Consider the following 111235-nt stretch of genomic DNA (forward strand, 5'->3'; position numbering starts at 1 on the left):
CAAAACTGTTCGCGATGTCCTCGCACACCTGTTCGCGATGTCCCCGGTCCAAACAAAGGGGAGAAGGAGAGGGCGCTCAATCGCTTTCGCGCGCGATCAGCTCCAGCGGCCAGACCTCGCGGATGGTGCGCGGCCCCTCAGGACCCGCATAGGCGGGAAGCGAGGCCAGCAGCATCTCGGCCAGCCGCTGTCCCATCGGCTCCAAGGCGGGGCGGAAGCCGGTCAGGGCGGGCGAAAAATAGCGGCAGAGCGGAGTGTCGACGATGACGATCACCGCGATGTCGTGGCCGGGACGGATGCCCATTTCGGCCAGCGCCTTGCAGCCGCCAAGCGCCATGGCGTCATTGTTGAAGATGATTGCCGTCGGCCGGTCTTTGGAGAGCATCACGCGCGGCGTCACCTGGTAGCCGCCGGCCTCGTTGATGAAGCCTTCCGCGATCAGTCCGGGGTCGACCTCGATGCCATGGCGCCGCAAGGCCTTGCGGTAGCCGGTCATGAACAGGTGACCGAAATTGAGATCGAGCGACGGCCGGATGGCGGCGATGCGGCGGTGGCCGCGCGCAACCAGGCGGTCGACCGCGTCGCTGCCCGCCTTCTCGAAATCGAGATCGAGGGAAGGGTAGGACTTGCCGCCGGAACGGCTGCGGCCGAGCGTGGCGAAGGGAAAGCCTCTCTCGGCCAGGTAGTCGATGCGCTCGTCATCGCGCCGCGTCCAGGCCAGCACGACCGCGTCGGCCCGGCGCGTCTCGACGACACGGCGCAGGCGCTCCTGCTGGTAGTCGCCCGGCGCGCCCATCACCACGATCAGGTCGAGGCCGCTTTCGGCAAGCCTTCCCTGCAGTCCGGTCAGGAACGGAATGAAGAAGGGCTCGCCATATTGCTGGTCGCCCGGATGCGGCTGCAGCATGAAGGCGATCGAATGGGTGGCGCCCTGGCGCAGGCTGCGGCCGGACTGGTTGGGCGAATAGTTCAGCTTCCTGGCCGCGTCGAGCACGCGCTGTCGTGTCTCGGCATTGACGTCGGCACGGCCGTTCAGCGCCCGCGACACGGTGCCGATCGAGATGTTCAGGTGACGCGCTAGATCGTGGATGCTGGACGCCAAGGCCGGTTCTCCCCCTTTCCTCGCTAGCACCGGCGGCCGCTCAGGCCAAGCAGCCGATGACGATTTTCGCGAGCGGGCGATTGACATTCTACGCCATCGGGTGTGTTGTCGTAAACGTTTACGGAACAACGTTTACGGTCAGACCGTGGATGCCGTGACATTCGGTCTGGAGGGGGCCGAACGGGAGGAGCGCTGGATGATGAAGGTCGTCCTGGTTGGGTGCGGAGCCATGAGCAAGCACTGGCTCGACGCCGCAACGCGGATCGACGGGCTTGCCATTGTCGGCCTTGTCGATCTCGACGCCGAGCGTGCGCAGGCGAGGGCGGTCGAATACGGGCTCTCCGACGCTATCATCGGCACCAGCCTCGACGCCGTTCTCGACCAGACCAAGCCAGATGCCGTGTTCGATGTCGTGGTTCCCGCCGCGCGCCGCGAGGTCGCGCTTTCGGCCTTTGCCCATAATTGCCATCTCCTGACCGAGAAGCCGCTGGCCGACAGCCCCGAAAACGCGCGCACCATCGTCGAAGCCGCGCGCCGGGCAGGGCGCATCCACGCCGTCGTGCAGAATCGCCGCTACGTCGCCAATGTCAGGCGGATCAGGCGGTTCCTGGAGTCCGGCGCGATCGGGGCGCCGACCAGCATCCATGCCGACTTCTTCGTCGCGCCGCATTTCGGCGGTTTTCGCGAGGAGATGGCGCATGTGCTGCTGCTCGACATGGCGATCCACACTTTCGATGCCGCCCGCTACATGGTCGGCGGCGAGCCGGCCAGCGTCTATTGCCAGGAATGGGAACCGGCCAGTTCCTGGTACCGGCAGGGATCATCGGCCAGCGCCGTCTTCGATCTCGGCGGCGGCAAGGTCTTCACCTATGCCGGCTCCTGGTGCGCCGACGGTTTTCGCACCAGCTGGGAAGGCAGCTGGCGCATCGTTGCCGAACGGGGCAGCCTCTTGTGGGACGGCCATGACGGGTTGAAGGCGGAGGTGGTTGCGTCCGGCCGCGACGGTATCATCGACAAGACCCAGCCGATCGAAGTGCCGCCGCTCGATCCCGCCGATCGGGTCGACGGCCATCTCGGCATCATTCAGGATTTCATGCGGGCGATCGAGACCGGCACTGAACCGGAGACGCGCGGCACCGACAACATCAACAGCTTGGCGATGGTCTTCGGCGCAATCGAGAGCGCCGAGACCGGACGCCGGGTCACGATCGCCAGGGACGCTCAGTGATGGCAAATCCACTGCTCGACATCAGGATCGGCACCATGGTGCGGGCCAATCTCGACGACCCGGCGGCCTATATCAGGCAGATCCTGCCGCTCGGTTTCGAGAGCATCCAGCCCTTTTTCTGGCAGACGTTGGGCGGCAAGGATCTGCCGCGGCTCGCCGGAGAGATCCGCGAGGCAATCGGCGATGCCAACGTCACCGTGTCCTCGATCGGCGTGTTCGGCAACCCGCTGGAAAGCGGCGATGTCGATCGCGGCGTGCTCAAGGCCTGGGAGACCGTCATCGACAATGCGCATCTGTTCGGCACTTCCACGGTCAGCGGCTTCACCGGCCGCGTGCGCGGCAAGCCGCTGACCGACAGCCTGCCGCGCTTCCGCGAGGTCTGGGGGCCGCTGGCCAAGCGCGCCGCCGACAAGGGCGTGCGCATCGCTTTCGAGAATTGCGCGATGGACGGCAACTGGGCTAGCGGCGACTGGAATATCGCCCACAATCCCGACGCGTGGGAGCTGATGTTCAACGAGTTGCCAAACGACAATCTCGGCTTGGAATGGGAGCCTTGCCACCAGCTCGTCTACCTGATCGACCCGATCCCGCAGATCCGCAAATGGGCGCCGCGCATCTTTCATGTCCACGGCAAGGACGCGACCGTGCGCTGGGACGTGATTCGCGAGCACGGCGTGTTCGGGCGCCTGCCGTTCGTGCAGATGCGCACGCCGGGCTTCGGCGACAGCGACTGGACGCGGGTGATCAGCGAGTTGCGGCTGGCCGGCTACAAGGGCGCCATCGACATCGAGGGCTGGCACGATCCGGTCTATCGCGGCGATCTCGAGATCACCGGCCAGGTGCGGGCGCTCGAATATCTGAAGCAGTGCAGGGGAGGAGCCAGCTACCTGCCAAACCCGGTGTGAGAGCTCGACCGGCGGGAGGAGCCGGCCGAACACTGCGGCGAACGCCGAAGCAATCGTCGAAACCCTCCGTTGCGAGGGACAAAAAGGGAGGAACGTGCATGATCATCATGACCAGAAGGACTGTTCTGCGTTCGACCGTCGTGGCGGCCGCCACGGCGCTCTGCGCTTCAATTTCCATCTTGCCGGCGCATGCGCTCGACGCCCAATGGTGCAAGGACGTCCATATCCGCTTCTTCGTCGGCGGCGCCGAGGGCGACGCTTTCGGCACCATCGTCTATAATGGCGCCAAGCAGGCGGCGGCCGATCTCGGGCCGAAGGTCGACTATATCTTCTCCCAGTGGGACGCCGAGAAGATGGTGCAGCAATTGCGCGAGGCGGTCGCCGTCAAGCCCCAGGGCATCGCCATGATGGGCCATCCGGGCGACGCCGCTATCATGCCGCTGGCCGAGCAGGCGCATAAGGACGGCATCAAGATGATGTACCAGAATGTTCCGGTACCGAAGGTGACGGCTGCGTTCGGCGGCGGCTATGTCGGCGCGCAGCAGGAGCAGCAGGGCCGCGCGCTCGGCGCCGAGGCTTTCAAGCTCGCCAAGCTCAAAGCCGGCGACAAGGCGATCATGATCGGCCCGTTCGAGAACGAGAATCGCGGCGCGCGCGAGCGCGGCACGGTCGCTGCCTTGAAGGAGGCGGGTGTCGAGGTGATCCAGCTCTCATCGCCGCCGAGCGGCGAGTGGGCCTCCGATCCCAATCTCGCCATCCCAGTGATCACCGCGGCGCTGCTCAACCACCCGGACGTCAAGGCGGTCGGCTATCCCGGCGGACAGATGCTCGGCAATGTCGCCACCTACATGCAGGCGGCCGGACGCAAGCCGGGCGACATCTTCAATTTCGGTTTCGACACCAGCCCGCAAATCGTCGAAGGCTTCAAGGGCGGCTGGGTGCAGCTGGCGGCTGACCAACAGCCGTTCCTGCAGGGCTATCTGCCGATCCTCAGCCTTTGCCAGCAGGTGGTGCTGGGCCTGGCGCCGATGAATGTCGACACCGGCGCCGGCTTCGTGACACCGGACAATTACCAGGTCGTTTCGGAACTGGCCAAAGAGGCGCTGCGCTGACCTCCCAAGCCGCCGGTCGGGTCGAGCCCGGCCGGCGGGACCGCCGGCGGAGAGCCGGCAGCCGACATCAGATGAGGATTGCCATGGCCGAACGCATCATCGAACTGCGCGACATCACGAAATCCTATGGCCAGGTCTATGCGCTGGGCGGGGTCAATCTCAGCGTCGACCGCGGCGAGGTGGTCGGCCTCATCGGCGACAACGGCGCCGGCAAGTCGACGCTGATCAAGATCCTGTCCGGCGTGGTCAAGCCGACCAGTGGCGAGATCCTCGTGCGCGGCAAGCCGGTGACCGGATGGAGCGCCGCGCGCTCGCGCGATGCCGGCATCGAGACGGTGTTCCAGGACCGGGCTTTGGCCGTGCAGCAGACGATCGTGCGCAACATCTTCATGGGCCGCGAGCTGACCGGGTTTCTCGGCTGGCTGAAGGTCAACAAGGAGATCGAGGAAGCAAGCCGGCTGATGCGCGAGATCGGCTTCACCTCGAAAGTGTTCACGCCGCACTCGATCGTCGGCCAGCTCTCGGGCGGTGAACGCCAGGGCGTGGCGATCGCGCGCGCCATCTACAAGCAGGCGGAGCTGATCATCCTCGACGAGCCGACGACGGCGCTGTCGCTGACCGAAACTGCCAAGGTCTTCCATTTCGTGCGCCAGGTGCGGGCGAGCGGCCGGTCGATCCTGTTCATCGGCCACAACATCCACCATGTCTTCGACATCGCCGACCGCTTCGTGGTGCTCGACCGCGGCAAGGTGGCGCTGACGGCCGACCGCAGCGAGGTCAAGTCGGCCGATGACCTCATCAACTTCATGGAAGACATCGCGCATCCCGACGGCTTGCCGGGGCTGCACGAGGCAGGCGGAGCGGAGCAGAGAGCGTGATGAGCAAGGCCATGGAACCCGATCTGCAAACGCCTCTCGGAAGGGCAAGCGGCCAGGCTGCCAAGGGATCAGGCAAGGAATGGAGCCATCCCTCCGACCACTGGCTGCGCGGGTTTGTCCTCGACAACCGCGCGGCCCTCGGCACATTCGCAGTGTTCGTCGTCATGATGGCGGTCTTCATGATCGCCAACCCGACCGTCTTCACCACCTGGTATCTCTACAGCTCCGTGCTCACCACGCTGCCGGTTGCGCTGTTCGTGGTCGTGCCGCTCGTCTTCGTCGTCACCTGCGGCGAGATCGATCTGTCGTTCCCCGCGACGATGGGTTTTGCTTCCTGGGTCTTCGCGCTGGTCGTGCAGGCCGGCTACGATCCGTTCCTCGGCATTGCGGCCGCGCTCGTCACCGGCACGCTGCTTGGCTTCCTGGTCGGCTCGCTGGTCGTCTATGGCGGGCTGTCGTCGCTGATCGCCACGCTCGGCATGAATTTCCTGTTGCGCGGGCTGATCCAGATCATCAACGAGGGCAAGTCGACGGCGCTGACCAGCCTTGCCGACAGCTGGGCTTACGCGATCTTTTCCAGCCAGATCTACGGCATCCCGGTGCAGATCTTCTGGGCCATCGCTTTCGTGGTGTTTTCGGCGCTGCTCTACAACCGCCACCGCTTCGGCGCGCAGGTCAAGGTGGTCGGCGACAATCCGGACAGCGCCAAGCAGATGGGCATCGACGTCAAGCGCGTGCGGGTCAAGGTGTTCGTCTTCGTCGGCATCGGGGCCGCGATCGCCGGCACCTTTTCCGTGATGATCAACTTCACCTGGTGGCCGACGGCGGGCGACGGCTATCTGCTGCCGGTGCTGGCGTCGGTATTCGTCGGCGGCACGCCCACCTGGGGCGGCATCGGCACGGTGGTCGGCGGTGCGATCGGTGCAGTGACGGTCTCGTTCATCCAGACTGGTGTGGTGGCGGCAGGCTTGAGCGGCTTCTACGTCCAGTTCTTCAATGGGCTGATCATCATCCTGTCGCTGCTCGGCCACAAATGGAACCAGGCGCGCTATCGCTGAGAGGCTGTGGCTGCAGACGGCAATTCGTTCCGACGGCGATCAGTTGACGGCCGCTCACACGCTGGTGACAAACCCGTCCAGCACGCGTTTCTGGCCGGCCTTGTCGAAGTCGATGGTGAGCTTGTTGCCGTCTATGGCCGCGATGTTGCCGTTGCCGAACTTCTGGTGGAAGACGCGGTCGCCGAGCTTGAAGGCGGACGGGGTGTCGGCCACCGATTTGGCGACCAGCTCGCCCTCGATGGTGCGGCCTTTCACGCTGGTGCGGCCGGCGCCGTAGCCGCTGTCGGTCTCGCCATAACCGATGCGCTCGACCTGGTGGCCGGAGCGGGTGCCCCAGTTGCGGTCAGTCGCCTCGGTGCGGTTCGCTTGCGCACGCTGCCAGCCGGGCGTCGCATAGGTGTTGGAGAAGCTGCCCTGATCCTTGGCGCCGATATTGTCGAAGCGCGAGGCGCCATAGGGATTTTGCCGGCCGCCGCCACGGCCTGAGGCGAATGAGCCGCCACCATAAGGGTTGCCATAGCCGCCGTAGGAATTGCCGCCGTCGGCGACGTCGACATGGGTCTCCGGCAATTCGTCGAGGAAGCGCGACGGGATCGTCGATTGCCACAGCCCATGGATCAGGCGGTTGGAGACGAACCAGATATGCAGGTTCTTTTTCGCCCGCGTCAGGCCGACATAGGCGAGACGCCGTTCTTCCTCCAGCCCGGAGCGGCCGCCTTCGTCCAGCGCGCGCTGGTGCGGGAAGAGGCCTTCTTCCCAGCCGGGGAGAAAGACGGTCTCGAATTCGAGGCCTTTGGCCGAATGCAGCGTCATGATCGAGACCGCATCGAGCGACTCGCCTTGCTCGGCTTCCATGACCAGCGCCACATGCTCGAGGAAGGAACGCAGCGACTCGTACTCTTCCATGGAGCGGATCAGTTCCTTGAGGTTCTCCAGCCGCCCGGGCGCTTCCGCCGAACGGTCGTTCTTCCACATGTCGGTGTAGCCGCTTTCCTCGAGGATGGTCTCGGCAAGCTCGGTATGCGGCGTGGTCTCCAGCGCTTTCTGCCAGCGCTCGAAATTGGCCGCGACCTCACGCAGGGCCGCGCGCGGCTTCGGCTTCAGCTCGTCGCTTTCGGCAAGTGTCGCTGCGGCCTCCAGCATCGGGATACGCATGGCGCGCGCCGTGTCGTGGATCTGGCGGATGGTGGCTTCGCCCAAGCCCCGCTTCGGCACGTTGACGATGCGCTCGAAGGCGAGGTCGTCGCCGCCGTTGGCGACGACGCGGAAGAAGGCGAGAGCGTCGCGAATTTCCAGCCGCTCGTAAAAGCGCGGACCGCCGATGACGCGGTAGTTGAGACCGAGCGTGATGAAGCGGTCTTCGAAGGCGCGCATCTGGAAGGATGCGCGCACCAGAATCGCCATGTCGTTCAGATTGTGCCGATTTCCTTGTCTGTCGGGGCGCTGGTAGGCCTCGATCGTCTCGCCAACGGCGCGCGCTTCTTCCTCTGAGTCCCAGGCGGCATGGACATGCACCTTGTCGTCCTCGGGATCGTCGCGGTCGGTGAACAGCGTCTTGCCGAAACGGCCTTCATTGTGGGCGATGAGATGCGAGGCCGCGCCAAGGATATGCGCCGTCGAGCGGTAATTACGCTCCAGCCGGATGATGGTGGCGCCCGGAAAATCCTTGTCGAAGCGCAGGATGTTGTCGACCTCGGCGCCGCGCCAGCCATAGATCGACTGGTCGTCGTCGCCGACGCAGCAAATATTCACGCTCACGGGCTGTTCCGCGCCTGCCGGCGCGGGCCCTCCGCGGGGGCCTCGCAACGGCTCGGACGCCCGGTCGGGCTTGCGGCCTTCGGCCGAAATATCCCATTCATCACTGCGGACTAGTTGTTCCTCTTCGGGAACTGGCGGTCTGTAACGCCCCCCTTCTGTCCTATCGATAGTCGACTTCGAAGCGCTGGGGGTGCGGCCGCCCGGTGACCCGCTCCTTGGAACTCCTGGCCGCTGGGCCAACAGTCGCAGCCACATGTACTGCGCGGTGTTGGTGTCCTGATACTCGTCGACCAGGATGTATTTGAACTTGCGGTGATAGTCCTTCAGAACGTCCGGATAGGCACGGAAGATGCGGATCGGGTGATAGAGCAGATCGCCGAAGTCGCAGGTATTCAGCGTCTGCAGCCGTTCCTGATAGGCCTTGTAGAGCTGGCGGCCCTTGCCGTTGCCGAAGCTGCGCGCATCGCCTTCCGGAATCTCGTCCGGGCCGAGGCCCTTGTTCTTCCAGTTGTCGATCATCTGCGCGAACTGCTTGGCCGGCCAGCGCTTGTCGTCCAGGTTCTCGGCCTGGATCAGCTGCTTCATCAGCCGCACGACGTCGTCGGTGTCGAGGATGGTGAAGTCGGATTTCAGCCCGGCAAGCTCGGCATGACGGCGGAGCAGCTTGACGCCGATCGAGTGGAAGGTGCCGAGCCAGGGCATGCCCTCGACATTCTCCTCGCCGATCAGGATACCGATGCGCTGCTTCATCTCGCGCGCGGCCTTGTTGGTGAAAGTGACGGCGAGGATCTGCGAAGGGTAGGCCCTGCCAGTGGCAAGGATGTGGGCGATGCGCGTGGTCAGCACCCGCGTCTTTCCTGTGCCGGCGCCGGCCAGCACCAGGACCGGACCTTCAGTTGTTTCGACAGCGAGCCGCTGCTCGGGATTGAGGCCGTTGAGGTAGTCGACCGCGCGGTTCTGCGTGCTGCGGGCCGCCATGGCGCGCGCGGCAATGCCGGACGGGGCCGCGGGCCGCGCATTCGGTTCGTCAAAGAAGGGCATGTCTTCCGAAAAGCCGGACATCGCCCCCGAATGTAGTGATTCGGCAGCGAAAGGCCAGAAGCGTCTACGTTTTGTTCCATTTTTGCGCTGTTCCGGTTCGCTTGACAGGCGCTGCGGGTGAGGGAAAGCTGCCGACAGGGCAGGGACGGCATGCCGTTGCCTGAGAGGCGCCGCAACCGCGCAACAGTCGAAGGAGTATCGTCTTGGCTGTCACCATCACCTCCCTCGTCCTCCTCCTCATCGGCCTGGCGCTTGGCGGCGGCGGCATCTGGTTGGTTTCGCTGGGCGGCAGCTGGTACTATGCGATCGCGGGTCTCGCTTTCCTGGTCACCGCCTTTCTTATCTTCCGCCGCAGGTCGACGGGGCTCTGGCTCTACGCGGCGTTTGTGGTCGGCACGCTGTGCTGGGCGGTGTGGGAGATCGGCTTCGACTGGTGGCAGCTCGGCCCGCGCGGCGGCATCATTGTGCTTGTCGCACTTTGGCTGCTGACGCCATGGGTCAGACGAGCGCTCAAGGGCCCGGACGGGCGCGCCCCGCTGATCCTGGCGGTGCTGGCCTCGCTCGCGGTGGCCGGTTATTCGATGACCGTCGACCCGGAAGACATCGGCGGCACGCTCGACACCGACAAGGTGACACCGACTGCCAATCTCGGCGCCGATATGTTGGCCGGCGAATGGTATTTCTACGGCCGCACGCCGTTCGGCCAGCGCTATTCGCCGCTCGACCAGATCACGCCCGACAATGTCGCCAGGCTGCAGCCGGCCTGGACCTACCGCACCGGCGATGTGAAAGGTCCCGACGACATCGAGGAGACAACCTACCAGGTGACGCCGCTAAAGATCGGCGATTCGCTCTTCATCTGCACGCCGCACAATTTCGCCATCGCCGTCGATGCCGCAACCGGCAAGGAGAAATGGCGCTACGACCCGAAGATCAAGGTCGACAGCAATCGCCAGCACCAGACCTGCCGCGGCGTATCCTACTACGCCGATGCCAAGATCGCGACCGGACAGCCTTGCGCCGCGCGCATCTATCTGCCGACGTCGGATGCGCGGCTGATCGCGCTCGATGCCGCCAACGGCCAGGTGTGTTCGTCCTTTGCGGAAGGCGGGACGCTCAATCTGCTTGCCAACATGCCGTATCCGAAGTCGGGCTATTATTACTCGACCTCGGCGCCGCTGATCGTGGCCGGCAAGATCATCGTCGGCGGGGCGGTCAATGACAATTATTCAACCGAGGAGCCGTCGGGCGTCATCCGCGCCTATGACGCCGGCACCGGCGCTTTGCTGTGGAACTGGGATTCAGGCAATCCGGACCAGACGACGCCGCTGCCGGCCGGGCAAAACTACACCAACAACTCGCCCAACATGTGGTCGACAGCAAGCGCCGACGAGAAGCTTGGCCTGCTCTACCTGCCGCTCGGCAACCAGACACCCGACCAGCTCGGCATGGGCCGCAGCGCCAATGTCGAGAAATTCTCCTCCTCGATCACGGCGCTCGACCTCAATACCGGGCAGTTGCGCTGGGTGCGCCAGCTGGTGCATCACGACCTGTGGGACATGGATGTGCCGGCCCAGCCGACGCTGGTCGACATCACCTCGGCCAGCGGCGCGATCGTGCCGGCGCTGATCGGGCCGACCAAGCAGGGCGACCTCTATGTGCTCGACCGGCGCAGCGGCGAGCCGATCATTCCGGTGAAGGAGATGCCGGCGCCGGGCGGCGCGATCGAAGGCGACCACGCTTCGCCGACCCAGCCGAGCTCTGACCTTTCCTTCAATCCGAAGCCGCTGACCGGCGCCGACATGTGGGGCATCACCATGTTCGATCAGCTGCTGTGCCGGATCGAGCTTAGGAAACTGCGCTACGAGGGGCGCTATACGCCGCCCTCGCTGCAGGGTTCGCTGATCTATCCCGGCAATTTCGGCGTCTTCAACTGGGGCGGCGTCGCGGTCGACCCTGTGCGGCAGGTGATGTTCGGCATGCCGACCTATCTCGCCTTCATTTCGAAGCTCATTCCGCGCGCGGACGTGCCGCCGCCGGGCGACAACACCAAAGGCAGCGAGCAGGGGCTCAACCGCAACGAGGGCGCCCCCTACGCGGTGGTGCTGAAACCGTTCCTGTCGCCGCTCGGCATTCCCTGCCAGGCGCCGCCTTGGGGCTATGTCGCCGGCGTCGATCTCAGGACCGGTCAGATCGCCTACAAGCATCGCAACGGCACGGTCTACGACATGACGCCGCTGCCCCTGCCGTTCAAGGTCGGCGTTCCCGGCATCGGCGGGCCGATGATCACGGCCGGCGGCGTCGCCTTCCTGGGCGCGGCGGTCGACGACTATCTGCGCGCCTACGATCTCACCACCGGCCGACAGCTCTGGCAGGCAAGGCTGCCGGCCGGCGGCCAGTCGACACCGATGACCTACACGGTCGCCGACGGCCGGCAGTTCGTTGTCATCGTCGCCGGCGGCCACGGCTCGGTCGGCACCAAGCCGGGTGATTATGTGATGGCGTACACGCTGCCTAAGTAGTGACGCTGCGCCCGTCCGTTCAGAGGCCCAGATGGCCCCTCAGGCTGGGCACCTGGCCGAGCACCTGGTTGGTGAGATCTGGACCGGCGGCTGCTTCGGCCTGCTTGATCAGGGTCTCGCCTGCCTGACGGATCTGCGCCATGTCGAGGCCAGCCTCTTTCAGCACGGCGACGCCATTGATCAGCGCGCCGGCCTTTTCACCAAGCACGCCGCCAAGCGCGCCCTGCAGCGACGACAGCAAGCCGCCGCCCGAACCAGGCGCGGCGCCGGCGGCCATCACATCATATTGCTGGGCCAGCGCATCGGCGCCAGGAATCTTGTCGAAGAATGACGAAACGATGGTGCCTTCCGCTTCATGCTCGAGCACTGAAAAGATGGTGCCGACGACTTTCTCCGTGGTGGCCTGGTCGAGCCCTGCCTTTTGCGAGACGGTGTTCAAGATGTCCTGGACGTTCATGGCATTCCCCTTTTTGTCGCATGGATTGGCGAGCAGCATCGGCAGCCTTCCTTGCTTATGTGACAGCTCCATCAAGGCTTTCGGAAATGACCAAAATGTGATGGCTCGCCCCAAGGTGCTCATCGTGCTGCGACGCATGCGTTCGGGCGCACCAAATCGTCATCCGTCCGTGACTGGACCGTGCAAGCCTCAACCCTATCTTGCGCGTCAATCCTGTGCGGACGTCGAGGAGAGCCATGACCGAACGTGCCAGCAAGCCCGTCATCACCCAGGCGATGATCGACGCCTATGACGAGTACACGCATCTGACCCTCGACCGACGGCGCTTCATGGAGCAACTGACCAGGCTCGCCGGATCGGGCGCGGCGGCCGCGGCGATCGTGCCGATGCTGGCAGCGAATTCGGCCAAGGCGGCGGTCGTTGCCGAGGACGACCCGCGCGTGAAAGGCGGGGACGTCACGTATCCCGGCAGCAACGGCGAAATGAAGGCCTATCTGGTCAAGCCGGCAGGTCAATCCGGCAAGGCGGGAACTGTCATCGTCATCCATGAGAACCGGGGGCTCAACCCGCATATCCGCGATGTCGCGCGGCGAGTGGCGCTGGAAGGTTTTGTCGCGCTGGCGCCCGATTTCCTGTCGCCTCTCGGCGGCACGCCTGCCAACGAGGACAAGGCGCGCGACATGTTCGCCAAGCTCGACGCCAAACAGGTCGCGGCCGACGGCGTAGCCACAGTCGCGTACCTCAAGGCTTACCAAGACGGCAACGGCAAGGTCGGCGCGGTCGGCTTCTGCTGGGGCGGCGGCACTCTGAACACCCTCGCCGTCAATGCGCCGGACCTCAGCGCCGGCGTGGCCTATTACGGCATGCAGCCGAAAGCCGAGGACGTGCCGAAGATCAAGGCCGCATTGCTTCTGCACTATGCCGGGCTGGACAAACGCATCGACGCCGGCATCGATGCCTACAAGAAGGCGCTCGACGCCGCGCATGTCGAATACACGGTCTATGTCTATGACGGCGTCAACCACGCCTTCAACAACGACACCTCGGCCGCCCGCTATGACAAGAAGGCGGCCGATCTCGCCTGGGGAAGGACCATCACTTTCCTGAAAGAAAAGCTGGCTTGACCGAGTGGCCCACCCAGTCGGTCGGGCAGATCACAGGAGATTTGGCCGAAGCGCCTCTCACTTCGTCATCCTATGGCGGAGCAAGGAGCGAAGCGACGCGGCGCAGACCATAGGATGACGACGTTGGGGCTGGCTTCAGCCAATTCCGAACGGTCGCGACGGTTCACTGAAACGAGCAGCGAGTCCTCGCTGCCGACAAGTCTGCACCGGTGAAAATTCCCGTGTCGAGGAGTTAGGCATTGGCCGCCGGCTTGTGCATGGTGACGCCTGCCACAACCAGCGCAATGCCGAAGCAGTCGGTGAGGCTGGGAACCTGTCTGAGCACGATGACGCCGATCAGCGTTGCGGTGAGCGGCAGGAGCGAGAGCATCAGCGCGAAGCTGGCGCGCGGCAGCCGCGCCATGGCGAGCTGGTCGCATATATAGGGGATGACCGAGGAGCAGATGCCGACGCCGATGGCGGCGATCAAAAGCTGCGGCGCCGAGAAGGCCGGCAGCGCTTGGTCGAAGCCGATCGGCAGCACGACGAGGAAAGCAATCGCCATGGCGGTGCCGAGGCCGGCAATGCCTATGCCGGTCTGGGCGATGCGGTGGCCCAGCACGATGTAGCCGACAAACAAGGCGCCGTTCAAAAACGCCCAGAATAGGCCGACGGGATCGCTGGACCATTTGATATCGATCAGCAGCAAGGTGCCGGCGACCGCGATGGCCAGCGCCGCGACGTTGCGCCGGCTCCTGAGGCCGACGAGCGCGACGCCGATGGTTCCGACGAATTCGATCGCAGCGACCAGCGAGATCGGCAGCCGGTCGAGAGCCAGATAGAACGAGCAGTTCATCACCGCCAGGCAGGCGCCGAAAGCCAACAGAAGCAGGCGGGCCGAGCGGTCGGCCCGAGCAAAGACGGTCCATGGCCGGGTGAGTGGCGCGAAGATGAGCGCCGCAGTGGCGATACGCAGCCAGGCCATGCCGAGCACGCCGACCTGAGCGAACAGCAGCACGGCGAAGGCCGGCCCGAGATAGTGGAAAATCGCGCTGACACAGAACCAGACATGCGGCGGCAGCGCATTGGCCAGTCCGGCGAAGGCAGGGCGCGCAGCGTCGGTGTCGCCAGTGGCCTGGTCGGTCGTGCGAACTTGCACTTCGGAATTCATGAGATCATTATCGCAGGCGATCTTCGCGATATATATGGGCGATGAACGGCTTTGACGGTCCTCAACCTTCTGAAGAAAGAGAATTCCTTTGAAACGCCTTCGAAATGAAAATGCCGGCCTGGATGCCGCCGACCTGAAGATCCTGCGGCTCCTGGAGAAGGATGCGCGCACCAGCACGGCGGAGCTGGCGCGGGCCGTCGGGCTTTCAGCGCCGAGCCTGGCCGAGCGCATCCGCAAGCTGCAGGAGAACGGCGTGATCGAGGCCTATACGGTGAGGATCGATCCGGCGGCGCTCGGCCTGAAGCTGTCGGCATGGCTGCGGATCAGGCCGGTGCCCGGGCAACTCGCCGTCGTGGCCGGGATCATCCGCGACCTGCCGGAAATCGCGCAATGCGACCGGGTGACCGGTGAGGATTGCTTCATCGCGCTGGCGCATGTCGGCTCGGTGGCCGAACTGGAGCGGGTGATCGACAAGATCATTCCCTATGCGATGACCAACACCGCCATCATCCAATCGTCGCCGGTCGAACCGCGCTCGCCGCTTGGTGGTTTAAGGGAGCGCTGAGGGCTCGGCTTTATTTACGCAATCCCGGACGGAAAACCGCCGCGCACTTTTCCTGGAATTGCTTATGCGTGCCCCCGCTTCATGCGCGCTTGCTTGAGAATCGCGCGCCAGCGGATCATGTCGAAGGGGATGGGCTCGTTGTTGTTAGCGATGTGAAAGATCTCGTTGTTGACATTCTTCAGCGATCGCCAGAAATCATAGTCGGTGATGCGTGGATCGGCCGCCAACCGCTCCACTTCGACCTTGATGTCGGTTTTCATGCACTGTCCTCGCACCGCATTCCGCCTGCCGCCCGCGCGTAAACCCGGTGCGGCGGTTTTCGAACGCGCCAGTGAGTCGTTCAACGGACTCAAGTGACTTGTTCACGTTAAAACCTTGGTAAGGTTAACGTGGGCGTTTGCGTGCTTCAAGCGCTCTTGCGTTTGATGCCGATCGAGCGGCCGGCGCGCTCCGGCATCGGCAGCGCGGCGTGGGCGGCCCGCATGGCTTCAACCTGCGCCATCACATCGGCCGGGAAGGGAGCGACCTTCGGCCCGGCCATATCGACATGCAGCGATAGTGACTCGGACGTGGCGGCCAGCCAGCCGTCGACATGGCGGATTTCCTGATAGGCCCTCAGCCGCTTCTCGTCATGGTCGATGAGCTGGAACGAGACCTTCACCTTGTGGTCGAGATGAAGCTCCTGAACGTAGCAGACATGGACTTCGGCCGTGTAGATGGTGAGGCGGCGCTCCTTGGCATAGTTCGGCCCCATGCCCATCAATTCGAACGCCTCGTCCGAGCAGCGGTCGAACAACACATTGTAGTAGGCCATGTTGAGATGGCCGTTATAGTCGATCCAATCCTTCTCGATCGCCATCGGGCTGGACATGATCGGCGCGGGCATCGTCATCTGGTTTTCCCTCGATCGTCGCTGGACAGGGTGTGGCTGGTGAGGTTCTTGTTGGTTTGGCGCAATTCCGGACGGAAAACCGCTTCACACTTTTCCTGGAATTGCTTTAGGCATCATCCATAGCTGCATGGCAAGAGCGGCCGCTGGTCCATTCGCGGAGGAATTCATGGCTTTGAGCGACCTCAACCCCGTCGAGCGCAACGAGGAAGGCATCGCTGCTGTGCTCGGCATCCTCAAGCAACAGTTCGGCGAGCGTTTCCAGACCGGCGAGGCGATCCGCGGCCAGCACGCGCACACCACCACCTATATCCCGACCCAGGCGCCGGACGGTGTCGTCTTCGCCGAAACGACTCCGGAGGTGCAGGAGATCGTGCGCGCCTGCGCGGCGCATCGCGTGCCGGTCATCGCCTTCGGCGTAGGCTCCTCGCTCGAGGGCCACACCAATGCGCCGGGCGGCGGCATCTCGATCGACACCTCGCGCATGAACCGCATCCTGTCGGTCAATCCGCAGGATCTCGACTGCACGGTCGAGCCCGGCGTGACACGCGAGGACCTCAACCGGCATTTGCGCGACACCGGCCTGTTCTTCCCGATCGATCCCGGCGCCAACGCCTCGCTCGGCGGCATGGCGGCAACGCGCGCCTCAGGCACCAACGCCGTGCGCTACGGCACGATGCGCGAGAACGTGCTGTCGCTGACGGCTGTCATGGCGGACGGCGAGGTGGTGACGACCGGCAAGCGGGCGAAGAAAAGCTCGGCCGGCTACGACCTGACGCGGCTGCTGGTCGGCTCGGAAGGCACGCTCGGCATCATCACGTCGCTGACGCTCCGGCTGCAAGGCATTCCGCAGGCGATCTCGGGCGGCGTCTGTCCGTTCCCCAGCCTGGAGGCGGCCTGCAACACCGTGATCGCGACCATCCAGATGGGCATTCCGGTGGCGCGCATCGAACTGGTCAACGCGCTGCAGATGCGGGCGATGAAGAATTATTCGAAGCTCGATTACCCGGAAAGCCCGTGCCTGTTCGTCGAGTTCCACGGCAGCGACGCGGGCGTGGCCGAACAGGCCGAGATGTTCGGCATGATCGCCGAGGAGCAGGGCGGCGGACCGTTCCTGTGGACCAGCGTCACCGAGGAGCGGACGAAGCTCTGGAAGGCGCGGCACGACGCCTATTGGTCGTCGCTGACGCTGCGTCCCGGCGCCAAGGGGCTATCGACCGATGTCTGCGTGCCGATCTCACGGCTCGCCGAATGCGTCACCGAAACCGAAACCGACATTGCTGATATGGGGCTGGTAGCACCCATCGTCGGCCATGCCGGCGACGGCAATTTCCACGTGCTGGTGCTGATGGATGTCGACAACCCGGAAGAGATCGCGCTGGCGGAAAAGTTTGTCGCCAGGCTCAACATGCGCGCGATCGCCATGGAAGGAACCTGCACCGGCGAGCATGGCATCGGCCAGGGCAAGGTCGGCTTCCTGCGCCGTGAGCTCGGTCACGGTGTCGACGTCATGCGCACGATCAAGCAGGCGCTCGATCCGTTGAACATCATGAACCCCGGCAAGATCTTGCCGGCGGCTGGATCATCAAAGTCGCCGCGGGTTACCCCTGCGCACCGTCGGCCAGCTTCTGCAGGGTAGGTCGAGTGGGCGCGAAGAAGGTCGTGCCGGTATGCGGCGTGGAGAAGTCGAGCAGCCTGTCGTAGGCGCCCGGCGGCTCGCCGACATACATGCGCTGCAGCATCTTTTCGATCACCCACAGATAGCGGGTGTAGCCGATAAAATAGGTGCCGAACTCCTTCTGCCCTGGACGGCCGAAAGGCATGTTGTCGCGCAGGATGTCGAATTCGTTGCCGGCGTCGTCCTCGATCGTGGCCAGCGACTTGTGCGACTTGCGCGGCTTGTCGTCGTCATCGATCTCGATGTTGTCGATCTTGGTGCGGCCGATGATCTCTTCCTGGACGTGCGTCGGCGTTTCCGCCCAGGCGCCGAGATCGTGCAGATATTTCTGGACGACGATATAGCTGCCGCCGGCAAACTCGACGTCCTCGTCGCCGACAAGGGCGGAAGCCGGAAGGTCGAGACCGGTCGGATTGGCGGTGCCGTCGACAAAGCCCAGCAGGTCGCGCGCGTCGAAATAGCGAAAGCCGGTGACCTCGTCGACGACAGTGACGCTACTGCCCAGGCTGTCCAGCAGGATGCGCTCGAACTCGAAGCACATGTCGGAGCGTTCGGCGCGGATGTGGAAGAGAAGATCGCCCGGCGTGGACGGCGCCGAATGGACCGGTCCCTTGACCGGCGCAAAGGCTTTCAGTTCGCGTGGTCGCCGGTCCGGCGAGAGACGGGCCCAGAGGTCGGCGCCGATACCGGCGATGCAGGACAGTCGTCCGGAAAGATCGCGGAAGCCGACATTCTTGACGAGATCGTCAAGCTCGCCGAGCACCGAGGCCACCTTCGATAGGGCCGCCTTGTCGCTGCCGACCGTGACGACGAGGAAAACCGCGGCGAGCGACAGCGGAGCATCAACGCTCTGCGCGTCGATCGGCACCCTGTCCCAGTTCTTGCCTGACATCGGGAATGCTCCGCTTCTAAGTTGGCTCAAAATGGATCACGGCCAGAGGCAAGCCGCTCGGGCAGGATGCCGAAACGATATCGCGACCGCCGGCGATCGCGCAACAGCGGGCCGCCGCTGCATTTGACGCGATGGCGCGGGCGAATTGCCTCTTTATCGACACGCGGATGCGGGTAGAGTGCGGCTGACTTTAATCCTACGCTCTGGAGCAGATGCTCGCTCGCCTGTTCGTGATCTTCGGTGGCCTGTTCGTGCTGGTGCTGTGCGCGGCGCTGGTGGTGCCGTATTTCATCGACTGGACCGGTTATCGCGCCGATTTCGAGCGCGAGGCAAGCACCATCCTCGGCCGCAAGGTGACGGTGAAAGGCGATGCGACCGCGCGGTTGCTGCCATTCCCTTCGGTGACCTTCTCCAATGTCGAGGTCGCCGGCGGCCCCGGCGGCCAGCCGGCAATGACGATGGAGACCTTCTCCATGGATGCCGAGCTCGCCCCTTTCCTTCGCGGCGAGTTGCTGATCTTCGACATGCGGCTAGTGCATCCGAAGGCGACCATCGACGTCGCCGGCGACGGCACGGTCGACTGGGCCATCCGCCCGTCGACACCCTTCGATCCCGGTCAAATCGCGATCGAGAAGCTGACGGTGACCGAAGGTCAGATCGAATTACGCCATGCGGCCGGTGGACGCAGCCACTTTATCTCCGAAATCAACTCGACCGTTTCCGCCAAGTCGCTCGCCGGCCCGTGGCGCATGGATGGCACGCTGCGCTTCGACGGGCTGCGCGCGGAAGTCTCGGCCTCCACCGGCAAGGTGGAGGCAAACGGCCAGATGCGGCTCAGGCTGAAGGCAGACCCGGATGCCTATCCGCTGGTCGTCGAGACCGACGGCAATGCCGGCATCGTCAAGGGTGCTGCGGTCTACTCCGGTCAGTTCAAGGTTTCAGCCTCCAACAAGAATGGAGCCGACAGGAACTCGCCCGAACTGCGGGGCACCGACGGCAAGCCGGTCAAGGTCAGCGTCGGCAAGTCGGATCCGGGCTTCCGGCTGAACGGCAAATTCGCGCTCGACCACCAGAAGCTCGGCGTCGACGAATTCCGCTTCGAGACCGGGCCGCTCGACAATCCCTATACCGCCGACGGCAAGGCGTCGGTCGATCTCGGCCTCAAGCCGCATTTCTCGATCGAAGCCAGCTGGGCGCAGGTGCAGTTCGACGAGGCCGTGGGCGCATCCACGGGCACCGGGCTGACGCTCGACCAGCGCATCGCGGCGTTCGAACAGGCGCTGCTACATATGCCGAAGCCGACGATACCGGGCACGGTCGAGGTCAGGCTGCCGGCGGTGGTGGCGGGCGACACGACGGTGCGCGACGTGCGGCTTTCGGCGGAGCCAGTCGCGGGCGGCTGGTCGGTGAAGTCGCTTGCCGCGACGCTGCCGGGCCGGGCGACGCTCGAAGCCGACGGCATGCTTAGCGTCGAGGACCGGTTCGGCTTCACGGGTTCCTTGCTGCTTGCCGTCGGACAGCCCTCCGGTTTCGCCGCCTGGCTGTCGAAGGATGTCGACGATGCGATCCGCCGGCTGCCGGCGGCGGGCTTCAAGGCCAAGGTCGATCTCAGCGAGAACCGGCAGTCCTTCAGCGATCTCGAACTCATCCTCGGCAAGGCGAAGTTTTCCGGCAGCATTGATTCCAGCCAGCCCGAAGGCGCGAGGCCCTCGGTGCTGATGCGGCTGGAGGGCGGCGAGCTCGATGTCGACGGCTTGGCGGCCTTTGCCTCGATCTTCGTCAGCGACAAGGGCGCCAACCGCTTCTCCGACCGCGACCTCGATTTCCAGATCAAGGCAGGCCCGGTCAGCGCCGGCGGGCTGACCGCTGATATGGTGGATACGGCGTTGCGGCTGCGCGAGGGCCTGCTCGAAATCGACCGGCTTTCGGTCGGCGGGCTTGCTGGCGCATCGATCAGCGCTACGGGGCGCGTGAAGGACTTTCCGGAGAGCCCGACCGGCAAGCTCGACGCTTCGATCGTGGCCGTGGATCTGAGGCCGCTCATCGACGTCGCGGCCCAGCATTACCCGGACAATCAGCTTCTGAAGGGCCTGGCCGCCCGTGCGGCCGCTTATCCCGAACTGTTCCAGGACGCCCGTATCGACCTTGTGACGAGTGCGGCCGACAACGGCGACGGCACCACGGGGCTCGCGCTTTCGGCGCAAGGCAAAGCCGGCGGCTCGGCCTTTTCGGCCTCGCTCTCGGGCAAGGGCACCGCGGACCGGCTTCTCGATGCGCCTGTGTCGCTCACCTTCAACGCCAGGAACGAGAACGCCGCCACGCTGCTGGCGCTTTACGGCCTGCCGGCGCTACCGCTCGGCATGCTTGGACAGGCGGCCACCGATCTCTCGGCGAAAGGCTCGCTCGGCGGCGGTCTGGCGACCAGCTTCAATCTGACGGCCGACGATTTCAGGGCGAGCTTTGACGGAACTGTCGCCGAGACGCAGCAAGGCCCGATCGCCAAGGGCAAGGTCAACCTCGATGCCGCCGATATCGAGCCGTGGCTTATGACGACAGGCGTCGGGTTGCCGGGCATGGGCACCGGCACGTCGGCATCGCTTGCCGCCGACGCCGATTTCGGCAATGGGCTGCTGGTGCTGAGCGGGCTCGCCGGCGCGATCAACAGGGCGGCGGTGTCCGGTGACGTCAACGTCGACATGAAAGATGGGTTGCCGCATCTCGCCGGCGCGCTGGCGCTCGACGATCTCGATCTCGATCCGTTGGCTGTGTCGCTGTTCGGCGATCAATCTTTCCTCGCCGCGAAAGGCGGTGGCTGGCCGACGGCGCCGTTCAGCCAGAAGTCGACCCTGCCATTCAGCGCCGATCTCGACCTCAACGCGGCGGCGCTGGCCGCCGGACCGTTCGCCACCGCGCATGATGCGGCCTTGTCGCTGAAGCTCGACCGGGAAGGCATCCATGTCTCGGACCTCAAGGCCAAGCTCTATGGCGGCGCGCTGACCGGGTTGTTCGAGCTTAAGAACACGGAAGGCACGGGCCTGTTTTCAGGTCAGTTGAAGCTGGCGGGCAGCGATCTTTCCGCGCTGCTGCCCGGTTCGGGCGTCAGCGGCAGCGGCGATATTTCGGCGGCGCTGTCGACCAGCGGCAAGTCGGTCGACGCGATGATCGCCGCTCTGTCCGGGTCCGGCACCGCGGCGGTGAAAGGTTTGAATATCGCCGGCATCAATCCCGACGCCTTTGCCGCCATCATCGCCAGGGCCGACGCAATCGGGCACGACATCGATGCCGCCAAGACCGCCGGCTTCGCGCCTGGGATGGCCGGGGAGGGCAGTTTCGCGGCGGGTGACAGCGATATTGCCTTCACCATTGCCAATGGCACGCTGCGGGCGCCGCCGATCAGCCTCGACAATCCGGCGGCGGTGCTGACGGCCGATGTGACCGCCGACGTCAACACAAGCACCGTCACGGCAAAGGGGGCGGTCACCTATCGTCCCGGCGACGAGGCGCTGGTCGGCTCCGCGCCGGCTGTAAATTTCAGCCTCGCCGGCCCGGTCGGCGCGACGACGCGCCAGTTCGACAGCGAGCCGCTGGCCCAGTTCCTGACCCAGCGCGCGCTGGAGAAGGAACAGCAGCGGGTCGAGGCAATGCAGGCGGAACTGCTCGAGAAGCAGCGGCTGCGGCGCGAGGTGCGCTATTACGCGGCGCTGCAGAGCGAGCGCGACCGAGCGGCCGAAGAACTGCGCCGGCAAGAGGAAGAAGCGCGGCAGAAGGCCGAAGCCGAGGCCAGGGCGCAAGCCGAAGCAGAAGCGCAGGCAAAAGCGGAAGCCGAAGCCAAAGCCAAGGCGGAGGAACAGGCAAAGGCCGAGGCGCAGGCAAAGGCTGAAGCCGAAGCGAAGGCCAAGGCAGAAGAAGCAAGGGCCAAGGCTGAGGCCGACGCCAAGGCTCAGGCCGAGGCCGAGGCGCGGGCGCAGGCTGAAGTCGAAGCGAAGGCCAGGGCGGAGCAACAGGCGGCCGACAAGGCGGTCAAAGCGCGGGCCGAGGCGGAGCGCAGGAAGGCCGAGCAGGCGAAGCTGGAAGCCCAACGCAAGGCGGCTGAGCAGGCGCCAAAGGTTGACCGGTCGCTTCCCGGCGTCAACGACGGTTCCGCTTCAGAGCCGGCGAAACCAAAGGCCAATCCGTTCACGATCGACAATCTCCTGAAGTCGCTGGACGGCGGCTGAGGCTCGTCCGGTCAGGACACCGCGAGTTCGGCGCTTTGGCTGTGGCTCAAACCGGCTCCCGCCGCGAAAGCAGGCGCCGCAGCACGGGCTCGATCCGCGAAAGCTCGTCGAGGTGAGCGGCCGACAATTCGGCCAGGCGATCGTCGGCGAGTGGCGTAAGATGCAGCAGAACGCGGCGGTGGTCGGCCTTGTCCTGATCCCTTGTGACCAATCCGGCCTCGGCAAGGCGATTCACCAGCTCGACGGCGCTGTGGTGTCGGATGCGCAACCGCTCCGCCAGATCGCCGACCGCCACCGGTCCACCGCCTGGGTAACCCTTGATCGCCAGCAGCGCCTGGTGCTGGCGCGGGGTCAAGCCCGCCTCGTTCGCCTGGAGCTGGCTGAATTCCAGAAAACGGCGGATCAGGTAACGGAACTCGGACAGCCGTTGGTAATCGGCCTGGCTGATGGCGGGGCGCGGTTTTTGCGGATGCGTCATTCCCCGACTTATGGCCCTTTCCCGCCAAAGCTCAACTCCTACGAAGGCTTGGCCTGGCGCAATCCATGACCAAAATGACGCGGAGTGGCGATCGAAAACGATCTTGAAGAATTATATCGTGTTACGATATGTAGCCGCCCGACAACCGGACGGCATTTGCGCCGCCAGAAAGCCCAGGCTCCCCAATGAAATCCGCCCATGCCGGAAACGGCCATCTCCGCGACTTCACCACCGATCCACGGGTGCTCATCATCGCGGCCATCGCGGTGGTAGTAGCGACCGCCGGGCTGTTTGCTGGCATCGTGCTGTTGAAGCTCATCCGGCTTGCCACCAACATCGCCTATTTCGGCCAGTTCACGCTGGCCGAACTCAGGCTCGAGGACACGCCGCTTGGGCTTGCTGCGGTGATCGTGCCGGTGATCGGTGCACTGATCATCGGCCTGATGGCCCGCTTCGGCAGCGAAAAGATCCGCGGCCACGGCATTCCTGAAGCCATCGAGGCGATCCTTCTCGGCCGCTCGCGGCTCGACGCCAAGGTGGCGGTGCTGAAGCCGTTGTCGTCGGCGATCTCGATCGGTTCGGGCGGGCCGTTCGGCGCCGAAGGCCCGATCATCATGACCGGCGGCGCGATCGGCTCGCTGATCGCGCAGATGCTGCCGGTCAGCGACAACGAGCGCAAGACGCTGCTGGTGGCGGGTGCCGCGGCCGGCATGACGACCGTGTTCGGCACGCCGATCGCCGCAATCATGCTTGCCGTCGAACTGCTGCTGTTCGAATGGACGCCACGCAGCTTCATCCCGGTCGCAGTGGCCGCTATCGTCGCGGAAGTCGAACGCACCTTGCTGCATCTCCCGGGTCCGATCTTTCCCTTTTCGGGCAGCATGGAGGCATCGGTTGCCGGATTGGGCGGCTGGGTGCTGGTCGGCATCGCTTCCGGCCTGCTTTCGGGTTTGCTGACGCAATTGGTCTATGCCTGCGAGGACGCTTTCCAGAAGCTGCCGATCCACTGGATGTGGTGGCCGATGATCGGCGGCGTTGTAGTCGGCATCGGCGGCCTCATCGAGCCGCAGGCGCTCGGCGTCGGCTACGACAACATCGCCAATATGCTCGATGGCCGCGTCGTCGCGGCTGCGGCGCTCACGCTTTTGGTGGTGAAGGCCATCATCTGGTCGGTGGCGCTGGGTTCGGGAACGTCGGGCGGTGTGCTGGCGCCGCTCTTGATCATGGGCGGCGCGATGGGCGCGGTGCTGGCCGGCATCCTGCCGGAAGCGACGCCGGGCTTCTGGCCGCTGCTGGCGATGGCTGCGACCATGGGCGGCACCATGCGCGCGCCGCTGACCGCGACCTTCTTCGCGGTCGAGCTCACCGGCAACACCCATTTGCTGGTGCCGCTGATCGCGGCCTGCGCCACCGCTCATGCGGTCACCGTGCTGTTGATGAAGCGCTCGATCCTCACTGAAAAGGTGGCGCGGCGCGGGCATCACCTTGTACGCGAATACCGCGTCGATCCCTTCGTGCTGACCAGGGTGCGCGAAGTGATGACGTCCAAGGTCGAGAGCGTGCCGGCAGCGATGACGCTGCATGGCGCGGCCGCATTCCTCACCGCGCCCGAAACGCGCCATCCGAGCTTCCCGGTGATCGACGAGAATGGGCATGTGCTCGGCGTCATCGACCCGCCGGCGATCCTGCGCTGGCGCCGCGCCGGCAAGCACCGCAAGACGACGCTTGGCGAATTGCTCGCCGGCAGCAAGGTCACGCTTGCCTATCCGGACGAATATCTGGAAGGACTGTCCGACAAGCTGCTCACCGCCAACGTCTCGCATCTGCCGGTCGTCTCGCGCGAGGATGATCGGCTGGTTGGCTATGTCGGCTGGAAGGATCTGATGCGGGTGCGGTCGAAAAAGCAGGCGGAGGAACGCGACCGTTCCGCTTTGCTCAGCTTCGGCGCCAGGCGGAAAGCTCAGCAAAGCGCAAGCGATCCTGCCTAGACTAGCTGGCTATCTGCTTCAGGCTATCTTGCCGCCGCGCTTTGCCCAGGCGAGCACGTAGAGTCTCAGCGCGGACGAGAGGTTGGCGTCGCGCGTCCGCGTCTCGTCGATCTCGGCGACGAGGGCAGCGAGCGACAGCGAGCGCTCCGCCGCGATCGCGAGCAAATCGTCGTAGAAGGGTTGCTCCAGGGAAAAGCTGGTGCGGTGGCCGCGGATCGTGACCGAGCGCTTTTCGACCGCTGCCATCGGAGGCGCTCAGTGCCGGTCCGGATCGCCGGGCTTTTCGCGGCGATGGCCGTCCATGAATTTTTCCGTCCTGCCGGAGGTCAGCCGGTCACGCTCGCGCTCGGCCTTGGAGCGGCCATGCAATGCCCGGTTCTCGCCGGCCAGGCGTTCCTTCTCGATGCGCGCTTTCTGCTTGCGGGCCTGGCGGAGATTGACGACCTCGCCCATTTTCCCGGTTCACTTCTTGCGGAAGGCGTCGAGTGAAACCACGTCGGCGCTCTTGCCGCCACTGTCGGCGACAGCCGGCTTCTTCTCGGCCTCAGGGGACTTTTTCTTCGATTCCGGTTTCTTTTCGGCCACGACCGCAATCGGCTCCGGCGCCGGCGCGGCATCGTCATCTTCCGCCGCGCCTTCCGCCTTGACGTCGAATTCGAGTTCGAAATTCACCGAAGGATCGTAGAAACCGCGAACGGCGGAGAAGGGGATCTCGAGCTTTTCAGGCACGTCGGAGAAGGAGAGCCCCACCTCGAAACCGGCATCCGTCACTTTCAGGTCCCAGTACTGGAACTGGATGACGATCGTCATCTGCTCGGGATAACGCTCGCGCAGCCGCGAGGAAATGCGCACGCCCGGCGCGCCGGTCAGGAAGGTGATGAAGAAATGGTGGTTGCCCGGAAGGCCGGTGCGCGCGACTTCGGCCAGGACCTTGCGCATGACGCCGCGCAATGCCTCCTGGGCCAGAATGTCGTAGCGGATGTGGTCGTCGGCCATGTGACGGTCGGGTTCCGTTGAATCGTCCGCATAGCTGTAATCAAGCTTGGGCGCGGCGTAAACCGCATATAGGCGCCTAACGCTGAGACCAAGAGGGGGTGGCGGCGATTTGATCGCTCAGGCGTGGGCGAGGGCGGCCTGCTTGGCAGACGTTGCTTTCCGCGAGCCGAAGGCGCGGAGGAAGGTGCGCACGCCGTTGGTGGCCGAGCGCAGGACCTCCTCCTCGGTGGGCATGCCGCCGAGCATGAAAGTGATTTGAAGCTCGGCATTGACGAGAGCGAGGAACTGGCGCGCCGCCACGTCCGGATCGTCGATCGACAGGTGCCCGGCATAGGCAAGCCGCGCGAAGCGGGCGGCAAGCGCCGACCAGGTGCGGCCCGGTCCCTGTTCGCGCCATTCGGCGAAAAGCTCAGGATAGCGCTCGCCTTCGGCCTGGATCAGCTTGCGCAGGAAGCGGCCGTCGCGGTTGCAGATGCAGTTGCGGTTCATGCGCACGGCAAAAGCGACAAGATCGGATTCAAGGTCGGCGGGCTGATCGGGGAAGGTGGCGATGGTGGCGAAGATGCCGGCATTGCAGCGCTCCGTCAGGTCGCGCACGACGGCCATGAAGAGCTTTTCCTTGTCGCCGTGGTGATTGTAGACGGTCTGGCGTGAAACGCCGGCCTCGGCCGCGATCAGGTCGATGTTGGCGCCGGCATAACCCTCCCGACAGAAAACCGAAGCGGCAGCCTCGACCACCGATATGCGCTTAGCCTCATGGCTGCGTGGCGGGAAAGTGTCAGGAGAAACGCCGGGCGTCATAAAAATCTATATAGCGGTGATTGACGAATTGGACAAGCCTGTCTAAATTTGTGGACACAATAAAGGGAAATCCGCTCCGCGAGAGACGAATGAATTCGCTCTGAAGAGATGAATAAATTCGCTGTCAGATGTCGGATTTCCGAGGGATGGAACGTCCTTGGGTAGACGCCGGACCACGGCGGCAACCAGATCCGAAAGAAGCCCTATCATGAGTTCCAAATTCCTCCGCGTCGCGGTCATGCTCGGCTTGTTGTCCGCAATCGGCCCTTTCGCCATCGATATGTATCTTCCCGCGCTGCCCTCGATCGGTGAGGATCTCAATGCCGGCACCGCTGCGGTGCAGATGAGCCTCTTGATCTTCTTCCTGTCGATGGGTTTCGGCCAGATCGTCGTCGGCCCGATCTCCGACATGGTCGGGCGCAAGCTGCCGCTTTATGCCGGCCTCGCGCTGTTCATGGTCGGCGGCGTCGGCTCGGCGATGGCGCCCAACATCGAGTGGCTGATCGCCTTCCGCTTCCTGCAGGGGCTCGGCGCCAGCGCCGGCATGGCGGTGCCGCGCGCTATCGTGCGCGACCTGCATACCGGCAACGAGGCCGCGAAGCTGATGTCGCTCTTGATGCTGGTGTTCTCGGTGTCGCCGATTCTCGCGCCGCTCACCGGCAGCCAGATCATCGAGAGCTTTGGCTGGCGCGCCGTGTTCTGGACCGTGACTGGCGCCGCGGTTTTAGCCACCATCCTGCTCGCCACCTCGCTGAAGGAGACGCGGTCGGTAGAGGAGCGCGCCAATTCGTCCTTCGGCACTGCCCTGGCGGGTTACCGTTACCTGTTGGGTGACCGCAACTTCCTTGGCCTGACGGCGATCGCCGGCTTCGGCATTGCGAGCTTCTTCGTCTATCTGTCGAGCTCGTCCTTCATCCTGATTGACCACTACGGCCTGTCGCCGTCGGTCTACAGTGTGTTCTTCTCGATCAATGCGGTCGCCTTCATCGGCATGTCGCAGTTGACCGGAATGCTGGCCGACCGGTTTGGGCTGAAGCGTGTCGTCTGGGTGGCGGTGACCGGCTATGCCACGGTGATGGTGGCGCTGTTCGCAATCATGGCGTCCGGCGTCGACCGGCTCGACGTGATGGCGGCGCTGCTCTTCGTCGGCTACGGCTTCCTCGGCCTGGTCATCCCGACCACGTCGGTGCTGGCGATGGAGGAGCATGGCGAGATCGCCGGCACGGCCTCGGCGCTGATGGGCACGCTGCACTTCGCCATCGGTGCGCTGGCCATGGGTGTCGCCGGCCTGTTCTTCGACGGCACGCCGCTGCCGATGGTCGCCGGTATCACGCTCTGCGCGGTCATTTCCTTCACGCTGGCCAAGGTGACCCTTGGCCGCGCGCGGGAAGTGGTGGAAGCGCCCGCCGAGTAAGAGAATTCGCAAAAAAGATCGGAAAAAGGCCGGGTTTGTCCGGCCTTTTTCATGTCCGCGACAAGCCGGCTGCGCCGAGGACGAAGCGCACACGCTCTTCGACTGGCGCAAGCGGCAAGGCACCAGCTCGTAGCTGAGTTCGGCATAGGCTCTGGCCACCGATTGAAAGGTGCGCTCGGCCTCGTCGAGGGTCTGTTTGCGCTCTTCGTCCTGGGTGAAGATTTCAGGCCATGGCGGTGCAATGAAGACGCGGCGCGCATAGCGGAATTTTTCCGCCGCGCTCGCGACGTGATCCGGCACCGGCAGGCCGCAGAGCCTGAGATAGCCGATCGTGTCGGGCGCGCCGCGATCGAAGAAGACCGGACCTGGCTCATGCGCTGCATGCCAGGAGCGCAGCTCCCATGACAGCATCAGCTCGGCAAACAGCGCCCGGTCCTGCCTGGGAAGGGCAGGGCCGCCGATCGCCACCTGGTCGCGGATGATGCCGCGTCCCGCCTCCGGCGCCGTCGCGAAGCCAGCCGCCTTCAGTGCCTCGATCAGCGTGGTCTTGCCGGAGCCGGGACCGCCGGTCAGCACGATGAAGCGATCGAAATCGTTTTGCATGAACTTGCCCATGGATGATGAACGGCAAGACGGAACGGCGCTCGCCGAACGAGCCTTGGCCGCTCAGTTGATTTGGAAAGGTGAAAAAGAGGGGGAGAAGGTGGAGGTTTCTGTTGCCAGGTACCTCCGAACCCCGCCTAGAAGTGCGAACCTCTAGGGCTTGATTTGAAGCGTTCGCACTGCATTAAGCAGCGAGACGAGCTTCCGCATAGTTGTCGTTGGCAACTATAAGTTTAGCCCGATGACGGTGGTACAATGCCGGGCAAAAGTACGATCTTTACACCTTCGTCGATCCTATTTCGCCCCCAGCAAAAGCCGCTCCATTGTCCAGAGCGGTTTTTGGTGGAGGCGCCGGGTACCGCCCCCGGGTCCGAACGGCTTATTTCATCGCCTGTTTATCGCCATAGTCGGTCAAGCCGACGAAGCGAATATAGGGAGCGATCATGAAAAATGAAAGGCCAAACCGGCACTTGTCCCCGGGTCCAAACTCAACATCCGAGGGTTGACTTGCGCGCTTACTCAATCGAAGCTCCGCCGGCGATGAGGAATCTCTGACCTGGCGCACAGGTTGCGCGGCGCGCCACAAGCCTCATCGATCGGATCCGTGGCGCCGACGAGGGGAAGTTTGATGGCCGACTATCTTGCGGATGTGAAGAAATACGATGCCGGCGCCAGCGCCGACGCGGTCGAGAAGATCGTCAAGCATCTGGGCATCGCGCTCAGGAACCGCGATTCCTCGCTGGTGTCCTGCACGGACCCGAAGGAACTCGAGCGCGTCCGGGAGAACTGGGCGGCCAAGAAGCTCGGCATCGCCGATGCCGCCAAGGCCGACGCCTCGATCGAGAAGGTCTGCAAGGCGATGGCCGCAGACAACACCAAGAGCCGCGTGACCTTTTACTATCTGGTGGCGAAGGATCTGGGCAAACTCGGCGCGCTTTGAGGCATAGCCGTCGGCAGCCGGCACGACATCGTGCCGGCGCCCTGGACTTTCTGGTGCACGATTCACATCTGTGACGGGCTTACGGTGTTCGACCGATGGCCAATCGGCTATGATCGCCTGTCATCCGAATCGAGGCGAGCCGATGCGCCAATATCTCGACCTGTTGAAACATGTGCTGGAGAACGGCGCCGATCGCGGCGACCGCACCGGCACCGGCACGCGCTCGGTGTTCGGTTACCAGATGCGCTTCGACCTTTCGCGCGGTTTCCCCCTCACCACCACCAAGAAGCTGCATCTGAAGTCGATCATCCACGAGCTTCTGTGGTTCCTGGCCGGCGACACCAACATCAAATATCTCAACGACAACGGCGTAACCATCTGGGACGAGTGGGCTGACGAGAATGGCGATCTCGGCCCCGTCTACGGCAAGCAATGGCGCTCGTGGCCGGACGGGCATGGCGGCGAGATCGACCAGATCGCGGGTCTTCTCAAGGAGATACGCAAGAATCCTAATTCGCGCCGGCTGATCGTCTCGGCCTGGAACCCGGCCGAAGTGGAGGCGATGGCGTTGCCGCCCTGCCACTGCCTGTTCCAGTTCTACGTCTCGGAAGGCCGGCTCTCCTGCCAGCTCTATCAGCGCTCCGGCGATATCTTCCTCGGCGTGCCGTTCAACATAGCATCCTACGCCCTGCTGACCATGATGGTGGCGCAGGTGACTGGTCTGAAGCCCGGCGACTTCGTCCACACGCTTGGCGACGCGCATCTCTACTCGAACCATTTCGAGCAGGCGCGCGAGCAGATGCGGCGCACGCCGAAGGCGTTGCCGACGATGTGGATCAACCCGGACGTGAAGGATCTTTTTGCCTTCCGTTTCGAGGATTTCCACCTCGAGAACTATTTTGCAGATGCCAGCATTAAGGCGCCGATCGCCGTTTAGGGCCAAATAGACCGGTCCAAGCGTGGTAAGCTGTCATCATTCGATACCAATCATGACGTCGGAGGCCTTGATCACGGCATAGGCCTGCTTGCCTTTTTCGAGCGCGAGGTCCGCAACCGCTTCATTGGTGATCGAGGCGGTGACGATAACGCTGCCGCCGATGTCATCCTGACATGCGAGGTGGTCGCTCCCGTCACGATTTCCGTGACCTTGCCCTTAAGGATGTTGCGGGCGCTGATCTTCATCTGCCTCTCCATGGCCTTCGCTGTATAGCATCGGTTTCATCGTAGACTGGGAAGACCCCACCATACAATGGCGCAGAAGGCAAAAGGCCTTCCCTTGTTATGTTCATCCGGATATATCGATCAAGGCACTAGGCCGACGGAGTTCAAACAGGGAGAAGGTTTCATGACGGGCACGGGACTGAAGGCGATCGCCATGGCCGGCCTGACTGCAGCATTGATGGCGGCCGTGCCGGCGGCGCGCGCCGACGACAAGGTGATCGTGTTCGCCGCGGCGAGCCTCAAGGACGCGCTCGATGCGGTCAACAAGGCCTGCGAGCCCGAGGTCGGCGAAGCGGCGATCGTTTCCTATGCGGCAAGCTCGGCGCTGGCCAAACAGATCGAGGGCGGCGCGCCGGCCGATGTCTTCGTCTCGGCCGACCTCGACTGGATGAAATATCTCTCCGACAGGAAGCTGACCAAACCCGACACCGAAGTGAAGCTGCTCGGCAACCAGATCGTGCTGATTGCGCCGAAAGATTCCACGGTCGAGACCAAGGTCGAAAAAGGCTTCGAACTCGCCAAGCTCATCGGCGACGGCAGGCTCGCCATCGGGGATGTCAAGGCGGTGCCGGCCGGCAAATACGGCAAGGCGGCGCTGGAAAAGCTGGGCGTCTGGTCCTCCGTCGAAGGCAAGGTCGCGCAGGCCGAGAACGTCCGCGCCGCACTCAAGCTGGTATCGACGGGCGAGGCCGCGCTCGGCATCGTCTACGCCACCGACGCCCATGCCGAGAAGGGCGTGAAGGTTGTCGGAACCTTCCCCGAGGATTCGCACCCGCCGATCATCTACCCGATTGCCCAGACGTCGGATTCGAAGGACAAGGACACGGCTGCCTTCCTGAAATGCGTCGAGTCGGCCAAGGCCGCGGCGCTCTTCAAGGAACAGGGTTTTACGGTGCTCGCGCCGAGCAACTGAGAAAGACCTTAGACCGCATATGAACTGGCTGCTGGACCTCACTCCCGACGAATGGAATGCGGTCCGGCTGTCGATCAAGGTGGCGACGGTGGCGATGATCGCCAGCCTGCCGCCGGGTATCCTGATCGCGCTCGTCCTGGCCCGGGGGCGATTCTGGGGCAAGACTCTCCTCAACGGGCTGGTCCATCTGCCGCTGATCCTGCCGCCGGTGGTGACCGGCTATCTCCTCCTGCTCACCTTCGGCCGGCGCGGGCCGGCCGGCGCCTTTCTTGCCGAGCATTTCGGCGTCGTCTTTTCGTTCCGCTGGACGGGTGCAGCACTCGCCTGCGGCGTCATGGGTTTTCCGCTGATGGTGCGGGCAATAAGGCTGTCGATCGAGGCGGTCGACCGCAAGATGGAGGCAGCCGCCGGCACGCTCGGCGCCAATCCGCTCTGGGTTTTCGCCACCATCACGCTGCCGCTGATCCTGCCCGGGCTGATCGCCGGAGCGATCCTTTCCTTCGCCAAGGCGATGGGCGAGTTCGGCGCCACCATCACCTTCGTCTCCAACATCCCCAACGAGACGCAGACGTTGCCCTCGGCGATCTACACCTTCACCCAGGTGCCGGGCGGCGACGAGGGCGCGCTCAGACTGACGCTTATCTCGGTCGTCATCTCGATGGTCGCGCTGATCGCTTCGGAAGTGCTGGCGAGAAGGGTCGGTCGGCGGATGGACATCGAATGACGATCGTGGTCGACATCAGCCATCGACTAGGCGATTTCGCCATCGAAGCGAATTTCGAGAGCGCCGGCCGGCTGACGGCGCTGTTCGGGCCGTCGGGCTCCGGCAAGTCGACGCTGATCAATCTGATCGCGGGGCTGATCCGACCGGAGAAAGGGCGCGTCGCCGTCGATGGCCGCGTGCTGGTCGACACCGCCGCCGGCATCTTCGTGCCGATGCATAAGCGGCGGATCGGCATGGTTTTCCAGGATGCTCGACTCTTCCCGCATATGAGCGTTGCCGGCAACCTGCGCTATGGCCGCTGGTTCACGCCGCCATCCGAGCGCTACGCCGATATGGATGCGGTGGTCGACCTGCTCGGCATCGGCCACCTGCTCGACCGGCGCCCGGCGAAACTGTCAGGCGGCGAAAAGCAGCGCGTGGCGATCGGCCGTGCCCTGCTTGCCAGCCCGAAGCTGCTTCTGATGGACGAGCCGCTCGCCTCGCTCGACGAGGCACGCAAGGCCGAGATCCTGCCCTATATCGAGCGGCTGCGCGACGAGACGAGGATCCCAATCGTCTATGTCAGCCATTCGATCGCCGAGGTGGCGCGGCTGGCGAGCGACGTGGTGGTGCTGTCGCAGGGCAAGGTCGCGGCCTTCGGTCAGACCGATGCGATCATGCAGCGGCTGGATCTCTTGCCGGCGGAGGAGCGCGGCGAGGGCGGCGCGGTGCTCGACACCAGGGTGCTGCGTCACGACGAGGCTTTCGGCATGACGGTGCTCGGCTCGCCGGCCGGAGAGATCCGCATACCGCGCATTGCTCGGCCGGCGGGAGCTCCGGTGCGGCTCCGCATTCGGGCCCGCGACGTGATGATCGCGACCGAGCAGCCGGCGGGCCTCAGCGCGCTCAACATACTGGCGGGGACGATCGCCGCGGTCAGGCCGGGCATAGGGCCCACGGTGGAAATCGCCATCGATTGCAATGGCGCGATCGTGCTGGCGCGCATCACCGAGCAGTCGAAACAAAGCCTGCGCCTCGCGCTCGGCCGCAAGGTCTTCGCGGTGATCAAGACGGTCAGCTTCGACACTACGACGACCGGTCCAGGGTTGCCGGCCGAGGCCGATGGATGACGAAGAGCATACCGCTATGTTCAATTGGAATAGCGATTTGGCTGCAAAAGGGTTAGTCTGGGCGTGACTGCAAAGGACAAGAGATGCCATCGCTGAGCCTGAGGATAAATCTCGACCCCGAGGGGCGTATAGGTCCCGGCAAGATCGAACTCCTCGAGCAGATCGCCGCCTTCGGCTCGATCTCGGCCGCGGCGCGCGGCATGGAGATGTCCTACAAGCATGCCTGGGATCTCGTCGAGGACATGAACCGGGTGTTCGGCAAGCCGCTGGTCGCAGCGCAGACCGGCGGCAGGAAAGGTGGCGGCGCGCAATTGACGCCGGTAGGCCTTGCGGTGGTCAGCCGGTTCAGGGCGATAGAGCGCGCGGCCGCTTCGGCAGCCGCGGTCCATATGCAGGCTTTGCAGGCGGAGATCGACGCTGGGTAGGGCAGTAGGGCAGTAGGGCAGTAGGGCAGTAGGACGTGATGTCCTGGAGTTGCTCAACGTAAACGAAATCAACGACTCCCTATCGCCTTACTCCCTACTTCCCTATTGCCTTACTCCCCTGGCTTCCTCACTAGATAGGTGTCCATGATCCAGCCCTTTTTCCGCCGGGCCTCTTCGCGGACCTTCTCGATTTCGGCGCCGACATCGCCGAGCCTGCCGGAGACGATGATCTCGTCCGGCGTGCCGAGATAGGCGCCCCACTGGATGAAGACATCCTTGTCGGCCAGCGTGTTGAAGGCGCATTTGCCGTCGAGCATGACCACCGTTGAGCCGGCATTCGCAGGCAGGCCTTCCTCGGTGAGGCGGCGGCCGGTGGTGACGAGGATCGAATCGCCGATGCGGTTGAGCGCGCTCGCGTGGCTCGCGGCAAGCGCCTGGATGGCGGTGATGCCCGGAATGACCTCGAGCTCGAAACCGACATTGCCCCTGTGGCGCACGCGCTCCAGGATGCGCAGCGCGCTGTCATAAAGCGAGGGGTCGCCCCAGATCAGGAAGGCGCCGCAACCGTTTTCGCGTAGCTCGTCCCGGATCAGCCCCTCATAGATCTCGGCGATCGCCTCGTGCCAGTCGTCGACCGTCACGCGATAGGACGATGTCGGCTCGGCGCGAACCGGCACGTCGAACTCGACGCGGCGCGATTCCGGGTTGGTGACGAAGCGGTCGCAGATCTGCCGGCGCAGTTCCGCCAGATCGTTCTTGCTGGCGCCCTTGTCGGGAATGAACAGCACGTCGGCCCGGTTCAGGCCATTGATGGCCTGCACGGTCACGTGTTCCGGATTGCCGGCGCCGATGCCGATGACGAGAAGCTTGCGCATAATGCGATCTCCTGCCCGATCGAAGGCGCCGTGTCCAGACAGGCGGGCAGGCAGCCATTACGCAAACGCAGGATTTGAAACGGGTTGCAGCAGTCCGTCTTTGGCAGAAACGTTGAACTGCTCTAGCTACTTCTCCTGGAATTGCTCTAGATGGAAGCGCATCCGGATGGTCCCGGTATTGCCGTCGAAAGGGGGATCCATGCTCCGCACTTTCCTAACCGCAGCGTTGGCATTGCTGGCTGCGCCGGCCCTTGCCAACGATTCCGTTGCCGAACTCGGCACCGGCGGGCTGATCCTGTCGCGCAGCGATGCCGTCGCCATGGAAAGCGAGGACCTTTTCATCTCGCCGGAGAAAGTGACGGTCGACTACGTCTTCCGCAACAACACGGACAAGGACGTCAGCGCCATCGTTGCGTTTCCGATGCCGGACATCGAAGGCGACCCGAACGAGATGCCGGCGATCCCGGAAGCGCAAAGCGACAATTTCCTCGGTTTCGAGGTGACGATCGACGGCGCCGACGCGAAGCCGCAGCTCGAACAAAAGGCGTTCGCGCTTGGCATCGACATCACCGCCGACCTCAAGGCGCAGAACGTGCCGCTCTATCCGTTCGGCGATGCCGCCAAGGCGGCGCTGGGTAAGCTACCCAAGGACGTCGCCGAGGATTGGGAAAACCGCGGCATCGTCATCGAGGATACCGCCGATGACGGCTCGGGCATGCAAACCGCCTACGCGCCGTTCTGGCAATTGCGCTCAACCTATTGGTGGCGCTCGACTTTCCCGGCCAACAAGGCCGTCCATGTCTCGCACCGCTACAAGCCGAGCGTCGGCGGCACGTCTTCGGTCAGCTTCTATTCTGAAGGTAAGTTCCAGGGGCAGTACGGCACCTACAAGACCCGCTACTGCATGGACGGCGCGTTCGAGAACGCAGTGCGCAAGGCAGCGAAGGAAAATCCCGACGGTTATCCGAAATATTTCGAAAGCCGCATCGCTTATATCCTGACCACGGGCGGCAACTGGGCGTCAGGCAATATCGGCAAGTTCAAGCTCACCATCGACAAGGGCAGTCCCAAGAACCTGGTTTCCTTCTGTGGCGACAATGTCCGCAAGGTCGCCCCGACGACATTCGAGATGACGGCCAAGGATTTTTATCCCGAGCACGACATCGACATCCTGCTGCTCGAGCCCTCGGACAATGGCGGGAACGGTGGCTGATGGACATCGCGATCTACGTTGCCATCGCCGACAACGGCGTGATCGGACGCGAAGGCGGACTGCCTTGGCGGCTTTCCAGCGATCTCAAGCGCTTCAAAGCCGACACGATGGGCAAGCCGATCATCATGGGCCGCAAGACCTATGAGGGTATCGGCCGGCCGCTGCCCGGCAGGCTGAACATCGTGGTGACGCGAGACAGGACCTGGCGCGCCGACGGCATCGAGGTGGCGCATTCGCTCGACGAAGCGATCACACTGGCCAGGGTGCGCGGCCGCTGCATGACAGGCGCCGAGGAGATCTGCGTGGTCGGCGGCGGCGAGATCTACGCCCAGGCCCTGCCGCTTGCCGACCGCCTCCATGTCACCCATGTGCTGGCCAAAGTCGATGGCGACGCGCATTTCCCGCCGATCGACCCGGCTATCTGGCGGATCGTCCGTTCCGAGGATTTCCCGGCGGGCGAAAAGGACAGCCACGCGACGCGTTACACCGTCTACGAGCGACGGCGCGACGGTCGGTAACGACGACAAAGGGTCGCTGCCGGCCCAAATCGGACGGCGCGGGCGGCAGGCCGCGTTGAAAGCGCGCCACGGCGTCCCTATAGAAGAACGACAGTACAGCGCCGCGCGTCCAACCGGATGCGCAAAAGGCTGCTGTAAAACTTTGATTTGGCGCGTGATTCCTTTCCGAAAACCGATATCGGTTTTCGGGGTCATGCGCTAGGATTGCGCCGCAAGGCCCGAGGGAACCGAAGCGAAAGGACATTCATGCCCTGGAACGACAAGAGCGGTGGTGGCGGCCCATGGGGCGGCGGCGGCAATCAGGGACCCTGGGGGCAGGGACCGAGGGGGCCGAGTGGCCCGCAGGGCTCGCCTCCCGACCTCGAAGACATCATCCGCCGCGGCCAGGACAGGTTGCGGCGTGCTCTTCCGGGAGGCGGCGGCGCCAGTCCGGCCGTTTTAGGGCTGATCGCGCTGGCGCTCGTCGTGCTTTGGGCCTTCAAGGCAATCTACACCGTGCAGCCTGATGAAGTCGCGGTCGAACTGCGCTTCGGCCAGCCGAAAGCGGAGCTTTCGCAACCCGGCCTGCATTTCCACTGGTGGCCGATCGAAACGGTCGAGACGGCCAAGATCTCCGAGCAACTCGTCAGCATTGGTGGCGGAGCGAGCAGCGGCTCCGGGCTGATGCTCTCCGGCGACCAGAACATCGTCAATGTGCAGTTCTCGGTCGCCTATCAGGTTTCCGATCCAAGGGCCTACCTGTTCGATGTCTCCGATCCCGACGGCATGCTGACGCAGGTAGCCGAAAGCGCCATGCGCGAAGTCGTCGGCCGGCGCCCGGCGCAGGATATTTTCCGCGACGATCGCCAGGGTATCGCCACTTCGGTGCGTGAGATCATCCAGAACACGCTCGACGGCTACAAGACCGGCCTGCAAGTCAATGCGATCTCCATCGAGGACGCAGCGCCGCCGCGCGAGGTAGCCGACGCCTTCGACGAGGTGCAGCGGGCCGAGCAGGACGAGGACAAGTTCGTCGAGCAGGCCAACCAATATTCCAATCAGAAGCTCGGCCAGGCGCGTGGCGAGGCGGCCCAGGTCCGCGAGGACGCGGCCGCCTACAAGAACCGTGTCGTGCAGGAGGCGGAAGGCGAGGCGCAGCGCTTCATCTCCGTCTACAACGAATACGCCAAGGCGCCCGACGTGACGCGCAAGCGCCTTTACCTGGAAACGATGGAGAGAATCCTGAAGGACTCGAACAAGGTCGTCGTCGAGCAAAGAAACGGGCAGGGCGTGCTTCCCTATCTGCCGCTGCCGGCACTGCAGCCGAAGGCGCCGCCGGCACCGGCGCTGGGAGGTAACCAGTGATGGCCAATCGTCTTCCCATCATCGCCGTCATCGCGGCCGTCCTTCTGTTCCTGCTCTATTCGTCGGTGTTCGTCGTCAAGGCGGGCGAGCAGGCCATCGTGCTGAGATTCGGCGAGATCATCGATGTCAAGACCGAGCCGGGCATCTACTTCAAGGCGCCATTCGCCTTCTTCGATGCCGACAGCGTTCAGACGATCGAGAAAAAAGTGATGCGCTTCGACCTCGACAACATCCGCGTCCAGGTCTCCGGCGGCAAGTTCTACGAGGTCGACGCCTTCATCGCCTATCGCATTTCGGATCCGCGGACCTTCCGCGCGGCCGTGTCGGGCCAGGTGGAACTCGCCGAAGCCCGGCTGAAGACGCGCCTCGATGCAGCGCTCCGCCGCGTCTACGGTCTGCGCGACTTCGAGGCGGCGCTTTCCGAAGAACGCGGCGTCATGATGCGCGAGGTGCGCGACCAGCTGCGTCCGGATGCGACATCGCTCGGTCTCGACATCGAGGATGTGCGCATTCGCCGGACGGACCTGACGGCGGAAGTGTCGCAGCAGACCTACGACCGCATGAAGGCCGAACGCCTGGCGGAAGCCGAGCGGCTGAGGGCGCGCGGCAACGAGGCGGCGCAGCGCATCAGGGCCAGGGCCGACCGCGAGGTCGTCGAGATCATCGCCGAGGCGCAGAAAGAATCGGAAATCCTTCGCGGTGAAGGCGAGGCGCAACGCAGCGCCACCTTCGCTGACGCCTACAAGCGGGACCCCGCCTTCTTCGATTTCTATCGCTCGATGAATGCTTACGGCACGGCGTTGGACAATACCGGAACGACCATGGTGCTGTCGCCCGAGTCCGAGTTCTTCCGCTACTTCCGCGATCCGGACAGCAAGCCCGTGCCTGGGCAACCGGCTGCGCAACAGTCGGCGCCAGCCGCCCCGGCGACGGCACCTGCCGCGCCTGCGACGCAACCCAGCACCGCCCAGTAGGGCGGTGCAGGATTTTCTCGCGGCAATCGGCCTGGTCTTCGTCATCGAGGGCCTGGTCTATGGCGGGTTTCCCGCTCTGGCCCGGAAACTCGCGACGGAAGTGCTGTCGATGCCGGAAAATGTGCTGCGGATCGGCGGATTGGTTGCAATCGCGATCGGCGTCGGCATCGTCTGGCTGGTCCGCGGCTGATGAAATTCCTTGGTGCGGAAGCGATTGACGATTTATCTTCAGCCGATAGCTATAGCCGCAAACGTGCCTTATTTCTTGCCAACATGAACAGGGCAGGCGCCTTTGCGGATGCGCTTTTCCTTTTCTGAAAACGCCGGGAGGCCACGATGATATCCGACACCCTGTTGCGCGCGGCGCGGCGCACGCTTTTTGCCGGCGCCACCGCATTCGTCGTCGGCATAATTGCCGTCCCGTCTTTCGTTACGCCGACGATCGCCTCCGATGGGCCTCCGTCCGTCGCCGATCTCGCCGAACGCCTGCTCGGCGCGGTGGTCAACATCTCCACCTCGCAGACGGTGAAAGGCACCGAAGGGCCGGGCGCGGTGCCGATGCCGCAGCTTCCCGAAGGCTCGCCTTTCCAGGACTTTTTCGACGACTTCTTCAAGAACCGCGGCGGCGACAAGGGCGGCGGCGGACAGAAGGTGCAGTCGCTGGGCTCCGGTTTCGTCATCGACGCCGACCAGGGCATCGTGGTGACCAACAACCATGTGATTGCCGATGCCGACGACATCGAGGTGAATTTCTCCGATGGCGCGACGCTGAAGGCGACGCTCATCGGCACCGACACCAAGACCGACGTCGCGGTGCTGAAGGTGGATCCAAAGGGCCACAAATTGACGGCCGTGAAATTCGGCGATTCCACCAGGATGCGCGTCGGTGATTGGGTGATGGCGATAGGCAATCCGTTCGGCCTCGGCGGCACGGTCACGGTCGGCATTATCTCGGCGCGCAACCGCGACATCAATTCAGGCCCCTATGACGACTTCATCCAGACGGACGCCGCCATCAATCGCGGCAATTCCGGCGGGCCGCTGTTCAACGCCGAAGGCGAGGTCATCGGCATCAACACGGCGATCATCTCGCCGTCGGGCGGCTCGATCGGCATCGGCTTCTCCATCCCCGCGCAGCTTGCGGCGGGCGTCGTCGACCAGCTTCGCCAATTCGGCGAGACAAGGCGCGGCTGGCTTGGCGTGCGCATCCAGCCGGTGACGGACGACATTGCCGAGAGCCTCGGCATGGCGACCGCCAAGGGCGCGCTGGTGGCCGGCGTCATCAAGGGCGGTCCAGTCGACAACGGTTCGGTGCAGGCCGGCGACGTCATCATCAAGTTCGACGGCAAGGACATCCACGAAATGCGCGACCTGCCGCGCGTCGTCGCCGAAAGCCCGGTCGGCAAGGCGGTCGACGTCGTGATCGTGCGCAAGGGCGTCGAGCAGACGGTGAAGGTGACGCTCGGCCGGCTCGAGGACGGCGAGAAGCTTGCCAGCGGCGAAAACGGCAATACCGACCAGGACAAAGGCGACAAGGCGCCTCCGGTGTCCACGGCGTCCGTGCTCGGCATGACCGTCGGTGAGCTCAACGACCAGACCAGGCAGAAGTTCGGTATCGCGGCCGATGTGTCGGGCGTGGTCATCACCGACGTCGCCAAGGATTCGGCAGCTGCCGAGCGCGGCATCCAGCCGGGCGAGGTGATCACCGAGATCGCGCAGGAATCGGTCGGAACGCCGAAGGACGTCATGGACCGGATCGGCGCGCTGAAGGAGCAGGGTCGCAAGAACGCGCTGCTGATGCTGGCCTCGAAGAGCGGCGAGTTGCGCTTCGTGACCATCCGGATGGACTGACTCCGGAAACGCGCCCAGCTAACTGGGTTTCAACGAAAAGGGCGGCTAGCGAGCCGCTCTTTTCCCTGCCTGCCAGTCATCGCGCGGCAGCCGGTACAGAACATGTCGCTTCAGATGAGGATGGCTGTCCGGCACGGCGGGATGATCGAAGTTGGCGCTTGGTTCGGCGCGCATGCCGAGCCGCTTCATGACGGCGATGGAGCGGTGGTTTTCAGCAACGGCGAAGGAGACGATCTCGTCCAGACCCAGCGTTTCGAAGCCATAGGCCAACCAGGCTTCCGCCGCCTCGGTGACATAGCCCTTGCCCCAGAATTCAGGCGCCAGCCGCCAGCCGATCTCGATCGTCCCGGCCGGCAGGACGTCCACGTCCTCCGTGCCGGTTATGCCGACGAAGCCGATGCATTCGCCGGTGGCGGCAATCTCGGCCGCGGCGAAGCCGTAGCCATCCTCGTCGATCCAGGCGCGGATCTCGTCCATCTTGGCGTCGGCCGCGGCGCGGTCGCGGCGGAACGGGAAGAACTCCATCACACGCTCGTCGGAGTTGATGCGGTGGAAGAGATCGCGGTCGCGCTCTTCCCAGTTGCGCAGGATGAGACGCTCGGTGCGGATTGGCCTCACTGCACGAATTCCTCCTGGCGATAGCCTTGGAGGTAGAGCAGTGCTGTCAGGTCGCCATGATCGATGCGGAATCCTGCCTGCTCCGCCACGATCGGCTTGGCGTGAAGTGCAACGCCGGTGCCGGCAAGGCGGATCATGTCGAGGTCGTTGGCGCCGTCGCCCACGGCAATCGCGTCGGCCGTCGCCAGGCCAAGCCTTGCCGCAATGTCGAGCAGCGCCTCCGCCTTGGCGGCGCGGCCGAGGATCGGTTCGGCCACCGTGCCGGTGAATCGGCCATCTTCCTCGATCAGCCGGTTGGCGCGGTTTTCCTGGAAGCCGAGCAGTGCGGCGATGCGGCTTGTGAAGACGTCGAAGCCGCCGGAGACGAGCGCGGTCCAGGCGCCGTTGGCACGCATCGTCCGCACCAGCGCGCGGCCGCCGGCGGCCAGCGTCAGCCGGTTGGCGACGATGCGGTCGACCACCGCCGTGTCCAAGCCTTTCAGCAAAGCGACGCGTTCGCGCAGGGCGGGCTCAAAAGCGATCTCGCCATTCATCGACCGCGCCGTGATCGCTGCGACATGCCCCTTTACGCCGATCTCGTCGGCGAGCTCGTCGATGCATTCCTGATCGATCATCGTCGAATCCATATCGGCAAGCAGGATCTTCTTCCTCCTGCCTTCGGCTGGCTGGACGATGATGTCGATAGGATCGGAGGCCAATGCTGCGCGAAGATTGGCCGTCAATTCGCCGATGTCAGGGCTCTCCGGCAAACCCAGATCGCAGGCGACGCCTTCGGCCAGCCAGCGAACGGTGCTTGCGCCGGCCGCGCGCGAGGCCATATTCGCAAGCGAGGCCGACACTGCGCGGTCTTCGGGACGGGATACAAGCGTGGCGATCAACGGCATCGAAAATTCCGGCAGGCAGGCGGGCGAAGGCCGCGTCAAGAATGCGATCCTGATAGCGGGGCCGACCGCCAGCGGCAAGTCGGCGCTAGCGGTCGGCCTTGCGGAACGCCAAGGCGGCGTCATCGTGAACACCGATTCCATGCAAGGCTATTCGCTGCTCGACGTGCTGACGGCGCGCCCAAGCGCCGATGAAATGGCGCGTGTGCCGCACTTCCTCTACGGCCATGTGCATCCTTCGACAGCCTATTCCACCGGCGCCTGGCTGCGCGACGTCACCCGGCTGATCGAGGAAGGCGTTTTGGTCGGGCGACCGGCCGTCTTCGTCGGCGGCACCGGGCTTTATTTCCGCGCGCTCGTCGAAGGCATCTCGGACATGCCCGACATTCCGCCATCGGTGCGCGAGCGCTGGCGCTACGAGCTCAAGGAACAAGGGGCCGAACGGCTGCATCGCATTCTGATGCGCGAGGATTCGGCTGTCGCCATGCAGCTCAGGGCGACCGATGGCCAGCGCATCGTGCGGGCGCTCGAGGTGCTCGACGCGTCGGGACGGTCGATCCTCGATTGGCAGGCGGCGCGCGGTCAGCCGCTTATCGACCGCGGCAGCGCGCGCTTCCTGGTGATCGAGCCGGATCGCGGCGAACTCGTCGCGCGCATCGAGGCGCGATTCGACCAGATGCTCGACAAGGGCGCACTGGACGAGGTCAGGCAATTGATGGCGCTCGACCTCGCTCCGGACCTGCCGGCGATGAAAGCGATCGGGGTTCGGGAGCTGCAGGCCGCGTTGGCCGGACAAATGAGCTTCCCCGAAGCGATCGAGCGCGCCAAGGTTGCCACGCGCCAATATGCCAAGCGTCAGGCGACATGGTTCAGACACCAATTGGGACCGGAGTGGCAAAGGCTCCACACGGCCAGGGATCCGGCAATCCCGGACCGATAGATCGCGACCTCAATCAGAGGCTTAAAGGAACAAACGCGGTTTCCCGCCACGGTTGTTCGAGTTAACGGTCCGTAAGGCCGGGCATGCCATAACGACCGTGGGTCGCAGTGCCGCGGGGAGTTATGCGTTTTCACAAGGCGGAATCCGCATTCTTTGTCTTTATTTTCGTGATCCTGGCCGCGGGCCTGGTGACCTTCCACGCCTATGACCAATTGCAGGACATCGCGACCGATCTCGACACCGCGTCGCGCCTCCAAAGGATCATCTATCTCAACAAATTACTGTTCCTGACCGGTGCGCTGCTCGCCGCCGCCTTGTTCTTCGGGACCTTCTTCATCTACCCGCTGATCCGAGGCCAGGTGAGGGAAGAGGGCAAGCTGCGCGCTATGACGGTTTCGTTGAGCGCCCGCTCGCAAACGCTCGAGCACGCGGCTCTCACCGACGGCCTGACCGGCATGCAGAACCGTCGCTACTTCGACGATGCGCTGCGGGAGTATCTCGATGAGTTCGGCCGCATCGACAAGCCGGTAGGGCTGATGATCCTCGACCTCGATCATTTCAAGCAGGTCAACGATACACATGGTCACGATGTCGGTGATGAGGTCCTGCGGGCCGTCGCACAATGCGTGCGGGGTATGACGCGCTATCACGACGTGGTGGCGCGGCTTGGCGGCGAGGAGTTTGCCGTGGTCACCCCCAACATGGACGCGGAGCTGCTCGCCCGGTTCGCCGAGCGCATCCGCAAGGCGATCGCCAGCATGTCCATCCTATCGGGCAACGTGCGGCTGAAGGTCACCACCAGCGTCGGCCTTGCCGTCTGGGACCGCAAGGAGAGCGCGGAGGATTTTTATCGCCGCGCCGACCGGCAGCTCTACGAGGCGAAGAAGCAAGGCCGCAATCGCGTCTGCGCCTAAAATTCCGAAGATGAATTCATGAGGCCGGCCGACTGACGCGGCCTTCTCGACTTCCGGTGCTCACGGACTGAATGTCCGCTCCGCTCCGGCTTCTCGAAAGCCACGTCATTCAATCCGGCCTGATGAATTCCCTTTCGGAATTTGGCAGTGCCTTCACCGTCGCCGATTAGTCGTTCTGCTGGCGCATGCCGAAGGTCGAGGGCTTCAGGCCGTAGCGCAGGTCGAAATCGTCGTCCGGCTGCACGCGGGGCGCGGGCGGCTTGCGGTAGTCGGGATCGCCGGCCTGGCGACCGGTGTCGACCACCTCGGCGAAAGCCATGGCCTGCTGCGGCTTCGGCACGTTGCGCAAGCGCTCGACGATGCCGGCGAGGTCGACATCGTCGCCGGCTTCCGCGGGCATGGTCTGCTCGCGCTTGGCTGTTCCTGGGATGAATTCACGCGACAGCTTCTCGAATTTCAGCCGCATGGTCGTCGCCACGCCTTCACCGAAGGCGATCGCCTCGCGCTGGCCCATCGAAGACAGGAAGGCCAGCGTCGAGGCCGAGGAATCGGCGATCGCCGAGCGGATGATCGCCTGGTCTTGCTCATTGGCGAGCCGCATGGCGAAGAAGGTCGAGCATTGCGACAGGATGGTCGGATCGAGCTCGCCCGGGCGCTGGGTGACGACGCCGAGATAGCAGCCATATTTGCGGCCTTCCTTGGCGATGCGCGACAAAGCGTGCCTTGTCGGCGCGAAGCCGAGACGCGGATCGGCGGGCATGTAGCGGTGCGCTTCCTCGCACAGCAAAAGCAGCCGCAGCCGGCCCTCGCTCCAGAGCGCAAGGTCGAAGGCGAGACGCGCCAGCACCGAGCAGACCGAATTGACGACCTCGGACGGCATGCCCGCCATCTCGAAGCAGGTCACCGGACGCCCGTGGTTCGGCACGCGGAAGATATTGCCGATCGTCTCGTGGATGGTGTCCTCGATCAGCCGTGAATTGAACATGAAGCGGTAGCGCGGGTCGGAGGCAGCTGATTCGATGCGTGTCCTCAGCGACTTCAGGGTCGGCCGGTCGTTCTTGCTTTCCAAGAGACCCATGCGCTCGTCGATCTGCTTGAGGAGATCGGCGATGCGGTAAGGCACCGGCGTATCCGCCGTCAGCGCATCGCTGCCGCGCCTGATGTAGCTGCCCGAACTGGGGTTGCGATAGAGGTTCTTGGCGGCCGGGATAAGGTCGCGCAGGACGTCCACTTCCTCCGGCACGGTCTCGCGCCCGCGAAACAGAACTTCGGCGAATTCCTCCAGCCTGAACATCCAGAACGGCAGGTCGAGCGTCTTGGAATCGACCTTCACGCAATATTCCGGAAGCGAGGCGGCAAACTCGTTGTGCGGATCGAGGATCACCACGCGCAGATCCGGCCGCGCCTCGATCGACTTGCGCAACAGCAGCGAGACGGCCGTGGACTTGCCGACGCCGGTCGTGCCGACAATGGCGAAATGGCGCGCCAGCGTGTCGTCGATGGCGATGTTGGCATCGATCGCCTCGTCCTGGGACAGCGTGCCGATGGTGATCGAGTGGCGGCCGGCGAGATCGTAAACGGCCTGCAAGTCACGGCTGCGGATGCGGTGGGCAATGGCGCCGATATGCGGATAGGTGGTGATGCCGCGGTCGAAGACCGGCTTGGCGCCAGGCTCGGCACCGTCGCGCACCTCGCCGATCAGTTCGATGCTGACCTCGATTGCGTTCTGGCCCTCGTTGCTCCAGGCACGGTCAGACTTGCCGATCGCATAGACAAGGCCAACCGTGCGCGTCGCGCCAAGGTTGATGGAGATCATCTTGCCGACCGTCCACAGGCCGGTGACCGTGCCTTCGGCATCCTCGGCATAGGCGCTGATGGTGGCACGCGCGCCGTCGCACTGCACGACGTTGCCCAGAATGCGCTTGTCGCTTTGTTGGATGTTGCGGCGCTCCTGCGAGGTCGGTTCCCCAACGGAGGCTTCGCGTTCAACAAACATCGGTGACTCTGATCCCATTCCCCTGAGCGTCGACCCTATCGGATTGGAGTTAAAGTCGCGTGAGGTCGGATGGTGTAGAGCCTGTTAAGCCGGCCGCGAAAATTCGATCGAAAAGCCTCTTTCGTCGCGTTGAGATTTCGATATATTGGACAAATGACTGATATATCGAACGACATCACATCCACCATCGGCAGGCGGATACGCTCCGAGCGGGATTTGCGGGGATGGTCTCTGGGCGAACTGGCCGATCGGTCGGCTGTTTCCAAGGCGATGCTGAGCGCCATGGAGCGCGGCATGACAAGCCCGACCGCGGCGCTTCTAGTGCGCGTTGCGTCCGCCTTCGGCATGACGCTGTCGACGCTGATCGCACGCGCCGAAATGCAGGGCGGCGGCGTTTCCCGCAAGGACGAGCAGCCGGTCTGGCGGGATCCTGCGACCGGTTATGTAAGACGCCATCTGTCGCCGGCCTCGCAAATGCCGCTCGAACTCATCCGGGTCAGTCTGCCGGCCGGCGCCAGGGTGAGTTTCCCCGCAGCGTCCTATGCCTTCATCAAGCAGCAGATCTGGCTGATCGGCGGCCGCCTCGACTTCACGGAAGGCGATGTTGTGCACAAGCTCGAACCAGGCGACTGCCTGGCGCTCGGCGCGCCGTCGGATTGCATCTTCCATGCGCCAGGACCGGAAGCTGCCGAGTATCTGGTGGCGCTGGTCAGGGGCTGATCGCATGGCGCGCCGACTGAGACGCTCGCACAATGGCGGGCCGCCTCTCGACGATTACGAAGGCCCGCCATGGGGCAAGGGCGACGCCTACATCTTCCTTGCCTGGCGCGCCGCCCATGACAAGGCCTGGAAGGCGCCGAGCCAGACCATCATGCTGATGCGGCTGGAGCGGGCCGAGCGGCTTGGCCTCACCTACGAGGAATACACGCTCGAGATCCTGGAGCGCGGGCGGCACCTCAGCGAGGACGACGCCGAGCGTATCGCGGAAATCCGCCGGGCGCGCCGCCGAAGACGGACCAGTCATTTCGAATGACCGCGGCCCGACACCTCACCACCTGGAGAATACCGACATGAACTCCCTTGAAATCCGGGCGTTGAGCGACGACGCGAAAACCCGCGGGATACTGGCCGATCTGCTGATCGAGACGGTCGCCGCCGGCGGATCGGTGAGCTTCATGCATCCACTGTCGCCCGATGCGGCTTGTGAGTTCTGGCGCAAAGCACTGGCCGCCGCCGCGCGAGGAGAAAGGGCGGTGCTCGGCGCATGGGATGGCGAGACGCTGGTCGGCACCGTCACGCTGCTTCTCGATTGCCCGCCCAATCAGCCGCACCGCGCCGAGATCGCCAAGCTGATGACTCGCCTCGATTATCGCGGCAAAGGCATCGCGACCGGCCTGATGCGAGCCGCCGAGGACTTTGCTGTCGAGAAGGGACGTACCCTGCTGGTGCTGGACACCGCGCGCGAGGAGGGGGCTGCCGGGCTTTACGAAAAACTCGGCTTCACGCTAACCGGTGAGATCCCGGACTATGCGCTCAAGCCGTATGGCGGCCTTACCGGCACGCTCATCTACTGGAAGCGGATAGGGAAAGATCGATAGCCGTCAAGTCGCGACAATATGGGCCTGCCCGAAGCTCAAGGCAGGATAGATGGGAGCCCGCGGCCGGGCTTCCATCCTGTGTGGAAAGCGTCCGGCCTCAAGCCTTGTGGTAGACCTCCTGCAATCCATAAACAGGCGTCGGCACGCCAACCTGCCTGGCCTTTAGCTGCAGCGACAGATACTGCGAATAGTGGCGCGACTGGTGCAGGTTGCCACCGTGGAACCATAGCGCTTCCTGCTGCGTCGGCTTCCACATGTTGCGCTGCTCGCCTTCCCACGGGCCGGGATCCTTGGTGGTGTTGGAGCCGAGACCCCAGACCTTGCCGACCTTGTCCGCCACTTCCTGTGAGATCAGGTCGGCGGCCCATCCGTTCATCGAGCCGTAGCCGGTGGCGTAGATCACCAGATCGGCCGGCAGTTCGGTGCCGTCGACGAATTTCACCCCGGTTTCGGTGAGTTCCTGCACCCCAGCACCTGGACCGCTTTTGAGCTTGATCGAGCCGTCGATGACGAGGTCGCACGCGCCGACGTCGATGTAATAGCCGGAGCCGCGGCGCAGATACTTCATGAACAGACCCGAATCGTCATCGCCCCAATCGAGCATGAATCCGGCCTCTTCCAGATCCGCGTAGAATTTCGCGTCGCGCTCCTTCATCTGCTGGTAAAGCGGAATCTGGAACTCGTGCAGGATGCGGTAGGGCAGGGAGGCGAAGATCATGTCCGCCTTTCGGGTCGTCATGCCGTTCTCGACCGCCTGCTCGGAATAGAGGGCGCCGAGGCCGATATCCATTAGCGTGTCGGACCTGACGATGTGCGTGGACGAGCGCTGCACCATGGTCACGTCCACGCCTGCTTCCCACAGCGCCGCGCAGATGTCGTGCGCGGAGTTGTTGGAGCCGATGACGACAACCTTCTTGCCGCGGTATTTGTCCGGGCCGGGATGGGTCGAGGAATGCTGCTGCTCGCCCTTGAAAATGTCCTGGCCCTTGTATTTCGGCCAGTTTGCCTTGCCGGACATGCCGGTCGCCAGCACCAGCTGCTTCGGCTTGAGCACGATCTCCTTGCCGTCGCGTTCGACGACGACGGTCCATTCCTTGGCCTTCTCGTCGTATGTGGCGGATTTCGCGGTGGTGGAGCTCCAATAATTCAGCTCCATTACCTTGGTGTACATCTCCAGCCAGTCGCCGATCTTGTCCTTCGGCGCAAAGACCGGCCAGTTCCTTGGAAAGTCGATATAGGGCAGGTGATCGTACCAGACCGGATCGTGCAGGCAGAGCGACTTGTAGCGTTTGCGCCAAGAATCGCCTGGACGCTCGTTCTTCTCGACGATGATGGTCGGCACGCCGAGCTGCTTCAGCCGGGCGCCGAGCGCAATCCCGCCCTGGCCGCCGCCGATGATGACGACATAGGGCTGCCGGCTGTTGCCGAGTTCGGCGATTTCGTCGTCGCGCTCCTCGCGCCATGTCTTGCGGCCCTTGCCGTGGCCATGCTTGGCGCCGAACGGGCGGGTGAAGCCCGCCTTCTCCTCGTGGCCTTTCAACTCGGCGATGGTGGTCAGCAGCGTCCAGATCAGGTCGCCCTTAAACCGCACAAGGCCAAAGCCGCGCGCCACGCCGGTCTCGAAAGTAATCCAGGCGGTGATGATGCCGCCGTCCTCCGTCGCTTCCTCGCCTTGGGCCACCGTCCAACCGGTTGGTTTGATGTCGGCCAGCATCGCCTGCAGCATGTCGCGGACCTGGTCGCGGCCCTCCATCGTCTTCAGGTTCCAGGTGAACGTGACGAGGTCGCGCCAGTAGCAGTCCTCCTGGAAGCAGTTGACGGCGGCATGGATGTCGCCGGCTTCCAGCGCCTTGCCGAATTTATCGAGCAGCGCCTGCGCCTTGGTGGTGGGTGTCCTCTCGAGCATCAGTGTCCTCCGGGTTTGGGATCGCTTCTTGGGTGAGCGCGCCGCCGGATTGGGCTTCCGGCATCCGCAAAGTATTTCGGCAAAAGCCGCGAAGCGTCACGCCCTCCTATAGTTTGGCGCGTTTTCAATGGCTTGAGCCGGCAAGGGGCCCAAAGGCGTCATTTTTGCCGTTGACAGGCTGCCGTGCCCGCCTCTAGTGTCCGCGGCCATGAAAACAGCACTCATTCTCGTAGGCTGGCGCGTGGGCAAGGCGGTGTAACCGCCGGGCGAAAACCTCCCATGCGCATCCCACAGGCTCCCTCGGGGGCCTTTTTTATTGCCCAAAATCCAACTAAACGACCAGCAAATCGCCGGATGGCGAACAATACGGGACCAGACCGATGAGCAGTGGACAAAACGAGCGGCGCGAAATGACTGGTGCCGAAATGGTGGTGCAGGCGCTGAAGGACAACGGTGTCAAGCATGTCTTCGGCTATCCGGGCGGCGCCGTTCTCCCGATCTACGATGAAATTTTCCAACAAGACGAGGTCGAGCACATCCTGGTCAGGCACGAGCAGGGCGCCGGCCATGCCGCCGAAGGCTACGCCCGCTCGACCGGCAAGGCCGGTGTGCTCCTGGTGACGTCCGGCCCCGGCGCCACCAATGCGGTGACGCCGCTGCAGGACGCTCTGATGGATTCCATTCCGCTGGTCTGCCTGACCGGTCAGGTGCCGACCTCGCTGATCGGCTCCGACGCGTTCCAGGAATGCGACACGGTCGGCATCACGCGGCCCTGCACCAAGCACAATTGGCTGGTGAAGGACGTCAACGAGCTCGCCGCCACGATCCATGAGGCGTTCCATGTGGCAACCACCGGGCGGCCCGGCCCGGTCGTGGTCGACATTCCGAAGGACGTGCAGTTCGCCAAGGGCATCTACGTGCCGCCGCAGACGGCGCCGCGCACCAGCTACCAGCCGAAGGTCCAGGGCGATCTGGAGAAGGTCAAGGCTGCCGTCGAGTTGATGGCCGGCGCCAAGAAGCCGATCATCTACAGCGGCGGCGGTGTCATCAATTCCGGCCCGGAGGCGAGCCATCTGCTGCGCGAGCTGGTCGATCTCACCGGCTTCCCCATCACCTCGACGCTGATGGGCCTCGGCGCTTATCCGGCTTCGGGCAAGAACTGGGTCGGCATGCTGGGCATGCACGGGACCTATGAAGCCAACATGGCCATGCATGACTGCGATGTGATGCTCTGCATCGGCGCGCGTTTCGACGACCGCATCACCGGCCGGCTCAACGCGTTTTCGCCGAATTCGAAGAAGATCCACATCGACATCGACCCGTCCTCCATCAACAAGAACGTCCATACGGACGTGCCGATCCTGGGCGATGTCGGCCGCGTGCTGGAAGATCTGGTGCGGCTGTGGCGGGCGACCGCCAAGGCCGACAAGAAGGCGCTCTATCCGTGGTGGGAGCAGATCGCGAAATGGCGCGCGCGGGATTCGCTCGCCTACAAGATGAACAACGACGTGATCATGCCGCAATACGCCATCCAGCGGCTCTATGCGCTGACCAAAGACCTAGACACCTACATCACCACCGAGGTCGGCCAGCACCAGATGTGGGCGGCGCAGCACTATCATTTCGACAAGCCGAACCGCTGGATGACTTCGGGCGGACTGGGGACGATGGGCTACGGACTGCCGGCCGCACTCGGCGTGCAGATCGCGCATCGCGATGCGCTGGTCATCGACATCGCCGGCGACGCCTCGGTGCAGATGACGATGCAGGAGATGAGCTCGGCGGTGCAGTACGAGGCGCCGATCAAGATCTTCATCCTCAACAACCAGTATATGGGCATGGTGCGGCAGTGGCAGCAGCTGCTGCACGGCAACCGGCTGTCGCATTCCTACACCGAGGCGATGCCGGATTTCGTCAAGCTAGCGGAAGCCTATGGCGGTCACGGCATCCGCTGCGACAAGCCGGACGAGCTGGACGACGCCATCCGGGAAATGATCTCGGTGAAGAAGCCGGTGCTGTTCGACTGCCGCGTGGCGACTTTAGCCAACTGCTTCCCGATGATCCCGTCAGGCAAGGCGCACAATGAGATGCTTCTGCCGGATGAGGCGACCGACGAGGCGGTGGCCAACGCCATTGATGCCAAGGGCAGGGAACTGGTGTAGCCGCAGGCTGGTCGCGGCTGAGAGCCGTGTGGAAATAGAGTTTTAGATCAAAAGTTTGAAATCGAGATTCACGCCATGAACGCACAGCTCCAGCCGACCGGCTCGGCCTATTTCATCGCCAAGGAAACCGAGAAGCCGGAAACGCACACGCTTTCCGTGCTGGTCGACAACGAGCCGGGCGTGCTTGCCCGCGTCATCGGCCTTTTCTCGGGACGCGGCTACAACATCGAAAGCCTCACCGTTTCGGAGACCGAGCACGAAAAGCATCTGTCGCGCATCACCATTGTGACGCGCGGCACGCCGCATGTGCTGGAGCAGATCAAGCACCAGCTCGAGCGCATCGTGCCGGTGCACCGTGTGGTCGACCTGACCGTGCGCTCGCATGAACTTGGCCAGGAGCGGCCGCTGGAGCGCGAGCTGGCGCTGGTCAAGGTCGCCGGAACCGGCGACGCCCGTGTCGAGGCGCTGCGGCTCGCCGACGCCTTCCGCGCTTCGGTCATCGACGCCAATACCGAGCATTTCATCTTCGAGATCACCGGCAAGGGCTCCAAGCTCGATCAGTTCATCGCCATCATGAAGCCGCTCGGCCTGGTCGAGATTTGCCGCACCGGCGTGGCGGCGATGAACCGCGGCCCGCAGGGCATGTGAGCCCGGCGAGCATCGATCGGACTGCCTCGATCCTCCCTCTGGCCCGGCAATCGTCCGCCGGTGGCTTTTGCGCATCCGCTGAACAAGGACAATAAGGCTGACATATCTGGGAGGATATCATGTCCCTCAACGCGTTCCTTGCCCTTTTGGTCTACGCCTTCGTGACTTCGATCACGCCGGGGCCGAACAACCTCATGCTGCTGGCCTCCGGCGTCAATTTCGGCATCGTCAGGACGGTTCCGCACATGCTGGGCATCAGCATCGGCTTTCTGGTCCTGCTGCTGGCCGTCGGCTTCGGGCTCGGCGCGGTGCTGACGGCGTTTCCGGCGCTGCACACGGCGCTGAAGATCGCCGGCGCCGCCTATCTGCTCTATCTCGCCTGGAAGATCGCCATGTCGCGCTCGATGAGCGACAAGGGCGGTGCGGAGGCGCGGCCGATGCGCTTCATCGACGCCGCCGCGTTCCAGTGGGTCAATCCCAAGGCCTGGGTGATGGCGATCACCGCCATGGCCGTCTACACCAACCCGGACCACCCGTTCGTCTCGGTGGCGTTGATCTCGATCGCCTTCACCATCGTCAACCTGCCCAGCGTCTCCGTCTGGGCCGGGTTCGGCACGGCGCTGCGCGGCTTCCTGTCGGATCCCGTGCGCCTGAAATGGTTCAACATCGCCATGGGTGTGCTGCTGGCGGCGACGCTCTGGCCAATGCTCCGATAAGGTCATTTTCAGCCTGATGCGAGGGACAGCCACGGCACGTTAGCTGGCTGCACAGCGATTGTGCAGTGCACATTAAATCTTCGTAATGGCGCGTTTTGGCCCTTTTCCGCCAAAGCCTTGTCCTATCTATTCGGCGAAAATCGCGGCAAGGCGCCGTGAATCGAGCTAGAATAAGACCACCGGGTTCGGCGTGTCGGGTAGAGGCATAGTGTCGATGCGCGGAAAAATCGCTCTTGCAGTCGTTGCGCTGGCCTGCCTGGCAGGTGGCGGCCTCTACTTTTCGCCTGCGACCTTGGGCAAGGTCCAGCAATTAATTTCGGGCCAGCAGGCCGGCGCGGCCAGTGCGGACAAGACGGCAAAGGCATCGGACAATCCGAAGGGCGGCGGCAGTGGCGGCGCGCGTTCGGCCTCGATCCTTTCGGCAACCGCGACAACCGCCGATTTTCCGATCCGCCGCTACGCCATCGGCTTCGTCTCCTCGCCATCGGTGGTCAGCGTGAACGCCCGTGTCTCCAGCCAGATCGTGTCGATCGCCGTCAAGGACGGGCAAATGGTCAAGGCCGGCGATCTTCTCTTCTCGCTCGATGACCGCGCGCTGAAAGCCCAACTCGCCAAGGACCAGGCGATGCTCGTCAAGGACCAGGCGATGCTGGTCAGCGCCGCGGCCGACCTCCAGCGCGCCAAGGACCTGGTCGCCAAGCAGGCCGGCACGCAGCAGACTTACGACCAGGCGCTGGCGGCGCAAAAGGCCGCAGCAGCCACCATCGATGCCGACAAGGCGACGATCGATTCCGACACCGTGCAGTTGAGCTACGCGACCATCACCGCGCCGATCTCCGGCAGGCTGGGAGCGGTCAACGTCTCCGTCGGCGATCTCGTCACCACCAGCAACGGCAACTCAAGCAGCACGACGCCGCTTGTCACCATCACGCAGATGGACCCGCTGCAGGTGAATTTCACTTTGCCGGAGAGCAATCTGGCGCTGCTGCACAATGCGCTGGCGAACCCGCAGCAGGGCGCCGTCACCTTGACCAAGGACGGCGACCCGACGCCGATCGGCAAGGGCACGCTCGACTTCGTCGATTCCAGCGTCGACACCGCTTCCGGCACCATCGCCACACGGGCGAGCGTACCGAATTCCGATCTTTCGCTTTGGCCCGGCCAGTATGTGAACGTCGTGCTCGACGCCGGCACGATGCCGCAAATGACGTCGGTCCCGACGGTCGCCGTGCAGCCCAGCCAGAAGGGCTCCTTCGTCTATGTGGTCAAGCCGGACAACACCGTCGAGATGCGGCCGGTGCAGGTCGCGCTGACGGAGGGCGAAAACAGCGCCATCAGCCAGGGGCTGAAGAGCGGTGAAAAAGTCGTCGTCGAAGGTCAGACCAGGCTGAAAGACGGCGCCGCCGTCCACGAAGGCAAGGCCGCCAGCAACGGCGGTCAGGCCGCCCCCAAGGTCGCGGAAGCCGATAAGGCGGGCGAGGCGCGGCCATGATCTCCGAATTCTGCATACGCAGGCCCGTCGCCACGCTTCTGATGTCGTTCGCCCTCGTATTGGGCGGCATTTTTGCCTACAAGTTCCTGCCGGTGGCGGCGCTGCCGAGCGCCGAATTCCCGGTGGTCAACGTCTCGGCCCAGCTGCCCGGCGCGTCGCCGGAAACCATGGCAACGTCGGTGGCGACACCGCTGATCAAGCAGTTCTCCACCATCGCCGGCATCGATTCGATCTCGACCACCAATTCGCTCGGCCAGACCTCGATCGCAATCCAGTTCGTGCTCAACCGGGATATCGACGCCGCCGCGGCCGACGTCCAGGCGGCTATAGCTCGCACGCAGCGGCAGTTGCCGCCAGAGATGACTTCGCCGCCCAGCTACCGAAAGGTCAATCCGGCCGACGCGCCGATCCTTCTGATGTCGCTGGTCAGCGACACGGTTCCCCTCACGGATCTCGACGCATTCGCCGAGAACGTCATCTCGCCATCGCTGTCGACCATCGATGGCGTGGCGCAGGTGTCGATCTTCGGCCAGCAGAAATATGCGGTGCGTATCCAGATCGATCCGACCGCGCTCGCCGCGCGCGGCATCTCGATCGATCAGCTGCAGGCGGCGATCGCGTCGGCCAACAGCAACACGCCGCTCGGTGTGCTGCGGAACGACAAGCAGCAGCTCACCATCACCGCCAATACCCAGCTCGACAACGCGGCCGGCTTCTCCAACCTGATCATCGCCACCAAGAACGGCCACCCGGTGCGGCTGGGCGAGGTGACCCGCGTCGTCGATTCGGTGCAGACCACGACCACCGCAAGTTGGTACGATGGTACCCGCGCGATCATCATGGCCGTGCAGCGCCAGCCCGACGCCAATACCGTCGACGTCGTCGACAAGGTCAAGGCGATGCTGCCTTCCTTCCAGGAGCAGATGCCGGCGGCGGCCTCGATCAAGCTGCTCAACGACCGCTCGACCTCGATCCGCCAAGCCGTCGACGACGTGCAGTTCACGCTGTTGTTGACCGTCGCCCTGGTGGTGATGGTGATCTTCGTATTCCTGCGCAGGGTGACGGCGACGATCATCCCGGCGGTGGCGGTGCCGATCTCGCTGATCGCCACGCTTGGCGCGATGTTCCTGTTCGGCTTCCCGATCGACAACATCTCGCTGATGGGATTGACGCTTGCGGTCGGCCTGGTCGTCGACGATGCCATCGTCATGCTCGAAAACATCTTCCGCCACATGGAGGAGGACGGGCTGTCGGCCTTCGACGCTTCGCTCAAGGGTGCGCGCGAGATCGGCTTCACCATCATCTCGATCTCGATCTCGCTGGTGGCGGTGTTCATTCCCGTGCTTTTGATGGGCGGCGTGATCGGCCGCATCTTCAACGAATTCGCCGTCGTGGTGACGGTCGCCATCCTGGCCTCCATGTTCGTGTCGCTGACGCTGACGCCGATGCTGTGCTCTCGGCTGCTGTCGGTGACCAAGGCCGACCGGGAGGCGCATGGCGATGGCCACAGACATGACATCGTCACCCGTACCTATGATTGGCTGCTCAGCTTCTGCCTGCGCCACACATTCCTGATCTTCCTGGTCTTCGTCGGAACTGCGGCGGCATCGGTGTGGCTGATCCAGGTCTCGCCGAAAGGCTTCTTCCCGCAGGAGGATATCGGCCAGATTTCGGTGACGACGATGGCCCGGCAGGACATCTCCTTCGACGCCATGGTGAAGCTGCAGGGCCAGGTGGCGAACGTCTTCGCGCATTCGCCTTACGTCGCGCATGTGGCCTGGTCGGCCGGCAGCGGCAACAACGCGCTGAACCAGGGCCAGCTCTACGTGCAACTGAAGGCCAAGGATCAGAGGCCCAATATCGAGAAGGTGCTTTCGGACCTGCGGCGGCAGCTGGCGGGCGTCCCGGGCATCGAGACCTATATGCAGCCGGTCCAAAACCTCAGGCTCGGCTCGCGCTCTTCCGCCAGCGCTTACCAGCTCGTGGTCCAGGGCCTCGATACCGGTCAGACCGATATCTGGGCGCAGAAGCTCGATGACGCGATGGCGGCGGACCACACGACCTTTACCGACGTCACCAGCGATCTGCAGAACAACGCCCTGCAGGCGACGCTGGTGGTGGACCGCGACAAGGCCGCCCAGCTCGGCATCGATACCGACACGCTGCGCTCGGCCCTCTATGGCGGCTTTGGCACCGACCAGGTCTCCACGATCTTCGGTTCTGCCGACAGCTATGAGGTCATCACCGAGCTGGATCCCAACATCGAATGGTCGCCCGAGCGGATGCTGGCCATCCAGGTGAGGACGACGAGCGGCAGCCTGGTGCCGCTCGGCGCCTTTGCACATGTCGATCGCACGGCAGGCGCGCTGACCGTCAACCAACTCGGCCAGTTGCCGGCGGTGACGATCTCCTACAACCTGCCGCAGGGCGTGTCGCTCGGCGACACCGTGACCCGCATCGATCAGCTGAAAGAGCAGATCGGCATGCCGAAGGCGATCTCAACCACCTTCGCCGGCACGGCCAAGACGTTCCAGGATTCGCTCGCCAACCAGGGCCTGCTGATCGGCGGCGCCATCCTGACGATCTATATCGTGCTCGGCATGCTTTATGAGAGCTTCATCCACCCGCTCACCATCCTCACCGGCCTGCCGTCGGCGGTGCTGGGCGCGGTAGTGGCGCTGCGCTTCGCCGGCATGGACCTGTCGGTCATCGCGGTGATCGGCATCCTGATGCTGATCGGCATCGTCAAGAAGAACGGCATCATGATGGTCGATGTCGCGCTGGAGCTGAGGCGACAAGGCATGTCGGCGGTGGACTCCATCCACAAGGCCTGCCTGATGCGTTTCCGGCCGATCATGATGACGACGCTGGCGGCGCTGATGGGCACGTTCCCGATCGCGCTCGGCACCGGCGCCAGCGCCGAACTGCGCCAGCCGCTCGGCGTCGCGGTCGTGGGCGGCCTGCTCGCCTCGCAGGCGCTCACCCTGTTCGTCACGCCTGTGATTTACGTCTACTTCGAAAACTTCTCCGGCTGGCTGCTCGGCTTCTCGTCGAAGAAGAGCCGGCCCGCGTTGCACGCGGTCGAGCCTGCCGAACAGCCCTCGCTGTTCGACGCCGAGGAAGAAGCCGAACCGAAAAAGGTTGCCGCCGAATAGAGCACGATCCCGAAAAGTTGCAGACTTTTCGGAGAAGATCATGCTTCAAGACAAAGGGCACGATCCCGAAAAGTTGCAGACTTTTCGGAGAAGACCATGCTTCAAAAACAAAAATCTAGGCCGCCGCCGCTTGGCCCAAGGTCTCGTGCTTGCGGCATCGTGCCGGCGATCCTAGTCTGGTGTCATGTCCCACGATCATGACCACGACAACGAGCTCGATCCGTTCGCGGCGCGCGTGCGCGCGCTGGAGACGATCCTCACCGAAAAAGGCCTGATCGATCCGTCGGCCATCGATGTCATCGTCGAGACCTACGAGACGAAGATCGGTCCGCGCAACGGCGCTCGAGTGGTGGCGAAGGCCTGGAGCGATCCGACATACGCCGACTGGCTGAAGCGCGACGCGACGGCGGCGATCGCCTCGATGAGTTATACCGGCCAGGGCGAGCACATGCAGGCCGTCTTCAACACGGAGGACACGCACAACCTGGTCGTCTGCACGCTCTGCTCCTGCTATCCGTGGTCGGTGCTCGGCCTGCCGCCGGTCTGGTACAAGGCGCCGCCCTACCGCTCACGCGCGGTGATCGATCCGCGCGGCGTGCTTGAGGAGTTCGGGCTGACGCTGCCCAAGGACAAGAAGATCCGCGTCTGGGATTCAACGGCCGAGCTTCGCTATCTGGTGGTGCCGATGCGGCCCGAGGGCACCGAGGGCTGGAGCGAGGAACAACTCGCCGGCCTGGTCAGCCGCGACGCAATGATCGGCACGGCGCTGGCCAAAAAAGCCGGAATAAAGGGGCAGCCGGCATGAACGGGCCGCAGGATCTCGGCGGGCAGATGGGTTTCGGGCCGGTCGCGCCCGAAAAGGACGAGCCCTATTTCCATGCCGAATGGGAGAAGCGCGCGCTTGGCGTGACGCTGACCGCCGGCGCCATGGGCGCCTGGAACATCGACGAGAGCCGGCATGCGCGGGAATCGCTGCATCCGGCCGACTATTATGCATCCAGCTACTATCAGATCTGGATCAAGGCGCTGGAAGTCCTGCTGAAGCGCCATGGCTTCATCACGCAGGGCGATCTCGCGGCCGGCAAGGCGGTCGATCCGGCAGCGACGCCCAAAAGGGTGTTGAAGGCGGCGGATGTGCCGGCGGTGCTCGCCAAAGGTGGACCTTGCGACCGGCCGGTCACCGCGCCGGCCCGCTTCCGGGCGGGCGACCGGGTACGGACGAAGAATTTGAATCCGACCGGCCACACGCGCCTGCCGCGTTACGCACGCAGCAAGAACGGGACGATCGAGGCGGTGCGCGACGGCTTCGTCTTTCCCGACAGCAATGCGCATGGCAAGGGCGAGAACCCGCAATGGGTCTACACGGTGGTTTTCGATGGGGCGGAGATCTGGGGCGAGGGCGCCGACCCGACGCTCAGCGTCTCCATCGACGCCTGGGAGAGCTATCTTGAGCCGGCCTGAGCCCAGACTGCCGGACGGCTTCGATAGTCCGGTGTTCGCGGAGCCATGGCAGGCGGAGGCCTTCGCCATGACGGTGGCGCTGCACGACAAGGGCCTGTTTTCGTGGAGTGAATGGGCGGAGGCCTTGTCGGCGGAAGTGAAGAAGCCGGACGCCGCGAACGACGGCCACGACTATTACGAGCACTGGCTGGCGGCGCTGGAAAAACTGCTGTCGCGAAAAGAGATTGCCGGCAAGGGTGAGGTGGATGAGCTTGCCGCCGCCTGGGAGCGCGCCGCGCATGCCACGCCGCACGGCAAGCCGATCCTGCTGGAAAACGATCCCGGAGCTGGCAGGTAGTTCAGGGCGTAACAGTTCGTTCCCTTTACGTTCTTGTTTGCGCCTGATAGCGTGCCTGACCTGTAGCAAAATGATCGTCATCGGCGACGCCGATGATGGGACGGCCAATCTTGTCTTTCCTTTGCGAATCCGGTCTGTCGCGCTGATGGAATTCTCTCCCCAACAGGACGAGGCCTTGAAGGCGGTCGGCCGATGGCTGAAAGACGGCCGGCCGCAGGTCTTTCGCCTGTTCGGCTATGCCGGCACCGGCAAGACGACGCTGGCGCGCTATTTCGCCGAGCATGTCGACGGGCAGGTACAGTTCGCCGCCTTCACCGGCAAGGCGGCTCAGGTGCTGCGCTCCAAGGGAGCGATCAATGCCCGCACCATCCATTCGCTGATCTACCGGCCGAGAGGTGAGGAATCGGTCGAGGACGAGGTGACGGGCAAGACCTCGATCTCGCCGACCTTCGCGCTCAACCGGCAAAGCCCGATCGCGCGTGCCAAGCTGGTCGTCATCGACGAATGCTCGATGGTCGACGAGCAGCTTGGCCGCGACCTGATGAGCTTCGGCACGCCGATCCTGGTGCTTGGCGATCCGGCGCAGTTGCCGCCGATCTCAGGGGGTGGCTTCTTCACCGAGCACGAGCCCGATGTGCTGCTCACCGAGATCCATCGCCAGGCACGCGACAATCCGATCATCCGGCTGGCGCTCGATGTGCGCGAAGGCCGCGAATTCATGCATGGCGACTACGGCACGGCTCAGGTGATTGGCAGGGAAGGCGTCAACCAGGAACTCGTGTTGAAGGCCGACCAAGTACTGGTCGGCACCAACCGCACGCGGCGACGCTATAACCAGCGCCTGCGCGAACTCAAAGGCTTCAATGCCGGCTATCCGCAGGCCGGCGACAAGCTGGTGTGCCTTCGCAACGACCCTGCCAAGGGGTTGCTCAACGGCTCGCTTTGGAAGGTGATGACCTCGTCGCGCGAGACGGTGAAGCCCGGCATCAACCTCTTGGTTTCGCCGGAGGAGGACGATCCCGACCGCGGTGTCGCCAAGATCAAGCTGCTCAAGGCGGCGTTCGAGGACCCGGATGCCGAGATCCCTTGGCAGCAGAAGAAGCGTTTCGACGATTTCGACTATGGCTATGCGCTGACGGTACACAAGGCGCAAGGCTCGCAGTGGAACGACGTCGTGCTGTTCGACGAGAGCTGGGCGTTCAAGGAGACGCGGCAGCGTTGGCTCTACACCGCCATCACCCGCGCGGCCGAGCGGCTGACGATCGTCCGCTAGTCCGCTTACCCTTCTGGCCTCGCGCCGAGCCATCGCCAGGCGGCGGCTTCGTCATCACTGTCGAAATGCCTGAACTCGAATGGCAAAGCCTTCGGAAAGAGGCCTCCGACAAAGGAGGCCCAGCGCGGTTCGCCGATAGCCGCGCAGCGGACGACATGTTCCAAAGCATCGGCCAAACCTTGTCGGATCGTCTTTTCCGAAATATTGGCCCAATCGACGCTCTCCTCGTCGGTCAATCTGACCAGCACGTCGATCCTCGGATGCAGGGCATAGGCCGCTTCGAGCAGGCCGAACAAGTTTTCCGCGTCGGCCGGCGAAACATCTCCAACGACGTCGATGGCAAAAAGCGCGTCGCGATTGGTCTCGATGCGGCGTATCGCCGGCACGGCTTCGAGAAAATTCACTGGCAAATCCTTGCGTTGGCCACCATCTCGCCATCTGGAACACCGGAAACCCTCTATCTGTTCCCTGCAAAGGCGCTATAGATGCCCGCCAAATGCCAGGGTGGTTCAGCGTTTGACAGAGCTGCTGAGCCGCTGTGAGTATTTGTTCTTACGCAATTTCGGACGGAAAGCCGCTACGCACTTTTCCTGGAATTGCTCCAATTGGACCCTGGATCATGCCCGCAAAGCTTTCGGTCAACCTCAACGCCGTCGCCATGTTGCGCAACCGCCGCGACCTGCCGTGGCCGAGCGTCACGGGGCTCGGCCGCATTGCGCTGGCCGCCGGGGCGCATGGACTGACTGTCCATCCACGCCCCGACGAGCGGCACACCAGGCATTCCGACCTGCCGGAGATCAGGGCGCTGATCGACGACGAGTTTCCGGCGGCGGAATTCAACATCGAAGGCTATCCGAACGAGGATTTCCTGGCGCTTGTCGAGAAGAACCAGCCCGAGCAGGTGACGCTGGTGCCCGACGACCCGACCCAGGCGACATCCGATCATGGCTGGAACTTCGTCGCCCAGGCAGTGTTCCTGACGCCGATCGTCAAGCGGCTGAAGAAGGGCGGTTTTCGTGTGTCGCTGTTTTCCGACGCCGATCCGGCCGGCGTGAATGCCGCCCGCGATACCGGCGCCGACCGGATCGAGCTCTATACCGGCCCGTACGGCAGCTGCCATTCCGATTCCGCCAAGGCGGCGAAAGTATTGGAAAAACTGGGAAAAACCGCGGATGCGGCAATCGCGGCGGGGCTCCAGGTCAATGCCGGTCACGATCTGACCGTGAACAACCTGCCGGCGCTCGCCAAGCGTATCCCGGCATTGGCCGAAGTGTCGATCGGACATGGGTTGACAGCCGATGCGCTGGAGTATGGCATGGCCGGCACGGTGGGACGGTTCTTGAAGGCCTGTGGATGGTAGGGCAAGGAAGCCTTGCGTAGATCCGGCGGTTATTGCGTATCACGTATATTGCAGCGACCGGAAAACATCGGGCATCTGACAAAGTGGGGTCCATGGTGCTAGCCAACGCCAGCAGCGAGTCGGAAACCCTCGAACACTCGGCCCATGCCGACACCGAACGCCACCACAGCACCAAGGTTCTCATGCTTGGCGCGCTCGGCGTCGTCTACGGCGATATCGGCACCAGCCCAATCTACGCCTTTCGGGAGGCGTTGCACGCCTCCGGAGGCGCAGTCGCCCGGGACGATGTGCTTGGCGTGCTATCGCTGATCGTCTGGGCGCTGACGATCATCGTCACGATCAAATATGTCGCTTTCGTTCTGAGGGCCGACAACAAGGGCGAAGGCGGTACGCTATCGCTGATGTCGCTTGCACGCAGCGCCTATCCCAACGGATCCGGGCTTATCCTCACGATCGGCCTTTGCGGCGCGGCGCTGTTCTTCGGCGATTCGATCATCACTCCAGCCATTTCCGTGCTTTCCGCGGTGGAAGGCCTGGAAGTCGTCACGCCGGCGCTCGACGCTTATGTCGTTCCGATCACGCTGGTCATCCTGGCGGTGCTTTTTGCCGTGCAGCGCTTCGGCACCGGCAAGGTGGCGGCCGTCTTCGGGCCGGTGACGGCGACGTGGTTCGTAGCCATTGGCGTTGCCGGGCTCTACCACATCGTCGACGATCCATCGGTTCTCCTGGCGATCAATCCCTATTATGCCGTCTATTATCTGGCCACCACCCCGACGGGTGCTTTCGTCACCGTCGGTGCGGTGTTCCTGGCGGTCACCGGAGCCGAGGCGCTCTATGTCGACCTCGGCCATTTCGGCCGCAAACCGATCGTACTGGCCTGGTTTTCGGTGGTTTTCCCTTGCCTGCTCCTCAACTATTTCGGCCAAGGCGCCTTCGTGCTCTCGCATGGCGGCAAGCCGACCAACCCGTTCTTCCAGATGCTGCCCGAATGGGCGCTGATGCCGATGGTCGGACTGGCAACGGCGGCGACGGTGATCGCCAGCCAGGCGGTCATTTCAGGCGCCTTCTCGCTGACCAGGCAGGCTGTGCAGCTCAACCTTCTGCCGCGCATCGAGGTGCAGCACACATCCGAGATGCAGAGCGGACAGATCTACATGCCAAGGGTCAATCTCCTGGTCGCGCTCGGCGTGATGCTGCTGGTCGTCGGCTTCGGCAGCTCGAGCGCGCTGGCCGCCGCCTACGGCATTTCGGTGACCGGCGAGATGCTGATGACGACAATCCTGCTGTTTGTCGTCATGCGCTGGCTCTGGAAGTGGCAGCTGGCTGTTGCCGTCGCGCTGGCGCTGCTGTTCGGCGTCATCGACCTCGGCTTCTTCTCGGCCAATGTCGTCAAGATCGTTGAGGGCGGCTGGGTGTCGATCACGGTCGCGTCGATCATGGGGCTGATCATGTGGACCTGGATCCGCGGCAGCCGCTATCTCTTCGACAAGACCCGCCGCAACGAAATCCCGCTCGATTTCCTGGCGACAAATCTTCTGAAGAAGAAGCCGCAACTGGTTTCCGGCACGGCGGTTTTTCTGACCAGCGACCCACTCAGCGCGCCGACGGCCCTGATGCACAGTCTCAAGCACTACAAGGTGCTGCACGAGAAAAACGTCATCCTGTCGGTGGTGACGGCGCCGCAGCCGGTGGTGCCGGACAGCGAGCGGGTGAAGCTGGAAACGGTCAACGAGCTGTTCATGCGGGTGTCGCTGACCTTCGGCTACATGGAGCAGCCGAACATCCCGCGAGCTTTGGCCATCTGCCGCAAGCAAGGCTGGAAGTTCGACATCATGACGACCTCTTTCTTCCTGTCGCGGCGGTCGCTGAAAGCCTCGCCCAATTCCGGCATGCCGGTCTGGCAGGACCGGCTGTTCATCGGCCTTGCGCGCACGGCGGCGGATGCGACGGAGTATTTCCAGATCCCCACCGGCCGCGTGGTCGAGATCGGCACACAGGTCGCGATCTGACCCTTCAAGCCCGCACATTTTGCCTTAGATTCAGATGGACCGCGCAGGCCAAGCCCTGCGTTGGCGGCATGGGAGCCCTAACGCAAGGGCACTTGATATTGCACTGCAGCAAGCGTAGAGCACCGCGCATTTTATCGGAGTGTCGTCCATGGCCCTTGCCAATGGTGCCGAGGCAGAACCCGTCGACCAAACGGGACTTCCGGAAATAGAGCAGCACACCACTAAGGTGCTGATGCTGGGCGCGCTGGGTGTCGTCTATGGCGATATCGGAACCAGCCCGATCTACGCGTTCCGCGAGGCGTTGCATGCCTCATCGGGCGGCGACGTCGCCAACCGCGCCGACATTCTCGGCGTGCTGTCGCTGATCATCTGGTCGCTCACCATCACGGTCACCATAAAATACATCATGTTCGTGCTGCGCGCCGACAACCGCGGCGAGGGCGGCGTGCTGTCGCTGATGGCGCTGGCGCGCGGCAGCTTCCCGACGCGCTCCGCAATCATTCTCGGCATCGGCATTATCGGCGCGTCGCTGTTCTTCGGCGATGCGGTCATAACGCCCGCCATCTCGGTGCTTTCCGCGGTCGAAGGCATGAATGTCGTGACGCCCACTTTCCAGCCTTATGTCGTGCCGCTGACGCTGCTCATCCTTGCCGTTCTTTTTGCCGTGCAGCGGTTCGGCACGGGTGGCGTCGGCCTCGTATTCGGCCCGGTGACCGCCGTCTGGTTCCTCGCCATCGGCCTTTCCGGGCTCAAGCACATCATCGACGACCCCGAAATACTGTGGGCGATCAGTCCCCATTACATCGTCGCCTTCCTAATCAATTCGCCCGATGTCTCCTTCGTCACCATCGGCGCGGTGTTCCTGGCGGTTACCGGGGCCGAGGCGCTTTATGCCGACCTTGGTCATTTCGGCCGCAAGCCGATCGTGCTGGCGTGGCTGGCGATCGTGTTTCCGTGCCTGCTTCTGAACTATGCCGGGCAGGGTGCCTACGTGCTGGCCAAGGGCGGCGTCGTCGGTCATCCGTTTTTCGAGATGAACGAGGGCTGGGCGCTCATCCCCATGGTGGTGCTGGCGACGGCGGCGACGGTCATCGCCAGTCAGGCGGTGATCTCCGGCGCCTATTCGCTGACCAGGCAGGCGGTGCAGCTCAACATGCTGCCGCGGCTGGAAATCCTGCACACGTCGGAAAAACAGTCCGGACAGGTCTACATGCCGCGCGTCAACATGCTCTTGGCGCTTGTGGTGATGCTGCTGGTGGTCGGCTTCGGCGAGTCCAGCAGGCTTGCCTCCGCTTACGGCATCTCGGTGACCGGCAACATGCTGGTGACGACGACGCTGCTCTTCGTTGTCATGACGCGCATCTGGAAGTGGAACCTCTGGCCGGCGATTGCGCTCACGGCAGTGTTCGCGCTGATCGATGTCGGCTTCTTCGCCTCCAACATCGTCAAGGTGTTCGAGGGCGGCTGGTCTTCTCTTGCCGTGGCCTTTGCCATCATCCTCGGCATGTGGACCTGGGTGCGCGGCAGCCGGTATCTGTTCGAGAAGACCCGCCGCAACGAAATCCCGCTCGATTTCCTGGCGGCAAATCTTCTGAAGAAGAAGCCGCAACTGGTGTCGGGGACCGCCGTGTTCCTGACCAGCGATCCGCTGAGCGCCCCGACGGCGCTGATGCACAGCCTCAAGCACTACAAGGTGCTGCACGAACAGAACGTCATCCTTTCCGTGGTGACGGCGCCGCAGCCGGTGGTGCCGGACAGCGAGCGGGTGAAGATGGAGACGGTCAACGAGCTGTTCATGCGGGTGACGCTGACCTTCGGCTATATGGAGCAGCCGAACATCCCGCGCGCTTTGGCCATCTGCCGCAAGCAGGGCTGGAAGTTCGATATCATGACGACGTCCTTCTTCCTGTCGCGGCGCTCGTTGAAGGCCTCGCCCAATTCCGGCATGCCGATCTGGCAGGACAGGCTGTTCATCGGCCTTGCGAAAACGGCGGCGGATGCAACAGAATATTTCCAGATTCCCACGGGGCGCGTCGTCGAGATCGGCACGCAAGTGGCGATCTGAGATTGAGACCATGCCCGACCGGGCACGGTCTCAAATTCAGCGACGATCAGTGGTGTGCGTGGGCTGGTCCGGTCAGCGCGGCCTTGTTTGCCTCGAGGAACTGCTTCAACGTCCGCGGCTTGCGGCCCGACAACGTCTCGACCGCGTCGGTCACCATGCCGATGCGGCCGGAGCGCGTGTTGGCGTCGAAGGAGACGATGATGCGGGCAAAGTCCTCGGGAAGGCCGGCCGCCTTGACGCCCTCGGTCAGAGCCTCGTCAGGCAATTGGATGACTTCCAGCGGCTTGCCGGTGACTTCGGTCACCAGGGCGGCGATTTCGTCCGTCGTGTAGGCCTGCGGGCCGGTCAGCGTGTAGATTTGGCTCTCCGTCGAACCGGAGGCCAGGCTCGCAGCGATCGCGGCCGCCATGTCGTCGCGCGCGCCATGGGCGATGCGGCCATCGGCGGCCGAGGTGTACCACTTACCCGACGAAATGGCATGCGGCAGCGACATGAACAGGTTCTCCTGATACCAGCCATTGCGGAAGATGGTGTAGGGAATCCCGCTTGCCTTGATCGCCTGCTCGGTGCCGTAGTGGTCGCCGGCAAACAGCACCGGCGAAACGGGCTCGGGATTTGGCATCGAGGTGTAGAGCAGATGCGAGACGCCGGCCGCCTTGGCCGCGGCCACCGCCGCCTGATGCTGCTTGAGGCGCCGGTCGCTCTTGAGGTCGAGCTCGCCGGTCGAAATGATCAGCACCCGGTCGGCGCCCTTGAATACCTTCTCCAGCGAGGCTTGGTTGTCGAAATCGGCCGCCCTGACGGTGATCCCCAAAGCCGCCAGATCGGCAAGGTTTTCAGGATTGCGGGTCGTGGCGATGATGCTGGCCGGCGCAACCTTCTGCGCGTTCAGCAGATGGTTGACGACGGCGCGGCCGAGATGGCCGGAGGCGCCGGTGACGAGAAGGGTTTCGGTCATGGGAGGTTCCTGAAATTGTGTCGAAGGGCGTCTGTGGTTTATGGTCTCAAAAAGAGACCAGCGCTAAAATAGGAATTGACCCGAAGCCGTAAAGAAGGCAGTTTTTCGGGAGGTAGGCACAGCCGGGGAACCACCAGCTGGCCGTCATTCACCCGACGGAACGTCGCCATGGACAGCAAGATCTTCAATCTCAAATCCAAGCTTGAGGTTTACAAGGCGATGTCGGGTGGCGGCAATTTCGGCGATTGCCCGGTTCGCGACGTGATCCAGGGCATCAGCGGCAAATGGAGCTCGCTGCTGGTCATGGCTTTGGCCGAGAGGCCTTACCGGTTCGGGGAGTTGCGCCGCCTGGTGCCCGATATCTCGCAGCGTATGCTGACGCAGACGCTCTACGACCTGCAGCGCGATGGCTATGTGCATCGCGAAGTCTTTCCGACCAAGCCGCCGAGCGTCGAATACAGCCTCACCGATCTCGGCCGCTCGATGTTCGCCCCACTGCAACTGCTCATCCAATGGGCCGAGCTCAACCATGATGCGGTGCGCGAAGCGCGCGCCGCCTTCGATACCGCGCAGGCCTGAGCTTTTCCTCCCGCGGGATAAGCGTCAAAGCGCCGCTTGATCTGGTGCTTTCCTTGCGGGATTGTTCCCCGCCGGTTCGGGTTGGGGCAATGAGCAAGTCTTACAAGATCGCGATTGCCGGCGCCGGTCCGGCCGGACTGGCCGCGGCGCTCTATCTCAAGCGGGCAGGGCACAAGGTCACCATTTTCGAGCGCTTCGACGAGCCGAAGCCTGTCGGCTCTGGCCTTATGCTGCAGCCGACCGGGCTGACGGTGCTCGCCGATCTCGGCCTGCTCGACGAGATTCTTTCGCGGGGAAGCCGCATCGAGCGGCTGCACGGCACGGATGCGAAAAGCGGGAGAACAGTGCTCGACGTGCGCTACGACGCTCGGCGCGGCCGCCGCTTCGGTCTCGCCGTGCACCGCGCGGCCATTTTCGGTGTGCTCTATCGCGCCGCCCGACGCGCGGAAATTCCCATCGAAACCAATGTCGAGATCGATGCGCTGGATACGGGCGAGCGTGCGAGGCCGGTCTGTGCCAACGGAAAGCGGCTGGGGCCTTTCGATCTGGTCGTCGATGCCAGCGGTGCGCGCTCCAGGCTGCGGCAATGCGTTGGCTACACGGCCGTGCCGCGGCCGCTCGCTTATGGCGCCTTTTGGGCGTCGCTCGGCTGGCGTGACGGCTTTGACGAAAGGGCGCTGCAGCAGCGCTACGACAAGGCAAGCATCATGCTCGGCGTGCTGCCGATCGGCCGGCCGGAACCTGGCGCGGAAGGCATGGCCGCGTTCTTCTGGAGCCTGAAGCCCGCCGACGTCGAACAGGTGCGGGCAGAGGGCCTCGACTCCTGGAAGGAGAGAGTGGTTTCCGTTTGGCCGGAATGCGAGGCGTTCACCAACCAGATCGACAGTTTCGAGCAGCTCTCGCTCGCCCGTTACGGCCACCACACGATGACGCTGCCGGCGGGCCGACGGCTGGCGGTGATCGGCGACGCCGCGCATTCGACCAGTCCGCAGCTCGGGCAAGGCGCCAATATGGCCCTGCTCGACGCGGCGGCACTCAGCCACGCGCTGGCGCGGACGAACGGCATCGACGAGGCGCTGGAGGCTTATGCACGAGCGCGCCGCTGGCATGTGTGGGTGTTCCAGACGCTGTCGTTGTCGTTGACGCCGTTCTACCAGTCGGACTCCGTCGCCTTGCCGTTCGTGCGCGACCGATTGGTGGCGATAGCAGCAAGGATCCCGCTGGGACCGCAATTCCTCGCCGCCATGGTCGCCGGAACGGTGATCGACCCGTTCAGGCCGATCGGGCTTGCGGAGTTTCAATGGCCTGCAGCCGGATGATCTCGGAAAGATAAGATCCCTTTGCGCGCAAGAAGGCGTGCAGCCGCCGCGGATAGTCGGCGCCGACCGCTTCCTTGACCGATTGCCGTTTGCTCAAGGCCTCGCGCCAAGCCAGAACGAGAGGCTTGCCGTCTAGAATGCCGAAATCGCCGATGCGGTCGAAGGTGTCGAAATAGCGGAAGATCGGCCCGTAGACGGCATCGACCAGCGAGAAGCGGTCACCGGCGAACCATGGACCGTTCTGCCCCGCCGACAATTCCGCCTCCACGCGCGCAAACATTTGCGACAGGGCTTTGCTTTCATTGGAAAAAGCGGCCTCGTCGGCAGCAGAATAGAAGTGGCCGATGGCGTTGAGGATGGCCGAGCCGAATTCGATCCAGGCGCGGTGCCTTGCCCGCATGAGCGGATCGGCCGGATGCATGGGATTGGCCTCGGTGTCCTCGAGGAATTCGAGGATGACGGCGGATTCGAAGATGACTTCCTCCTTGCCAACATGCCGGACGCGGAGCAGCGGCACCTTGCTCAGCGGCGAGATCGCCTTGAACCAGTCCGGCTTGCTGGAAAGGTCGACATTGAGCCGCTCGAACGGCACGCCTTTCTCGGCAAGCGCAATCGCCGCGCGCTGGACGTAGGGACAAAGATGATGGCTGACGAGGGTTAGCCTTGCGGTCATCTCACTCTCCCCAGACATAGTTCAGCGCGCCGTCCTCGACGCGAGTCGACAGGAACATCAGGCGCGAGCCTTTTGGCGCCGGGCCTTCGAGACGCTCGCCGCTTTCCATGTCGAAGCGGGCGCCGTGCCACTGGCAGACAAATGTGCCGTCCTTGCAATCGAGCGGCCCGCCGAAATGCAGGCAGGCATTGGCCGCGGCGCGGATGCGCTCGCCGCTGCGCCAGACATGGACCTCGCGGCCGAAGAAGGGCGCGACCAGGCTGCCGGTCTCAGGGATTTCGGCCACTTTACAGATTTCATGTTTCATCGGAGGACTCCTTGTCGATGCAATTGCATCTATATGGATGCATCTGCATCGATCGTCAAGCTTGATGCAATTGCATCTATCGAATAGAGTCCGGCGATGATGAAAAAATCTCCTTCGCCTGAGGCCGTCAAAACCTGGGGCCGGCTGATGCGGGTGTCGCGCCAGCTGGTCGAAAAGACCGAGGACGCCCTGAAAGCCGTCGGCTTGCCGCCGCTTGCCTGGTACGACGTGCTGCACGAGCTCGCCGAGGCGGGCGAGGGCGGCTTGCGGCCTTTCGAGCTGATCGATCGCGTGCTGTTGGCGCAGTACAATGTCTCGCGGCTGTTGGCCCGCCTCGAGGCGGATGGCCTGGTGGAAAAGCTGCCCGTCTCCGACGACGGCCGCGGCCAGACGGTACGCATCACGCCGGCGGGGCGTGAGACCCGCCGCCGCCTATGGGGAGTCTACGGAAAAGCCATATCGGAGCTGATGGGCGACAGGCTTTCTGTCAAGGAGCTGCAGATGCTGGCCGGTTTGCTCGGGCGGCTGCGCGATCCGCCGATCATGGAATGAAATGCGCCGACCGACCGAGGCTTTCAGGGCAGATGCAAGGCCCAAAGAAACGCGATCGTCGCCAGTGCGCCAAGCGCGACTCGGACAAGATGCATATTGCCCCATTGGACGATCATTGATCTTGCCTGCGGATTGTCGGCCTCGACCTTCAACGCTTTCAACAAACGGTTGGTCGGCATCATCGCCAGCAGTGTCCATGGCCAGGGCAGGATGATCGCCACTGCGCCGGCCAGAAAGCCGGGCACGCCGGTCCGCCACCAGGCAATCAGTCCGAGAACGCAGGCGAGTATGGCGATGGAAGCCTGCATGGCGGCGCCGCGCCTGTAGGAAGGCTGCCATTCCCGCAACAATGCCTTGTCGTCCAAGGCTAGTCGCGCCGGTTGCTCCGCGACGCTGACATAGACTGCGGCGCCCGTGAAGGCGGCCGCCACGGCCAAGGCAAGCAGACCGACCAGCATCCCGTCCTCCGGCAAGAGAAGCTGTCGGTAAAAATAGCGCTTGCATGGCTGCGGGCAATACTGCATAGAAGCCGAACCGTAACGTACGGTACGCTTATCGGCCGTGGTGAACGTATCCTGAGGGAAATGTGTTGCATAGCGTGTCGGACATCGATGCCAGCGAAGCGCTCACCGAACGGCAGCAAGCCGTTCTGGACGCGGCGCTTCGTCTGCTCGTTGAGGAGGGCGACAACCTCACCATGACCGCGGTGGCGCGGCGGGCAAGCTGTTCGAAGGAAACGCTCTACAAATGGTTCGGCGACCGCGACGGGCTGCTGACTGCGACGGTGCAGTGGCAAGCCTCGAAAGTACGCGTGGCGCCGGTCGACCGCAAAGGTCTCGATCTTGCTTCGCTGACGGCAAGCCTCGAACGGTTCGCCTCCGATTGGCTGAGAGTGATCTCCAGCGATACGTCCATAGCGCTAAATCGTGTGGCAGTAGGCCATGCCGGTTCCGGGAAAGATGACCTCGGCGCGATCGTGCTGCAAAATGGGCGTTTCGTGCTCGCCAGGCGCCTGAAGCCCGTGCTGGAGGCGGGGCGCGAGGCCGGGCTGCTCGTCTTCGACGACGCCGAGACGGCATTCCGCAGCTTTTTCGGGTTGGTCGGCCGCGATGTGCAGATCCGGCTTCTGCTCGGCGACCGGCTGGAATTGACTGAAGCGGCGATCGGCGGCGATGCCGTGCGGGCGACGCAGCAGTTTCTCGCTCTTTACGGAGCAAAAACCGGGCCGCACGGCCCTAGAGCCGGATGATTTCAGGTCAAGTCGACCTGAAATCTGAATCCGGCTCTAAATCAAAGAGATAGAGCATGATGTCGTCCGAAAACCGCTTCACACTTTTCGGCATCATGCTCTGATCTTCAAAACGGGAAGGAAGACGAAATGCGTGTCTATTACGATCGTGACGCCGATCTCAATCTGATCAAGGGCAAGAAGGTCGCCATTATCGGCTATGGCAGCCAGGGCCGGGCGCATGCGCTCAACCTCAAGGATTCCGGCGTCAAGGAGATCGCCATCGGTCTCAAGGCCGGCTCGGCGACCGCCAAGAAGGTCGAGGCCGACGGGCTCAAGGTGATGAGCGTGGCGGATACCGCCAAGTGGGCCGACCTGATGATGATGGCGACGCCCGACGAATTGCAGGCCGACATCTATAAGAACGAGATCGCGCCGAATATCCGCGACGGCGCGGCGATCGCCTTCGCCCACGGCCTCAACGTGCATTTCGGCCTGATCGAGCCGAAGGCTTCGGTCGACGTCGTCATGATCGCGCCGAAGGGCCCCGGCCATACGGTGCGCGGCGAATACCAGAAGGGCGGCGGCGTGCCCTGCCTGGTCGCCGTCAACCAGGATGCATCGGGCAACGCGCTCGACCTCGCGCTCTCCTACGCCTGTGGCGTCGGCGGCGGCCGCTCCGGCATCATCGAGACCAACTTCCGCGAGGAATGCGAGACCGACCTGTTCGGCGAGCAGGTGGTGCTGTGCGGCGGCCTTGTCGAGCTGATCCGCGCCGGTTTCGAGACGCTGGTGGAAGCCGGCTACGCGCCGGAAATGGCCTATTTCGAGTGCCTGCACGAGGTCAAGCTGATCGTCGACCTGATATATGAGGGCGGCATCGCCAACATGAACTACTCGATCTCGAACACCGCCGAATGGGGCGAGTATGTCTCGGGCCCGCGCATCATCACCGCCGACACCAAGGCCGAGATGAAGCGTATCCTGAAGGACATCCAGACCGGCAAGTTCACTTCCGAATGGATGCAGGAATACCGCGCCGGCCTGTCGCGCTTCAAGGGCATCCGCCGCAACAACGACAGCCACCAGATCGAAGAGGTGGGCGCGAAGCTGCGTGCGATGATGCCGTGGATCGCCAAGAACAAGCTGGTCGACAAGGCCAAGAACTAAGGCGGCCCACGTTCTTTTGCGTTGCGCGTCCTCGGGCTCCGCCCTGCGGTCGCGCGGGTGATCGCCAAGAACAAGCTGGTCGACAAGGCGAAGAACTGAGCAATCCACGTTCTTCGCTAGACTTTCAAGGCCGGCGGAGCGATCCGCCGGCTTTTTCACGCTCAGCCATAATGCCAATGCGGCTTCGGCTCGGTGCCGGTGAACTCGACGCCGATGCGGTCCTCGCGGCGCCAGCGGACGATCGCCTTGTAGCCGACGCCGTCGGTCGGCACATAGAGCAGGAACTCGTCGGGCACGCGCGCCTCGATCGGCACCTTCAATTCCGCGCCGCCCGGATGCATGTTGCGCACCGTGCACTTGACCTCGGAATTGTTGATGCCGGTCAGGATCGCCGCGCCTTTGAGCACGCGTTGCCTGTGCTTGCCTCTCAACTCGTTCTCAGCCATGGCGGGCATGTCCTAGCGGATCGCGGCACCGCGATCGTCATGCGGGGCATCGCATCACCAATAGACGTCCCCGCTAAATTTAACGTTATTGCCTCCGCAGGCGGTTTCTTTCTTGCCGAAAAAGAAACGGCGCCGCGATGGGCGCCGTCTCATTCTTCCTGCGGACCGGCTCAGATATAGGGCGAAATGCACTGCCGGCGCGGGCCGTAGTTGGGCTGGAACGTGTTGTCCCAGGCCCGATAGGACCGGTAGCGGTCGTAGCACCACTGGACATGGGCTCTGGAAAGCCGCTCCGTCCGGTAGGTGCGCCGCGGCTGATAGTAGCGCGGATAGGGATCATAATAGTAGGGATCATAGTAGTTGTTGTAGGCTAGGCTGCCCAGGCCCAGACCAAGGCCCAGCCCCAGAAGGGCCGCGCCACCACTATCGAAATGCCGATGATGGCGATGATGCCGCCAGCGCCAGTCGCCACCATCCCAGTTGCGGGAGAAATGACGGCCGCGCCAGTCGCCGCCATCCCAGTTGCGGGAGAAATGACGGCCGCGGAAGTCGCCGCCGCGCCATCTGAAGTCGCGGCCGCGCCAGTCGCCACCGCGCCGCCAGCGCCAGTCATACATCTGCGGCGAGTAGTTGTTGCCGCCAGCCCAACTGTCGCGGACAGGGATGATCTTGGGCGCCGCCGCGCTGGTCGCGGTCGACAGATCCGGCTGCAGGATCGGACCGGCGATCGACGGCGCCGTCAGACCTGCCATAAGGCCCAGGGCCACCAGCCCGGAGCCAAGGGAAGACAAGAGCGGTTTCATTTCACTCTCCAAGGAGTAAAGGCCCCACGCCCAGAACACCCCGGGAATGGGCCTATTGATGGGACTTTCCGTCTGAACGGAGGATGAACGGAAAGGTTCCGTCAACCATGACGAGCATGCCCCTTGCTCTTGTCTTCGCTGTCGCTTGCGGGCAAAGGTCTCGGCCATGTCGCTGCGCCTCGCCACCTTCAACGTCGAGAACCTGATGAACAGGTTCGACTTCTCCGGCTATCGCAACCAGCTCAACGAAGACCGGACGCTGGCGCTGTTCGATATCCAGAGCGAGGCTGAGTACAGGCTGCTCGAACAGGCGCGCACCATCGCCCAGTCCGACGATACCCGCCAGCTTACCGCGCTCGCCATAGCAGCGACCCGAGCGGACATCATCTGCATGCAGGAGGTCGATAACATCGAGGCGCTGAAGGCCTTCGAATATGGCTACCTCTTCAAGATGATCGGACAAGGCTACCGGCAGAAATACACCACCGCCGGAAACGACTCCCGCGGTATCGACGTCGCCGTGATGATGCGCAACGAGACAGCCCAGGGCCAGCCGATCGAATTCGTGCGCATGGCCAGCCATGCCTATGTCACGTTCGAGCAGTTCGGCCTGTTCACTCCAGAGTTGGCAGCGCTTGGACATCTGGCCAACGACCGCATCTTCCGGCGCGACTGCCTTGAAATCGACGTGACGGTTGGCGGCGTGCCGCTGACGCTCTATCTGGTGCATTTCAAGTCGATGGGCTCGCCGCGCAATGGGCTCGACGGCCGCCAAGCGACGATGCCGCTGCGCATCGCCGAGGCGCAGGCCGTGCGCCGCATCATTGAGGAGCGTTTCGGCAAGGACCATGCCGCCGACAAGCGCTGGGCGATCTGCGGCGACATGAACGATTACCGGCAGCGCGTGAAAATCGAAGGCGACAACATCGACGGCTACCGTTTCGAGGTGGTGGACGAGGCCCAGTCCGCGATCAATGTTCTGACCGCCGGCGGCTTCTGCGAAAATGTCGTCGAGCGGCGGCCGGAGATGGACCGCTGGAGTTTCTATCACACACGCGGGCCGGAGGAGCGGCATCTGTGCCAACTCGACTACATCCTGCTGTCGAAAGCGCTCGCCGCGAAGAACGCAACGGCGGTTCCGGACATCATCCGCAGCGGCCAACCCTGGCGCACCATCTTTCCGTCCGGCCAGGAAGTCGAACGTTTCCCGCGTGCCGGATGGGACAGGCCGAAGGCCTCCGACCATTGCCCGGTGGTGATCACCCTGGACATGGCCTGAGCCCCATGAGTTTCGACCTGCCGCGCAACGTCATTTTGCCGGTCGACGCAGTCGACGTACGGCTCGACCCAAGCCTTCATCCCTTCGAACGCGACAACCAGGCGGCGATCGCCGAAAACTGGCGGCGCGAGATGGAGGCGAAGCCGGCGCTCTATGACGGCACGGTGGTGCTGCTTTCGGCGCTCGCCTATCGCGACAGCCGGCTCGTCGGCCGCTGCCATGCCGTGAAGTACTCGACCTTCATGCTTTGGCGCAAAAACCGAGAGCTGAGCGGCGCCGAACATGCCTATGCGCATGCCGTCCTGGTCGCCGGCGACAATGCGCTGGTGGCGATCCGCATGGGCTCGCACACGGTCAACGCCGGCCGCGTCTATTTCGCCGCCGGCTCCTTCGAGCCGATCGATTTCCGCGATGGCCTCGTCGATGTCGACTTCAACATGATCCGCGAAGTGGGCGAGGAAACCGGGATCGACCTTGCCGTGGCTCAGCGCGGACAGCGCTATTACGCGCTATCGACGGCCAGTGGCACGGTGATCTTCCGCCGCTACCAGGTTGCCGAGTCGGCCGACGAGATCGCGCGGCGCATTGGTGCCTTCGTTGCCGCCGAAACCGAACCGGAGATCGCGGAGCCGGTCATCATCCGCCATGCCGCCGATCTGCCGGACGGCCTGATGGGTCATATGAAGCCGCTCATCGAATGGCATTTTGCCGGCGAGCAGGCCTGACGCAATCACAGCGGGCTGGACCCGAACGGCAGTTCACTCGTGTCTCAGCGCGTCGATCGGGTCGAGCCTTGCGCCGCGCAGCGCCGGGAAGAAGCCGAACACCATGCCGATCAGCGCCGAGAAGCCAACGGCGAGCAGGATGACCGCCGGGCTCGGCGCGAAGGGTATCGTCAGCGTCGCCGCAGCAAGGCCGGCAAGCGCCAGTCCGATCAGGATGCCGATGACGCCGCCGAGCAATGACAGCACCGTCGCCTCGACCAGGAACTGGATGAGGATGTGCTTTTCATGCGCGCCGATCGCCAGCCTGATGCCGATCTCGCGCGTGCGTTCGGTGACCGACACCAGCATGATGTTCATGATGCCGATGCCGCCGACCAGGAGGCTGACGCCGGCTACCGCGCCGAGCATTCCGGTCATGGTCGTGGTCGCGCTGGCCATGGCGTCGGCGATCTGGGTCATGTCGCGGATCGAGAAATCGGGATCGCGGTCCGGCGTGATGCGGCGTGTGTCGCGCAGGATGTCCTCGACGCGCGGCTGCAATTCGGTGGTCGGCGTCCTGTCATCGGCGGCAATGTAGATGTTGTCGATGTCGCGGTTGCCGGCGATGCGCCGCTGGTAGGCGGCAAGCGGCATCAGCACGACATTGTCCTGGTCCTGGCCGAAGCCGGTGTAGCCCTTCGGCTCCAAAAGGCCGATGATCCTGCAGGATGTGCGGTTGACGCGGATGGTCTCGCCCTCCGGATCGCCGGCGCCGAAGAATTGCTGACGCACCGTCTCGCCGATCAGGCAAACGCCGGCGCCGGCGCGCGTCTCGGAATCGCTGAAGGTGCGGCCGGAAACCAGCTTCCAGTCGCGCGCGTCGAGATAGGCGCTGTCGGTGCCGGTGACACCGGACGTCAGGCTCTCGGTGCCGAAGACGACGCGCACCTGCTTCTGCGAGGCCGGCGCGATGGCGCGGGCGCCGCTCAAATGCGCAACGAGTGCTGCAACATCCTTTTCGGCGAGGGGACGGGTGGCCTGGTCGAGCCCTCCCGGCCCGCCGGGGCCTGCCGGACGGCCGGCGCGTACGACGAGTAGATTGCTGCCGAGCTTGGAAATGTCGGCCTTGACCTTCTCGGTGGTGCCCGAGCCGATGGTGAGCATGGCGATGACGGCGGCGACGCCGATGACGATGCCGAGCAGCGTCAGGAACGAGCGCAGCACGTTCCTGCGGATCGAAATCAGCGAAAGGCGGACGGTCTCCCAGATCATGCGGCCTCGGCTTTCGCTGTGTCCGAGGCGACGTGGCCGTCGAGGAAGCGCACGGTGCGCTCGGCATAGTCCGCGACATCGGCTTCGTGCGTGACCATGACGATGGTGAGTCCGAGCTCGGCGTTCAGCCTGGTCAGCAATTCCATGATCTCGTGCGTGCGCGCGGTGTCCAGATTGCCGGTCGGCTCGTCGGCGACGAGCAGCGTCGGCTTGGTGACAATGGCGCGCGCGATCGCCACGCGCTGCTGCTGGCCGCCCGAGAGCTCGGCTGGCGTGTGGTGCTCGCGCCCGACCAGCCCGACCTGGGCAAGCGCCTGCATGGCGCGATCGCGACGCTCGCGGGCGGAAACGCCGCGATAGATGAGAGGCAGCTCGACATTTTCCGCCGCCGTGGTGCGGGGCAGGAGATTGTAGCCCTGGAAGACGAAGCCAACATAGAGGTTGCGCAGCAGGGCGCGGCGGTTGCGGTCGAGCCGGCCGGCATCGACGCCCATGAAGCGGTAGGTTCCGGCCGTCGGCGTGTCGAGGCAGCCGATGATGTTCATGGCGGTCGATTTGCCCGAGCCGGACGGACCCATGATGGCGACGAATTCACCTCGGCGGATCGCAAGATCGACGCCGGCAAGCGCATGCACGCGCGCCTCGCCCGAGCCATAACTCTTCCAGACCCTATCGAAGGTGATGAGCAGGGGAGCCGACATGGATCAGCTCCGCTGCTGCGAGCCGGTGATGACCTCGGCGCCTTCTTCGATGCCGGACGTGATCTCGGTCAGCTCGCCGTCGGTCGAGCCGATCTTGACGTTGACGGGATGCGGCCGGCCATTCTCCAGGACATAGAGCGTGCGCGAGCCGTCGGTCGGCGCCTTCATCGCCTCACGTTGCCGGTTGGGACGGCCCATGCGGCCGGTGAACAAGTCGCGCAGGCTCCAGCCGCGGGCCGTCTGTTGGACCGGGCGGTAGCGGAAGGCAGTGGCCGGTACGGTGAGCACGTCCTTGGCCTGCCTGGTCACGACCGCGACCGTGGCGGTCATGCCGGGCCTGAGCAGAAGCTCGCCGTTGTCCACTTCGAGCCGGGCATTGTAGGTGACGACGCCGTCGGTGGTGACCGAGGCGTAGGAGATGTCGCGGATCTCGGCATCGAACGGACGGTCCGGGAATGCATCGACGGTGAAGCGGGCATGCTGGCCGGGCTTGACCTGGCCGATATCGGCCTCGTCGACCGCCGCCTGCAATTCCATGTTCCTCAGGTCGGCAGCGATGACGAAGAGCACCGGCGCCTGCAGCGAGGATGCGACCGTCTGGCCGGGATCGACCGAGCGCGTGAGCACGATGCCGTCGATCGGCGCGTAGATTGTGCTTTTCGCCAGATCGGTCTGCTGAGCCTTGAGATCGGCCTGAGCGATGGCGAGATTGGCCTCAGCGCTGTCGAGCGAAGCCTTGGAGCGGTCGCGCGTCGCGGTCGCCGCCTCGAGCGACTGATCCGTCGCCATGCCGCGCTTGGTGAGCGCGCTCGCGCGGACAACGGCGTTCTCGTTTTCCTGCAAGGTGACCTTAGCGTCCTCGACGCTTGCTGCGGCCGCCTTGGCCGAGGCGGTGGCGCGCTCGATCTGGACCTCGAGCTTGGCGGTGTCGAGCGTCGCAAGCACGTCGCCCTTCTTCACCTGCTGGTTCTCGTTGACCGCGACGGAGCGGACGATGCCGGAAAGCTCGCTGGAGATGTCGACCTGGGTCAGCGGCTGCAGCGTGCCGGTCGCCGACACCTCGACGGTCAGGTCGGCGACTGTCGCCGGAGCGGTCGTGTATTCGATCCGGGGCGGCGCGGCGGCGTTCCACCGGTAGACGCCAAACGCGGCCGCCACGACGGCCAGCGCCGCCAGCGCGTAGAGCCAGCCGCGACGGCGCTTGCGGCTCACGCCCTTGCGGTCGAGCCCGAGGGCCGTCTCGACGGAAGGATCGGATTCTGCGTTTGGCGGATTGACAACCTGGTCCACCCCGGACCCCTATAGCGGAAAATTGATGTCCCTATCCGTGCACAAATCAGGCCTTTAGGTTCGAATTTCAAATTAAATTTCCCTCATGTTGGGATTGAGGCAGAAATTCGGGGCGAGGCGGAAGGTTTTCTCGATGGCGCGCAGCTACTTGCTTTACGATGTGTTTACGACCGAGCGGCTGGCCGGGAATCCGCTCGCCGTCGTGCTCGACAGCCAAGGGCTGGACACGGCCGCCATGCAGGCGATCGCGCGCGAATTCAACCTGTCCGAGACGGTTTTCGTGCTGCCGCCCGAGAATACCAAGCACCGCAATCGGATTCGCATCTTCACGCCCGACTATGAGATGCCGTTCGCCGGACATCCCACGGTGGGCTCGGCGATCGCGCTTGCGGAGCTTGGCGGCGAGGCGGCGGGCATCTTCGTGCTGGAGGAGAATATCGGCCCGGTGCGCTGCGCGGTCGGCACGCATGACGGCGCCATTTTCGCCGAGTTCGACCTGGCGAAACTGCCGGAACGGCTGGAACTTGCCGCCGACCCGGAAATGATCGGCGCGGCGCTGGGGCTTGCTCCGCACGAGCTCGGCTTCGAGAATCACCGCGTCGCCTGCTGGTCGGCCGGCGTGCCCTACGTCACCATTCCAGTCGCCGGCCTCGAAGCGGCGGCAAAAGTCAGGCTGGACAACCAGGCCTGGTCGGAGCTGGCGCCTCGCAAGAGCGAATGGGCCTTCGCCAGCCCCTATGTCTATTGCCGCGAGACGGTGCACCATGACAGCGCCTTCCATGTCCGCATGATCGTGCCCGGCAATCCCTCTTACGAGGATCCGGCGACCGGTTCGGCGGCGGCGGCCTTTGCCGGCGCCATCATGCATTTCGATGGTCCAACGGACGGAATCTCGCAGCTTTGGATCGAACAGGGGCTGGAAATGGGCCGGCCCTCGCGCATCCGGCTCGAGGTCAATGTCGACGGCGGAAAACTGGCCTCCGCGCGCATCGGCGGTCATGCGATCAAGGTGGCGGAAGGCAGGCTCTTTGTTTGACCGGTGCGGCAATTCGGCGATTTGTCGGGAAATGATCCGGCAGGGCTGGACATCGCCGAATCCGGCGGCTATATGCCCGCCGACGCTGGGTTTTCCGGCGGTGTGGGTGTGTAGCTCAGTTGGTAGAGCAGCTGACTCTTAATCAGCGGGTCCACAGTTCGATCCTGTGCACACCCACCATTCAACTCTCCGATATGCCGAGATTAGACGCTGCGTCCGCGTCGAAAAACACGGTTCAGGAATTTGCCGAATCGAAAGGCCAGGCTGTTGTCAACGCCATCTTTGGCGTCGGTCAGTACAGGTTTCTTGCCCCCGGAAAAATCGCTGATAAGCCACCAGATAAAAATCAAGAAAAGAATAAGAACCGCGGTGTCGATCAGGCCGTAGCTATGGTATCCGCTGCGGCGAAGCACGCCGGCGACGAGCAGGGCAATGGCGAAGGCAGCGGCAAATGGACGAAGCTTCAGCATCTGCCAATTCTATTCGAGGCTCAGTGCCTACGGAAGGCCTCTATCTGAGTAACTCTGTGCAAAAGCGCATCCGCGACCGCTAATCCTGATCAGGGATGTATTGAGCTGTTGCCTTTCCTTAGCTATAAAGGTTTCGGGCTTCGGGGGTATTCAAAATGCGGTCGTTCTACATCAACTTGGCGGTCTCCGTTGACCGTCGGAAATGGTTTGACGCGCAAGCAAGCCGGCTAGGCTTGGATATCGAACGATTTGACGCGGTGAGCAATGCTTCGATCGCGGACAGTGTGGCCACTCAGTTCAATGTCTCGAAGGAAGCGGTCGCCTGCTTCTTCAGCCATCGCGCGATTTGGAAGGAAATCGCCAGTGGGTCTGACAGGTTCGCCGCGATTTTCGAGGACGATGCGCATCTTGGCGCGGATCTGCCCGCATTCTTGAATGATGTGTCGTGGATACCGGCCGATGCCGACATCGTGCATCTCGAAAAGCTCGGAAAACGGTTTGTCGGCGTCGAAACCGGACAGAGAGCATTGGGGAGAAAGCTGTATCAGGCGCTCTCAGGCTTCGCCGGAACGGCCGCCTATATCATTTCGCGTGAATGCGCCGCGAAGCTGCACGCCACTTTCACGGAAATCAATCAAGAGTTCGATCAGCACCTCTTCAACGAGGGGCTGCCCGGCTTGAAGGTCTACAAAATCGGTCCGGCGCTCTGCATACAGGACCGATTCACCGCCGCCCCGCGTTTTCCATCCGTGATCGTGCGTCATGAGAGGCCAAAACGTGTCCGCGCTCCCGGCGCGGCATTGCGCGAGGCGGCAAGGATTTACAAAAGGCTGGCTTCCATCGCCGTCCGCTCTTTGGGACTGCGCCGGCCCAGGCTCATCGCCATCAAGATCAAATGATGCGGCCGTCGGCCGGCACGCTTTCGACACCGGTGGCCTTCTCGCGGAGGCCAAGTCCCGCATGACGGCGCCCACGCCAGGTGATTCCGTTAGAGCGGTTCACCGTTTCACGGAAACGCCGAACCGCTCTATCTCTTGTTTTTTGCGCAATTCCAGACGGAAAACCGCCACACACTTTTCCTGGAATTGCTCTGGCGGCCGCCGGAACCAGGGCGGCCCGGACTTGGTCCGGTGACCTGATTGGGCTACAACGCCGTCTTGCTGAGATTGGCCTTGAACTTGACCTTCATCGTGATCTGGCCGGTCACCGTGATCTGCGATCCGCCATAGCCGCCGACGTTACGGTCCCGGGCGTTGACGTTGGTCGTCATGCCGGTGATCTCGCATGTGTCGGCGACAGTCTCGACCACCATCGCACAACTGCCGGCCGCGACTTTGTAGAAGGAGCGAAGCGCTACCTGCTGCTGAGCGCCGGCATCTTCGTCATCCTTGACCGGAAGGGTCATCGAGAAGGAAGACTGGATCCTGGCCGACCCATCGTCGCCCGGGCGAAGCGGGCGAACATATTGCTCTTGAGACGAGGCTGGCGAAGCCGCTGCAACAAGAATTGCAGCGGATATTAGGCACCTCGAATACATCGATCGATCTCCCGTGAGACATCTCTGTCCCATGAAATAATCAAGATGGCGTTATTTCGATATTTCAACAGTGTTGAAATTTCGACCGATTTATTTTTCTGAAACACCAGCCTCTGCAAAGCTCGCCATCTTCGCATGGCACTCCAGCGCCGAACGCACGATGTTGACGGCAAGGCAGGCGCCGGAGCCTTCGCCGAGCCGCATGCCGAGATCGAGCAGCGGCGGCAGGCCGAGCGCTTCGAGCAGGCGGCGGTGGCCGGCCTCGGCCGAGACATGGGCGGCGATTGTGTGCGCAAGCCCGGTCGGGTGCAGCCTTGCCAGCGGCGCGACGGCTGCGGTGCAGACGAAGCCGTCGAGCAGCACCGGGATATTGTTGCGGCGCGCGGCGAGCGTGGCGCCGAGGATGGCGGCGAGCTCGCGCCCGCCCAGGGCTGCGGCGATCTTAATCGGGTCGGATAGCGAATCGGCATGGCGCTTGAGGCCCGCCTCGATCGCAGTGATCTTGCGGATCATTCCAGCGTCATCGACGCCGGTGCCGCGGCCGGTCCATTTCTCGGCGCCGCCGCCGAACAGCGCGGTCGAGATCGCCGCCGCCGGCGTGGTGTTGCCGATGCCCATCTCGCCGAAGCAGACGAGGTCGAGATCCTCGGTCACGGCGTCGTAGCCGGCCGAGACGGCGGCGAGAAAGGTCTGCTCGTCCATGGCCGGGACTTGCGTGAAATCGCCGGTCGGATGGTCGAGATCGAGCGGGATGACGTCGAGCCTGGCGCCGGCGATGCGGGCAAGCTGGTTGATGGCCGCGCCGCCGCCGGCGAAGTTGGCCACCATCTGGACAGTGACTTCCGAAGGATAGGCCGACACGCCCTGCGCGGTGATGCCGTGATTGCCGGCGAACACGAAGACTTTTACCGCGTCGAGCTTCGGCATGTCGCGGCCCTGCCAGCGCGCCAGCCAAGCCGCAATGGTTTCCAGCCGGCCGAGGCTGCCCTGCGGCTTTGTCAGCGTGTCCTGCCGACGGGCGACGGCGTTGGCTGCGGCATCGCTGCCGGCGGGAAGGTCGAGGCAGGCGGCGCGGAGGTCTTCGAACGATTTGAACGACATGGGGGCAATGTCTCCAATTGAAGTCAGGGGGATAGGGAAACTGAGGCAACGAGGAGGACCGCGATTTCGGCGAGCTGCTGCAGCGCGCCGATCGTGTCGCCGGTCTGACCGCCGATCTGGCTGAGGCAAAGCGCGCGGAACGCGGCAAACAACAGGCCGAGCAGGATGAGCGCGGCGATCGCGCCGCCGAGGCCGAGTGCCAGCAGCGCCACGGCCCCGAGAGCCCCGCCGACAATAGCGGTCTCGGCGCTCACAGAGCCGGCATTTGCGGACAGGCCGTCGGCGCGAGCCGGCGGCAGAAGACGCATGAAGGCGCCGAAAAGCCCACGCGAAGAAGCATGCGCCGCCAAAAGAGCCAGGAAGACGTGGCCGGGGCCGGCCAGTTCCGAAAGCGCGCTCCAGCGGATGAGCAGGGAGATGCCGAGCGCCGCGGCGCCATAGGCGCCGATGCGGCTGTCGCGCATGATCTCAAGCTTCTTCTCGCGCGTCCTGCCGCCGCCGAAGCCATCGGCGATGTCGGAAAGGCCGTCCTCGTGCAGGCAGCCGGTGGCGAACATCGTCGCGGCAAGCGTGAGCGCTGCGGCCGGTCCGGCGGCAAGGCCTAGCCCGGTCGCAACAGCGGAGACGAGCGCGCCGATGACAGCCGCTGCGAGGCCGGCAAAGGGTGCGGCCCAGATCGCTTCGGCAAGGTTGCGGCCGCCGAAATCGCTCGACGGCAGCCTCAGCCGCGTGAAGAAGACAAGGCTGAGGCCGATGTCGTCAAGCAACTGCCGTGGCGAGGGGCTGGCGGTCATGCACCTCTCGCTATGGCGTGAAAGAAAGTGCCGCTGACATGGCTGCGCCGGTACCCTGACGCCCCAAGCGGGTTACCTTGGCCGTCGGCGAGATCGGCCAGCGGCTGGTCGTTGCCGGTGGCAAGCATCTGCGCATAGTGGAACTCATGACCCCGGATCAGCGTGCCTTCGCTTCCCAGCGGGCATCCGGCACGCAGCCGGGCCTTGCGATAGCCGAGGTTCATCTTGCGTTTGGCGAAACTGGTCGAATGGCCGAGCAGACCGAGCATTTTGTGGCTTTGGCCGTCGGCGTCCTCCAGCACCTCACCCAGCACCATGAAGCCGCCGCACTCGCCATGGACGGGCTTGGTCGTGGCGAAACGAGCCATTCCCGCCCGGAAGTTGGCGGCGCCCGCAAGCCTGCCGGCATGCAGCTCAGGATAGCCGCCTGGAAGCCAGCAGACATCGCAGTCTTCGGCCGGCGCCTCATCGGCAAGCGGCGAAAAAGGGACGATCTCGGCGCCGGCTTTGCGCCAGTGCGTGGCGACATGCGGGTAGAGGAAGGTGAAGGCAGCGTCCTCCGCCAGCGCGATACGCTGGCCGGGCGGCGACAAGGCATCGCCGAAGTCGCCAGCCGCAGGTTTCAGCGGGGTTGCCAGCGCCAGGATGGCGTCGATGTCGAGCGATTTTTCCACCATGTCGGCCAGCCGGTCGAGATGCGCCATCAGGTTTTCGTACTCGCCGGCCTGCACGAGACCGAGGTGGCGTTCCGGCAGATTGAGCGTGGGATCGCGCAGGATGGCGCCGACCACCGGCAGGCTGATCGCTTCGATCGCATCGCCCGATAGCCGCCTATGACGTTCGCTGCCCAGACGGTTGAGCACGACGCCAGCCATGCGCACGTCTGGATCGTAAGTGGCAAAACCCTTTGCGACGGCGGCTGCCGTGGTCGATTGTCCGGAAACGTCAAGCACCAGAAGCACCGGAAGGCCGTAGAGCCGGGCGAGGTCGGCGGCCGAGCCCGATCGACCTTCGGGCGCGGGAATACCGTCGAACAGGCCCATAGCGCTTTCGAGGATGACGTACTCCGCATCGTCCGCGGCCTGGCTTGCCAGCGCATTGAGCAGGGAGGGCGACATCGCCCAACTGTCCAGATTCACGCCGGAAAGCCCGGTGGCTGCGGCGTGGAAGCCGGGGTCGATATAGTCCGGCCCGGACTTCGCGCCGCGGACCTTCAGCCCGCGCCGGGCCAGCGCGCGCAAGAGGCCGATGGTGACACTCGTCTTGCCCGAGCCTGAGCGCGGTGCGCCGATGATGATCGCCCGCGCCGTCATGTCCCGCCCGCCAATGCCGCGCGCATGGCAACGATGCCGCCGACGACGATCAGCGCCGGTGAGGCGAGCCCGGCGGCAGCGGCCTCGTCGGCGATTGTCGCAAGCGTGGCGACGACGGTGCGCTCCTGCGGCGTGGTTGCCGCGACGATCACCGCAGCCGGCGTCGATGGCGCGAGGCCCCCTTTGAGCAGGGCTGCGGCGATCAGCGGCAGATTGGCCATGCCCATATAGACGACGACGGGTTGTCCGGTGCGGGCGACCGCCGCCCAGTCGATATCGTCATCGGTGCCCGCGGCGTGCCCGGTGGCGAGGATGACCGCCTTGTTGATGCCGCGCATGGTGGCGGGGATGCCGGTGGCGGCAAGCGCGCTGAGACCGGAGGTCAGGCCTGACAGCACTCGAAACGGAATGCCTTCTCGGGCGAGTGCCAGCGCCTCTTCGCCGCCGCGACCGAAAATATAAGGATCGCCGCCCTTGAGGCGCACGACGCGGCGGCCTTCGCGCGCCAGCCGCACGAGCAAAGCGTTGATGTCGTCCTGCTTCATGGAGGGCTGGCCGCCGCGTTTTCCAGCGTAGAACAGCTCGGCGCCCTCAGCGACTGCAACGACATCGGGCGAAACGAGAGCATCATAGACAAGCGCGTCGCACTGCCCGAGCGCCGCCAGCACCTCCAGCGTCAGGCAGCCCGGATCGCCGGGACCGGCGCCGGCCAGCCAGACATGACCGGGCTCCAGCTCGCGCGGTTTGAAGTTCAGCCGCGCCAGCGCCTGCTCAACCGTTGTCAGTCGGTTTCTGTTGGCGCTGCCGTTCACAATCCGTCCCGTCCACGAAAACGCCGCTGGTAGTGGGCGTCGTAAAGTGAGCTTTCGCCGAAATCCTGCGCAGCCAAGGCGCTGCCGACAAAGATGATCGCCGTGCGCTCCATCGGGTTTTCCGCCAATTGCGCCTCGATGGTGCCGAGCGTGCCGGTCAGGATACGTTCATCCGGCCAGGAGGCGCGGAAGACGACAGCCACCGGGCATTCGGCGCCGTAGAGCGGCGTCAGTTCGGCAACGATGCGGTCGATCGCATGGATGGCGAGATGGATGGCTAGAGTTGCGCCGGTGCGGCCGAAGCCGGCAAGCGTTTCGCCGGGCGGCATTTTCGAGGCGCGGCCGGAGATGCGGGTCAACACCAGGCTTTGCGCAAGCTCGGGGATGGTGAGCTCGCGCCGCAGCGCCGCGGCTGCGGCTGCGAAGGAGGGGACGCCCGGCGTCAGCGTATAGGGGATGTCATGCTTTTCCAGCCGCCGGATCTGCTCGGCGACCGCGCTCCACACCGAGAGGTCGCCGGAATGCAGGCGCGCGACGTCCTGGCCGGCCTTGTGGGCGGCGACATATTCGGCTTCGATCTCGTCGAGCGACATCGGCGCGGTGTCGATCAGTCTGGTGCCCGGCGCGCAATGTTCGAGCAGTTCCGGCGCGACGATCGAGCCGGCATAGAGGCAGACCGGGCAGGCCGCCAGCAGCCTGCTGCCGCGCAAGGTGATGAGGTCGGCCGCGCCCGGCCCGGCGCCGATGAAATGGACGGTCATTCAGTACCTCCGCCTAGAGCGATGGCGCAGGTCACCGCGCCAAGTACCGTGCGCGGCCCGAGCAGTTTTGCACCTTTCCCAGCCGCGGCAAGCGCCGAGGCTTCCGAAACCGACGGCGTTCCGGCATGCGCTTGCGATACTTCGGATCGGCTGATTATATCGGCGGACACCACCTGCAACGCTTCGTCGGCGACGACGATCACCGGAAGGGCGAGGTCGCGACCGGCGAGGAAGATCGCTTCCTCGTCGCGTTTGATTTCGCACGTGGCAAGTGCCGAAAGTGCGGTCATCGCCAGCCCGCGCGCTTCGAGCGCGGTCTCGATCGCGGCGCGCACGTCGCTTGCCGTCACGCCCTTCCGGCTGCCGATGCCCGCGACCATCATGGTTTCACCCAGCTCCATTGCATGACCGGCATGGCCGGACGCCAGGCCTGCATAGACCCGACCGGCGCCGCGCGCGAGAGCGCGATGCGGGTAAGGTCGCCGCCGCGCCTGGTGTGCTGGTCAAGCAGCAGCGTCTCCATCTCCAGCGTCACCGCGTTGGCGACGAGCCGGCCGCCGGGACGCAGGGCCTTGATCGCCTTCTTCAGAACGCCGTCATCGCTGCCGCCGCCGCCGATGAAGATCGCGTCGGGCATCTCAAGTTTGACGAGCGCCTTGGGCGCCGATCCTTCGACCACGACCAGACCGGGCACGCCGCAATGCGAGGCGTTGCGGCGGATGCGGACAGCGCGTTCCTTGTCGGCCTCGATGGCGATAGCGCGCATCGAAGGGTGTGCGAGCATCCATTCGATGCCGATCGAGCCGGAACCGGCGCCTATGTCCCACAGCAGCTCGCCGCGCCGCGGCGCCAGCGCCGACAGCGTGATGGCGCGGATCTCGCGCTTGGTGATCTGGCCGTCATGCTCGAACAGGTGGTCTGAAAGGCCGACAGTGAAAGGCAAGATGCGCGCGTCCGGTGTCGATTCAACTTCGAGCGCCAGCACGTTGAGCGGATTGGTGTTTTTGAGATCGAATGCGTCGGCACGTGTGGTGCGACGCGTTTCGTCCGGACCGCCGAGCGCTTCGAGAACCGTCAGTCGTGAGGGGCCGAAGCCGAGTTCGTCGAGCAGTCCGGCGATGGCGGCTGGGCTGTCGCCATCGGACGTCAGCGCGAGGATACGCGCGCCGGGGTGGAGCAAAGGCCTGATCAGGTCGATTGAATGGCCGTGCAGGGAGATGGTTTCGACATCCTGCAGCGCCCAGCCCAGGCGGGAGGCCGCCAGCGAAAACGACGAGGGCGCCGGCAGCGCGAGCATCTCATCCGGCTTGACCTTGCGCGCCAACGTGACGCCGACGCCGTGGAAGAACGGGTCGCCGGAGGCGAGCACACAGATGTTTTTGCCCTTGAGCGCCAGCACATCGCGCATTTCGGCGTCGAATGGCGTCGGCCAGGAGCGGGCCTCGCCCTTGACCAAGGATGCGACAAGGGCGAGGTGCCGCTTGCCGCCGAAGACGACTTCGGCCTCGGCAATCTGCCGCTTGGCCTCGTCGCCGAGACCCGTTACACCGTCCTCGCCGATGCCGACGATCGTCAGCCATCTTGAGGCTGGCTTGGCAACGCGCGGACCTTTAGCAGGCATGATGACCCACCGTATCCTGATCCTCGGCGGAACCACGGAAGCCCGGCAATTGGCGGGAAAGCTGGCCCGTCGGGAGGATTTCTCGGTCACGCTGTCGCTGGCCGGCCGCACCGAAAGCCCGATCGCGCAAGGTGTCCCGGTGCGCGCCGGAGGTTTTGGCGGCGCGGCAGGGCTGGCTGCCTATCTCGGCCGGGAACACATCCACCTGCTGATCGACGCCACGCACCCGTACGCGGCGCGCATTTCGGCCAACGCCGCCGAGGCCGCCAGGCAAGCCGGCGCGCCGATCCTTGCCCTGCGTCGTCCAGGCTGGGAGACTGTCGCGGGCGATCGCTGGACGCTGGTTGATAATGTCGCCGAAGCAGCGCGTGCGCTCGGCGCCGCGTCGCGCCGCGTCTTCCTGGCGATTGGCCGACAGGAGGCCGGCGCCTTCGAGGCCGCTCCGCAGCATAGCTACCTGATCCGCAGCGTCGATCCGGTCGAGCCGAAGCTGGCCGTGCCCGATGCGCTCTATCTGCTGGCGCGCGGGCCATTTCCTGAAGCGGACGAACGGGTACTTCTCCAAAAATACGGCATCGATGCCGTCGTGTCGAAGAACAGCGGCGGCGACGCGACCTATGGCAAGATAGTCGCGGCGCGGGCGCTCGGCATCGAGGTGATCATGGTCCGCCGGCCGCCTTTGCCGGACGTTCCCTCGGCTGAAACCGTCGAAGCGCTGGTCGCCAACATCGATCATTTTTTTGAACCGGTTGCCGAACGCGGCGTGTAGACCAGTGCCGGCTGTTCGCCCCGCTTGATGATCCGGGTTTCGGGCGAGCCGATAATGATGCAGGTCGCCATATCGGCTTTTTCTGCGTCGGCATCCACCAGCAGAAACACCTCGATGCGCTCGTCGGGTCGGCCGGCGGCGCGGCCGAAGATGACGGGCGTCGTGCCGGGCAGGATCGCTTTCAGGCATTCGAAGGCGCGGCCGAGCTGCCAGGGGCGCGCCTTGCTGATCGGATTGTAGAGCGCAATCACGAATCCTGCGCCGGCAGCCGCCAAAAGGCGCAGCTCGATCAGGTCCCAGGGCTTCAGATTGTCGGAGAGCGAGATGGCGCAGAAATCATGGCCGAGCGGCGCGCCGATGCGGGCGGCGACCGCGAGCATCGCAGTCACGCCGGGGACGACTGTGAGGTCGATGGCCCGCCATTCGGCCGGGCCGGCTTCGATCGCCTCGCAGACGGCAGCCGCCATGGCGAAGACGCCGGGATCGCCGCCGGAGACCACGGCAACGCTATGGCCCTCGGCAGCCTTGGCCAGCGCCTCTTTGGAACGGGCAAGCTCCTCGCGATTGTCGGAGGCGATGAGGGTCTGGTCTGGCCGCAGCTCAAGTCGGTCGAGATAGGGCTTGTAGCCATAAAAGAAGGCCGCTTCGGCGACTGCTTGCCTGGCCTGCGGCGTGACCTGGTCGGCATTGCCGGGGCCGAGACCGATGACAGTGAGGCGGCCGCTCATGGCTTTGCTCCCGGGGCTCCGGGACGGGCCGACCAGCCGGCAACCAACACGATGGCGAAATAGGGCGCGTTGTCGTCCTGCTTTTCGGCGAGCCGCATCGAGACGCTGCCCGGCATGGTGCCGCGCTCGACATAGACGGCCTTCGCCAGCTTGCCGGTCGCCTCCAGCGCGCGGCGGATTTTTGGCAGGTTGCGGCCGACCTTCATGATGACGGCGGCATCGGTGTCGGCCAGCCGGCGCGTCAGTTCGAACTCGCTCATCGTGCCCGGCAGCACGGTCAGCACGTCATCGCCCTGGACGATCGGCAGGCCGGTCGCCGACCAGCAGCCGGACATGGCCGTGATGCCAGGGATGACCTCGGTCGGGAAGCGATGCGAAAGGCGTACATGCAGATGCATGTAGGAGCCATAGAAGAGCGGGTCGCCTTCGGACAGCACTGCAACCATCCTCCCGGCGCCAAGATGCTCGGCGACCTGTTCGGCGGACTGTTCGTAGAAATCGGCGATCTGCGAACGGTAGTCGTCGTGATCCTTGTCGATCTCGGTCGTCACCGGATAGAGCAGCGGCAGCTCGATCATGTCCGGCCGGAAGCGGGCCTCGACGATGGCGCGCGCGTTGCTGTTGTTGCCGCGCTTGGCGAAATAGGCGACGACGTCGGCCTCGGCCAGCGCGCGCGCGGCCTTGAGCGTCAACAATTCCGGATCGCCGGGACCGGTGCCGACGCCGACCAGGCGTCCTTTGAAAAGCGCGTTCACAGGCCCGGCCTCGCCAACGAATTAAGCGCAGCCGCGGTCATGGCGCTGCCGCCCAGCCTGCCGCGCACGATGGCGTAGGGCACGCCGTAGGAATTCTCGGCAAGCGCATCCTTGGATTCGGCAGCACCGACGAAGCCGACCGGCATGCCGATGATCGCCGCCGGCTTCGGCGCGCCGTCGCGCAGTTTTTCGAGCAGATAGAAAAGCGCGGTCGGCGCATTGCCGATCGCAACAACGGAGCCTGCCACGCGCTCGCCCCAGAGATCGATCGCCGCGGCCGAGCGCGTGTTGCCGATCGTCTTGGCGATTTCGGCGGTGCGCGGGTCGCGCAGCGTGCAAACCACCTCATTGCCGGCCGGGAGGCGAGCGCGCGTGACGCCATGGGCGACCATCTCGGCATCGCAGAAGATCGGAGCCCCGTCGGCCAATGCGGTGCGCGCCGCGGCAACGAAATCGCTGGAGAAGACGAAATGGCTGGCGGCTTCGACTTGGCCGCAGGCATGGATCATGCGGATCGCGACATCGGCTTCCGCCTCGGAGAAGCGCGACAGGTCCGCCTCGGCGCGGATGATGGCGAAAGAGCGCTCGTAGATCGCCATCCCGTCATGAATATAGTCGTAGGCGGCCATTCTTTAGTTCCGTCGATAGAGTTCAGCGAGCCCGGCCGCGCCAAGCCTTGCCAGGCAGGCCGCGGCGGTCTCGCCGGGATGTCGTGCGTGGCGGACCGCCGCCGCAATTCCGGCGACCCCGCGCGCGGCGTCATAGCCCGGCCTGTACTCGGCAGGAAGGGCCTTTGCCGTCCCGTCCACGACAAGTCCGGCTCCGTTTTCGTCGCCGACCAGGGTCAGCGCCGCCGGGCCCGGATGCGCACAGCCCTTGGCACAGCCGGAAATGTGCAGCGTGAGCGAGGCATCGAGGAGGTCGGTGCTTTCGCCGGCGATCGTCTCGGCGATGGCGCGGGTGGCGATGCGGCCGGAAGCGCAGGCGGGCATGCCGGGGCAGGCGGCGATGCGGATGCGGGGGTCGGAGGCGGCCGTGACGAAGCCGAGGGCGGCGGCGTCGGCTTGCAGCGGGGCGGGGGCGGAGAGGCCGAGGAAAAGCAGTGAGCGGCCGGCGGCCAGCCGGATTTCGGTGGCGCCGAGGTTCGCGGCTTGCCCGACGAGTTCGATAAGGTCCTGTGCCGGCATGCTTCCGAAGGGCAGGCCGATGCCGAGAGCGTGGGTGTCCGCAAGATCAAAAAGGCCAACGGGACTTCTTGTAGGTTGGCGCTCCTGCGCACCCCCCTCTGTCCTGCCGGACATCTCCCCCGCAAGGGGGGAGATTGCTCTGTCACCGCGGCTTTCGCCAATCGCGAGCGACGCAAGAAAGAAGCCGTCGGCGGAGCTGCTAATCTCCCCCCTTGCGGGGGAGATGTCCGGCAGGACAGAGGGGGGTGGGACGGAGTGCCAACTTGCGAGAGAACTGAGCTGTCTCTCGTTCAAGTCCCGCGTGTGCGCGTCGCGGCCTTTTTCGGCAACCATCCTGAGCGCTGCGACAGCGATGTCGCGTGCCGCATCCGCATCGACCGTTGCAAGCGGCTTTGCACTCAGCGCGTCGCCGGCAACCGACACGCTCCACTGGATGCCCGCCACAGTCCGCGCCGCGCTTAACCTCACATCGGCCGTCACCGCATCCATGGCCAACTGCCCGCCGCCGTCGACAACCACCGACACCTTCGGCCCCAGCCGCGGTGTCAGGCCGGCTTCTTCGATCGCCGCCCTGATCCGCTCGGCCAAGGGGCGCGGGTCGGCGATCTCTTGCGGGTCGATGCCGGCCAATGGCCCCAGCTCGACCGGCACACCGGTGCGCACCGCAATGCCGAGCGCATCTACCTCAGCCGCCAACAGCCGCGCGCTCTCCGCCGTCAGGCCGCGGATCTGCAGGCTGCCGCGCGCGGTCACTTCCATGATGCCATTGCCGTGGCGCAGGGCGGATTCACAGAGTCCGATCAGCGACTTGGGAGCAAGTCCTCCAGCGACCGGATTGAGCCGCACCAGCAGCCCGTCGCCGGTCTGCATCGGCGCGGACAAAGCGGGACAGGCGCCGCGGCGCGAGAAGGCGTTCATGCCGCTACCCCCTGGGCCTCAGCGATCAGAGCCGCGAGATCGTCGTCGATGGAATTCCGGAGCGGATGCCAGAGGCCGCGACGCCGCGCGGCGAGGAGGCGCTCGGCGATGATCTTCGCGGCGGCAGGATTCTCGCGCAGCAGGAAGGCGCGCACGTCCGCGTCGCCAACATAGGCGTCATGCACTGCCTCGATCAGAGAGCCAGATATAGCATGCGTGGTTTCGGCGAAGCCGACGAGACGGTCGACCGTCTCGGCGAATTCCGAGGCGCCGCGCGGGCCGTGGCGCATCTGTCCGGCGATGAAGCGTGGGCTGACGGCGCGCGCCCGCACCACGCGTGACACGGCCTCGCCGACCGAACGCGGCTTCGGTTTGCCGGGATCGGTCGTGTCGAGCACGATGACGTCTGCATTGCGGCCGAGCGCGGCAAGGGCTGCCGAAAAACCGCCGATAAAGGCGACATCTGCCGAGCCTTCGAGGATGTCGCGCCCCGGATCGTCGCCGGTGTGGACAAGCAGATCGGCTTCGGCGATGCGGCCCTCGAAGGCGCCGGGGGCGGAAATCGCTTCGCCATCGGCGCCGCCATAGGCGTGCGAGGTGGCGTCGAGATAGGCGCGGCCGATCTCCTCGCGCGCGCCCCATTCGCCGCGCGACAGCAGATCCTCGACGCCAGCGCCATAGGTGCCGGGCGAGGTGCCGAAAATGCGGGGCCCGACCTTGCCAGCGGCTCGAGTCGCGGCTGCGAGGGGATTTTCCGATTCGTCCTCGTCGCGGCCGGCGACGGCGCTGGCGGCGGCGTCGATCAACGCGATCTGGGTCGGGAACATGTCGCGGAACAGGCCCGAGATGCGCCAGGTGACGTCGACGCGCGGGCGGCCGAGCGTTGCCGGCGGCAGCACCTCGATGCCGGTGACGCGGCCCGTCGCGGCGTCCCATTGCGGCCGGCAGCCCATCAGCGCAAGGCCTTGCGCGATCTCCTCGCCACCGGTGCGCAAAGAAGCCGACCCCCAGAGGTCGATGACCAGCGAGCGCGGCCAGTCGCCGTGGCTTTGCATGTAGCTGCGCACCACTTCCTCCGCCGCCGCCTGGCCAAGGTCATAGGCGGTCGGCGTCGGCATGGTGCGCGGGTCGGATGTGAAGAGGTTGCGGCCGGTGGGCAGCACGTCGGAGCGGCCGCGCGCCGGCGCGCCGGCGGGGCCAGCCTTGATGTGGCGGCCGTCGAGCGCCGCCAGCAGGGCAGCCTTTTCGGTCTCGGCGCTTTGCCGGCGCAGCAGATCGGCTTCGCCCTCCGGCGTGCGGCCATAGACATGCAGCCCGTCCTTGACGGCGAAATCCTTGAGGTCGCAGAGCCAGGCGTCGATGCGGCGCAGCGCCTCGTCCGGCGCATCGGTGCCAGCAACGCCGGCCTCGGCTGCCAGGCCGGATTTCTGCGCGGTTTCGACGATAAGCTTGGCCAGCCGATCGCGGCGGCGACGATCGAGCCCGTCGGCCTGGGCATATTCATCCACCAGCCGCTCGAGCTTCTGCTGTGCCTCATCCAGGCCGGCACCGGTCAGCGGCGGCGGCAGATGGCCGAGCGTCACGGCCGCAATACGGCGCTTGGCCTGCGCCGCCTCGCCGGGATTGGAGACGATGAAAGGATAGATGACCGGCAGCGAGCCGGTGACGATCTCGGGGAAGCACGTGTCGGAAAGTGCCACCGTCTTGCCCGGCAGCCATTCCAGCGTGCCGTGCGCGCCGACATGGACGATGGCGTGAACGCCGAGCGATTTCTGCAGCCAGAGCCCGAAGGCGATGAGCGCGTGGCGCGGTGGCAGCGTCGGGTCGTGGTAATCGGCGCGGCGGTCGGCGGAGCGTCCGCGATCAGGGGCCAGCGCCACGGTGACGTTGCCGAAGGTGGCGGCGCGGAAGGGGAATTTCGCAGATGTTGACGCTTGAACACCGCCCTCTGTCCTGCCGGACATGTCCCCCTCAAGGGGGGAGATCGCTCTTTTGTCTGCGCTTTCGCCAATCGCCAGTGCTGCAGGAATGGCGCCATCAGCGGAACTGCTAATCTCCCCCCTTGAGGGGGAGATGTCCGGCAGGACAGAGGGGCGCGCCTCGCGCAGTCCTATCTGGTCTTCCGTGCTACCCCAGGCAGCCTTGACTGCATCACGCACGCCTCCCGGCAGTTCCGTGGACAAGCGCAGGTAGTCTTCTAAGCTTAGCCCCTGTCCACCCACCTCCAGCGCATCCAGCAACTCACGCGGCGATTGCGGAATCCTCTCAACCGCATAGCCCTGTTCCTTCAGGTCATGCAGCATGGCGAGCACGCTCGACGGAACATCCAAGCCGACAGCATAGCCTGTACGTCCGGGCGCGCTCGGGTAGTCGGGGATCAGGATCGCCAGGTTGCGCTTGGCCCGCTCGGTCTGTTGCAGGCGAACGAACGCCGCGATGCGCTTGGCGACCTGCGCCACGCGGTCGGCTTCCGGCCTGTTGGCGAAGGCGCGGAAGGCCAGCGCCGGATCGGTTTCGACCTCGCCCTTGAAGGAAATCGCGCCGGCCAGAATGCGGCCGTCGAGCTCCGGCAGCACGACATGCATGGCGAGATCGGCGGGCGCCAGGCCGCGCTGGTTTTTTTCCCAGACCTCGCGCCGCGTCGTCGCGACGATGACCTGGAAGACGGGTACGCCGGCGCGGTCGAACAGGGTTTCGGCGCCGGGTTCTGCACCGGAGGCGAAAGCGGTGGCGGTGACGATCGCAGACGGGTTGAGTGCGGCGATGGCATTCTCGACGAAAGTCAGAGACGCCGGATCCTTGAGGCTGGAAAGGAAGATCGGCACCGGCGTTATGCCTTGCAGCCTCAACGCTTCGACCAGTGCGTCGATTGGCGCCACGTCTGCCGCGAGCAGCATCGAACGATAAAACAGGATCGGGATGACGGGCGCGGCGTTTCCCTCCCCCTTGAGGGGAGGGTGGCCCGAAGGGCCGGGAGGGGTCGGCACGACTGGGCTCAACGCCTCTTTCCGTGGTCGTTCTTCAGTGCGTCGGCGCGCGTCGCGGAGGACCCCACCCCCGGCCTGCGGCCGGACCCTCCCCTCGAGGGGGAGGGGGACCACGCCGCGCTTAGGCTGATAATACCCCGCCTTCGGCACATTCACCGGTTCCGCAACCGCCGCATCCGACCCCGCAAGCCGCGCCAGCCTTTGCACCAGCGCACTCATATTGGCCGGGCCGCCCTCGCGGAAATAGCCGAGCAGGGCGTCGAGCTCGGAGCGCGGCAGGGTCGAGCCTTCGATCAGGCGCTGATCCTCATCGTGGCTTTCGCCCGGCAGCAGCGCCAACTTGATGCTGCGCTCGCGGGCAATCGCCGCCAACTGGTCGCAGCCATAGCGCCACCAGTCATAGCCGCCGAGGATGCGGACCAGAACGACCTTGGCATGACGGGCAACGCTGTCGATCCAGAGGTCGACCGACATCGGATGGCGGAGGTCGCGAAGCGCCGCGAGACGCATTGACGGCAGGCGTTCCGCGTCCGCCTTCCAGGCCGCCGCCAGCCCGGCGAGGTCGCTGTCGGTGAAGGACAGGGCCACAACATCCGCAGGCGTCTGCCTGAGGTCGATCGGCTCGGCGAGGTCGTCGAGCGAAGCAGATGTCGTGGTGAGGATATGCATCGCTGTGCGGATTGCCTTTAGCCGGCGAGGATACGCTCGACCGCCGGGCGGTTAAGCCCCTTGAGGCCAATGACGACGAGCCGCGAGCGGCGCTCGTCCTCGGCCGTCCAGGCGCGGTCGTAATAGTGGTTGACGCGTGGGCCCACAGCCTGGAGCAGGAGCCGCATCGGCTTGCCGCCAACCTCGACGAAGCCTTTTACGCGCAGCACGTTTTCCTGCTCGGCGGCGAGAGCGACGCGCTTGGCCAGCTCATCCGGATTGGCGATCGACGGGATATCGATGACGAAGGAGTCAAAATCGTCATGCTCGTGGTCGAGCTCGTCATCGTGGTGGGTCTTGCGGTTTTCGATATCCTCCTCGACTGCGAGGCCGAGGCCGAGCAGCACCGACGGATCGACCTTGCCCTGCGCGGTCGGCACGACCTTCACGGCGCGCGCCACATGCTCGCCGATGACGGCGTTGGCGCGGGCCGCGCCGGCCGTGTCCATCAGATCGCTCTTCGATAGGATGATCAGGTCGGCGCAGGCGATCTGGTCCTCGAATACCTCTTCGACCGGATCGTCATGGTCGAGCGAGTCGTCGGCGGCGCGCTGCGCCTGCAGGGCGTCCATGTCGGAGGCGACGCGGCCGTCGGCCAGCGCCGGGCCGTCGACCACGGCGATGACCCCGTCGACCGTCACGCGGCTCTTCACGCTCGGCCACTGGAAAGCCTGGACAAGCGGCTTCGGCAAAGCGAGGCCGGAAGTCTCGATCAGGATGTGGTCGACCTTCGGCGTGCGCGACAGGATCTGGTCGAGCGCCGGCACGAAGTCATCGGCGACGGTGCAGCAGATGCAGCCATTGGCGAGCTCGACGATGTTTTCTTCCGGACAGGTGTCGACGCCGCAGCCTTTCAGGATCTCGCCGTCGATGCCGACATCGCCGAACTCGTTGACGATGATCGCCAGCCGCTTGCCCTTGGCATTTTCGAGCAGGTTGCGGATCAGCGTCGTCTTGCCGGCGCCGAGAAAGCCGGTGACGACGGTGCAGGGCACTCGGGAAACGGATGCGTTCATGATCGGTCCTTCAGGAGGTCGAGGGGAGGGATGCGGGCGACGAGGCCGCGCTTGAGGGAGTCGGGCCGGCCGCGCCAGGGGATGAGGCCGTCGGTGGAAGTTGCGAAGAGCTTTGCGCCGGCGACGAGGTCGGCGCCGCTCGTCGTGTCCAGATCGCCGAAGACGTAGCTCCAGCAGCCGTCGCGCAGAAGCGCAGCGCTGAGCCGGCGCTTGCAATTGCCAAGGCATTCGACGGTGTGGATGCGGATTTTTTCGCCCGATGCAGCGCGGCGCGTGTCCTCGGCCAGCAGGGCGCCAGCGCGCGGATGCGCGTCCGAACCAGTCTCGTCGCGGCAGGAGGAGCAGACGATAACGGTCACACCGGCCAAGGCGTCGTCGGGCTCGGACGGAATGTCCGCAATATTTGCCGGAAAACTGCCGTTGCGATCCAAAACCAGGCTCCTTGCCCGGAAAACCCGCCGGGCGATCGGATATTTTAAGTCTCGGACGGCAGGTCTCCTGGCTCGCGCTTCATCGCCTTGGCGCCGCCTTCCCGGGAACATCCCAGTGGTTTTCGGCTGAGGCTCGTCGCTTACAGTTGCGGGGACAGCCGCGGATTTAGGAAATTATCCCGCACCGCATTCCCTCTTAGCTCCTCCCTTTGCCGGGAGAAGACCGTCTGGCTCGGATTTAGGCTTACGGCTATGCGCCTGTCAACGCAGGGTGCGACGCCGAGATGTCGACCAGCGCCGGCCCGAGGTCGCCGGCCGGCGTCACTTCGATACGCTCCAGTCCGAGCCACGCCTGCATCTGCTTCAATTCTTCGAAGAGCTGCGCGACCGTTTCGGGCGGGGCCTCGGCCTCGGCATAGGCTGCGTGGACGCGCAAGATGCTTGCCGGGCGATCGGCCCTCAGATCGACGCGAGCGACGATCCGGTCGCCGAGGAGGAACGGCAGCACATAGTAGCCATATTGGCGCTTTTCTGCCGGCGTGTAGATCTCGATGCGGTAGCGGAAGCCGAACAGCTTTTCCGTGCGGGTGCGTTCGAAGACCACGGGATCGAACGGCGCGAGCAGGGCGCGGGCCTCGATCCGGCGCGGGAAACGGGCGTCCTTGTGGAGATAGGCGGTCTTGTCCCAGCCTTCGACTTTCACCGGCAGCAGCTCGCCCGTTTCGACCAGTTCCTCGATGCGGTCTTTGGTGTCGCCCGGCGCCAGGCGGAAATAGTCGCGCAGGTCGCCATAGGTGGCGATGCCATGGGCGCGGGCGGAAATGCGCAGCAATTCGCGATGCGCGTCCTCGACCGACGGGACAGGCAGATCGAGAACCGCCTGAGGCAGAACGCGCGCCGGCAGGTCGTAATAGCGCTCGAAGCCGCGCCGGTAGGCGGTGGTGATGCGCCCGGCCCAAAACAGCCATTCGAAGGCGTGCTTGGCCTCGCTCCAGCCCCACCAGCCGCCATTGCCCTTGTGGCCTTCGATGTCGGAAGCGGCGATCGGCCCGCGTTCGGCGACCTGCCGGTAGATCTCGTCGATCGTCTCCTTGCGCTCGTGGCCCCATTTGGCGAGGCCGAGATACATCTCCTCGCCCTGCTCGGCGCGCTGCATGCGCCAGCGCATCAGAGGGTAGGTCTCTACCGGAAGGAAGGACGCCTCGTGCGCCCAATATTCAAATACCGCGCGTTTGCGGGTGACCGCGGCATTGTCGAGCAGCGCAAGCCGGTAGGGGCCGAGACGCGAATAAAGCGGCATGTAGTGGGCGCGCACCACCGCGCTGACGGAATCGATCTGCAGCAGCCCGGTTCGGGAGAGCACGCGGGCGAGGTGGCGGCGGTTGGGCTCGCCGCCGGGGCGGGGGTCCGTGAAACCCTGCGCGGCAAGCGCAATGCGCCTGGCCATGCGAAGCGAGATTTTTTCCTTCATCAAGCTATCCTTGCCCCGATCTTTTGCCGGCATTTCCAGCCGGAGATTCCAGACATGCTAGCAGGCAAATGGCGGGAGATGTGTCAGGAGAGAAAAGTGGAGTAAAAAGTGAAGGAAATCAAACAGGAGCGGATCGGACCAGTTTCTTCCGATATGGCGTCCAGGGCGGGTTTTTGAACAACGTTTGACTTGCTTCGCCGAAACCGCTGCGCTAACCCTCGCCGCATCGCAGCATAGGGCCCTTAAAACGGTTCAGCGGGTTAAACTGTCACGCTTCCGCATTAGAGTCCGTTGCTGTAATCAAAGTGAACTGGCCCGCCAAAGGAAAGTCGCCGCATGAGCGCACTCCTAAGTTCGTATCTGCCCATCGTCCTGTTCATCGCAGTGGCGATGGTCGTTGGTCTCGCGCTTATCGTCGCGCCTTTCCTGGTGGCCTACCGCAATCCCGACCCGGAAAAGCTTTCCGCCTATGAATGCGGGTTCAACTCGTTCGACGACGCCCGCATGAAGTTCGACATCCGCTTCTACCTGGTGTCGATCCTGTTCATCATCTTCGATCTCGAGGTTGCCTTCCTGTTCCCATGGGCGGTGTCCTTCTCCAAGGTCGGCATGCTCGGCTTCTGGTCGATGATGGTGTTTCTCGCGGTGCTGACCATCGGCTTTGCCTATGAATGGAAAAAAGGAGCGCTGGAATGGGATTGAACGACAGTTCAGGCACCCTCGTCGCGCCGAAGCCCAAGGGCATCATCGACCCCAACACCGGCAGGCCGGTGGGGGAGGACGATCCCTTCTTCCTCGAAATCAACAACGAGCTGGCCGACAAGGGTTTTCTTGTCACTTCCACTGAAGCGCTGATCACCTGGGCGCGTAGCGGCTCGCTGATGTTCATGACCTTCGGCCTCGCCTGCTGCGCGGTCGAGATGATCCACACCTCGATGCCGCGCTACGACAGCGAGCGTTTCGGCGTCGCGCCGCGCGCGTCTCCGCGCCAGTCCGACATCATGATCGTGGCCGGCACGCTTACCAACAAGATGGCGCCGGCGCTGCGTAAGGTCTACGACCAGATGCCGGAGCCGCGCTACGTCATCTCGATGGGCTCTTGCGCCAATGGCGGCGGCTACTACCACTACTCTTATTCGGTGGTGCGCGGCTGCGACCGTATCGTGCCGGTCGACATCTATGTGCCCGGCTGTCCGCCGAGCGCGGAAGCGCTGCTCTACGGCATTCTTCTCCTGCAGAAGAAGATCCGCCGCACCGGCACGATCGAACGGTGAGCCAATGACCCTGGCGTTGAACGAACTCTCCACCTATCTCGGCGAGAAGCTCTCCGGCCGCATTGGCGAAGCCGTGCTCGCCTATGGCGAGCTGACGGTTTCCGTCGAGCCGGGCAATCTGATCGAAGTGGCGACTTTCCTGCGCGACGACCCGCGCTGCCAGTTCATTGCGATCATCGACATCTGCGGCGCCGATTATCCTTCGCGGGCCAAGCGCTTCGACGTCGTCTACCACCTTCTGTCGCCGAAGCAGAACGTCCGCGTCCGCCTCAAGGTACAGGCCGACGAGGAGACGCTGGTGCCGTCGATGACGGCCGTCTATCCCGGCGCCGACTGGTACGAGCGCGAGACCTACGACCTCTACGGCGTACTGTTCTCTGGCCATCCGGATCTGCGGCGCATCCTCACCGACTACGGCTTTGACGGGCATCCGCTGCGCAAGGATTTCCCGCTGACCGGCTTTGTCGAGGTGCGCTACGACGACGAAGCCAAGCGCGTGATCTACGAGCCGGTCGAGCTCAAGCAGGAATTCCGCAATTTCGATTTCCTCTCGCCCTGGGAAGGCACGGACTATGTGCTGCCGGGGGACGAGAAAGCCAAGACGAATTGAGGCGCCAGAATGGCTGAGACCTCCGTCAGAAATTTCAACATTAACTTTGGGCCGCAACACCCTGCAGCGCACGGTGTTTTGAGGTTGGTCCTCGAGCTGGACGGCGAGGTGGTCGACCGCGTCGATCCGCATATCGGGCTCCTGCATCGCGGCACGGAGAAGCTGATCGAGGCCAAGACCTACCTGCAGGCCGTGCCTTATCTCGACCGGCTCGACTATTGCGCGCCGATGAACCAGGAGCACGCCTTCGCGCTCGCAGCCGAGCGGCTGCTCGGCATCGAGGTGCCAAAGCGCGGCCAGCTGATCCGCGTGCTCTATTCCGAAATGGGCCGCATCATGTCGCACATCCTCAATGTGACGACGCAAGCGATGGACGTCGGCGCGCTGACCCCGCCGCTGTGGGGCTTCGTCGAGCGCGAGAAGTTGATGGTGTTCTATGAGCGCGCCTCCGGCTCGCGCATGCATGCGGCCTATTTCCGGCCGGGCGGCGTGCACCAGGACCTGCCGCAGAAGCTGGTCGAGGACATCGGCAAGTGGATCGACCCGTTCCTGAAGTCGATCGACGATCTCGACGCGCTGCTCACGCCCAACCGCATCTTCAAGCAGCGCAACGTCGACATCGGCACGGTGTCGCTTGCCGACGCCTGGGCCTGGGGCTTCTCGGGCGTGATGGTGCGCGGCTCGGGCGCCGCCTGGGACCTGCGCAAGGCGCAGCCCTATGAATGCTATTCCGAGATGGATTTCGACATCCCGGTCGGCAAGAACGGCGACTGCTTCGACCGTTACCTCGTGCGCATGGAAGAGATGCGCCAGTCGGCGAAGATCATGCGCCAGTGCGTCGATCTGCTGCTCGGCAAGGAGAGCGCGGGCCCGGTGTCGAACCTCGACGGCAAGGTCGTGCCGCCGAAGCGCGCGGCGATGAAGCGTTCGATGGAAGCGCTGATCCATCACTTCAAGCTCTATACCGAGGGCTATCGCGTTCCGGCGGGTGAGGTCTATGCGGCCGTCGAGGCGCCGAAGGGCGAGTTCGGCGTCTATCTTGTCTCCGACGGCACCAACAAGCCCTATCGCTGCAAGCTGCGCGCGCCAGGCTTCGCGCATCTGCAGGCCATGGATTTCCTGTGCCGCGGCCACATGCTGGCCGACGTCACCGCCGTGCTTGGCTCCCTCGACATCGTGTTTGGTGAGGTCGATCGCTAAAATGTCAGTCCGCCGTCTCGCAGATGCCAGCGTCCAGCCAGCTTCCTTCGCCTTCAACAAGGCGAACACGGCGGCGGCCAAGCAGTGGATCGCCAAATATCCCAAGGGACGCGAGCAGTCGGCCATCATTCCCTTGCTGATGCTGGCGCAGGAGCAGGAAGGCTGGGTCACGAAGGCGGCAATCGAGGCCATCTCCGACATGCTCGGCATGCCGCGCATCCGCGGCCTCGAGGTCGCGACCTTCTACACGCAATACCAGCTCAATCCGGTCGGCACCCGCGCGCATATCCAGGTCTGCGGCACCACGCCCTGCATGCTGCGCGGCTCGGAAGCGCTGATGGATGTCTGCCGCTCGAAGATCCATCACGACCAGTTCCACACCAATGACAAGGGCACGCTGTCGTGGGAGGAGGTCGAATGCCTCGGCGCCTGCGTCAACGCGCCGATGGTCATGATATTCAAAGACACTTTTGAAGACCTGACGCCGGAGCGGCTGGCCGAGATCATCGATCTCTATGAGGCCGGCAAAGGCGCCACTGTAAAGCCCGGCCCCCAGAATGGCCGCACCGGCTCGGAGCCGGCGACGGGGCTGACGACGCTGAAGAGCGAGAAGGCAATTCTGAAGTCGACCCGCGACAAGGAAGCCAAGGCCGCGGCGAAGGCGGCCAGAGAGGCCGCCGCTGCTGCACCGGCAGCCGCGCCAGCCGCCGTCGTCTCGCAGGCGCCCGCCGCGCCGGCGCCATCGGCTCCGGTCGGGCCGTCGAAATCCAGCAAGCCGAAGACGGATGCGCCCGAAACCAGCCCGGCGCTGAAGACGCCGTCGCCGGTAAAGGTTTCGCCGGCCACCGAGAAGGCGGCCAGCGTCAGGGCGCCCCGCCATTCCGCCGCCAACGCCAACCTGGCTTCTCCGGAAGTCGAAGGGGTTTCGAAGCCGCGCAGCGGGCCGACGATCAAGGCCGAACCGGCTTCCGCCTTCAAGTCGCCCGAGACCAAGCAGCCCGCCGCCAAAACGGCGAAGCCGTCGCTCGAGGACAAGAACCGCCCGGCCGGCATCGAGCGCCCGGCAACGGTCGACGATCTCAAGCTGATCTCGGGCGTCGGACCGAAGATCGAGAGCACCTTGCATTCATTGGGCATCTACACCTTCGCCCAGGTCGCCGCGTGGAAGAAGGCCGAGCGCGAATGGGTCGACGGCTATCTCAACTTCCGCGGACGCATCGAGCGAGACGACTGGGTGAAGCAGGCCAAGGCGCTCGCCAAGGGCGGTGTCGCCGAATACATCCGCGTCTTCGGCAAGAAGCCGGTCTGAGGGACGAACCATGCTTCAGGACAAAGACCGCATCTTCACCAACATCTACGGCCTCTTCGACAAGTCATTGGCCGGAGCGCAGGCGCGCGGCATCTGGGACGACACGCCCGGCCTCATCGCCAAGGGGCGCGACTGGATCGTCAACGAGATGAAGGCAAGCGGCCTGCGCGGCCGCGGCGGCGCCGGCTTCCCGACGGGCCTCAAATGGTCGTTCATGCCCAAGCAGAGCGACGGCCGGCCGAGCTATCTGGTCATCAATGCCGACGAATCCGAGCCCGGCACCTGCAAGGATCGCGACATCCTGCGCAACGATCCGCACACGCTGGTCGAGGGTGCGCTGGTTGCCGGCTTCGCCATGGGCGCAATCGCTGCCTACATCTATGTGCGCGGCGAGTTCATCCGCGAGCGCGAGGCGCTGCAGCGCGCCATCGACGAGGCCTATGAGGCGAACCTCATCGGCAAGAACAACACGTCCGGCTACGACTTCGACATCTATATGCACCATGGCGCCGGCGCCTATATCTGCGGCGAGGAGACGGCGCTGCTCGAAAGCCTCGAAGGCAAGAAGGGCCAGCCGCGGCTGAAGCCGCCATTCCCGGCCAATGTCGGCCTCTATGGCTGCCCGACCACCGTCAATAACGTCGAATCGATCGCCGTAGCGCCGGCCATCCTGCGCCGGGGCGCTGCCTGGTTCTCGTCCTTCGGCCGGCCGAACAATGCCGGCACCAAGCTGTTCTGCGTCTCCGGCCACGTCAACAATCCGTGCACCGTCGAGGAGGCGATGTCGATCCCGTTCCGCGAGCTGATCGAGACGCATTGCGGCGGCATCCGCGGCGGCTGGGACAATCTGCTCGCGGTCATTCCGGGCGGCGCCTCGGTGCCGCTGGTGCCGGCCGAGCAGATCATCGACGCGCCGATGGATTTCGACGCGCTGCGCGATCTCAAATCCGGCCTCGGCACGGCGGCCGTCATCGTCATGGACAAGTCGACCGATATCGTGAAGGCGATCGCCAGGCTTTCCTACTTCTACAAGCATGAGAGCTGCGGCCAGTGCACGCCGTGCCGCGAAGGCACCGGCTGGATGTGGCGGGTGATGGAGCGGCTGGTGCGCGGCGAGGCACAGAAGCGCGAGATCGACATGCTGCTCGACGTAACCAAGCAGGTCGAGGGCCACACGATCTGCGCGCTGGGCGACGCGGCGGCCTGGCCGATCCAGGGCCTTATGCGGCACTTCCGCGGCGAGGTGGAGCGCCGCATCGACGAATTTTCGCGCAACGCGCACCGGGTCGAGCCGGTGATGGTGGCGGCGGAATAATATGTGAAGACGGGCATTCGCCCGGGACGGGGCGGGGCGTACGAAGAAACGACCAGGAGATGTCTATGGCGCCGTATTCGATAGCCTACCCGCTGATGCCTTATTTGGACCAACTCGAGAAGATGAACCAGGACCTGACAAAGATGATGCCGAGGGAGATGGCCAGCGCCGTCAACCTCATGGCGCATCCCGTCGCGGGCGCGGCCGCGATGTCGGCGCTCGGCATAGGTCTTGCCAACCATGCCGTCGGCATGTGGATGGGCGCGTTCACTGGAGCGCTCGAAGCCTCGCAGCGCATGTTCCAGCCGTTCTTCGATGACCTTGAGGCGCAGACCGAAGCCGCGGCCAACTCCTCCAAGGCCCGAAAGGCGACCGACACGCTGATCGCCGAGGCGCAGACCTTCGCCCGGGACGTGACCGACATTGCAGCGACCACAGCCGAGAAGGCACTCGACTCAACAGGCGCCGACACGGTTGCGGAAGCGGCTGCCACCGGGCTGATGCCCGAGGATTTCAGGCAGCCCAAGGCAATCGACAAGCCGGCGAAGCCGTCTGACCTGAAGGCGATTTCAGGCATCGGGCCGAAGCTGGAGAAAGTGCTGAACGGCCTCGGCATCTGGACCTATGGCCAGATCGCCGCCTGGACGTCGGAAGAGATCGCCTGGGTCGAAGACTATCTGTCGCTTGCCGGCCGCATCGGCCGCGACGACTGGACTGCCCAGGCGGCGGCGCTGGTCGCGAAAAGTTGAAATGAAGTGCCGGACGCGGCATCGGTCGCGTCCGGAAAGAGAGATTGCGGGAAATCCGCGAGGGTTTGAGGCGAATGGCAAAGCTCAAGGTCGACGGGAAAGAGATTACGGTACCCGACCACTACACGCTGCTGCAGGCGGCCGAGGACGCCGGCGCGGAAGTGCCGCGCTTCTGCTTCCATGAACGGCTGTCGATCGCCGGAAATTGCCGCATGTGCCTGATCGAGGTGAAGGGCGGTCCGCCCAAGCCGCAGGCCTCCTGCGCCATGGGCGTGCGCGACCTGCGCCCAGGCCCGAACGGCGAGCCGCCGGAGATCTTCACCAACACGCCGATGGTCAAGAAGGCTCGCGAAGGCGTGATGGAGTTCCTGCTGATCAACCATCCGCTCGACTGCCCGATCTGCGACCAGGGCGGCGAGTGCGACCTGCAGGATCAGGCGATGGCCTTCGGCGTCGACTCCTCGCGCTATCACGAGAACAAGCGCGCGGTCGAAGACAAATATATCGGCCCGCTGGTGAAGACGGTGATGAACCGCTGCATCCACTGCACGCGCTGCGTCCGCTTCACCACCGAGGTCGCCGGCATTTCCGAGCTCGGCCTGATCGGCCGCGGCGAGGACGCCGAGATCACCACCTATCTCGAAGAGGCGATGACGTCGGAGCTGCAGGGCAACGTCATCGATCTCTGCCCGGTCGGCGCGCTGACCTCCAAGCCGTTCGCCTTCCAGGCGCGGCCGTGGGAACTGACCAAGACGGAATCGATCGACGTCATGGACGCCGTGGGCTCGGCGATCCGCGTCGATTCGAGAGGCCGTGAGGTGATGCGGATCCTGCCGCGCGTCAACGAGGCGGTGAACGAGGAGTGGATTTCCGACAAGACCCGCTTCATCTGGGACGGCCTGCGCACGCAGCGCCTCGACCGCCCCTATGTGCGCAAGGATGGCAAGCTCGTGCCGGCAAGCTGGGCGGAAGCTTTCGCGGCGATCAAGGACGAGGTTGGCAAGACCGCGCCCGAGCGTATCGGCGCCATCGCCGGCGACCTCGCCGCGGTCGAGGAGATCTATGCGCTCAAGCTTCTGATGGGCGCGCTCGGCTCGAAGAACATCGACTGCCGCCAGGATGGCGCAGCGCTCGATCCGTCGCTAGGCCGCGCCAGCTATATCTTCAATCCGACCATCGAAGGCATCGAGCAGGCCGATGCGGTGCTGATCATCGGCGCCAATCCGCGCTTCGAGGCCTCGGTGCTCAACGCCCGCATCCGCAAGCGCTGGCGCGTCGGCAACCTGCCGGCAGGCGTCATCGGCGAGATCGGCGACACGCGTTATGACTATGAGCTCATCGGCGCCGGGCCCGAATCCTTGAAGGACCTCGCCGACGGCAACGGCAAGTTCTTCGAGGTGCTGAAGAAGGCGACGCATCCGCTGATCATCATCGGCCAGGGCGCGCTGGCGCGCTCGGACGGCGCGGCGGTGCTCGGCCAGGCGGCCAAGCTCGCTGCAGCGGTCAATGCCGTCACGGCCGACTGGAACGGCTTCGCGGTGCTGCACAACGCCGCCGGCCGCGTCGGCGGGCTCGACGTCGGCTTCGTGCCGGGCGAGGGCGGCAAGAATGTCGCCGGTATGCTGGGCGAGACTGACGTGCTCTTCCTGCTCGGCGCCGACGAGATCGAAATGGCCAAGACCGGCAACGCCTTCGTCGTTTATATCGGCACGCATGGCGATGCCGGCGCGCATCGGGCCAACGTCATCCTGCCGGCCGCCGCCTACACCGAAAAATCCGGCACCTATGTCAATACGGAAGGGCGCGTGCAGCAGACCAACCGCGCAGGCTTCGCGCCAGGCGAGGCGCGCGAGGACTGGGCGATTCTCAGGGCACTGTCTGACGTGCTCGGCAAGAAGCTGCCGTTCGATTCGCTGGCGCAGCTGCGCGCCAAGCTCTATGGCGAATATCCGCATCTCGCCCGTATCGACCAGGTCCTGGCCGGCAGCGCCGACGACCTCGCCAAGGCGGCGAAGCTTGGCGGGCGGCTCAACAAGGGCACTTTCACCTCGCCGGTGAAGGACTTCTATCTGACCAACCCGATCGCGCGGGCCTCGGCCGTAATGGCCGAATGCTCGGCGCTGGCCAAGAGCGGCTTCAAGCAGGCGGCGGAATAAGCATGGACACCTTCTTCTCCTTCTACGTGCTGCCGGCGCTGCTGATCCTCCTGAAGTCGGTCGTGCTGATCGTCGTCCTTCTGATCTTCGTGGCTTATGTTCTCTATGCCGACCGCAAGATCTGGGCGGCGGTTCAGCTGCGCCGCGGCCCGAATGTCGTCGGCCCCTGGGGCACACTGCAGGCCTTCGCCGACCTATTGAAATTCGTCTTCAAGGAGCCGGTGATCCCGTCCGGCGCGAACAAGGGCGTCTTCCTGCTGGCACCGCTGGTGTCAGCGGTGCTGGCGATCTCGGCCTGGGCCGTCATCCCGGTCAGTCAAGGCTGGGCGATCGCCAACATCAATGTCGGCATCCTCTATGTATTCGCCATCTCCTCGCTCGAGGTCTATGGCGTGATCATGGGTGGCTGGGCATCGAACTCGAAATATCCGTTCCTCGGCGCGCTGCGCTCGGCGGCACAGATGGTGTCCTACGAAGTCTCGATCGGCTTCGTCATCGTCACCGTGCTGCTCTGCGTCGGCTCGCTGAACCTTTCCGACATCGTGCTGTCGCAGCAGGATGGCCTGGGCACCAAGCTCGGCCTGCCCAACACCTTCCTCGACTGGCACTGGCTGTCGCTGTTCCCGATGTTCATCGTGTTCTTCATCTCGGCGCTGGCCGAGACGAACCGCCCGCCGTTCGACCTGGTGGAAGCGGAATCGGAACTCGTCGCCGGCCACATGGTTGAATACTCGTCGACGCCGTTCCTGCTCTTCTTCCTTGGCGAGTATGTCGCGGTCGTGCTGATGTGTGCGTTGGCTACCATCCTCTTCCTCGGCGGCTGGCTGCCACCGTTCGACTTCGCGCCCTTCACCTGGGTGCCGGGCCTGATCTGGTTCGTGCTCAAGGTCTGCCTGGTGTTCTTCATGTTCTCGATGGTGAAGGCGTTCGTGCCGCGCTACCGCTACGACCAGTTGATGCGGCTGGGCTGGAAGGTCTTCCTGCCGATCTCGCTGTTCATGGTCGTGGCCACCGCGGCCTTCCTCAAGATCACGGGATTTGCGTGATGTCTGCTCTTGCCCAAGCCGCAAAGGCCCTGCTGCTGAAAGATTTCGTCAGCGCTTTTTTCCTGTCGATGCGCCAGTTCTTCGCGCCGAAGGAAACGATCAACTATCCGCACGAGAAGGGGCCGATCAGCCCGCGCTTCCGCGGCGAGCACGCGCTGCGCCGCTATCCCAACGGCGAGGAGCGCTGCATTGCCTGCAAGCTCTGCGAAGCGATCTGCCCGGCGCAGGCAATCACCATCGAGGCCGGCCCGCGCCGCAATGACGGCACGCGGCGTACGGTGCGCTACGACATCGACATGGTGAAGTGCATCTATTGCGGCTACTGCCAGGAAGCCTGCCCGGTCGACGCCATCGTCGAGGGGCCGAACTTCGAATTCGCGACCGAAACGCGCGAGGAGCTTTACTACAACAAGGAAAAGCTGCTCGCGAACGGCGATCGCTGGGAACGAGAACTGGCGCGCAACATCGCGCTGGACGCGCCCTATCGCTGACATTTGACGCCTGGACGCGGCGCGAGAGCCTCGTCCAGAGGATGATCCCGAAAAGTTGCAGACTTTTCGGACCGGATCATCCTCCAGAATAAAAGAGGATGATCCCGAAAAGTTGCGGACTTTTCGGACCGGATCATCCTCCAGAATAAAAGAGGATGATCCCGAAAAGTTGCAGGCTTTTCGACCATCATCCTCCGGAATGAAAGAGTGACGCATGTTTCTTTCGATCGGGTCTTTGAACCCGATCGGAACATGCGCTAGGAAACGCGGCTTCGGCCCCCGGATGCGGGGCGAAGCCTAAGACAACGGAGAGGATGCATGTCCGATCCGACAGGAACCCGGGGGAACCCATGCTGAGTGGATTAGAGGCGGTCTTTTTCTACCTCTTCGCCTTTATCGCCGTGGCGTCGGCCTTCATGGTCATTTCGTCACGCAACCCCGTGCATTCTGTGCTGTTCCTTATCCTCACCTTCTTCAATGCCGCCGGGCTGTTCCTGCTGACCGGCGCCGAGTTCCTGGCCCTGATCCTGCTCGTGGTCTATGTCGGCGCGGTGATGGTGCTGTTCCTGTTCGTCGTCATGATGCTCGACGTCGACTTCGCAGAGATGAAGCAGGGCGCGCTGCAATATGCGCCGATCGGCGCGCTGGTCGGGCTGATCCTGGCGGCGGAGCTGATCGTCGTGCTCGGTGGCTACAGCTTCGCGCCGCAGCTTGCCCCGACGGTGGCGAAGCAGACGCCGGATCTCGCGGCGCGCTCCAACACGGCGGCGCTCGGCGACATCCTCTACACGGACTACCTCTATTACTTCCAGATTGCTGGCCTCGTGCTGCTGGTCGCCATGATCGGCGCCATCGTGCTGACGCTGCGCCACAAGCCCGGTGTCAAGCGGCAGTC

At 64.2% G+C, this 111235-nt stretch carries 106 protein-coding genes, 1 tRNA gene, 1 other RNA gene, 2 pseudogenes and 1 riboswitch (1 of these 111 cut by a window edge); of the genes and pseudogenes, 63 read left to right on the forward strand and 47 right to left on the reverse strand.

Annotation, left to right across the window (positions count from 1 at the left end; all coding sequences use genetic code 11):
* Nucleotides 1–76 precede the first annotated feature (76 nt).
* On the reverse strand, nt 77–1102 hold the full coding sequence (locus RFM40_RS16535; protein WP_320227460.1) for a LacI family DNA-binding transcriptional regulator: 1026 nt from the start codon (nt 1100–1102) through the stop codon (nt 77–79).
* A 196-nt stretch (nt 1103–1298) separates the two neighbouring features.
* On the opposite strand from RFM40_RS16535, the gene RFM40_RS16540 reads away from it, so the two are divergent.
* From RFM40_RS16540 to RFM40_RS16560, 5 genes are all read left to right on the forward strand, one after another.
* Nucleotides 1299–2330 (forward strand): Gfo/Idh/MocA family protein, encoded by a 1032-nt coding sequence (locus RFM40_RS16540; RefSeq protein WP_320227461.1) that lies wholly within the window; start codon nt 1299–1301, stop codon nt 2328–2330.
* On the forward strand, nt 2330–3235 hold the full coding sequence (locus RFM40_RS16545; protein WP_320227462.1) for a sugar phosphate isomerase/epimerase family protein: 906 nt from the start codon (nt 2330–2332) through the stop codon (nt 3233–3235). Before RFM40_RS16540 ends, RFM40_RS16545 begins: the two co-directional genes overlap by 1 nt.
* A 98-nt stretch (nt 3236–3333) precedes the next feature.
* Entirely contained in the window at nt 3334–4347 is a 1014-nt protein-coding gene (locus tag RFM40_RS16550; protein WP_320227463.1) for a substrate-binding domain-containing protein, read from the forward strand.
* A gap of 83 nt (nt 4348–4430) precedes the next feature.
* Nucleotides 4431–5225 carry an ATP-binding cassette domain-containing protein gene (locus RFM40_RS16555; RefSeq protein WP_320227464.1) on the forward strand — a complete coding sequence of 265 codons (795 nt, stop codon included), beginning with the start codon at nt 4431–4433 and terminating at the stop codon, nt 5223–5225.
* Nucleotides 5225–6283 carry an ABC transporter permease gene (locus RFM40_RS16560; protein ID WP_320277811.1) on the forward strand — a complete coding sequence of 353 codons (1059 nt, stop codon included), beginning with the start codon at nt 5225–5227 and terminating at the stop codon, nt 6281–6283. Before RFM40_RS16555 ends, RFM40_RS16560 begins: the two co-directional genes overlap by 1 nt.
* Nucleotides 6284–6337: 54 nt before the next feature.
* Here the strand turns inward: RFM40_RS16560 and RFM40_RS16565 are convergent, their stop codons facing one another.
* Nucleotides 6338–9103, reverse strand: a complete 2766-nt coding sequence (locus RFM40_RS16565; protein WP_320227466.1) for an ATP-dependent helicase — start codon at nt 9101–9103, stop codon at nt 6338–6340.
* A gap of 182 nt (nt 9104–9285) precedes the next feature.
* Between RFM40_RS16565 and RFM40_RS16570 the strand changes: the two genes are divergently transcribed.
* Nucleotides 9286–11604, forward strand: coding sequence for a glucose/quinate/shikimate family membrane-bound PQQ-dependent dehydrogenase (locus tag RFM40_RS16570; RefSeq protein WP_320277812.1), 2319 nt, complete (start codon nt 9286–9288; stop codon nt 11602–11604).
* Between the two features lie 19 nt (nt 11605–11623).
* On the opposite strand, the gene RFM40_RS16575 is transcribed toward RFM40_RS16570, so the two are convergent.
* Nucleotides 11624–12061: a hypothetical protein gene (locus RFM40_RS16575; RefSeq protein WP_320227468.1), complete on the reverse strand. Its 438-nt coding sequence runs from the start codon at nt 12059–12061 to the stop codon at nt 11624–11626.
* 236 nt (nt 12062–12297) lie between these two features.
* Here RFM40_RS16575 and RFM40_RS16580 point away from each other — a divergent pair, with 236 nt between their 5' ends.
* Nucleotides 12298–13185: a dienelactone hydrolase family protein gene (locus tag RFM40_RS16580; protein WP_320277813.1), complete on the forward strand. Its 888-nt coding sequence runs from the start codon at nt 12298–12300 to the stop codon at nt 13183–13185.
* 232 nt (nt 13186–13417) lie between these two features.
* Here RFM40_RS16580 and RFM40_RS16585 read toward each other — a convergent pair whose 3' ends face one another.
* On the reverse strand, nt 13418–14335 hold the full coding sequence (locus RFM40_RS16585; protein ID WP_430691686.1) for an EamA family transporter: 918 nt from the start codon (nt 14333–14335) through the stop codon (nt 13418–13420).
* Between the two features lie 88 nt (nt 14336–14423).
* Here RFM40_RS16585 and RFM40_RS16590 point away from each other — a divergent pair, with 88 nt between their 5' ends.
* Nucleotides 14424–14900 (forward strand): Lrp/AsnC family transcriptional regulator, encoded by a 477-nt coding sequence (locus RFM40_RS16590; protein WP_320277814.1) that lies wholly within the window; start codon nt 14424–14426, stop codon nt 14898–14900.
* A gap of 62 nt (nt 14901–14962) precedes the next feature.
* On the opposite strand, the gene RFM40_RS16595 is transcribed toward RFM40_RS16590, so the two are convergent.
* Both RFM40_RS16595 and RFM40_RS16600 read right to left on the reverse strand, forming a co-directional pair.
* Nucleotides 14963–15160, reverse strand: a complete 198-nt coding sequence (locus RFM40_RS16595; protein ID WP_027168755.1) for a hypothetical protein — start codon at nt 15158–15160, stop codon at nt 14963–14965.
* Nucleotides 15161–15306: 146 nt separating this feature from the next.
* The gene (locus tag RFM40_RS16600; protein WP_320272163.1) at nt 15307–15792 is read right to left on the reverse strand and encodes a thioesterase family protein; all 486 of its coding nucleotides are present in this window, start codon (nt 15790–15792) and stop codon (nt 15307–15309) included.
* Between the two features lie 166 nt (nt 15793–15958).
* Between RFM40_RS16600 and RFM40_RS16605 the strand changes: the two genes are divergently transcribed.
* Nucleotides 15959–17428: an FAD-binding oxidoreductase gene (locus RFM40_RS16605; RefSeq protein WP_320277815.1), complete on the forward strand. Its 1470-nt coding sequence runs from the start codon at nt 15959–15961 to the stop codon at nt 17426–17428.
* On the opposite strand, the gene RFM40_RS16610 is transcribed toward RFM40_RS16605, so the two are convergent.
* On the reverse strand, nt 17391–18359 hold the full coding sequence (locus tag RFM40_RS16610; RefSeq protein WP_320277816.1) for a Dyp-type peroxidase: 969 nt from the start codon (nt 18357–18359) through the stop codon (nt 17391–17393). The two genes, RFM40_RS16605 and RFM40_RS16610, sit on opposite strands and share 38 nt — an antisense overlap.
* Nucleotides 18360–18571: 212 nt before the next feature.
* On the opposite strand from RFM40_RS16610, the gene RFM40_RS16615 reads away from it, so the two are divergent.
* Nucleotides 18572–22576 carry an AsmA family protein gene (locus RFM40_RS16615; protein WP_320277817.1) on the forward strand — a complete coding sequence of 1335 codons (4005 nt, stop codon included), beginning with the start codon at nt 18572–18574 and terminating at the stop codon, nt 22574–22576.
* 46 nt (nt 22577–22622) lie between these two features.
* Here RFM40_RS16615 and RFM40_RS16620 read toward each other — a convergent pair whose 3' ends face one another.
* The gene (locus RFM40_RS16620) at nt 22623–23054 is read right to left on the reverse strand and encodes a MarR family winged helix-turn-helix transcriptional regulator (protein ID WP_320272159.1); all 432 of its coding nucleotides are present in this window, start codon (nt 23052–23054) and stop codon (nt 22623–22625) included.
* A 185-nt stretch (nt 23055–23239) separates the two neighbouring features.
* Here RFM40_RS16620 and RFM40_RS16625 point away from each other — a divergent pair, with 185 nt between their 5' ends.
* Nucleotides 23240–25042: a chloride channel protein gene (locus RFM40_RS16625; protein WP_320227476.1), complete on the forward strand. Its 1803-nt coding sequence runs from the start codon at nt 23240–23242 to the stop codon at nt 25040–25042.
* Nucleotides 25043–25060: 18 nt separating this feature from the next.
* Here the strand turns inward: RFM40_RS16625 and RFM40_RS16630 are convergent, their stop codons facing one another.
* The 4 genes from RFM40_RS16630 to RFM40_RS16645 all read right to left on the reverse strand — a co-directional run bounded on the left by RFM40_RS16630 (nt 25061) and on the right by RFM40_RS16645 (nt 26839).
* Nucleotides 25061–25288: a ribbon-helix-helix domain-containing protein gene (locus tag RFM40_RS16630; protein ID WP_320227477.1), complete on the reverse strand. Its 228-nt coding sequence runs from the start codon at nt 25286–25288 to the stop codon at nt 25061–25063.
* A gap of 9 nt (nt 25289–25297) precedes the next feature.
* Nucleotides 25298–25495, reverse strand: a complete 198-nt coding sequence (locus RFM40_RS16635; protein WP_320219364.1) for a DUF4169 family protein — start codon at nt 25493–25495, stop codon at nt 25298–25300.
* 9 nt (nt 25496–25504) lie between these two features.
* Nucleotides 25505–26038 carry an SspB family protein gene (locus RFM40_RS16640; protein WP_126099468.1) on the reverse strand — a complete coding sequence of 178 codons (534 nt, stop codon included), beginning with the start codon at nt 26036–26038 and terminating at the stop codon, nt 25505–25507.
* 117 nt (nt 26039–26155) lie between these two features.
* Nucleotides 26156–26839: a TetR/AcrR family transcriptional regulator gene (locus RFM40_RS16645; protein WP_320277818.1), complete on the reverse strand. Its 684-nt coding sequence runs from the start codon at nt 26837–26839 to the stop codon at nt 26156–26158.
* 208 nt (nt 26840–27047) lie between these two features.
* Between RFM40_RS16645 and RFM40_RS16650 the strand changes: the two genes are divergently transcribed.
* Entirely contained in the window at nt 27048–28253 is a 1206-nt protein-coding gene (locus RFM40_RS16650; RefSeq protein WP_320277819.1) for a multidrug effflux MFS transporter, read from the forward strand.
* Nucleotides 28254–28302: 49 nt separating this feature from the next.
* Here the strand turns inward: RFM40_RS16650 and RFM40_RS16655 are convergent.
* Together RFM40_RS16655 and ssrA are read right to left on the reverse strand one after the other, a co-directional pair.
* Nucleotides 28303–28856, reverse strand: a pseudogene (locus RFM40_RS16655) (AAA family ATPase).
* A 99-nt stretch (nt 28857–28955) separates the two neighbouring features.
* Nucleotides 28956–29316, reverse strand: a transfer-messenger RNA (tmRNA) gene (gene ssrA / locus RFM40_RS16660).
* Nucleotides 29317–29484: 168 nt separating this feature from the next.
* On the opposite strand from ssrA, the gene RFM40_RS16665 reads away from it, so the two are divergent.
* On the forward strand, nt 29485–29796 hold the full coding sequence (locus RFM40_RS16665) for a DUF2853 family protein (protein ID WP_320277820.1): 312 nt from the start codon (nt 29485–29487) through the stop codon (nt 29794–29796).
* Nucleotides 29797–29938: 142 nt separating this feature from the next.
* Complete coding sequence (locus tag RFM40_RS16670) at nt 29939–30733, forward strand: thymidylate synthase (RefSeq protein ID WP_320277821.1); 795 nt, start codon at nt 29939–29941, stop codon at nt 30731–30733.
* Between the two features lie 36 nt (nt 30734–30769).
* Here the strand turns inward: RFM40_RS16670 and RFM40_RS16675 are convergent.
* A pseudogene (locus tag RFM40_RS16675) lies at nt 30770–30978 on the reverse strand (TOBE domain-containing protein).
* A gap of 163 nt (nt 30979–31141) precedes the next feature.
* Between RFM40_RS16675 and modA the strand changes: the two are divergent.
* From modA to RFM40_RS16695, 4 genes are all read left to right on the forward strand, one after another.
* The gene (modA, locus tag RFM40_RS16680; protein ID WP_320277822.1) at nt 31142–31930 is read left to right on the forward strand and encodes a molybdate ABC transporter substrate-binding protein; all 789 of its coding nucleotides are present in this window, start codon (nt 31142–31144) and stop codon (nt 31928–31930) included.
* 19 nt (nt 31931–31949) lie between these two features.
* Nucleotides 31950–32654, forward strand: coding sequence for a molybdate ABC transporter permease subunit (gene modB / locus RFM40_RS16685; protein ID WP_320227484.1), 705 nt, complete (start codon nt 31950–31952; stop codon nt 32652–32654).
* Nucleotides 32651–33763 carry a molybdenum ABC transporter ATP-binding protein gene (gene modC, locus RFM40_RS16690; protein ID WP_320227485.1) on the forward strand — a complete coding sequence of 371 codons (1113 nt, stop codon included), beginning with the start codon at nt 32651–32653 and terminating at the stop codon, nt 33761–33763. Before modB ends, modC begins: the two co-directional genes overlap by 4 nt.
* An 83-nt stretch (nt 33764–33846) precedes the next feature.
* Nucleotides 33847–34188 (forward strand): winged helix-turn-helix domain-containing protein, encoded by a 342-nt coding sequence (locus RFM40_RS16695; protein WP_320227486.1) that lies wholly within the window; start codon nt 33847–33849, stop codon nt 34186–34188.
* 110 nt (nt 34189–34298) lie between these two features.
* Here RFM40_RS16695 and cobF read toward each other — a convergent pair whose 3' ends face one another.
* Nucleotides 34299–35063: a precorrin-6A synthase (deacetylating) gene (gene cobF, locus RFM40_RS16700; protein ID WP_320227487.1), complete on the reverse strand. Its 765-nt coding sequence runs from the start codon at nt 35061–35063 to the stop codon at nt 34299–34301.
* Nucleotides 35064–35262: 199 nt separating this feature from the next.
* Between cobF and RFM40_RS16705 the strand changes: the two genes are divergently transcribed.
* The 6 genes from RFM40_RS16705 to RFM40_RS16730 all read left to right on the forward strand — a co-directional run bounded on the left by RFM40_RS16705 (nt 35263) and on the right by RFM40_RS16730 (nt 40963).
* Nucleotides 35263–36276 carry a DUF4424 domain-containing protein gene (locus tag RFM40_RS16705; RefSeq protein WP_320277823.1) on the forward strand — a complete coding sequence of 338 codons (1014 nt, stop codon included), beginning with the start codon at nt 35263–35265 and terminating at the stop codon, nt 36274–36276.
* Nucleotides 36276–36794: a dihydrofolate reductase gene (locus RFM40_RS16710; protein WP_320227489.1), complete on the forward strand. Its 519-nt coding sequence runs from the start codon at nt 36276–36278 to the stop codon at nt 36792–36794. Before RFM40_RS16705 ends, RFM40_RS16710 begins: the two co-directional genes overlap by 1 nt.
* A 246-nt stretch (nt 36795–37040) precedes the next feature.
* A complete protein-coding gene (hflK, locus tag RFM40_RS16715; protein ID WP_320227490.1) occupies nt 37041–38138 on the forward strand; it encodes an FtsH protease activity modulator HflK in 1098 nt (365 codons plus the stop codon).
* A complete protein-coding gene (hflC, locus tag RFM40_RS16720; RefSeq protein ID WP_320227491.1) occupies nt 38138–39112 on the forward strand; it encodes a protease modulator HflC in 975 nt (324 codons plus the stop codon). Before hflK ends, hflC begins: the two co-directional genes overlap by 1 nt.
* A 4-nt stretch (nt 39113–39116) precedes the next feature.
* Nucleotides 39117–39302, forward strand: coding sequence for a DUF2065 domain-containing protein (locus RFM40_RS16725; protein WP_320227492.1), 186 nt, complete (start codon nt 39117–39119; stop codon nt 39300–39302).
* Between the two features lie 146 nt (nt 39303–39448).
* Nucleotides 39449–40963, forward strand: coding sequence for a DegQ family serine endoprotease (locus tag RFM40_RS16730; protein WP_320227493.1), 1515 nt, complete (start codon nt 39449–39451; stop codon nt 40961–40963).
* A 45-nt stretch (nt 40964–41008) separates the two neighbouring features.
* Here the strand turns inward: RFM40_RS16730 and RFM40_RS16735 are convergent, their stop codons facing one another.
* Nucleotides 41009–41581 carry a GNAT family N-acetyltransferase gene (locus RFM40_RS16735; protein ID WP_320227494.1) on the reverse strand — a complete coding sequence of 191 codons (573 nt, stop codon included), beginning with the start codon at nt 41579–41581 and terminating at the stop codon, nt 41009–41011.
* Nucleotides 41578–42465, reverse strand: a complete 888-nt coding sequence (serB, locus tag RFM40_RS16740; protein WP_320227495.1) for a phosphoserine phosphatase SerB — start codon at nt 42463–42465, stop codon at nt 41578–41580. Before serB ends, RFM40_RS16735 begins: the two co-directional genes overlap by 4 nt.
* Between serB and miaA the strand changes: the two genes are divergently transcribed.
* Nucleotides 42455–43402 carry a tRNA (adenosine(37)-N6)-dimethylallyltransferase MiaA gene (miaA, locus tag RFM40_RS16745; RefSeq protein WP_320227561.1) on the forward strand — a complete coding sequence of 316 codons (948 nt, stop codon included), beginning with the start codon at nt 42455–42457 and terminating at the stop codon, nt 43400–43402. The genes serB and miaA overlap by 11 nt on opposite strands.
* 122 nt (nt 43403–43524) lie before the next feature.
* A complete protein-coding gene (locus tag RFM40_RS16750; protein WP_320227496.1) occupies nt 43525–44316 on the forward strand; it encodes a GGDEF domain-containing protein in 792 nt (263 codons plus the stop codon).
* A gap of 166 nt (nt 44317–44482) precedes the next feature.
* Here RFM40_RS16750 and RFM40_RS16755 read toward each other — a convergent pair whose 3' ends face one another.
* On the reverse strand, nt 44483–46312 hold the full coding sequence (locus tag RFM40_RS16755) for an ATP-binding protein (protein ID WP_320227497.1): 1830 nt from the start codon (nt 46310–46312) through the stop codon (nt 44483–44485).
* 153 nt (nt 46313–46465) lie between these two features.
* Here RFM40_RS16755 and RFM40_RS16760 point away from each other — a divergent pair, with 153 nt between their 5' ends.
* Genes RFM40_RS16760 through RFM40_RS16770 form a run of 3 tightly spaced genes read left to right on the forward strand, consistent with a single transcriptional unit; the run spans nt 46466 to nt 47910 of the window.
* A complete protein-coding gene (locus RFM40_RS16760; RefSeq protein ID WP_320219343.1) occupies nt 46466–47032 on the forward strand; it encodes a helix-turn-helix domain-containing protein in 567 nt (188 codons plus the stop codon).
* A gap of 4 nt (nt 47033–47036) precedes the next feature.
* On the forward strand, nt 47037–47345 hold the full coding sequence (locus RFM40_RS16765) for a hypothetical protein (protein ID WP_320219342.1): 309 nt from the start codon (nt 47037–47039) through the stop codon (nt 47343–47345).
* Nucleotides 47346–47382: 37 nt separating this feature from the next.
* A complete protein-coding gene (locus tag RFM40_RS16770; protein ID WP_320227498.1) occupies nt 47383–47910 on the forward strand; it encodes a GNAT family N-acetyltransferase in 528 nt (175 codons plus the stop codon).
* Nucleotides 47911–48007: 97 nt separating this feature from the next.
* Here RFM40_RS16770 and RFM40_RS16775 read toward each other — a convergent pair whose 3' ends face one another.
* Nucleotides 48008–49816 (reverse strand): NAD(P)/FAD-dependent oxidoreductase, encoded by a 1809-nt coding sequence (locus RFM40_RS16775; protein WP_320227499.1) that lies wholly within the window; start codon nt 49814–49816, stop codon nt 48008–48010.
* 380 nt (nt 49817–50196) lie between these two features.
* On the opposite strand from RFM40_RS16775, the gene RFM40_RS16780 reads away from it, so the two are divergent.
* From RFM40_RS16780 to RFM40_RS16820, 9 genes are all read left to right on the forward strand, one after another.
* Nucleotides 50197–51978, forward strand: a complete 1782-nt coding sequence (locus tag RFM40_RS16780) for an acetolactate synthase 3 large subunit (protein ID WP_320227500.1) — start codon at nt 50197–50199, stop codon at nt 51976–51978.
* A gap of 75 nt (nt 51979–52053) precedes the next feature.
* The gene (gene ilvN / locus RFM40_RS16785; RefSeq protein ID WP_059185300.1) at nt 52054–52626 is read left to right on the forward strand and encodes an acetolactate synthase small subunit; all 573 of its coding nucleotides are present in this window, start codon (nt 52054–52056) and stop codon (nt 52624–52626) included.
* A 119-nt stretch (nt 52627–52745) separates the two neighbouring features.
* Nucleotides 52746–53342, forward strand: coding sequence for a LysE family translocator (locus RFM40_RS16790; protein ID WP_320227501.1), 597 nt, complete (start codon nt 52746–52748; stop codon nt 53340–53342).
* 214 nt (nt 53343–53556) lie between these two features.
* The gene (locus tag RFM40_RS16795; RefSeq protein ID WP_320277824.1) at nt 53557–54834 is read left to right on the forward strand and encodes an efflux RND transporter periplasmic adaptor subunit; all 1278 of its coding nucleotides are present in this window, start codon (nt 53557–53559) and stop codon (nt 54832–54834) included.
* Entirely contained in the window at nt 54831–57989 is a 3159-nt protein-coding gene (locus RFM40_RS16800; protein ID WP_320277825.1) for an efflux RND transporter permease subunit, read from the forward strand. Before RFM40_RS16795 ends, RFM40_RS16800 begins: the two co-directional genes overlap by 4 nt.
* A gap of 184 nt (nt 57990–58173) precedes the next feature.
* Nucleotides 58174–58794 (forward strand): nitrile hydratase subunit alpha, encoded by a 621-nt coding sequence (nthA, locus tag RFM40_RS16805; protein ID WP_320277826.1) that lies wholly within the window; start codon nt 58174–58176, stop codon nt 58792–58794.
* Entirely contained in the window at nt 58791–59450 is a 660-nt protein-coding gene (gene nthB / locus RFM40_RS16810) for a nitrile hydratase subunit beta (RefSeq protein WP_320277827.1), read from the forward strand. Before nthA ends, nthB begins: the two co-directional genes overlap by 4 nt.
* Nucleotides 59437–59787, forward strand: a complete 351-nt coding sequence (locus tag RFM40_RS16815; protein ID WP_320277828.1) for a nitrile hydratase accessory protein — start codon at nt 59437–59439, stop codon at nt 59785–59787. Before nthB ends, RFM40_RS16815 begins: the two co-directional genes overlap by 14 nt.
* Before the next feature lie 145 nt (nt 59788–59932).
* Nucleotides 59933–61060, forward strand: a complete 1128-nt coding sequence (locus RFM40_RS16820; protein ID WP_320227562.1) for an ATP-dependent DNA helicase — start codon at nt 59933–59935, stop codon at nt 61058–61060.
* 5 nt (nt 61061–61065) lie between these two features.
* Here the strand turns inward: RFM40_RS16820 and RFM40_RS16825 are convergent, their stop codons facing one another.
* Entirely contained in the window at nt 61066–61464 is a 399-nt protein-coding gene (locus RFM40_RS16825) for a SpoIIAA family protein (RefSeq protein ID WP_292298670.1), read from the reverse strand.
* A 215-nt stretch (nt 61465–61679) separates the two neighbouring features.
* Here RFM40_RS16825 and RFM40_RS16830 point away from each other — a divergent pair, with 215 nt between their 5' ends.
* The 3 genes from RFM40_RS16830 to RFM40_RS16840 all read left to right on the forward strand — a co-directional run bounded on the left by RFM40_RS16830 (nt 61680) and on the right by RFM40_RS16840 (nt 66494).
* Entirely contained in the window at nt 61680–62420 is a 741-nt protein-coding gene (locus RFM40_RS16830) for a pyridoxine 5'-phosphate synthase (protein WP_320272133.1), read from the forward strand.
* Between the two features lie 92 nt (nt 62421–62512).
* The gene (locus tag RFM40_RS16835; RefSeq protein ID WP_430691687.1) at nt 62513–64429 is read left to right on the forward strand and encodes a potassium transporter Kup; all 1917 of its coding nucleotides are present in this window, start codon (nt 62513–62515) and stop codon (nt 64427–64429) included.
* 148 nt (nt 64430–64577) lie between these two features.
* Complete coding sequence (locus RFM40_RS16840) at nt 64578–66494, forward strand: potassium transporter Kup (RefSeq protein WP_320277829.1); 1917 nt, start codon at nt 64578–64580, stop codon at nt 66492–66494.
* Between the two features lie 46 nt (nt 66495–66540).
* On the opposite strand, the gene RFM40_RS16845 is transcribed toward RFM40_RS16840, so the two are convergent.
* Nucleotides 66541–67452, reverse strand: a complete 912-nt coding sequence (locus RFM40_RS16845; RefSeq protein WP_320277830.1) for an SDR family oxidoreductase — start codon at nt 67450–67452, stop codon at nt 66541–66543.
* 168 nt (nt 67453–67620) lie between these two features.
* On the opposite strand from RFM40_RS16845, the gene RFM40_RS16850 reads away from it, so the two are divergent.
* Complete coding sequence (locus RFM40_RS16850) at nt 67621–68031, forward strand: winged helix-turn-helix transcriptional regulator (protein ID WP_320227510.1); 411 nt, start codon at nt 67621–67623, stop codon at nt 68029–68031.
* 89 nt (nt 68032–68120) lie between these two features.
* A complete protein-coding gene (locus RFM40_RS16855; RefSeq protein ID WP_320227511.1) occupies nt 68121–69350 on the forward strand; it encodes an FAD-dependent oxidoreductase in 1230 nt (409 codons plus the stop codon).
* Here RFM40_RS16855 and RFM40_RS16860 read toward each other — a convergent pair.
* Both RFM40_RS16860 and RFM40_RS16865 read right to left on the reverse strand, forming a co-directional pair.
* Nucleotides 69304–70023 carry a glutathione S-transferase family protein gene (locus RFM40_RS16860; RefSeq protein ID WP_320277831.1) on the reverse strand — a complete coding sequence of 240 codons (720 nt, stop codon included), beginning with the start codon at nt 70021–70023 and terminating at the stop codon, nt 69304–69306. The two genes, RFM40_RS16855 and RFM40_RS16860, sit on opposite strands and share 47 nt — an antisense overlap.
* Nucleotide 70024: 1 nt before the next feature.
* Nucleotides 70025–70330 carry a Rieske (2Fe-2S) protein gene (locus RFM40_RS16865; RefSeq protein ID WP_320227513.1) on the reverse strand — a complete coding sequence of 102 codons (306 nt, stop codon included), beginning with the start codon at nt 70328–70330 and terminating at the stop codon, nt 70025–70027.
* Nucleotides 70331–70426: 96 nt separating this feature from the next.
* On the opposite strand from RFM40_RS16865, the gene RFM40_RS16870 reads away from it, so the two are divergent.
* A complete protein-coding gene (locus RFM40_RS16870; RefSeq protein WP_320227514.1) occupies nt 70427–70882 on the forward strand; it encodes a MarR family winged helix-turn-helix transcriptional regulator in 456 nt (151 codons plus the stop codon).
* 23 nt (nt 70883–70905) lie between these two features.
* On the opposite strand, the gene RFM40_RS16875 is transcribed toward RFM40_RS16870, so the two are convergent.
* On the reverse strand, nt 70906–71337 hold the full coding sequence (locus tag RFM40_RS16875; protein WP_320277865.1) for an anthrone oxygenase family protein: 432 nt from the start codon (nt 71335–71337) through the stop codon (nt 70906–70908).
* A 131-nt stretch (nt 71338–71468) separates the two neighbouring features.
* Between RFM40_RS16875 and RFM40_RS16880 the strand changes: the two genes are divergently transcribed.
* Together RFM40_RS16880 and ilvC are read left to right on the forward strand one after the other, a co-directional pair.
* A complete protein-coding gene (locus RFM40_RS16880; RefSeq protein ID WP_320277832.1) occupies nt 71469–72131 on the forward strand; it encodes a TetR/AcrR family transcriptional regulator in 663 nt (220 codons plus the stop codon).
* A 129-nt stretch (nt 72132–72260) separates the two neighbouring features.
* Nucleotides 72261–73280, forward strand: a complete 1020-nt coding sequence (ilvC, locus tag RFM40_RS16885; RefSeq protein WP_320227516.1) for a ketol-acid reductoisomerase — start codon at nt 72261–72263, stop codon at nt 73278–73280.
* 161 nt (nt 73281–73441) lie between these two features.
* On the opposite strand, the gene RFM40_RS16890 is transcribed toward ilvC, so the two are convergent.
* Both RFM40_RS16890 and RFM40_RS16895 read right to left on the reverse strand, forming a co-directional pair.
* The gene (locus RFM40_RS16890) at nt 73442–73726 is read right to left on the reverse strand and encodes a PilZ domain-containing protein (RefSeq protein WP_320219322.1); all 285 of its coding nucleotides are present in this window, start codon (nt 73724–73726) and stop codon (nt 73442–73444) included.
* Between the two features lie 170 nt (nt 73727–73896).
* Nucleotides 73897–74529, reverse strand: coding sequence for a BA14K family protein (locus RFM40_RS16895; protein ID WP_320227518.1), 633 nt, complete (start codon nt 74527–74529; stop codon nt 73897–73899).
* A gap of 166 nt (nt 74530–74695) precedes the next feature.
* On the opposite strand from RFM40_RS16895, the gene RFM40_RS16900 reads away from it, so the two are divergent.
* Both RFM40_RS16900 and RFM40_RS16905 read left to right on the forward strand, forming a co-directional pair.
* Nucleotides 74696–75808 carry an endonuclease/exonuclease/phosphatase family protein gene (locus RFM40_RS16900; RefSeq protein WP_320277833.1) on the forward strand — a complete coding sequence of 371 codons (1113 nt, stop codon included), beginning with the start codon at nt 74696–74698 and terminating at the stop codon, nt 75806–75808.
* A gap of 5 nt (nt 75809–75813) precedes the next feature.
* Nucleotides 75814–76533, forward strand: a complete 720-nt coding sequence (locus RFM40_RS16905; RefSeq protein ID WP_320227520.1) for a hypothetical protein — start codon at nt 75814–75816, stop codon at nt 76531–76533.
* Nucleotides 76534–76566: 33 nt separating this feature from the next.
* On the opposite strand, the gene RFM40_RS16910 is transcribed toward RFM40_RS16905, so the two are convergent.
* From RFM40_RS16910 to RFM40_RS16920, 3 genes are read right to left on the reverse strand one after another with little or no spacing between them, the layout of a single operon-like run.
* The gene (locus tag RFM40_RS16910; RefSeq protein WP_320272121.1) at nt 76567–77784 is read right to left on the reverse strand and encodes an ABC transporter permease; all 1218 of its coding nucleotides are present in this window, start codon (nt 77782–77784) and stop codon (nt 76567–76569) included.
* Nucleotides 77781–78485, reverse strand: a complete 705-nt coding sequence (locus tag RFM40_RS16915) for an ABC transporter ATP-binding protein (protein ID WP_320227522.1) — start codon at nt 78483–78485, stop codon at nt 77781–77783. The genes RFM40_RS16910 and RFM40_RS16915 overlap by 4 nt, the downstream gene beginning before the upstream one ends.
* Nucleotides 78486–78488: 3 nt before the next feature.
* The gene (locus RFM40_RS16920) at nt 78489–79775 is read right to left on the reverse strand and encodes an efflux RND transporter periplasmic adaptor subunit (protein WP_320277834.1); all 1287 of its coding nucleotides are present in this window, start codon (nt 79773–79775) and stop codon (nt 78489–78491) included.
* 133 nt (nt 79776–79908) lie between these two features.
* Between RFM40_RS16920 and RFM40_RS16925 the strand changes: the two genes are divergently transcribed.
* Both RFM40_RS16925 and RFM40_RS16930 read left to right on the forward strand, forming a co-directional pair.
* Nucleotides 79909–80811: a PhzF family phenazine biosynthesis protein gene (locus RFM40_RS16925; RefSeq protein ID WP_320277835.1), complete on the forward strand. Its 903-nt coding sequence runs from the start codon at nt 79909–79911 to the stop codon at nt 80809–80811.
* A 104-nt stretch (nt 80812–80915) separates the two neighbouring features.
* Nucleotides 80916–80991, forward strand: a tRNA-Lys gene (locus tag RFM40_RS16930).
* Nucleotides 80992–81014: 23 nt separating this feature from the next.
* Here the strand turns inward: RFM40_RS16930 and RFM40_RS16935 are convergent.
* The gene (locus tag RFM40_RS16935; protein WP_320277836.1) at nt 81015–81281 is read right to left on the reverse strand and encodes a hypothetical protein; all 267 of its coding nucleotides are present in this window, start codon (nt 81279–81281) and stop codon (nt 81015–81017) included.
* A 155-nt stretch (nt 81282–81436) separates the two neighbouring features.
* Between RFM40_RS16935 and RFM40_RS16940 the strand changes: the two genes are divergently transcribed.
* Nucleotides 81437–82180, forward strand: a complete 744-nt coding sequence (locus RFM40_RS16940; protein WP_320277837.1) for a glycosyltransferase family 25 protein — start codon at nt 81437–81439, stop codon at nt 82178–82180.
* Between the two features lie 245 nt (nt 82181–82425).
* Here RFM40_RS16940 and RFM40_RS16945 read toward each other — a convergent pair whose 3' ends face one another.
* The 8 genes from RFM40_RS16945 to cbiE all read right to left on the reverse strand — a co-directional run bounded on the left by RFM40_RS16945 (nt 82426) and on the right by cbiE (nt 89220).
* On the reverse strand, nt 82426–82686 hold the full coding sequence (locus RFM40_RS16945) for a hypothetical protein (protein ID WP_320277838.1): 261 nt from the start codon (nt 82684–82686) through the stop codon (nt 82426–82428).
* Nucleotides 82687–82908: 222 nt separating this feature from the next.
* Entirely contained in the window at nt 82909–83919 is a 1011-nt protein-coding gene (cobT, locus tag RFM40_RS16950; protein ID WP_320277839.1) for a nicotinate-nucleotide--dimethylbenzimidazole phosphoribosyltransferase, read from the reverse strand.
* Nucleotides 83920–83942: 23 nt separating this feature from the next.
* Nucleotides 83943–84713: an adenosylcobinamide-GDP ribazoletransferase gene (locus RFM40_RS16955; protein WP_320277840.1), complete on the reverse strand. Its 771-nt coding sequence runs from the start codon at nt 84711–84713 to the stop codon at nt 83943–83945.
* Nucleotides 84710–86026 (reverse strand): cobyrinic acid a,c-diamide synthase CobB, encoded by a 1317-nt coding sequence (locus RFM40_RS16960; RefSeq protein WP_320277841.1) that lies wholly within the window; start codon nt 86024–86026, stop codon nt 84710–84712. The genes RFM40_RS16955 and RFM40_RS16960 overlap by 4 nt, the downstream gene beginning before the upstream one ends.
* Nucleotides 86023–86838 (reverse strand): uroporphyrinogen-III C-methyltransferase, encoded by an 816-nt coding sequence (gene cobA / locus RFM40_RS16965; RefSeq protein WP_320277842.1) that lies wholly within the window; start codon nt 86836–86838, stop codon nt 86023–86025. Before cobA ends, RFM40_RS16960 begins: the two co-directional genes overlap by 4 nt.
* Entirely contained in the window at nt 86835–87599 is a 765-nt protein-coding gene (cobM, locus tag RFM40_RS16970; RefSeq protein ID WP_320277843.1) for a precorrin-4 C(11)-methyltransferase, read from the reverse strand. The genes cobA and cobM overlap by 4 nt, the downstream gene beginning before the upstream one ends.
* The gene (locus tag RFM40_RS16975) at nt 87596–87982 is read right to left on the reverse strand and encodes a cobalamin biosynthesis protein (protein ID WP_320277844.1); all 387 of its coding nucleotides are present in this window, start codon (nt 87980–87982) and stop codon (nt 87596–87598) included. Before RFM40_RS16975 ends, cobM begins: the two co-directional genes overlap by 4 nt.
* Nucleotides 87979–89220 (reverse strand): precorrin-6y C5,15-methyltransferase (decarboxylating) subunit CbiE, encoded by a 1242-nt coding sequence (gene cbiE / locus RFM40_RS16980; protein ID WP_320277845.1) that lies wholly within the window; start codon nt 89218–89220, stop codon nt 87979–87981. The genes RFM40_RS16975 and cbiE overlap by 4 nt, the downstream gene beginning before the upstream one ends.
* Nucleotide 89221: 1 nt before the next feature.
* On the opposite strand from cbiE, the gene RFM40_RS16985 reads away from it, so the two are divergent.
* Nucleotides 89222–89989 carry a cobalt-precorrin-6A reductase gene (locus RFM40_RS16985; RefSeq protein WP_320277846.1) on the forward strand — a complete coding sequence of 256 codons (768 nt, stop codon included), beginning with the start codon at nt 89222–89224 and terminating at the stop codon, nt 89987–89989.
* Here RFM40_RS16985 and RFM40_RS16990 read toward each other — a convergent pair.
* From RFM40_RS16990 to RFM40_RS17025, 8 genes are all read right to left on the reverse strand, one after another.
* Nucleotides 89953–90717 (reverse strand): precorrin-3B C(17)-methyltransferase, encoded by a 765-nt coding sequence (locus RFM40_RS16990; RefSeq protein ID WP_320277847.1) that lies wholly within the window; start codon nt 90715–90717, stop codon nt 89953–89955. The two genes, RFM40_RS16985 and RFM40_RS16990, sit on opposite strands and share 37 nt — an antisense overlap.
* Nucleotides 90714–91472, reverse strand: a complete 759-nt coding sequence (locus RFM40_RS16995; protein ID WP_320277848.1) for a precorrin-2 C(20)-methyltransferase — start codon at nt 91470–91472, stop codon at nt 90714–90716. The genes RFM40_RS16990 and RFM40_RS16995 overlap by 4 nt, the downstream gene beginning before the upstream one ends.
* Nucleotides 91469–92101: a precorrin-8X methylmutase gene (locus tag RFM40_RS17000; protein WP_320277849.1), complete on the reverse strand. Its 633-nt coding sequence runs from the start codon at nt 92099–92101 to the stop codon at nt 91469–91471. The genes RFM40_RS16995 and RFM40_RS17000 overlap by 4 nt, the downstream gene beginning before the upstream one ends.
* Before the next feature lie 3 nt (nt 92102–92104).
* Nucleotides 92105–93577 (reverse strand): precorrin-3B synthase, encoded by a 1473-nt coding sequence (cobG, locus tag RFM40_RS17005; protein ID WP_320277850.1) that lies wholly within the window; start codon nt 93575–93577, stop codon nt 92105–92107.
* Complete coding sequence (locus RFM40_RS17010; RefSeq protein WP_320277851.1) at nt 93574–97233, reverse strand: cobaltochelatase subunit CobN; 3660 nt, start codon at nt 97231–97233, stop codon at nt 93574–93576. The genes cobG and RFM40_RS17010 overlap by 4 nt, the downstream gene beginning before the upstream one ends.
* 17 nt (nt 97234–97250) lie before the next feature.
* Nucleotides 97251–98288, reverse strand: a complete 1038-nt coding sequence (cobW, locus tag RFM40_RS17015; protein WP_320277852.1) for a cobalamin biosynthesis protein CobW — start codon at nt 98286–98288, stop codon at nt 97251–97253.
* Entirely contained in the window at nt 98285–98719 is a 435-nt protein-coding gene (locus RFM40_RS17020; RefSeq protein WP_320277853.1) for a DUF1636 family protein, read from the reverse strand. The genes cobW and RFM40_RS17020 overlap by 4 nt, the downstream gene beginning before the upstream one ends.
* A 40-nt stretch (nt 98720–98759) precedes the next feature.
* Nucleotides 98760–98962: riboswitch (cobalamin riboswitch) on the reverse strand.
* Between the two features lie 7 nt (nt 98963–98969).
* A complete protein-coding gene (locus tag RFM40_RS17025; protein ID WP_320277854.1) occupies nt 98970–100190 on the reverse strand; it encodes a winged helix-turn-helix domain-containing protein in 1221 nt (406 codons plus the stop codon).
* Nucleotides 100191–100526: 336 nt separating this feature from the next.
* Between RFM40_RS17025 and RFM40_RS17030 the strand changes: the two genes are divergently transcribed.
* The 11 genes from RFM40_RS17030 to RFM40_RS17080 all read left to right on the forward strand — a co-directional run.
* Entirely contained in the window at nt 100527–100892 is a 366-nt protein-coding gene (locus RFM40_RS17030; RefSeq protein WP_126099540.1) for an NADH-quinone oxidoreductase subunit A, read from the forward strand.
* Nucleotides 100883–101464, forward strand: a complete 582-nt coding sequence (locus RFM40_RS17035) for a NuoB/complex I 20 kDa subunit family protein (protein ID WP_013531090.1) — start codon at nt 100883–100885, stop codon at nt 101462–101464. Before RFM40_RS17030 ends, RFM40_RS17035 begins: the two co-directional genes overlap by 10 nt.
* A gap of 4 nt (nt 101465–101468) precedes the next feature.
* Nucleotides 101469–102074 carry an NADH-quinone oxidoreductase subunit C gene (locus RFM40_RS17040; RefSeq protein ID WP_320277855.1) on the forward strand — a complete coding sequence of 202 codons (606 nt, stop codon included), beginning with the start codon at nt 101469–101471 and terminating at the stop codon, nt 102072–102074.
* Between the two features lie 9 nt (nt 102075–102083).
* Nucleotides 102084–103274: an NADH-quinone oxidoreductase subunit D gene (locus tag RFM40_RS17045; RefSeq protein WP_320219293.1), complete on the forward strand. Its 1191-nt coding sequence runs from the start codon at nt 102084–102086 to the stop codon at nt 103272–103274.
* Between the two features lies 1 nt (nt 103275).
* The gene (locus RFM40_RS17050; protein WP_320277856.1) at nt 103276–104583 is read left to right on the forward strand and encodes an NADH-quinone oxidoreductase subunit E; all 1308 of its coding nucleotides are present in this window, start codon (nt 103276–103278) and stop codon (nt 104581–104583) included.
* Nucleotides 104584–104593: 10 nt separating this feature from the next.
* On the forward strand, nt 104594–105898 hold the full coding sequence (nuoF, locus tag RFM40_RS17055; protein ID WP_320219291.1) for an NADH-quinone oxidoreductase subunit NuoF: 1305 nt from the start codon (nt 104594–104596) through the stop codon (nt 105896–105898).
* 65 nt (nt 105899–105963) lie between these two features.
* A complete protein-coding gene (locus RFM40_RS17060) occupies nt 105964–106647 on the forward strand; it encodes an NADH-quinone oxidoreductase subunit E (protein ID WP_320227546.1) in 684 nt (227 codons plus the stop codon).
* A gap of 74 nt (nt 106648–106721) precedes the next feature.
* Nucleotides 106722–108803 (forward strand): NADH-quinone oxidoreductase subunit NuoG, encoded by a 2082-nt coding sequence (gene nuoG / locus RFM40_RS17065; RefSeq protein WP_320277857.1) that lies wholly within the window; start codon nt 106722–106724, stop codon nt 108801–108803.
* A gap of 2 nt (nt 108804–108805) precedes the next feature.
* Nucleotides 108806–109849 (forward strand): NADH-quinone oxidoreductase subunit NuoH, encoded by a 1044-nt coding sequence (nuoH, locus tag RFM40_RS17070; protein ID WP_320219288.1) that lies wholly within the window; start codon nt 108806–108808, stop codon nt 109847–109849.
* Complete coding sequence (gene nuoI, locus RFM40_RS17075; RefSeq protein ID WP_320227548.1) at nt 109849–110340, forward strand: NADH-quinone oxidoreductase subunit NuoI; 492 nt, start codon at nt 109849–109851, stop codon at nt 110338–110340. Before nuoH ends, nuoI begins: the two co-directional genes overlap by 1 nt.
* 350 nt (nt 110341–110690) lie before the next feature.
* Nucleotides 110691–111235, forward strand: partial view of an NADH-quinone oxidoreductase subunit J gene (locus RFM40_RS17080; RefSeq protein WP_320277858.1) — the 5' portion only. The gene runs 76 nt beyond the window's last position; only the first 545 of its 621 coding nucleotides appear in the window; its start codon is at nt 110691–110693; its stop codon lies off the right edge, out of view.

The sequence above is a fragment of the Mesorhizobium captivum genome (genome assembly GCF_033977165.1).
GTDB lineage: Bacteria > Pseudomonadota > Alphaproteobacteria > Rhizobiales > Rhizobiaceae > Mesorhizobium > Mesorhizobium captivum.

What these genes read in the sequence shown, in the direction of transcription:
- RFM40_RS16560 (WP_320277811.1), top strand. Translation starts at nt 5,225, where the DNA reads ATGAGCAAGGCCATGGAACCCGATCTGCAAACGCCTCTCGGAAGGGCA.
- RFM40_RS16925 (WP_320277835.1), top strand. Translation starts at nt 79,909, where the DNA reads ATGGCGCGCAGCTACTTGCTTTACGATGTGTTTACGACCGAGCGGCTG.
- modB (WP_320227484.1), top strand. Translation starts at nt 31,950, where the DNA reads ATGAACTGGCTGCTGGACCTCACTCCCGACGAATGGAATGCGGTCCGG.
- RFM40_RS16835 (WP_430691687.1), top strand. Translation starts at nt 62,513, where the DNA reads ATGGTGCTAGCCAACGCCAGCAGCGAGTCGGAAACCCTCGAACACTCG.
- RFM40_RS16800 (WP_320277825.1), top strand. Translation starts at nt 54,831, where the DNA reads ATGATCTCCGAATTCTGCATACGCAGGCCCGTCGCCACGCTTCTGATG.
- RFM40_RS16900 (WP_320277833.1), top strand. Translation starts at nt 74,696, where the DNA reads ATGTCGCTGCGCCTCGCCACCTTCAACGTCGAGAACCTGATGAACAGG.
- cobT (WP_320277839.1), bottom strand. Translation starts at nt 83,919, where the DNA reads ATGTCGTTCAAATCGTTCGAAGACCTCCGCGCCGCCTGCCTCGACCTT.
- RFM40_RS16955 (WP_320277840.1), bottom strand. Translation starts at nt 84,713, where the DNA reads ATGACCGCCAGCCCCTCGCCACGGCAGTTGCTTGACGACATCGGCCTC.
- RFM40_RS16755 (WP_320227497.1), bottom strand. Translation starts at nt 46,312, where the DNA reads ATGTTTGTTGAACGCGAAGCCTCCGTTGGGGAACCGACCTCGCAGGAG.
- RFM40_RS16620 (WP_320272159.1), bottom strand. Translation starts at nt 23,054, where the DNA reads ATGACGCATCCGCAAAAACCGCGCCCCGCCATCAGCCAGGCCGATTAC.
- RFM40_RS16870 (WP_320227514.1), top strand. Translation starts at nt 70,427, where the DNA reads ATGATGAAAAAATCTCCTTCGCCTGAGGCCGTCAAAACCTGGGGCCGG.
- modC (WP_320227485.1), top strand. Translation starts at nt 32,651, where the DNA reads ATGACGATCGTGGTCGACATCAGCCATCGACTAGGCGATTTCGCCATC.
- cobF (WP_320227487.1), bottom strand. Translation starts at nt 35,063, where the DNA reads ATGCGCAAGCTTCTCGTCATCGGCATCGGCGCCGGCAATCCGGAACAC.
- RFM40_RS16625 (WP_320227476.1), top strand. Translation starts at nt 23,240, where the DNA reads ATGAAATCCGCCCATGCCGGAAACGGCCATCTCCGCGACTTCACCACC.
- nthA (WP_320277826.1), top strand. Translation starts at nt 58,174, where the DNA reads ATGTCCCACGATCATGACCACGACAACGAGCTCGATCCGTTCGCGGCG.
- hflK (WP_320227490.1), top strand. Translation starts at nt 37,041, where the DNA reads ATGCCCTGGAACGACAAGAGCGGTGGTGGCGGCCCATGGGGCGGCGGC.
- nuoI (WP_320227548.1), top strand. Translation starts at nt 109,849, where the DNA reads ATGTCTGCTCTTGCCCAAGCCGCAAAGGCCCTGCTGCTGAAAGATTTC.
- RFM40_RS16610 (WP_320277816.1), bottom strand. Translation starts at nt 18,359, where the DNA reads ATGTCAGGCAAGAACTGGGACAGGGTGCCGATCGACGCGCAGAGCGTT.
- ilvN (WP_059185300.1), top strand. Translation starts at nt 52,054, where the DNA reads ATGAACGCACAGCTCCAGCCGACCGGCTCGGCCTATTTCATCGCCAAG.
- RFM40_RS16910 (WP_320272121.1), bottom strand. Translation starts at nt 77,784, where the DNA reads ATGATCTGGGAGACCGTCCGCCTTTCGCTGATTTCGATCCGCAGGAAC.
- RFM40_RS17010 (WP_320277851.1), bottom strand. Translation starts at nt 97,233, where the DNA reads ATGCATATCCTCACCACGACATCTGCTTCGCTCGACGACCTCGCCGAG.
- RFM40_RS16915 (WP_320227522.1), bottom strand. Translation starts at nt 78,485, where the DNA reads ATGTCGGCTCCCCTGCTCATCACCTTCGATAGGGTCTGGAAGAGTTAT.
- RFM40_RS16780 (WP_320227500.1), top strand. Translation starts at nt 50,197, where the DNA reads ATGAGCAGTGGACAAAACGAGCGGCGCGAAATGACTGGTGCCGAAATG.
- RFM40_RS16705 (WP_320277823.1), top strand. Translation starts at nt 35,263, where the DNA reads ATGCTCCGCACTTTCCTAACCGCAGCGTTGGCATTGCTGGCTGCGCCG.
- RFM40_RS17025 (WP_320277854.1), bottom strand. Translation starts at nt 100,190, where the DNA reads ATGAAGGAAAAAATCTCGCTTCGCATGGCCAGGCGCATTGCGCTTGCC.
- RFM40_RS16600 (WP_320272163.1), bottom strand. Translation starts at nt 15,792, where the DNA reads ATGACGATGCCCGCGCCGATCATGTCCAGCCCGATGGCGATCGAGAAG.
- RFM40_RS16695 (WP_320227486.1), top strand. Translation starts at nt 33,847, where the DNA reads ATGCCATCGCTGAGCCTGAGGATAAATCTCGACCCCGAGGGGCGTATA.
- nuoF (WP_320219291.1), top strand. Translation starts at nt 104,594, where the DNA reads ATGCTTCAGGACAAAGACCGCATCTTCACCAACATCTACGGCCTCTTC.
- RFM40_RS16765 (WP_320219342.1), top strand. Translation starts at nt 47,037, where the DNA reads ATGGCGCGCCGACTGAGACGCTCGCACAATGGCGGGCCGCCTCTCGAC.
- RFM40_RS16990 (WP_320277847.1), bottom strand. Translation starts at nt 90,717, where the DNA reads ATGAGCGGCCGCCTCACTGTCATCGGTCTCGGCCCCGGCAATGCCGAC.
- RFM40_RS16760 (WP_320219343.1), top strand. Translation starts at nt 46,466, where the DNA reads ATGACTGATATATCGAACGACATCACATCCACCATCGGCAGGCGGATA.
- RFM40_RS16630 (WP_320227477.1), bottom strand. Translation starts at nt 25,288, where the DNA reads ATGGCAGCGGTCGAAAAGCGCTCGGTCACGATCCGCGGCCACCGCACC.
- RFM40_RS16665 (WP_320277820.1), top strand. Translation starts at nt 29,485, where the DNA reads ATGGCCGACTATCTTGCGGATGTGAAGAAATACGATGCCGGCGCCAGC.
- RFM40_RS17060 (WP_320227546.1), top strand. Translation starts at nt 105,964, where the DNA reads ATGGCGCCGTATTCGATAGCCTACCCGCTGATGCCTTATTTGGACCAA.
- RFM40_RS16645 (WP_320277818.1), bottom strand. Translation starts at nt 26,839, where the DNA reads ATGACGCCCGGCGTTTCTCCTGACACTTTCCCGCCACGCAGCCATGAG.
- RFM40_RS16750 (WP_320227496.1), top strand. Translation starts at nt 43,525, where the DNA reads ATGCGTTTTCACAAGGCGGAATCCGCATTCTTTGTCTTTATTTTCGTG.
- RFM40_RS17035 (WP_013531090.1), top strand. Translation starts at nt 100,883, where the DNA reads ATGGGATTGAACGACAGTTCAGGCACCCTCGTCGCGCCGAAGCCCAAG.
- RFM40_RS16565 (WP_320227466.1), bottom strand. Translation starts at nt 9,103, where the DNA reads ATGTCCGGCTTTTCGGAAGACATGCCCTTCTTTGACGAACCGAATGCG.
- RFM40_RS16895 (WP_320227518.1), bottom strand. Translation starts at nt 74,529, where the DNA reads ATGAAACCGCTCTTGTCTTCCCTTGGCTCCGGGCTGGTGGCCCTGGGC.
- RFM40_RS16790 (WP_320227501.1), top strand. Translation starts at nt 52,746, where the DNA reads ATGTCCCTCAACGCGTTCCTTGCCCTTTTGGTCTACGCCTTCGTGACT.
- RFM40_RS16770 (WP_320227498.1), top strand. Translation starts at nt 47,383, where the DNA reads ATGAACTCCCTTGAAATCCGGGCGTTGAGCGACGACGCGAAAACCCGC.
- RFM40_RS16850 (WP_320227510.1), top strand. Translation starts at nt 67,621, where the DNA reads ATGGACAGCAAGATCTTCAATCTCAAATCCAAGCTTGAGGTTTACAAG.
- RFM40_RS16960 (WP_320277841.1), bottom strand. Translation starts at nt 86,026, where the DNA reads ATGACGGCGCGGGCGATCATCATCGGCGCACCGCGCTCAGGCTCGGGC.
- RFM40_RS16595 (WP_027168755.1), bottom strand. Translation starts at nt 15,160, where the DNA reads ATGAAAACCGACATCAAGGTCGAAGTGGAGCGGTTGGCGGCCGATCCA.
- RFM40_RS16795 (WP_320277824.1), top strand. Translation starts at nt 53,557, where the DNA reads ATGCGCGGAAAAATCGCTCTTGCAGTCGTTGCGCTGGCCTGCCTGGCA.
- RFM40_RS16555 (WP_320227464.1), top strand. Translation starts at nt 4,431, where the DNA reads ATGGCCGAACGCATCATCGAACTGCGCGACATCACGAAATCCTATGGC.
- RFM40_RS16605 (WP_320277815.1), top strand. Translation starts at nt 15,959, where the DNA reads ATGGCTTTGAGCGACCTCAACCCCGTCGAGCGCAACGAGGAAGGCATC.
- RFM40_RS16640 (WP_126099468.1), bottom strand. Translation starts at nt 26,038, where the DNA reads ATGGCCGACGACCACATCCGCTACGACATTCTGGCCCAGGAGGCATTG.
- RFM40_RS16945 (WP_320277838.1), bottom strand. Translation starts at nt 82,686, where the DNA reads ATGACCCTTCCGGTCAAGGATGACGAAGATGCCGGCGCTCAGCAGCAG.
- cbiE (WP_320277845.1), bottom strand. Translation starts at nt 89,220, where the DNA reads ATGCCTGCTAAAGGTCCGCGCGTTGCCAAGCCAGCCTCAAGATGGCTG.
- RFM40_RS16935 (WP_320277836.1), bottom strand. Translation starts at nt 81,281, where the DNA reads ATGCTGAAGCTTCGTCCATTTGCCGCTGCCTTCGCCATTGCCCTGCTC.
- RFM40_RS16905 (WP_320227520.1), top strand. Translation starts at nt 75,814, where the DNA reads ATGAGTTTCGACCTGCCGCGCAACGTCATTTTGCCGGTCGACGCAGTC.
- RFM40_RS16710 (WP_320227489.1), top strand. Translation starts at nt 36,276, where the DNA reads ATGGACATCGCGATCTACGTTGCCATCGCCGACAACGGCGTGATCGGA.
- RFM40_RS16840 (WP_320277829.1), top strand. Translation starts at nt 64,578, where the DNA reads ATGGCCCTTGCCAATGGTGCCGAGGCAGAACCCGTCGACCAAACGGGA.
- nuoG (WP_320277857.1), top strand. Translation starts at nt 106,722, where the DNA reads ATGGCAAAGCTCAAGGTCGACGGGAAAGAGATTACGGTACCCGACCAC.
- RFM40_RS16865 (WP_320227513.1), bottom strand. Translation starts at nt 70,330, where the DNA reads ATGAAACATGAAATCTGTAAAGTGGCCGAAATCCCTGAGACCGGCAGC.
- RFM40_RS16615 (WP_320277817.1), top strand. Translation starts at nt 18,572, where the DNA reads ATGCTCGCTCGCCTGTTCGTGATCTTCGGTGGCCTGTTCGTGCTGGTG.
- RFM40_RS17045 (WP_320219293.1), top strand. Translation starts at nt 102,084, where the DNA reads ATGGCTGAGACCTCCGTCAGAAATTTCAACATTAACTTTGGGCCGCAA.
- hflC (WP_320227491.1), top strand. Translation starts at nt 38,138, where the DNA reads ATGGCCAATCGTCTTCCCATCATCGCCGTCATCGCGGCCGTCCTTCTG.
- RFM40_RS16845 (WP_320277830.1), bottom strand. Translation starts at nt 67,452, where the DNA reads ATGACCGAAACCCTTCTCGTCACCGGCGCCTCCGGCCATCTCGGCCGC.
- RFM40_RS16635 (WP_320219364.1), bottom strand. Translation starts at nt 25,495, where the DNA reads ATGGGCGAGGTCGTCAATCTCCGCCAGGCCCGCAAGCAGAAAGCGCGC.
- RFM40_RS16580 (WP_320277813.1), top strand. Translation starts at nt 12,298, where the DNA reads ATGACCGAACGTGCCAGCAAGCCCGTCATCACCCAGGCGATGATCGAC.
- RFM40_RS16855 (WP_320227511.1), top strand. Translation starts at nt 68,121, where the DNA reads ATGAGCAAGTCTTACAAGATCGCGATTGCCGGCGCCGGTCCGGCCGGA.
- RFM40_RS16670 (WP_320277821.1), top strand. Translation starts at nt 29,939, where the DNA reads ATGCGCCAATATCTCGACCTGTTGAAACATGTGCTGGAGAACGGCGCC.
- RFM40_RS16650 (WP_320277819.1), top strand. Translation starts at nt 27,048, where the DNA reads ATGAGTTCCAAATTCCTCCGCGTCGCGGTCATGCTCGGCTTGTTGTCC.
- RFM40_RS16550 (WP_320227463.1), top strand. Translation starts at nt 3,334, where the DNA reads ATGATCATCATGACCAGAAGGACTGTTCTGCGTTCGACCGTCGTGGCG.
- RFM40_RS17040 (WP_320277855.1), top strand. Translation starts at nt 101,469, where the DNA reads ATGACCCTGGCGTTGAACGAACTCTCCACCTATCTCGGCGAGAAGCTC.
- RFM40_RS17000 (WP_320277849.1), bottom strand. Translation starts at nt 92,101, where the DNA reads ATGGCCGCCTACGACTATATTCATGACGGGATGGCGATCTACGAGCGC.
- RFM40_RS16545 (WP_320227462.1), top strand. Translation starts at nt 2,330, where the DNA reads ATGGCAAATCCACTGCTCGACATCAGGATCGGCACCATGGTGCGGGCC.
- RFM40_RS16820 (WP_320227562.1), top strand. Translation starts at nt 59,933, where the DNA reads ATGGAATTCTCTCCCCAACAGGACGAGGCCTTGAAGGCGGTCGGCCGA.
- cobW (WP_320277852.1), bottom strand. Translation starts at nt 98,288, where the DNA reads ATGAACGCATCCGTTTCCCGAGTGCCCTGCACCGTCGTCACCGGCTTT.
- RFM40_RS16730 (WP_320227493.1), top strand. Translation starts at nt 39,449, where the DNA reads ATGATATCCGACACCCTGTTGCGCGCGGCGCGGCGCACGCTTTTTGCC.
- ilvC (WP_320227516.1), top strand. Translation starts at nt 72,261, where the DNA reads ATGCGTGTCTATTACGATCGTGACGCCGATCTCAATCTGATCAAGGGC.
- RFM40_RS16940 (WP_320277837.1), top strand. Translation starts at nt 81,437, where the DNA reads ATGCGGTCGTTCTACATCAACTTGGCGGTCTCCGTTGACCGTCGGAAA.
- cobG (WP_320277850.1), bottom strand. Translation starts at nt 93,577, where the DNA reads ATGAACGCCTTCTCGCGCCGCGGCGCCTGTCCCGCTTTGTCCGCGCCG.
- RFM40_RS16575 (WP_320227468.1), bottom strand. Translation starts at nt 12,061, where the DNA reads ATGAACGTCCAGGACATCTTGAACACCGTCTCGCAAAAGGCAGGGCTC.
- RFM40_RS16890 (WP_320219322.1), bottom strand. Translation starts at nt 73,726, where the DNA reads ATGGCTGAGAACGAGTTGAGAGGCAAGCACAGGCAACGCGTGCTCAAA.
- cobM (WP_320277843.1), bottom strand. Translation starts at nt 87,599, where the DNA reads ATGACCGTCCATTTCATCGGCGCCGGGCCGGGCGCGGCCGACCTCATC.
- modA (WP_320277822.1), top strand. Translation starts at nt 31,142, where the DNA reads ATGACGGGCACGGGACTGAAGGCGATCGCCATGGCCGGCCTGACTGCA.
- nuoH (WP_320219288.1), top strand. Translation starts at nt 108,806, where the DNA reads ATGGACACCTTCTTCTCCTTCTACGTGCTGCCGGCGCTGCTGATCCTC.
- RFM40_RS16830 (WP_320272133.1), top strand. Translation starts at nt 61,680, where the DNA reads ATGCCCGCAAAGCTTTCGGTCAACCTCAACGCCGTCGCCATGTTGCGC.
- RFM40_RS17030 (WP_126099540.1), top strand. Translation starts at nt 100,527, where the DNA reads ATGAGCGCACTCCTAAGTTCGTATCTGCCCATCGTCCTGTTCATCGCA.
- nthB (WP_320277827.1), top strand. Translation starts at nt 58,791, where the DNA reads ATGAACGGGCCGCAGGATCTCGGCGGGCAGATGGGTTTCGGGCCGGTC.
- serB (WP_320227495.1), bottom strand. Translation starts at nt 42,465, where the DNA reads ATGCCGTTGATCGCCACGCTTGTATCCCGTCCCGAAGACCGCGCAGTG.
- RFM40_RS16860 (WP_320277831.1), bottom strand. Translation starts at nt 70,023, where the DNA reads ATGACCGCAAGGCTAACCCTCGTCAGCCATCATCTTTGTCCCTACGTC.
- RFM40_RS16775 (WP_320227499.1), bottom strand. Translation starts at nt 49,816, where the DNA reads ATGCTCGAGAGGACACCCACCACCAAGGCGCAGGCGCTGCTCGATAAA.
- RFM40_RS17050 (WP_320277856.1), top strand. Translation starts at nt 103,276, where the DNA reads ATGTCAGTCCGCCGTCTCGCAGATGCCAGCGTCCAGCCAGCTTCCTTC.
- RFM40_RS16585 (WP_430691686.1), bottom strand. Translation starts at nt 14,335, where the DNA reads ATGAATTCCGAAGTGCAAGTTCGCACGACCGACCAGGCCACTGGCGAC.
- RFM40_RS16975 (WP_320277844.1), bottom strand. Translation starts at nt 87,982, where the DNA reads ATGATGGTCGCGGGCATCGGCAGCCGGAAGGGCGTGACGGCAAGCGAC.
- RFM40_RS16985 (WP_320277846.1), top strand. Translation starts at nt 89,222, where the DNA reads ATGACCCACCGTATCCTGATCCTCGGCGGAACCACGGAAGCCCGGCAA.
- RFM40_RS16540 (WP_320227461.1), top strand. Translation starts at nt 1,299, where the DNA reads ATGATGAAGGTCGTCCTGGTTGGGTGCGGAGCCATGAGCAAGCACTGG.